The sequence below is a fragment of the Agrobacterium deltaense RV3 genome (genome assembly GCF_900013505.1).
In the GTDB taxonomy this organism is placed as follows: Bacteria; Pseudomonadota; Alphaproteobacteria; order Rhizobiales; family Rhizobiaceae; genus Agrobacterium; species Agrobacterium leguminum.
Window position 1 is genome coordinate 774,223 of record NZ_LT009745.1, and the last position, 108,538, is coordinate 882,760.

Genomic DNA, 108,538 nt, shown 5'->3' on the forward strand with positions numbered 1-108,538 from the left:
GTCTAGGCGGGCGTTTTTATCGTCTTTCGTCTGGCGCCGCTTCCAGCGAAATTTGTATCATCAGCGATATTAGCACGAAACGCATTCCATTCCCAATTCGCAGTATATCACGGTTTAGTTTTTCCCCCGTGAACCGGGCGGCAGCATGGGGCTCGCCGCGCTGGCCGATGCCTGCGAAACTATCACTGTCCGCCGGCGGAAAATATGATCCATCGCAAATCAGCGACATAAAATGGCGCGTTTTTTATTGATTGATCGATCAATCAAGAATATTTTGCCGCCATCAAGGAGACGCCTATGCCCAAGATCGGAATGGAGCCTCTGCGCCGGAAGGCGCTGGTGGATGCGGCGCTTCGCACCATAGGCCACCATGGTTCGCTGAATGTGACGATGTCGGATATCGCCCGGGAAGCGGGCGTGTCGGCGGCGCTCGCGCACCATTATTTCGGCAGCAAGCAGCAGCTTCTGCTGGAAACCATTCGCAGCCTGCTGCGCGATCTCAGGCGTGATGCGGTGGCGGCTTTGACCCGCGCTTCCGGCCCGCGTGAAAGGTTGAGCGCCATCGTGCATGTCTCCTTCCAGAGCGACCAGTTCACGCCCGAAACGGTGGCGGCGTGGCTTGCCTTTTATGTCGAGGCGCAGCGCTCGGAAGAAACCCGCCGCCTGCTCGTGCTCTATTCGCGCCGTCTGCGCTCCAACCTCATGGCGAGCCTCAACCGGCTTTGCCCGCCAGACGATGCCGCGCGCATCGCGGAAGGCGCGGCCGCCTTGATCGACGGGCTTTATATTCGCCACAGCCTGCGCTCGGCGCCGCTCGGCCTTGCCTCCGCACCGGCGCTTGTCGAGGATTATTTCGACATGCAGCTCAAATCTTTTCCCGATGGACAGCGCCCAAAGCCGTCCATCCGCGTTCTTTAAGGAGACTTCGACATGACTATCGCGACGCCGCTGAAGGCGCAGCCGAAAGCCTCGCATTTCATCGACGGGGACTATGTCGAAGACACGACCGGCACGCCGTTCGAGAGCATCTTCCCGGCCACCGGCGAGGTGATTGCAAGGCTGCATGCGGCAACGCCTGCCATCGTCGAGCGCGCCATCGCATCGGCCAAACGGGCGCAGAAGGAATGGGCGGCGATGAGCCCGATGGCGCGCGGCCGCATCCTCAAACGCGCCGCCGATATCATGCGCGAGCGCAACGATGCGTTGTCCACGCTGGAGACGCTGGATACCGGCAAGCCGATTCAGGAAACCATCGTCGCTGACCCGACCTCCGGCGCGGATGCCTTCGAATTTTTCGGCGGCATCGCCCCTTCCGCGCTGAACGGCGATTACATCCCCCTCGGCGGCGATTTTGCCTATACCAAGCGCGTGCCGCTCGGCGTCTGCGTCGGCATCGGAGCGTGGAACTATCCGCAGCAGATCGCCTGCTGGAAGGCCGCTCCCGCGCTGGTCGCCGGCAATGCCATGGTCTTCAAACCTTCGGAAAACACCCCGCTCGGCGCCTTGAAGATCGCCGAAATCCTCATCGAAGCCGGCCTGCCAAAGGGCCTGTTCAACGTCATTCAGGGCGATCGCGATACCGGCCCGCTGCTGGTTAACCACCCGGATGTGGCCAAGGTCTCGCTTACCGGCTCAGTCCCGACCGGCCGCAAGGTAGCCGCCGCCGCTGCCGGGCATCTGAAGCACGTGACCATGGAACTCGGCGGCAAATCGCCGCTGATCGTCTTCGACGACGCCGATATCGAAAGCGCTGTCGGCGGGGCCATGCTCGGCAACTTCTATTCCTCCGGCCAGGTCTGCTCCAACGGCACCCGCGTCTTCGTGCAGAAAAAGGCGAAGGAGCGTTTCCTCGACAATCTGAAGCGCCGCACGGAGGCGATGATCCTCGGCGATCCGCTCGACTACGCCACCCATCTCGGCCCGCTGGTCTCCAAGGCCCAGCAGGAGAAGGTCCTTTCCTATATCGAAAAGGGTAAGGCAGAGGGCGCGACGCTCATCACCGGCGGCGGCATTCCCAACAACGTCTCGGGCGAGGGCGCTTATGTGCAGCCGACCGTCTTCGCCGATGTGACCGACGACATGACCATCGCCCGCGAGGAAATCTTCGGGCCCGTCATGTGCGTGCTGGATTTCGACGATGAAGACGAGGTTCTTACCCGCGCCAACGCCACCGAATTCGGCCTCGCCGGCGGCGTCTTCACCGCCGATCTCGCCCGCGCCCATCGCGTGGTGGACCAGCTGGAAGCGGGCACGCTGTGGATCAATACCTATAATCTCTGCCCGGTCGAAATCCCCTTCGGCGGTTCCAAGCAATCCGGCTTCGGGCGGGAGAATTCGGCCGCCGCGCTGGAGCATTATAGTGAGTTGAAGACGGTTTATGTGAGCACTGGGAAGGTGGACGCGCCTTATTGATGGGGCGGTGCGTGGGGCTAACCCCCCTCTGTCCTGCCGGACATCTCCCCCTCAAGGGGGGAGATCGATATGCGGCGAGGTCGCGCCCATCTCAACGTCAGCGAATGAAGCGGCGGTAGCGCCGCTTGCCGATCTCCCCCCTTGAGGGGGAGATGCCCGGCAGGGCAGAGGGGGGTGAAACCCCAGCCGCATACGGTCATCGGAACCAACGCTCATCGGAGAGAGCAGATCATGCAAGCAGATTACGTCATCGTCGGTTCGGGTTCCGCAGGCTCCGCCATCGCCTATCGCCTGTCGGAAGACGGCCGCTATTCGGTGATCGTCATCGAGGCCGGCGGTTCGGATTTCGGCCCCTTCATCCAGATGCCGGCCGCACTCGCATGGCCGATGAGCATGAAGCGCTATAATTGGGGCTATCTCTCCGAGCCCGAGCCGAACCTCGACAATCGCCGCATCACGGCCCCGCGCGGCAAGGTTATCGGCGGTTCGTCCTCCATCAACGGCCTCGTTTACGTGCGCGGCCATGCCGAGGATTTCAACCGCTGGGAAGAGCTTGGCGCGCATGGCTGGGCCTATGCGGATGTGCTGCCTTACTTCAAGCGCATGGAACACAGCCATGGCGGCGAAGAAGGCTGGCGCGGCACGGACGGGCCGCTGCATGTGCAGCGCGGCCCGGTCAACAATCCGCTGTTCCACGCCTTCATTCAGGCGGGCGCTGAGGCCGGTTTCGAGCTGACCGACGACTATAACGGCTCCAAGCAGGAGGGGTTCGGCCTGATGGAGCAGACCATCCATAATGGCCGCCGCTGGTCCGCTGCCAATGCCTATCTGAAACCGGCGCTGAAGCGCGGCAATGTCACGCTGGTCAACGGCTTCGCCCGCAAGATCGTCATCGAGAATGGCCGCGCGGTTGGCGTCGAGATCGAGCGCAAGGGCGTGGTGGAAACCATTCCGGCCAATCGCGAGGTCATCGTCTCGGCATCCTCCTTCAATTCGCCGAAACTGCTGATGCTCTCAGGCATCGGCCCCGCCGCGCACCTGAAAGACATGGGCATTGAGGTGAAGGCGGATCGCCCGGGCGTGGGCGAGAACCTTCAGGACCATATGGAGTTTTATTTCCAGCAGGTCTCCACCAAGCCGGTCTCGCTTTATTCCTGGCTGCCATGGTTCTGGCAGGGCGTGGCGGGTGCGCAATGGCTGCTGTCGAAAGGCGGGCTTGGCGCTTCCAACCAGTTCGAGGCCTGTGCTTTCCTGCGCTCAGCAGCCGGTCTGAAGCAGCCTGACATCCAGTATCATTTCCTGCCCGTTGCCATTTCCTATGATGGCAAAGCGGCGGCGAAAAGCCATGGTTTTCAGGTGCATGTAGGTTACAACCTGTCGAAATCGCGCGGGAATGTTACCTTGCGTTCCGCAGACCCACATGACGACCCGGTCATCCGCTTCAACTATATGAGCCACCCGGAAGACTGGGAAAAATTCCGCCATTGCGTGCGCCTGACGCGCGATATCTTCAGCCAGAAAGCCTTTGACGATTTTCGCGGACCGGAAATCCAGCCCGGCGAAAATGTGGAGACGGATGAGGAGATCGACGCCTTTTTGCGCGAGCATCTGGAAAGCGCCTATCACCCCTGCGGCACCTGCCGCATGGGCGACAGGGACGACCCGATGGCCGTCGTCGATCCCGAATGCCGGGTGATTGGCGTTGAGGGCTTGAGAGTGGCGGACAGCTCGATCTTCCCGCATGTGACCTATGGCAACCTCAACGGCCCGTCGATCATGACCGGCGAAAAGGCGGCGGATCATATTCTCGGCAAGACCCCGCTGCCGCGCTCCAATCAGGAACCGTGGGTAAACCCGCGCGCGGCCGTGAGCGACCGGTAAGGATCAATGGTAATCGTCCTCGCGCTGGTGGCGGATCGCGAGGATGGACACGGTTTCCGCATCTTCGATTTGAATGAGGACGATGTAACCGGAAGATCCGAACGGAACGATCAGTTCTCGTAAGAGTGCGTTGTCCCCAGGCGCCTTGCGCGTTGCGAAAGGAAACTCGCTCAGTCCCTCAATCGTCGAAATGATGCGGTCCACGGCTTTTTCCGCCGTCGAAAAATCCTTTTCCAGTAAAAAATCATATAGCCGGGTTATGTCCGCTCGGGCTGCAATCGTGTACCGGAGATTGAAGGTCACTCGCCACGCTCAGCTTTCTTGGCGGCGAGCATCGCCCGCAATTCCGCATGCACCTCTTCGGCCGAATAAAAAATCCCCGTGCGTTTGGATTCCTCGAGTGACGCCAGCCCGCGCGCAATGAATTCCGCCTGGGATTTACGGATTTCCACCTGCCTGCGCACGGACTCTTCAACGAAGGAAGAAAGCGTCTCGCCTTCCTTCAGCACGCTTTCAGCAGCCTCGCGAAAATCCGCCGTCACCCGCAGCGAAGGGATCGTTGCCGTTTTCATGTCTACGTCTCCGTGCGTTGCAATTGCGATGCAAAGAATGCGCCGATAGGGGCGACCTGTCAAATGCAAAACCTTGCAATCGAGCCCAGGGAGGCAGATAAACGGGCATCCCGCCCGAGAAACAATACCAAAATCACCGATCTGGACCGTCATGCCCGTCGACTACAAAAAGCTGAAGATGCTCCGCCGTTCCCGTGTCGTTTGGGGTTCGTGGCGGGTGTGGAGGCCGAGGGCGGTTTTCTGGATTGGCGCGATTGCGGTCGGCCTTATCAGCGTCGGCTTTGCGTGGGCGGCGGATCGGGCCCAGCACCTTTTCTTCGCGGCAACCTCATCGGGCGAATGGGCGTTTCTGCTGCCGCTCATCATCACGCCGCTCGGCTTCACGCTCTGCGCCTGGCTCGCGATCACGGTTTTCCCCAATGCCGGCGGCAGCGGCATCCCGCAGGCCATCGCCGCGCGGCACCTGCGGGAAGATGCGGACCGTTCGCGACTTCTGTCGCTGAAGCTCGCTTTCGGCAAGGTGGTGTTGACCGTTGCTGGCCTGCTCTCCGGTGCCTCCATCGGCCGTGAGGGCCCGACCGTTCAGGTTGGCGCCTCGATCATGCTGCAGGCCGCCCGCTGGGGCGGCATGGCGCAGGCGAAGGGACTTATTCTCGCTGGCTCGGCGGCGGGCATTGCGGCGGCCTTCAACACGCCGCTCGCCGGCATCGTCTTCGCTATCGAGGAAATGAGCAAGACCTATGAATCCCGCGCCAATGGCCTCGTTCTCACTGCCGTCATCCTGTCGGGCCTCGCTTCGCTGGCGCTGGTCGGCAGCTATACCTATTTCGGCACCAGTTCGGTGATGGCGAAAACGACCATGGACTGGCTGCTGGTTCTGGTCTGCGGCATTGGCGGCGGCGCGTTCGGCGCGCTGTTCAGCGCCGGTGCCCTGAGGCTCTCGGCACGTATCCGCCGTTTTGCCCAGACCATGCCGCTGAAGCGGATGCTGGCGGTCGCCGCCGCCTGCGGCCTTGCCTCCGCCGTCCTCGGCATCGCGACTGGCGGCGCGACCTTCGGCACCGGTTACGAACAGGCACGCGCGGCAATCGAGGGCGAGGCCGCGCCGGCATTCTTCTTCATCGAAAAACTGGCGGCGACGTTCCTCGCCATGATGTCGGGCATTCCGGGCGGCATTTTCGCGCCGTCGCTGTCAGTAGGCGCGGGCTTTGGCAGCACCATGGCCACCCTGCTCGGCACCAGCATCGGCCTTGGCGCCATTGTCGGCATGGCGGGTTATTTTGCCGGCGTGGTGCAGGCGCCGATGACGGCTTTTGTCATTATCCTTGAAATGACCGGCAATCATGAAGGCGTCATGCCCATCATGGCCGCATCGATGCTCGGATATCTGACGTCGCGGCTTTTCTCCCGCGAGCCGCTTTATCATGGCCTGTCGCGGGTCTTCATCGCCCAGAGCATCCGCGCCAGACGCGCCGCTCAGGCCACTGAAACGTGATGGCTCAAGCCCTGATGCCCGCCACCCCGAAATAACCGAGTCCCGGTATCTTCACGCCCGGCCGTGCGAAATCGACACCCGCGACAAGACCGAGGAAATTGATCTCGAAGCCGCTGCGCGCACCGGCCGAAATGCCGAACAGGCCGCCGAGCGAAACGCTCGCATCCTTCCAGTCGTCGGCGATGTGGTAGAATGCGCCGTCCGGCAGATAGTCGCGGCCGACCGCGTTCGGCGGCAGCACGACGCCGAGCTCGGGCACGCTGCGCAGCACATGCGCGACGAACGTGTTGGAGTTGGGGCCGGGATAGATGCGATAGCCGCCCGGCTTGCCATAGGGGTAGTCGGCAATCGCCTTTTCTATCTTGGGGATCAGCTTTTCCGCCTCTGCACCGTGAATGGCCACCACCTGGCGCGGCATGTTGGAATACCAGTAGGCATCCGCCGCATAACCATTGTGGCGGATCGGCGTGCCCCAGCCCACCTTGTCATAACGGTCATAGCTCGCGGCACCCGGCTTTTTCAGCACGACCCAGGCGTGGCTGGCGACGGAGCCCTTGAAGCCGCCGGTCATGGCGGAAAAGACGTAGACGGCGGCTTCGCCGTTGCTGGACGCCGCCGGCAGCATGCCGGAGGACGACCATCTTGCGGCGTTCCAGCCGCGCGGATGGTCTTTCATGGCCCACAGCCCGGCCGATGCCAGCGCGGGAAGCAGATAGATAACGGCAATCGCCAGCAGCAGACGTTTTGCAAATTTCACGAACAGCCCCGTGCATCGAAAAATCAATTGCGGTATCAACCACATGAAATCAGAATTTTTTGAGGCTGCGAAAATGAACAATTCCGTTACCGTCGAAGTCACCCGCGGCAACCTCGTGGAAAGCCGCCATCATGGCCTTGCCGTGGTGGTGGATGGCGATGGCGGCGTGCTGTTTTCGGCGGGCGATATCGAGCGCGGCATCTTTCTGCGTTCCGCCTGCAAGGCCATGCAGGCGCTGCCGCTGCTGGAAAGCGGCGCTGCGGATGCCTACGGCTTCGGCAACCGCGAACTGGCGCTTGCCTGTTCCTCCCATTCCGGCGAGGACGCGCATGTGGAGCTCGCCGCTTCGATGCTGGCGAAGGCGGGCAGGGATGTGGATACGCTGGAATGCGGCGCGCACTGGTCCTCCGACCAGAAAACCATCATCCATCAGGCCCGCACGCTGGAAAAGCCGACCGCGCTTCACAATAATTGCTCTGGCAAACATTCAGGTTTCATCTGCGCCTGCTGCCACACCGGCACTGACCCCAAGGGCTATGTCGGTTACGATCACCCGCTGCAGCAGGAAATCCGCGCCACGATGGCAAGCCTGACGGGTGCTGCTCTCGGTCAGGACAATTGCGGCGTGGATGGCTGCTCCATCCCCACCTATGCCGTACCGCTCAAAGGGCTGGCGCATGGTTTCGCGAAAATGGCGACGGGCAGGGGGCTGGAACCGGGCCGTGCGAAAGCCTCGCGCCGTCTCGTGGAGGCCTGCATGGCGGAGCCCTTTTACGTGGCGGGTACCGGCCGCGCCTGCACGAAACTGATGCAGATCGCGCCGGGAAAAATCTTCGCAAAGACCGGCGCGGAGGGCGTTTTTGTCGCCGCCCTGCCGGAAAAGGGCATTGCCATGGCGGTGAAATGCGAAGACGGCACGACGCGGGCGGCGGAAGCCATGGTCTCGGCACTGCTGGCCCGCTATTTCGATGAAGGCAGCGCCGAGCAACAGGCTTTGAGCGGCATGGCGAACCGGCAGATGCGCAACTGGAACGGCATCCATGTCGGCGATATCCGCGTCGTCGGGCTTTAAATAACCTTTGACGCGGCCGGTTGCGGGCACGATGATGGCGTGCCCTGCGTGTGACGGTCATCCCATGGCCGCCGAGGGGCGGCGTCTGCATGAGGAAGAAGCGGGCGCTTAATTGCTTTGGAGGTCGCATATCCATGTTCACACTGTTTTTCTCCCCCGGTTCCTGCTCCCGCGCCAGCCATATCGTGCTTGAGGAATCCGGCCTGCCCTACAAGGCCCACCGCGTCAATTTCGCGGAGGGCGAGCAACGCTCCGAGGCATTTTTAAAGATCAATCCGAAGGGCCGCGTGCCCGCACTGGCCACGGCAAGCGGCGTGCTGACGGAGACGCCCGCCATCCTCGCCTTCATCGCGCAGATGGCGCCCGAAAAGAAGCTCGCGCCGCTCGACGATCCGTTCGAATTCGCGCTGATGCAGTCCTTCAACGCCTTCATTTCTTCCACCGTGCATGTTGCCCATGCGCATGGCCGGCGCGGCAGCCGCTGGGCGAATGAGGATAGTTCGCTGGCCGATATGAAGGCGAAAGTGCCGCAGACCATGGGCGAGTGCTTCGAACTGATCGAGCACGGCATGCTGCACGGCCCATGGGTTCTTGGTACGGCCTATTCTGTTGCCGATCCCTATCTTTTCGTCATGTCTGGCTGGCTGGAAAGCGATGGCGTGGATATTGCCCGCTTCCCGAAGGTACACGACCACTTCCGCCGCATGAACGACCGCCCTGCGGTGCAGCGGGCGCTGGCGGGCGAGAGGGGCTGAGGGGCTCAGTATTTCCGTCATTCCGGCCCTGAGCCGGAATCCAGCCGACGCGCGTCTGCGCGGCGAGAAGAGTCGTTTCAGCCCAAGGACTTGGGCTGGCTGGATGCCGGATCAGGTCCGGCATGACGGAGGGAAAAGCGGCTTAACCGCTCAGGCCGCCTCGGCCGCACGCGTATCCCACATGGTCTTGAACGCTGTGCGGGCCTGGCAGCGATCCAGCCAGGCTTTCAGCGCCGCATGGGCATCGAACAGCGGCTTGTGGCCCTGGGCGTAACGAACGATTTCCGCCGCGTTGAGATCGGCGACGGTGAAACGGTCGCCCACCAGATAGTCGTGGCTGGAAAGATGCTGCTCCAGCACCCGGAAGGGGCGCTTCAGCAGCCGGGCGGCGACGTCGATCACGGCCTTGCCGCTATCGCTTTCCGACAGGCCTTCGGCGATGGCGGAGGAAATCTTCAGCGAATTGGTCTCGATTTCGGTGGCGGCAAAGAAGGACCATTGCAGCATCGCCGCATCTTCCTTCAGGTCGATGGGGGCGAGCGGTCCGCCATATTTGCGGGCAAGGTAGAGATTGATGGCCATGGATTCGTAAAGCACCATGCCGTCATCCTCGATGCAGGGAATGGTGCCCATCGGGTTGACGGCGAGAAATGCGGGAGACAGCGTGTTGAGCGGCGCATCCGCAGCCAGCGGATCGGCAAGGCGGCGGGCCTGTATCACGGGCACATGCTTGAATTCTATGCCCAGTTCACCCGCAAGCCACAGCGTGCGCGTGGCACGGGAACGGTAGACACCGTAGATCGTCAACATCGAAATTACCCCTTGACCAGTTCGATGCGCGGCACGTTACGGTTTCGTCGTTTTAAAGTGAAGTTGCAGATCGCCGGGGCAGCTATGATTTTTTCTGATCCGTGAAGAAGTCCGTATCCGGCGACAGACGATTTTCGAAACGGTCGATAAAGCGTTCGAACAGGCGGGCGAATGTCTCCACATCCTCCGCCGGCCAGCCATCCATCACGTCCTCGATGACGCTCATCTTGGTCCGGCGCATCTCCTGCAAAAGACTGGTGCCGAGCGGCGTGATCTCGACAATGCTGCGGCGGCCGTCTTTCTGGGAAACGCCGCGTTTCAGCAGGCCGCGCCCCACCATATCCGCCACCACCCGGCTGCCGCGGGAAGGGTCGATGCGCATGCCCTCGGCAATCGCACCCACGGTCACATCGCCTTCCGCCCGGCGCAGAATATCGAGAACGTCGATATGGGAAAGTTCGAGACCCGGAGCGAGCTTGGCAAGCGCCATGCGGCCGATGATGCGGCGGCCGATCATGATGCGCATACGCGTCATCGTATTGCCGATCCGCTTGATGTCCTCGGGCAGATCCTCGTTCCAGTTTTCCTCAGTCGCCACGCTTCATCGTCCCTTTCGATGCTGTTTTCCGATCACATTTAGCGGCATTAGCACAGATGTCAAAAACTTGCCATTGACATATATATGCTGATAGCACACAAATTGTCGCAGCAAAACCGCCGGAAGCCAACGAGATTTTTCATGGATATGTCCACCGCCCCCGTGGCGCCGCTTGTGTCGGATCATCGGCGCAGGCTCATCGTCTTTCTGTTCCTGATGCTGGCCATGTTCATGGCGACCCTCGATAACCAGATCGTATCGACAGCATTGCCCACCATCGTCGGCGAATTCGGTGCGCTGGAGCGTTTCGGCTGGATCGGCTCGGCCTATCTTCTGGCGACCAGCGCGGTCATGCCGGTTTATGGCAAGCTCGGCGATCTGTTCGGCCGCAAATATGTGATGATCGCGGCGGTCGTCATCTTCACGCTCGGCTCGCTCGCCTGCGGTCTGGCATGGTCGATGGATTCGCTGATTGCCGCCCGCGTGTTGCAGGGGCTTGGCGGCGGCGGCATCATGGTCTCGATCTTTTCCGTCAATGCGGATCTGTTCGAACCGCGCGAACGCGCCCGCTACCAGAGCTATTCCAGCCTCACCATCATGGCGTCAGGCAGTGTCGGCCCGATCCTCGGCGGCACGATGAGTGATCTGTTCGGCTGGCGGTCGATCTTCCTCATCAACCTGCCACTCGGTATTATCGTGATTGCAGGGCTGGCGCTGATGCTGCCGTACCGTCGTCCGGCCCGCCAGCCGAAGATCGATTATCTCGGCGCGGTGCTCTTGGCGGCCACCATTGCCAGCGTGGTCTTCTGGGCGGACAGCAGCGAATTGTTCGGCTCGCTGATTGCAGGCCCCAGCCTCGGCATCATTGCTTTCGCCGTCATCGCCGCCTTTCTCTGGGTGCAGGTGGAACGCCGCGCGCCGGAACCCGTGGTGCCGCTCAGGCTCTTCAAGGACAGCACCTTTCCGCTGTTGATGATCGTGTCGCTGACCAGCGGCGGCATCGGTATCGGCATGGTCAATTATTATGCCCTGTTCCTGCAGACCACGACCGGGCTTTCGCCCTCCCATGCCGGCCTGTTCTTCATCGCCGTCACCGGCGGCATCGTCATGGGCTCGCTTTCGGCGGGACGGCTGATTTCGATTACCGGCGTCTACAAGCCCTTCTCGGTGGCGGGTCTTTCCATCAACGTCATCGCCATGCTGCTGTTCACGCAGATGCATGCCGGAACGCCGCTTTGGGTGATTGCGGTCCTCATGTTGGCACAAGGCTTTGCTGTCGGCCTCGGCCAGCAGGCGCCGATCATCGGCGTGCAGAATTCCGCGCCCAAGGCGGATATCGGTGCGGCGAGCGGCGCGGTGACCCTGACCCGCATGGGTGGCGCTGCCATTGCCATCTCGGTTTATGGCGCCATCGTGTCATCGAGCCTGAAGGGTGTGGCGGTCGATATTCCCGGCGTCGGCAAGATCGAGGAACTGACGCCGAAAATGCTCTCCCAACTCCCGGCCGCCTCGCAGGCCGCCGTCGCCTCGCTCTATTCGGATGCGTTTACGCCGCTCTTCTTCGCCGCAGCCGCAACCGCCGCCATCGGCCTTGCGGCGGCGCTGATGCTGAAACCGGTGCGACTGCCGGCGGCGGTGCAGGCAAAGCCGGCCGAAGGGGCGGGGGAGTAGGCAGGTAAGCAGTTGTGAACGCTGGTTTTGACTGAAACCTCTCCTCCGTCATACCGGCCTTGCGCCGGTATCCAGTCAGCCCAAGTCCTTGGGCTGAGAGAGCTCTTCCCGCCGCGCAGACGCGCGGCTGCTAGATTCCGGCTCAAGGCCGGAATGACGGGAGATGCTTACAAAACAAAAACACCGCCGCTGGAAATTTAACGCCCGTTCCGCGTTATGCTCGCAGCACTTTACATTCGCGCGGGCGGCCCTATCTCAATGAATATGAAGCCGGAACAGCTCCTGAATTCCACGCCCAAGGGCCTTTATTGCCCGGCGGGCGATTTTTATATCGATCCCGTGCGCCCGGTGGCGCGGGCGCTCATCACCCATGGCCATTCCGATCACGCCCGCGCCGGCCATGGCGCGGTACTGGCCACGCGCCAGACGCTGGATATCATGCGTATCCGTTACGGTGAGGATTTCTGCGGCAGCGAGCAGGCGGTGGCATTCGGCGAGACGGTGGAGGTGAACGGCGTCACCGCCGGTTTCCATCCCGCCGGTCATGTGCTGGGTTCGGCGCAAATCTCGGTGGAAATGAACGGCCTGCGCATCGTCGCGTCCGGCGATTACAAGCGCGGCGTCGACCCCACCTGCGCACCCTTCGAGATCGTTCCCTGCGATGTCTTCATCACCGAGGCCACCTTCGGCCTGCCGGTGTTTCACCATCCGTTGCCGCGCGTGGAAACGGCCAAGCTCCTCACCTCCATCAAACAGTTTCCCGAACGTACCCATCTCGTTGGGGCCTATTCTTTGGGCAAGGCGCAACGCGTCATCCGTCTGCTCCGCGACAACGGCTATTCCGACCCGATTTATATCCACGGCGCGCTGGCCCGGCTTTGCGACTATTACGTTTCGCAGGGCATTGACCTCGGGGAGCTCAGGCCCGCGACGCTGGAGAAAAGCAACCCCGCTGCCTTCAAGGGCGCGATCGTCGTCGGTCCGCCCTCGGCGTTTCAGGAGCGCTGGGCGCGGCGCTTCAACGAACCGCTGATTGCCTTCGCGTCCGGCTGGATGATGGTGCGGCAGAGGGCAAAGCAGGGCGGAGTTGAACTGCCGCTCGTCATATCAGACCATTGCGACTGGCCGGAACTGCTGGAGACGATCAAGGAAATCTCGCCGCAGGCCGTCTGGGTCACCCATGGCCGTGAGGAGGCGTTGGTGCGCTGGTGCGAGTTGCAGGGCATTGCCGCCAAGCCGCTGCATCTTGTCGGTTACGAGGATGAGGGGGATTGAGATGAAAGCCTTCGCCACGCTGCTCGACCGCCTCGTTCTCACCCCTTCGCGCAACGGCAAACTGAAGCTGCTGACCGATTATTTCCGCGATACGCCCGATCCAGACCGAGGCTACGGGCTGGCGGCGATTGCCGGCACGCTGGACCTCAAAAGCGTCAAACCGGCCCTGCTGCGCGAATTGGTCTTGGAGCGGATGGATGAGGTTCTGTTCCGCTATTCCTATGATTATGTCGGCGATCTGGCCGAAACCATTTCGCTGGTCTGGGGCAATATCGGCGGCGCGGATGATGCAGAGGCCCAGGACCCGCGCCTCGGCGACGTCGTGACACTGATGAATTCACTCGGCCGCACGGAGGTGCGCGGCGCGGTGCGCGATCTTCTCGACCGGCTCGATACATCCTCGCGTTTCGCTTTCCTCAAACTCGCCACCGGCAGCCTGCGCATCGGCGTTTCGGCGCGGCTGGCACGGCAGGCGCTGGCCGATTTCGCCGGGAAAGACATCACCGAAATCGAGACCCTCTGGCACGGGCTGACGCCGCCCTATACGCCGCTTTTCGCCTGGCTTGAGGGGAAGTCCGGGCGGCCGGTACTGGCCACACCCGCCATCTTCCATTCGGTGATGCTGGCGACGCCGGTGGCGGATGGCGACCTCGATGCGCTGGACCCGGCCGATTACGCCGCCGAATGGAAATGGGACGGCATTCGCGTGCAATTGTCCCGCTCCGGCGCCACGCGAAAACTCTATTCCCGCTCCGGCGACGATATTTCCGGCGCCTTTCCCGATGTTCTGGAGGCAATCGATTTCGAAGGCGTAATGGATGGTGAGTTGCTGATTGGCGGCACAGCGCGCTCCAACAATCTCACCCGCACCTTTTCCGACCTGCAGCAGCGGCTGAACCGCAAGTCGGTGACAGCGAAGATGCTGGATGACTATCCCGCCTTCATCCGCGCCTATGACCTGCTGTTCGATGGAGAGAGCGATATTCGCGCCGAAAGCTACATGGAGCGCCGCGGCCGCCTGTCGGATATTATCGAGCACGCGCCGCATGATCGTTTCGACCTCTCGCCGCTGATCGGCTTTTCCAGCTGGCAGGAACTCGACACGCTGCGCGCCGCCCCTCCCGATCCGGTGATCGAGGGTGTGATGATCAAGCGCCGCGATAGCGCCTATCAGGCCGGCCGCGCCAAGGGGCCATGGTTCAAGTGGAAACGCGATCCCTATAATATCGACGCCGTGATGATGTATGCGCAGCGCGGCCACGGCAAGCGCTCTAGCTATTATTCCGATTTCACCTTCGGCGTCTGGGCGGAAGGCGAGGATGGCGAACAGCTCGTGCCCGTCGGAAAGGCCTATTTCGGCTTCACCGATGCGGAGCTGGAGGTGCTGGACAAGTTCGTGCGCGACAACACGGTCGAGCGTTTCGGCCCGGTGCGGGCGGTGCGCGCCACACCGGATTTCGGTTTCGTGCTGGAGGTGGCCTTCGAGGGCATCAACCGTTCCACCCGCCACAAATCCGGCGTCGCCATGCGCTTCCCGCGCATTGCGCGGCTGCGTGCCGACAAGCTGCCGGCGGAGGCGGACAGGCTCTCGACGCTGGTGGCGATGATCGATGGCGGGGAAGTGTAGGGTGCCTTGGCCGCCCTTATCCTCCGTGACAGGCGCGGAAACGGGGAAGACGCTGTCCAGAAATTGCCATGATGGCTGCGAATACATTGTTGTCATTCGCGAATCCGTGATTGGACAGCCTCCCGCCGCAGTGTTGAACTGCTGTTACAACCATCCCTTCAGGTGACCATATGGCAGACAAACGCTTTCTTTCCTCAGCCTTCGGACAGGAAGAGAGCGGCGCCATCTTGCCGGGCCTGACCCGGCGAAGCCTGCTGGCCGGCGCCATGGGGCTGTCAGCGGCTGCATTTTTGCCGCTGCGTGCGAAAGCGGGCGTTGCCGCGCCCGAGGTGTTGCCGCTGGAGCGGCAGGATTATGCGGAGGCACGCAAACGGTTCCACACCCATCTCTTGCGAAAAATGGCTGCACCGGAAAAATCCTCTGCGCTCGGCACGCCGCCCGGGGCGGAACGTGTCACCTATCCCGGCGGGCCGGATGGCTCCATCGAGCTTGTCGCCTGGCTCTCCCACTACCAGCCGTCAAAAACGCTGAAGCCCGCCGTACTTTTCCTCCATGGCGGCAACGCCACCGGAGACGGCCATTGGGCGCTGATGAAGCCCTATTGGGAAGCGGGCTATGTCGTGCTTCTGCCGTCCTTCCGTGGTGAAAACGGCCAGAGCGGCAATTATTCCGGTTTCTATGACGAAACGGCGGATGCGCTGGCGGCGGCCACCTATCTGGAAAACCTTCCCGGTATCGACAGAAACCGCTTCTTCATCGCCGGCCATTCCAATGGCGGCACGCTGACGCTTCTGGCCGCCATGAGCCGCAGGTTCCGCGCCGCAGCACCCATCTCCGCCGGCGTCAATTCCTGGCGTTATTTCAACCGCTATAGCGACGAGATCTGTTTCGACGAGACCGACGAGCGCGAATTCATCATGCGCTCCTCCGTCTGTTTCGGCCCCAGCCTCAAATGTCCGGCGCTGCTTCTACGCGGCACGGAGGAGCGGCCTTTCGATGCCGATCACCAGCTTTTCGTGGATCGCGCCCTGACATCCGGCTTCAAGGTTGACAGGAAGCTGTTGCCCGGCACCCATAACGGCGTGGTGCCGCATGCGATCGAGGAAAGCATCCGCCTTTTCAACGCCTTCGTCTGAAATGCGAACTGTGCCGCTGTCTAGGAACGTCTGAGGTTCAGGAGCACGTCCGGTAAAACCGCTTCGCACGTTTACCGGAGACGCCCTAGTTCTTGACGATGGACGTCTTGGCCTGCTCCGCCCACCATGCGCCGTCTTTTTTGTCGGCATATTGGGCGCGCTTGTTGGTGAACTGACCCTGGGTGCACATCTCGCGGTAATTGCGGACCGGAAGCCCCAGTTCCTTGACGACGGCATGCACCACCGTCGGGCCGGTCATGTCATAGACGCTGGCGAGCGTTCCGTCCTCGATATTCTGGGAAATGCGGTCGGCCATCAGCCTGAGCGCCGGGTGGCCGGGCCTGGAGGCCATGAAGTAATTTGTGATCTCGCCGCTTTTCATGGCGATGAAAACGGCCTCTTCCTCCGGGCCGATCACATCCTCGGGGCGGGCCGCAAAATTGGAATCGATATCGAGATAGATGCCGCCTTCCTGCAGAAGCACCAGAATACGCCAGAAATCCGCCTTGGCGGCGCCCACCTGCAGGCGACGGAAGGCGTCGGCGTAACGTCCGGGAAAATGCCGGTCGATATAGGTCTGGCACGCCTCGTCATCATGGTAGCGATATTCGAATTCCGGCGTCAGCCAACGGTTGAACAGGAAATTCGCATAGATCGGCGTCGTTACCCGGTTGGAGTAATTCGTCTGCCAGATGATGCGGGGAATGGCCTTTTCCGATTTCGGGCTGCGTCTGGCTGGCTGATATTGCGGAAGCGTTTTTCTTCTGCCGGGCCGGATGAACAAATCGATGGAAAAGATGACCTTGGCGATGTTTCCACCGATCTTGATCGCGCGGTACGCGATGCGGTTATAGCCATGCTTTGCCAAGTTCAGCGCTCCTGCGCGTGGAATCGATTGTCACGCACGTGGAAACGGCGGTACGCGGTATTTATTGGACGCAATTAGTTTGTCAATATGCCGTAAATGAGACGGCCGGGCCTCGATTGACGAGACCCGGCCGTCTTGCATGCGAATGGAATGTCAGCCCTTGTTGCGGTTGAAATAGCCGAGCAGCCGCATGGCATTGGCGGTCACCAGAACCGTCGCGCCGGTATCGGCGAAAACGGCGAGCCACAGGCCCGAAACGCCGGTGACGGTGGTGACAAGGAAGACCGCCTTCAGGCCGAGCGCGATGGTCACGTTCTGGCGGATATTGCTCATGGTGGCGCGCGACAGGCCGATCAGGCGGGCGGCGTCGCCGACATTGTTGCGCATCAGCGCCGCATCCGCCGCTTCCATCGCCACGTCTGTTCCGGAACCGATGGCGACGCCGACGCTGGCCGCTGCAAGGGCCGGCGCATCGTTGATGCCATCGCCCACCATCACCACGGTCTTCTTTTCGGCAAGCTTGCGGATTTCCTCGACCTTGTTCTGCGGCAAGAGTTCACCGCGCGCTTCAAGGCCCAGCTTGTTGCCGATGGCACGCGCCGTGCGGGCATTGTCACCCGACAGCATCAGCGAGGAAATGCCCATCTCCTTCAGCGCTTTCACGCCTTCCGCCGCATCCTTGCGCGGCTCATCGCGCATGGCGAAGAGGCCGCTTGCCGCCCCGCCTACTATCACGACAGCCACCGTCTTGCCTTCGCTTTCCAGTGCGGAAATGCGATCGGCCAGTTCCTTCGAGAGGGTGCCGACTTCCGTTGCAAAGCGCGGTGCGCCGATGAACAGCTCCTTCCCACCGACATTGCCCTGCATGCCGCGACCGGAAATCGCCTTGATGTTGGAGCCGGGCAGGGGCTTCACGCCCAGCTTTTCGGCATGATTGACGATGGCGCGGGCGAGCGGATGGCTCGATTCGTGCTCGATGGTTGCGGCCTGCGCAATCAGCTCTGCGTCGTTGCCGTCAAGCGCCACCACGTCGGTCACGACAGGTTCGCCGAGCGTCAGCGTGCCGGTCTTGTCGAAGGCGACGGTTTCGGTGCGCGCCAGCATTTCGATGACCGCGCCGCCCTTCACCAGCATGCCGTGGCGTGCCGCGGCCGAAAGGCTGGAGGCGATGGCCGCGGGAACCGAAATGACCAGCGCGCAGGGGCAACCGATCAGCAGCAGGGCGAGACCGCGATAAATCCACGTATCCCAGTCGCCGAGGCCGACAAGCGGCGGCACGATGATGGTGAGCACCGATATCGCCACGATCAGCGGCATGTAATAACGCGAGAAGCTCTGGATGAAACGCTCGGTCGGCGCACGCGCATCCTGCGCTTCCTCGACGAGCGTGATGATGCGGGCAATGGTGTTGTCTTCCGGCGCGCGGTCGACGCGGATGCGCAGCGAGCCGTCATGGTTGATCGAGCCGGCGAAGACGCGCGCGCCCTTTTCCTTGGCGACGGGAATGCTCTCGCCGGTCATCGGCGATTCGTCGACGCTGGACTGGCCTTCCATGACAACGCCATCGGCGGCGATGCGGTCGCCGGGACGCGCCACGACCACCTGGCCGATGCGCACCTGATCGGCCGCAACCTGTCGCAGCGCGCCGTTTTCTTCCACAAGCGCCGTTTTCGGCAGCAGCGAACCGAGCGCCTTGATGCCCGAGCGGGCGCGGGCGGCAGCGAAACCTTCGAGCAATTCGCCGACGGAGAAGAGCAGCACGACAATGGCCGCTTCTTCCGCCTCGCCGATGATGATCGCACCGATGGCGGCAATCGTCATCAGCATTTCGATGGTGAAGACCGCGCCGAAACGGGCGGCGTTGAAGGCGTTCTTCGCGATGGGGAAGAGCGTGACCAGCGTGGCGATGATGAAGGCGTAACCGCCCCATGCCGGGAAGCTCAGTTCCGCTCCATAGGCGATGGCGACGAGAACGGTGCCGGTGAAGGTGTTGCGCGCCTTTGCGGTGCGCCACCACGCGCCTTTTTCATCCGCGCCATGGGCGTGCCCCACTTCCGCGCTCTGGGCTGCAGCCACGGGTGCGGAACCATGCGAATGTTTGGCGTGGTCGTGGTCACTATGATCATGCCCGCCGCAGGAGGCGTGATCGTGTGCGGAATGGTCATGCCCCGACTGGTCATGATCTGAATGATCGTGATCATGGTCGTGGTGATGGCCGCCGCATGACCCGTGATCATGGTCGTGATTGTGATCTGAGGCCTTTTCTCGCGCGGTCTTTTCCTGCGGCAGCAGGGCCGGCTTGAAACCGAGCTTGCGCAGCGTGTCCTCGATTTTTTCGACCGGGGTTTTGCTCTCGGCAAGCGAAAGGTTCAGCCTTTCGCGCGCAACGGAAACCTTCACGTCGGCAACGCCCGGCAGGCGGGAGAGCGCGGTCTCGATCTTGGCGGCGCAACTGCCGCAATCCATGCCGCCGACCGAAAAGGTCAGCGCATTGCTGCTGTCGGCGCTCGCTCCGGTATCGGCATGGTGGCCGCCGCAGGACGAATGATCGTGGTCATCATGGCCGTGGCCGTGATGATCCGCTTCGACTTTTGCGCGGGAGACTTTTTCCTGTGGCAGCAAAGCGGGTTTGAATCCGAGCTTGCGCAGCGTGTCTTCGATTTTTTCGACCGAGGTTTTGCTTTCGGCCAGCGAAAGGTTCAGCCTTTCGCGTGCAACGGAAACCTTGACGTCGGCAACGCCCGGCAGGCGGGAAAGCGCGGTTTCGATTTTCGCCGCGCAGCTGCCGCAATCCATGCCGCCAACGGAGAAGGTCAGTTGCTCGCCGTCTTTGCCCTTGATGTTTATGCCTGTCGAAATATTCATGGTTTCCGCTCCTGAATTCCAGTCGACAGCCAATCTGGCACCTCTAGCAACTAGAGCTTCAAGAGCAAAAATGCGGTTTTTCGATTTTTTTTGAAAAACCGACGCCAGCCTCGCGCCAGCCGCACGGTTCATCATGCCGGCAGATTGGATTCCATGAAGCGGTTCAGATGATAGCACTCCTTTTGAAAAACGGTCGCCGGGCGGCCTCTCTGGCGGGGCTTGCCCTGCTGCCTCTCATGAGCGGCTGCCTTTTCGTGACGGATACGACCCGGATGGACCCGGATGTTTTCGTCAGGGAAACGGCGCCGGTATTCAATTTCAACTCCGTCAGCTCCAATCGCCAGCCGGAACTGCCGCCGCAGCCGGGCCAGCTTTCGACGCGCCCGCCGGATCTGTTCAGAACCCGCTTCCATCAGGAATACGGTCCGCCGGTGCGCGGGCAGGGGCTGCAAGCCCCGCAGGTGCAGGGTTCTAACGCGCAGCAGCCGCAGGGCCAGACGATGGCCTATGGCCTGCCTGTCTCCAATCCGCTGCACCGGGTCATGTATGGCCCGATCCGCGATGAGGACCGCTCGCTGCCGGCCATTCCCTATGGCCGCATCGATCCGCGTTATCTGAGGCAGGAAGTGAGCTACCAGACGGCGGAAGCCCCCGGCACGATTATCGTCGATACCAGACAGCATTTTCTCTATCTCGTGCAGTCCGGCGGCAAGGCGATCCGTTACGGCGTTGGGCTGGGGCGCGACGGTTATGCCTGGTCGGGCCGTGGCAAGATCCAGTGGAAGGCGAAATGGCCGCGCTGGACGCCGCCCGATGAAATGGTCAAGCGCCAGCCGGAGCTCGCCTCCATCTCCGCCGCCAATGGCGGCATGACGCCCGGTCTCAACAACCCGCTCGGCGCGCGTGCGCTTTATATCTTCAAGGATGGCAAGGACACGCTTTACCGCGTGCATGGCACGCCGGACTGGCAATCCGTCGGCAAGGCGACGTCCTCCGGCTGCGTGCGCATGCTCAATCAGGATGTGATCGATCTCTACGAGCGTGTGCCGCAAGGGGCGCAGATTGTGGTTATCTGAACACGTTCTAAAAGAAAGAGATATTGGACCCATTCCGCCAGCGCCTTGTGACTGGCTTTTAGCGGTCGGTTAACTATTTTCGCAATACGCATGAAACGGAACAAATGACGTACAACGGCGATATAGCCGTTCGAAATGTGGGACAAACCGGCCTTATGACAAGCACCGACACAGATCTTTCCAGACGCACCTTCCTTTCCCTTCTCGGCATCTCCTCCGCCTCGCTTCTCGCAGGCTGCGCCTCGTCGGGCACGGGAGACGCCATTCGCCAGCAGGCAAGCGCCATCGGCAGCGATTTTCGGCAGATGTTCTCGCCGGGTGTCAGCGATGCGGAACTGGCCGTCATGTACGGCTCGGTTGAGGATGGCGGTTACGTCATTCCCGCCGTCCCCTATCAAAAAATCGACCGCCGTTATTATCGCCAGCGGGTTGTCGACCCGACCGGCGAACGTCCCGGCACCGTGGTTGTCGATACGCGCTCGCGCTTCCTTTATGTCGTGGAGCAGGGCGGCAGCGCCATGCGTTATGGCGTCGGCATCGGCCGCGAAGGTTTCGCCTGGTCGGGCGAGGGCGTCATCCAGTGGCGTCAGAAATGGCCGAAATGGACCCCGCCGGACGAAATGGTCGCCCGCCAGCCGGAACTGGTCAAATATTCCTCCAAGAACGGCGGCATGCCGCCGGGCCTGAAAAACCCGCTCGGCGCACGCGCCCTTTATATCTTCCAGAACGGCAAGGACACGCTCTACCGCCTGCACGGTTCGCCGGAATGGAACTCCATCGGCAAGGCCGTCTCTTCCGGCTGCGTGCGCCTGATGAACCAGGACGTCATCGATCTTTACGACCGCGTGCCGCAGAAGGCGCGTGTGGTGGTCTGGCAGTAAGCCGGACTTCCCTTGCATAAGAAGGCGGCCTCTGGGGCCGCCTGGTATTGCTCCCGGTGGCGAAACGATGGGCGAAAATGTCTCATCCGCACACCGTCACCCCGGACCTGATCCGGGGTCCAGCGCGATCAAGTCCTTGATCGCAAAAGACTCTTTCATGGCGCAGACGCGCCGTGGCTGGATGCCGGATCCAGTCCGGCATGACGTGGAAATGTTGCGCCCTGTTTTTTTCGAGATCACTGACGGCTGAGATTGTCCTTCAGCGCATTCACCCGGTCACGAATCTGCACCAGCTCTTCCAGCCCGCAGCCGGTGGCGCTGCCGATTGCGGCCATGATCTTCACGCCATCTTTTTTGAGGTTCGCGCCCTTCGGCGTCAGGGCCACCAGCACCTGCCGCTCATCGACCGTGCCGCGCTTGCGGGTGATCAGCCCCGCATGTTCGAGCCTTTTCAGCAGTGGCGACAGCGTGCCCGAATCGAGGCCCAGCATTTCGCCGAGCGCCTTGACGGTGGATGTCTCTTTTTCCCATAGCGCCATCATGACAAGATATTGCGGATAGGTGAGCCCAATGGGGTCGAGCAGCGGCTTATAGGCGCGCGTGAAGGCGTGTGCCGCGCCATAAAGGGCAAAACATATTTGTTGGTCCAGCCTCAACAGGCTTTCCATCTTCTTCTCGTCGCCCTCTGCGTCCATTTTCCTGCTCCAAAATCAACCGGGAAGGGAACAATCAGCCCCCGCTTTCGGTTCCTGCCGCATGGATGCGCGGCGAAATTTCGTGAAAATTATCGCAAAAAACGATTTCTTATTCAACGTGCAAAATTATATTGCGCACAATTCAATTGTTCGCTATAAGAGCTCAACACCAACCCGAAGGAGTAAATGCCATGCCCATTCTCTACACGACCAAAGCATCCGCCACCGGTGGCCGCGCTGGCAACGCCAAGTCTGAAGACGGCGTTCTCGACGTGACGCTGACCGTTCCGAAGGAACTGGGCGGCGATGGCGCCCGTGGCACCAATCCGGAACAGCTTTTCGCAGCCGGTTATTCCGCCTGCTTCCTGGGCGCGCTGAAATTCGTTGCCGGCAAGGAAAAGGTAAAGATTCCTGAAGACACCACTGTGACGGCAACCGTCGGGATCGGCCCGCGCGAAGATGGCGGCGGTTTCGGCATCGAAGTATCGCTGAAGGCCAATATTCCGGGCGTCGAGCGCGAAGTCGCCGAAAAGCTGGTCGCCGCCGCTCACATCGTCTGCCCGTACAGCCACGCCATGCGCACCTCTACGGAAGTGCCGGTCTCGGTGGCCTGATCCAGTTTGCGTGACTAAGCTATCTGAACAACGGGGCCGGGTTCATCCCGGCCTTCTTGTTTTCAGAAAGAAAAATGCTATATTCTTTCCAAGGAAAGGATATGCGCCATGAATATTCACGCCAGGAGCGCCATGGATCCCGCCTCGCAGGGCAGGGTCGTCACCAAGGCCGTTATCGCCGCCGCCGAGCGGTTGGGCCTGAATGCCGCGCGCACGGCCGATATTCTCGGCGTTTCCGCCCCCACCGTGTCGCGCATGAAACGGCTCGATTTCCTGCTGGAGCCGGGCGCCAAATCCTTCGAGCTTGCGGTGCTGTTGATCCGAGTTTTCCGCTCGCTGGATGCGATTGCCGGCGGCGATGAGGCCGTGGCGAAAAACTGGCTGCGCAATCACAATGTTGCGCTGAACGCCGTGCCTGCCGACAAACTGACCACCATTACCGGATTGATCGATGTCCTCTCCTATCTGGACGCCCGCCGCGCTCCTGTCTGAAAAACGCGCCGTATCGGGAAAATACTGGCGGCTGGTGGAGGCGCAGCATCAGGTCTCCACCATGAAACTGGTGGATACGGTGGAGGAGCAATCGCTGCTGGAAGATATTCTGGAGACGAGCAAGCGGCCGTTTCCGCCGGAATGCGCCGGTTTCGATTATCTTCTCGCCACGCCCTTCCGGTATGGAGCCGCCTATCCGCACGGTTCGCGCTTCCGCCGCGCGGGCTATACCGAAGGCGTTTATTACGCCGCCCAGAAGGTGGAGACGGCGCTCGCCGAAATGGCCTTTTACCGGCTGCTGTTCTATGCCGAATCGCCGGGCACGCCGCTGCCTGCCAATCCCGCCGACTATTCCGCCTTCGCCGCCCGTATCGCTACCGATGCGGCGCTCAACCTGACGAAACCGGAACTGAGCCGGGATGCTCGCCTGTGGACCGATCTGCAGAATTACGAGCCATGCCAGGCGCTGGCCGATCAGGCGCGTCTGGCGAAGATCGAGGCTATTCTCTATCGCTCGGTACGCGACCCCGCCGGCGGCCTCAACATCGCGGTTCTGTCGCCGAAGGCTTTTGCCGCGAAGACACCGGTGGAACGGATGAGCTGGCGTATCCACCTGTCGAAAACGGGGGTGCAGGCGCTCTGCGAATTTCCGATGCGCAGAACGGGTTTTGCGGTTTTGGATTTCGCCGGGGATCCACGCCTCGCCAGCCTTTTGGGCTGACGGGCGTTTGCTTCTCAAGTCCATCAGGCCGAGGCGAAAAACCCTTCCGGATCGTCAACTTCCACCAGCTTGCGCTTGTCGATCAGCCAGAAGCGGGTTCCGACCGTCCGCACGAAACTCCTGTCGTGCGAGACAAGCACGCAGCTGGCCTCACGGCTGATGATTTCCGCCTCCAGCGTTTCCTGCCCCTCAATATCCAGATGGTTGGTGGGCTCGTCCAGCAGGTAGAAATTCGGCTCCGCCAACCGCAGCGCCAGCATGGCAAGCCGCGCCTTCTGCCCGCCGGAAAGCGCGGCGATGCGGCGTTTCTGCATTTCCATGTTGATGCCCGCGCCCGCGAGCAGGCCATGGATGCGCTGGTCGCCAATATCGAAGCGGCGGGATAGCAGCGAAACGGGCGTGCTGTCGTCATCGATCTCGGCGAGCGACTGGTCGACATATCCGGCCACCAGCGAGGGCGTGGCCTTGATGCCGTCTATCTGGCCTGCGCCCGATACGGCCGCCTGCAGAAGCGACATCAGCCGTGTCTTGCCGACGCCGTTGCGGCCGAGAATGACGATGCGGTCCCCCTGACGGACAAATTGCCGGCCGGTGCGAAACAGCACCGTTCCGTCCGGTGTCGAGACCGGCACATCTTCCAGAGTGACCAGAACCCTGGCATGGGTGCCGCGATTGGCGAGCTGGATCTTGCCGGCGGATCGCTCGATATGGGCGGGCCGCGCCTTTTCCTCGATCTTTTCCGCCCGCTCACGCAATTGCTTGGTCTTGACGGTCAGAAGATCGCTGCCGGAGTTGATGCCGATATTGTTCAGCTTGGCGGCCTGACGGCGCAATTGCTGGGCGGTTTTCATGTCGCGCTGGAAACGCCGTTCATCGGCGGCATCCTCTTCTTCCAGCACCGCCCGGGCGTGGCCATAGGGCAACCGGAACAGCGCCGAATTTTCCGGCCGCAGGAACAGCGTGCTCCTGGTGACATTGTCGAGAAAGGCGCGGTCATGGCTGACGATGATGACAGCCCTATCGCGCGGCAATTCACCGAGCCAGTTTTCCAGCACGTTGATCTTTTCGAGGTCGAGATGGTTGGTCGGCTCGTCGAGCAGCAGCACATCCGGCTCGGTGATCCATGCCCGCGCCAGCATGGCAAGCCTCTGCCAGCCACCGCTCAATTCTTTCAGGCGGCGCTCGCGGAACGGCTCCGGCACCAGCATGGCGTCGAAAATAATGTCGGCGCGCCAGCTCTCGCTGTCGATCGTATCCGCCGGCAGGGCGGAAAGCACGGCGTCCCGCATCGTCCGTTCCATCAACGGGGCGGGCAGATGCTGGTGGACGATGGACTGCGTCAGTCCGCGCAGCCGGGTGATATCGCCGCTGGTTGGCTCCATGTCACCGGAAAGGCAATGGAGAAGGGTGGATTTGCCGCAGCCATTGGCGGCAACGATGCCGATGCGGTCTCCCGCATTCACCGTGAGGCTGAGACTGGAAAAAAGCGGCTTGCCCAGAATGATTCCGAGGTTTCGAAGCGTGATAATGGTCATGAAGTCGTCTCTGGCAAGACGGACCCGTTGACGAACCGTGGTCTGCCGCAGTCAGTACGGGGTTTCGGTTCGGGGTGATCCGTCGTGAAAACATGCGCAACGGCAGACAAGCTGCATTCTGCGCGGCCTTTTGGGCAAACCAGAGTGTTGGTGTTCCGGTCAGCCCTGCAAACGTGTCCGCAGGGCAAAAAGGTGGCAGAGCTGACGATTGCGCCAGAAGCAGGAAATATCCATGCGAAGCCTCCTTTCTTGAAACGGGTTGAACCGCTTCACCATTAACAGCGGCGGTTGTTCGAGGCAACGGCTTTTGCAATGGCAGGCGGTGGGGGAGAATGCGGCAAGCCCGCACTCTCCCGTTTTAATCCGACGCTCGGCTGAGCGGCCTTTATTGCTTCGCGACACGCGCGCGCAGTTCTTCCACATGCGCGGCGATTTCCGGCGTTACGGCGTCGCCGAAGTCTTCCATTTCGAACATCGGGCGAATTTCGATTTCGCTGCGCTCCAGCATCGGGTTCGGGCAGCGTTTCACCCAGGCCACGGCCTCGTCCATGTCCTTCACAGTCCAGATCCAGAAGCCGGCGACCAGCTCGTTGGTGTGCGGGAAGGGGCCGTCGATCACCGTGCGGCTGTCGCCGTCGAACACAACCCTCTTGCCCTTGGAGGAGGGATGCAGGCCGTCGCCGGATTGCATGATGCCGGCATTGACCAGTTCCTCGTTGAATTTTCCCATCGCCTCGATCAGCTCGGTCGTGGGCATGACGCCGTCTTCGCTGCTTTTGGTGGCTTTTACAAAAACGATTGCACGCATGATCATTCCTCCTTGATTGCGCTTTCTTCGTAGTTTCGCTCCCCGGCACGACGGCCGGATGACATTGTCGCCGACAAAAGTGGCGTCATGCCGTCAATCCTGTCAGCCGAGGTCGACAAGGTCACGGCGCAGCCGGTCGGGGTCGCCGCTGCCGATGCGGGCTTCGATTTCGGCATGGGTCTGTTCCCAGATGGGGAAGGCGGCGGCGAGCACGGCCATGCCGTCCGCCGTCAGCCGCAGCCGCTTGCCGCGCTTGTCCTTCGGGTCCTGCTCGATGCTGACCAGCCCGCGCCGCTCCAGCGGCTTCAGCGCCGCCGTCAGCGTCGTGCGGTCCATGGCCAGAAGATTGGCGACCGGTCCCATCGGCGGCGGCTCCGGCCGGTTGAGCGACATCAGCAGCGAAAATTGTCCATTGTTGATCCCGACCGGCTTCAGCGCATTGTCGAACAACCGCGCCAATGCCCGTGCGGCGCGCTGCGCATGCAGGCACAGACAGGCATCCCGCACGAAAAGAGTTGTCGAAAAAGGAATCACGCTGGCGTTTGACATGGGATTAATATGTTGATATCAACCTAATTAGTCAAGCGGAACTTGATGTCCCCGCAGACTGTTTATTGACTTTCAGCACAGAAATAGCCGGCGCCCACCGTCAAAGCGGGGCGGTGCCGTGGTGAAAGACGGATCCAAGGAGGAAAGATCATGTCTCATCCCGTCGTTTCGAAAGAGGAGTGGCTTGCGGCCCGCCGCGATCTGCTGGTGAAGGAAAAGGAACTGACCCGCGCCCGTGACAGGCTGAACGAGGCCCGGCGTGCGCTGCCCTGGGAAGAGGTGACGAAGGATTATATCTTCGATGCCCCTTCCGGCCCCAAATCGCTGAAGGAACTGTTCGGCACCTGCAGCCAGCTCATCGTCTATCACTTCATGCTGGCGCCGGACTGGGAGGAGGGCTGCGTCGGTTGCTCCTTCTTTGCCGATCATGTCGACGGCGCGCTGATCCACCTCAAGCATGGCGATGCGGGTTTCGTTGCGGTTTCGCGCGCGCCGCTTGAGAAGATCGAAAGCTACAGGAACCGCATGGGCTGGAAATTCCCCTGGGTTTCGGCCGAAGGCAGCGATTTCAACTACGATTATCAGGCCTCGTTCCGCGACGACGACATGGCCAAAGGTGAAATCACCTATAATTACCGTGACATGGCGCCCTATGGCGACCTGAAGGACCTGCACGGTATCAGCGTTTTCGCCAAGGGCGACGACGGCAAGATCTACCACACCTATTCCACTTACGCCCGCGGCGCGGAACAGACGCTCGGCACGCTGATGCTGCTCGATCTGGTGCCAAAAGGCCGTAACGAAGAGGAGGTAATGGATTGGGTGCGCCGCCACGACCAGTATGAGGACGCGCCGAAGGCGGCAGCCTGCTGCCACTAAAAACGGACGGACGAGGAGGAAACAACAATGGAAATGGAAATCGCCAAGCCGCAGAAGGAACATGAGTTCCTCAAGAGGATCGTCGGAGACTGGGTCATGACCTCCAGTTCCGGCCATGAGGGCTACGATGCCGACGACCCGTCGCAGCAATTCACCGAGACCGTCCGCTCCGTCGGTGGCTTGTGGATCATCGGCAACGGCACCGGCAAGATGCCTGACGGCACGGATATGACGGCCGTGATCACGGTCGGTTTCGACCCGGCCAAGGGCAATTTCGTCGGCACCTGGGTAGGGTCGATGATGACCAATCTCTGGGTCTACAAGGGCTGGCTGGAAGAGGACGGCAAGACCCTGACGCTGGAAGCGGAAGGCCCGGCCTTCGACGGTTCCGGCCGCACCGATACCTATCACGACGTGCTGGTGCTGCATGACGACAATCACCGCAGCTTTTCCGGCAGCGTCAGGCAGCCGGACGGCACATTCAAGACCTTCATGACATCGGAATTCCGCCGCAAGGCCTGAGGCCCTGCGAAAATTCATCCGACAACCACCGGCGCCGCCGCATCCTGCGGCGGTCGCTTGCCGAAACACACCCGCCAAACCCTCCATAGGAGACGACAATGTCCGATACACATGGAAAATTCATCTGGGTCGAGCTGATGACGCCCGACATGGAAGCGGCAGCCCGCTTTTATGGTCATGTCGTCGGCTGGCAGACCAAGGATTTCGGCTCGCCGGAAATGCCCTATCTGGTGCTGGAGGCCGATGGCAAGGGCATGGGCGGCGTCATGGAGCTGACCGACGAGCACAAGGGCCAGGGCATTCCCCCGAATTGGACCGCCTATGTCGATGTCGACGATGTGGACGCCACGGCGAAACAATTCGCTGAAAAGGGCGGCGCGGTCAGACGTCCGCCGCAGGATATTCCCGAAATCGGCCGCTTCGCCGTGGTCGCGGATCCCTTCGGTGCTGTGCTCTGCATCATGACGCCGCTGCCGATGGAAACCGGCGGTTTCCCCGAGGATATGCAGGAAAAGCAGGGCCATGTCGGCTGGCACGAGCTCTTCTCCGATAATGTCGACGAGGCCATGGCCTTTTACGGCGATGTGTTCGGCTGGACCAAGGACCATGATTTCGACATGGGCGACATGGGCCCGTACCGCATCTTCGCTTATAAGGGCAAGGCTGTCGGCGGCATGATGAAACGCATGCCGCAGGTCCCCGTCTGCCATTGGGGTTATTATTTCAATGTGGACGGTATCGATGACGCCATCACCCGCGTCAGCACCGGTGGCGGCCAGGTCGTCAACGGCCCGATGGAGGTTCCCGGCGAAAGCTGGATCGTCAATTGCGTCGATCCGCAGGGCGCTTATTTTTCGCTGGTTTCGCAGAGAAAATAGCCCTGTTTTCTAACAATCTGCCGGGGCTCGCTCCGGCAGATTACCGCGCTCTCGACAGGCGGACGTGATTGATGAAGGCGCGCAGCTTCGGCGCAAGATTGCGGCGGCTGGGATAATAGAGATAAAATCCCGCAAAGCTCGGGGAGTGGTCTTCCAGCATGGAAACGAGCTGCCCGCTTTCCAGATAGGGGCGGAACGTCTCTTCCATACCGAATGTGATGCCCGCACCGGCGCAGGCCAGCTTGATCATCAGCTGCATGTCGTTGGTGGTGAAGGCCGGCTCCACCGCCACTGCAAATTCGCGGCCGTTTTCCGCAAATTCCCACCTGTATGGCGCCACACCCGGACGGGGTCGCCAGCCGATACACCTGTGCCCTATCAATTCGCGGGGCTGCGCCGGCAGGCCGAAGCGGTCCCGATAGTGCGGCGAGCAGACGGCGAGCTGCCGCTGTGGAGCGGAAACCGGAACCGCAATCATGTCCTGCGCGATCAGTTCGCCAAGACGCACGCCGGCATCGTAGTGCTCGGCGACGATATCGAATTCCTCGTCCGTCACGACGATATCGAGCTGCACTTCGGGATGTATTTCTGCAAAGCGCGCAAGCAATGGCCCGGATAAAAAGCGCTCGGCTATCGAGGAAACCGCAAGCCGCAACTGCCCGCGCACGGCGCCGCTCAGGGATGACGCGGCATTGGCAGCCTCAACGAGATTGCCGATGGATGGCGAGACATCCGCATAAAGCTGCTGTCCCGCTTCCGTCAGGCTGACGCTGCGCGTCGTGCGCTGCACCAGCGCTATTCCCATCGTTTCTTCAAGCTTGCGGATGGTCTGGCTGACGGCGGAGCGGGTTACGCCGAGCCTGTCTGCAACGGCGCGAAAGTTGCGCTCCTCGGCAACCATGCAGAATGTCGAAAGCGCGTTGAGATCGATGTTCATTGGTTAGAAATTCTACCCATTGAGGTTATGATTGAGGCGGTTATCACGACAATGCACAAGCTTTATCTTCTCCGCAATGGCCGCTTCCAGAAAAAGCCGGCCATGACACCAAGGAGAAAGCCATGACATTCAATAAAGTCGTTCTCATCACAGGTGCATCGAGCGGGATCGGTGAGGGTATCGCAAGGGAACTGGCCGCGGCCGGGGCGAAGCTAGTGCTGGGCGCGCGCCGCATGGACCGCTTGCAGACGCTTGCCGAAGAATTGCGCGGCAAGGGCGCCGAGGTCGTCATCCAGCCGCTGAACGTGACCGACAGACAGAGCGTCGAGGCCTTTGCGGAGGCGGGGCGCAAGGCGTTCGGGCAGGTCGACGTCATCGTCAACAATGCCGGCATCATGCCGCTGTCATTGATGTCGTCCCTCAAGGTCGACGAATGGGACCGCATGATCGACGTCAACATCAAGGGCGTGCTTTATGGCGTCGCCGCCGTTCTGCCCGAGATGACCGCCCGCGCTTCCGGCCACATCATCAACATCGCCTCCATCGGTGCGCTCGCCGTTTCGCCCACGGCTGCGGTTTATTGCGCGACGAAATTTGCGGTGCGGGCGATTTCGGACGGGTTGCGGCAGGAAAACCGTGACCTGCAGGTGACCTGCATTCACCCCGGCGTGGTGGAAAGCGAACTTGCCCACACCATCACCGATCCCGCCGCTGCGGAACTGATGCAGACCTATCGGGCCATCGCCCTGAAGCCCGACGCCATCGGCCGCGCGGTGCGCTACGCCATCGAGCAACCCGACGATGTGGACGTCAATGAGATCGTCGTCCGACCCACCGCCGCTTAAGGAGGATTGGCAATGAACATTGTTTCGACATCTGTTGCGCTTCTGCTCGCAACGGCTTCCACCGATACGGGCTCCAGCAAAACGAGCAACGCCATGGACGTGAATATGACCGAAACGGCTCAAACCCCGAACCACCCCTATGTCGGCATGTGGGTCACCGGCGATGGCCACATTCGCCAGGAACTTCTGCCCAATGGCCGGTATGACGAGGCGCGGGGCAACCGCAAAAGCGCCTATCAGGGACGGTATGAGGTGAAGGGAAACCATATCGACTATTGGGACGATACCGGCTTCACCGCCGACGGCGAATTCGTCGACGATGTGCTTTATCACGGCGGCATGATCTTCTATCGCCAGAAGTAACGTCCCGCCAATCAAGCGCCGCCCGCCCCATCGAGGGCGGGCGGCGTATCTGTTTTATCGCTTCAAACTACCGAGAATCCCGCGCACGAGGGCGCGGCCGACAGAGGTGGCAACGGAGCGGGCCGCGCTTTTCATCGCCGCCTCGATCACCGTTTCACGCTGGTATCCGGTCTTGCGTGCGCCGCCATTGCGCGAGCCGGTGGAGGCCGGTGCGGGTTCTTCATCGCCGAAGCCGGGCAGGCGCCAGCGGCCGGAAGCACTCTCGGACTGGCTGGCGGCGTTTTCTTCCTCCGCACGTCTGGCAGCTTCTGCATCGGCAGCCTTCTGGGCGCGGGCGGCGAGGATTTCGAAGGCCGATTCCCGGTCGATATCCTTGTCATATTGCCCGGCGACGGGGCTCACATCGATCAGGGACTTGCGCTCCGCATCGGTGAGCGGCCCAACACGGCCGGATGGCGGACGTACCAGCGTGCGCTCGACGATGGAGGGAGCGCCCTTGTCGTGCAGGGTGGAAATCAGCGCCTCACCGGTGCCGAGCGTGGTGATGGTGTCGGCGGTGTTGAAGGCCGGGTTCTGCCGGAAGGTGTCGGCCGCGGTGCGCACCGCCTTCTGCTCTCGCGGCGTATAGGCGCGAAGCGCGTGCTGCACGCGGTTGCCGAGCTGGGCGAGAACGGTTTCCGGCACGTCCAGCGGGTTCTGCGTCACGAAATAGACGCCCACGCCCTTGGAGCGGATCAGCCGCACGACCTGTTCCACACGTTCCACCAGCACCCGCGGCGCATCGTTGAAGAGCAGATGCGCCTCGTCGAAGAAGAACACCAGACGCGGCTTTTCCGGGTCGCCCACTTCCGGCAGCTCTTCAAACAGTTCCGAAAGCATCCAGAGCAGGAAGGTGGCGTAAAGGCGCGGGTTCATCATCAGCCGGTCGGCGGCGAGAACCGAAATCGTGCCGCGCCCATCCGCGCCCACACGCATGATATCGGCGATCTTCAGCGCCGGCTCGCCGAAGAAATTGGCAGCGCCCTGCTGTTCGAGGACGAGAAGCCCGCGCTGCAGCGAACCGACCGAGGCCTTGGAAATCAGGCCGAACTGGTTGGAAAGCTCGGTTGCGTTTTCGCCCATATAGTTCAGGAGCGATTGCAGGTCCTTGAGATCGAGCAGTGGCAGCCCGCCCTGATCGGCGATCTTGAAGGCGATGTTGAGCACGCCTTCCTGCGCTTCCGAAGCATCCATCAACCGGGCAAGCAGCAGCGGCCCCATTTCGGCGATAGTGGCGCGCACGCGATGGCCTTTTTCACCGTAGAGATCCCAGAAGATCACCGGCGATTTGCCATAGGCAAAATCGGTGAAGCCAATCTGTTCGGCGCGTTTCTGCACCCAGTCCTTGGCTTCGCCCTGCGCGGCGATGCCGGAAAGGTCGCCCTTGATGTCGGCGCAGAAAACCGGCACACCGGCCTTGGAAAAACCTTCGGCCAGCACCTGCAACGTCACGGTCTTGCCGGTTCCCGTCGCGCCGGTGATGAGGCCGTGGCGGTTGCCGAATTTCAGCTCCAGATATTCGCCCTTGTTCAGGCTGTCGTCCGGATTGCGGCTGGTCCCGATATAGAGCTGTCCGTCCTGCAACATCGACCATTTTCTCCTGCGGCTGGTGCATGACCCTTAAAATCGCGGTGGATTTTGCAAAAGTCATCTCCGAATTTAAAGCGTCACTACCATGTTGCGGCCACTTCTGACGATAGCGGCCTTTTCATAGCTTGGTTGTGATGATCTTATAAGGACAGTTTCAAGGCGCAACAACTGCTTGATGGTGATGAAGAAAAACCGCTTGATGAAAGTTGCCGCACCTCACCCTGGCCGCTTGAATGCGGCATGATATTGTTTTACGTTGACGTTAACGTCAGTTATTCGATGTTGGCGTCGTTTTTCAACAGGAGGCAAGAATGAACGAAGTCGTAAGCCAGATCGCCGAGAAGGCGGGAATAAGCCCCGAACTGGCCGAAAAGGCCATTGGCATGATTCTCGGTTTTCTCCAGCGCGAGGCTGCAGACGGCCCGATCGCCCGCATGATCGAAGCCATACCCGGCGCCAGCGAACTGGTGGCGCAGTATAATGGCGAAGGTGCCGGCGGCGGCGGTCTGCTCGGCGGCCTGATGAGCGCGATCGGCGGCGGCGGCATCATGGGGCTGGGCCAGCAGCTGATGAGCCAGGGCCTCGGCATGAGCGAGATTTCCACGCTCGCCAAGGAAACCATCTCCGTTGCCCGCCAGCATGCGGGTGATGAGGTTGTCGATCAGGTGATCGCCTCGGTTCCGGGCCTCAGCCAGTTCGCCTGAGGCGAAACTACTCCATAGCGGGGCGCGGCGGCTGTTCGTTGAACAGGCGCCGCGCCTCTTCTATTTCGGCATGGTGCGTTTCCGCCCATATCCATACGCCGCAAAAGGCGCTCCCCAGCGTACGGCCGAGGTTCGTCAGGCCGTAATCCACATGCGGCGGAATGACGGGATGCACGGTGCGGCGCACCAGCCCGTCGCTTTCCATCTGCCGCAGCGTTTTCGTCAGCATCTTCTGGCTGATATTGCCGACCAGCCTGCCGATCTGCGTGAAGCGCAGCGTGCCATGCTCTTCCAGCACTTCCAGAATGAGCATCGTCCATTTGTCGGCCACCTTGGCAATGATGTCCTGAACCAGCGCCTCTATTGCCGGATCGGTATCCGCGGGCGGCGGAACCTTGCGCCGGCTTTCGATGGCCGGGTCGGCGGGGTGCCGTTTCATCTTACACTCTCCTTTTGGTAAGTATAAATCTTTTGGGTGCCTACTTTCGATTGGAGAGTATAATAGCTAACTTCCTTTCAGCCAACAAGCAAAGGATGTTCCAATGAAAATCGCTGATAACACCATTCTCATCACCGGCGGCGGTTCCGGCATCGGCCGGGCGCTGGCGGAGGCGTTTCACAAGGCCGGCAACCGGGTCATCATTTCCGGCCGCCGCAAGGCCGTGCTCGACGAGGTGACGGCCGCCAACCCCGGCATGGCCTCGATGGTGATGGACGCGACGGACGCCGCAGGCATCCGCGCGTTTGCCGAAGCTCTGGTAAAGGCCCATCCGACCCTCAACGCCGTCATCAACAATGCCGGCATCATGCGGCCGGAAGACATCGCCGCAGCACCGGATTATCTCGACACGGCCGAAGAAACCATCGCCACCAATCTTCTAGCACCCATTCGCCTGACGGCGGCGCTTTTGCCGCATTTCCTAAAACAGCCTGCCGCCACGGTTCTGACGGTTTCTTCCGGCCTCGCTTTTGTGCCCATGGTGCTGACGCCCACCTACAGCGCCACCAAATCGGCCATCCATGCCTATTCGGTCGCGCTGCGCGAGCAGCTGAAGGAAACGCCGGTGGAGGTCATCGAAATCGTGCCGCCCTATGTGCAGACGACGTTGATGGGCGAGGGGCAGGCGAGCGACGAAAGGGCCATGCCGCTCGACGCCTTCATTTCCGAGGTGATGGATATTCTTGAAAATCGCCCGGATGAGAAGGAAGTGGTGGTGGAACGCTGCAAGCCGCTGCGTTTCGCCGCGCAGAACGGCAATTTCGATCAGGTCTTCGCCATGATCAATCATATGCATCCGTAAACGCCGCATCTGTCTCGACTGGGCATCCTGTGATAGCGTCGCGCTCTAATCTGCGGAGCGCGCGCTGTCATGGCCCAAGGCCGGTTCCTGATGCCGAAAACCATTCTGCCCGGTGTCGTCGCCGTGGCGGCGGATAGCGACCGTTCCTTTCCGCGCCACATGCACGACCAGTTCGGCATCGGTCTCATCGAACGCGGGGCACAGAAATCGCTCTCCGGCCGCGGCATGGTGGAAGCCGGCGCCGGCCATCTCATCACCGTCAATCCGGGCGAGGTGCATGACGGTATTCCGCTCGGGGAGGGCGGCCGCGCCTGGCGGATGCTCTATCTCGACATCGATATCGTCCGCGACGCCATTGCCGATATCGGCGAGAATGATCGCCACGCGTTCGAATTCGCTTATCCCGTCGATATCAGGCCGCTGGCGAAGCGATTCAACGCGGTCTTTGCAGCCATGACGGCAAGGGAACGGCCGGGCGAAACCCTTCGTGGCGACGAAACCCTGCTGACGCTTCTGGCGGGCGCGATGGAGAAGGCGGCGAAGCCGGGCGATATCGCCGCACCCGAGAATATAAAGCGGGCGAAAAGCCGCATCGACGACGAGCCCTCCCGGCCGTTCCGCCTTGCCGATCTCGCCGCAGAGGCCGGCATGAGCCAGTTTCGCTTCCTGCGCGCTTTCGCCCGGGCGACCGGGCTTACGCCGCACAGCTATCTTCTCCAGCGGCGCGTCCATGCGGCACGCCATGCACTGGCCAGAGGCACGCCGCCCGCCGAGGCGGCCTTTGCCGCCGGTTTTGCCGACCAGAGCCATCTGAACCGGTTCTTCGTACGGCAATTCGGGGTTACGCCGGCGGTTTACCGGGCGGCGACAGGTGGCGGATCGTCCCCCTCTTCCGTCATGCCGGACTAGATCCGGCATCCAGCCACGGCGCGTCTGCGCCGTGAAAGGAGTCTTTCGTGGTCAAGGACTTGACCACGCGGGACCCCGGCTCGGGGGCCGGGGTGACGGTGTGCGGATGTGGCGCAATTTCATCCAAGACACCCACCTCACGCACCCTCATGCTCCTGTCCTCCACCCACAGGACACACCCGCACCATGACACCCGAATTCCTCATCACATCCTTCATCGTCGCAGCCTCTCCCGGAACCGGCGTGGTCTACACGCTGGCCGCCGGTCTTTCGCAGGGGGCGAGGGCGAGCGTCGTTGCGGCCTTCGGCTGCACGCTTGGCATCGTGCCGCATCTGCTCGCCGCCATCACCGGCCTTGCCGCCATCCTGCACACCAGCGCGCTCGCCTTCGGCATCGTCAAATATCTGGGGGTCGCCTACCTCCTTTACATGGCGTGGAACACGCTGCGGGAGGACGGTGCGCTGAAGATCGACGATACGAGGGAGCCCCGGAAGGCCGCCCGCATCATCGGCGAGGCGATCCTCATCAATCTGCTGAACCCGAAACTGTCGATCTTCTTTTTCGCCTTCCTGCCGCAGTTCATCGCGGCGGATGAGGCTTTGCCGACATGGCGCATGATCGATCTCGGGCTGATCTTCATGGCCATGACGTTTCTGGTGTTTGCGCTTTATGGCTGTTTCGCCGCCTCGGTCCGGCGGCAGGTGGTGTCGCGCCCGGCGGTCCTCGCCTGGCTGAGGCGCAGCTTCGCGACCGCTTTTGTGGCGCTGGGTGCGAAGCTGGCCCTGACCGAGCGATGAGACCAGAGCGGAGGGAAGGCCGCCTCAGTCGTCCCAATCGGGCGCGAGGTGGCCGGGATTGACGATGCGGCCATTCGGTTTGGCCAGCGCGTGGATCGCCTGCATTTCCTCTTCCGTCAGCGCAAAATCGAAAACATCGAAATTCTCCTTGAGGCGGCTTTCCGTCGCCGTCTTGGAAAGCGCCACGATATCCGGCTGCTGCACCGCCCAGCGCAGGGTTACCTGCGCGGCGGTCTTGCCGTGTTTTGCGCCGATATCCTTCAGCACGGGATCGTTCGGCACCTTGCCATCGGCCATCAGATAATAGGCCGTCACCGACATTCCGTGCTTGCGCGCCGCCGAAATCACCTTCGTCTGGTCTAGATAGGGGTGATATTCGATCTGGTTGGTGGCAAGCGGCGTGTCGGACAGTTTCACCGCCTCTTCGGTCAGCGCCACGTTGAAGTTGGAAATGCCGATATTGCGCGCCTTGCCGGCCTTGCGCACCGCGTTCAGCGCGCCCATGCGCTCGGCAAGCGGCACATCGCTCTTCGGCCAGTGCAGCAGCAGCAGATCGACATAGTCGGTCTTCAGCTTCGTAAGGCTTTCATCGACGGAAGCGAGAAAATCGTCGTGGCGGAAGCGATCCACCCAGACCTTGGTGGTGAGAAATATATCATGCCGGGAAATGCCCGATTGCGCGATGACCTCGCCGACCGCGCCTTCGTTCTTGTAAATCTGCGCAGTATCGACATGGCGGAAGCCGAGTTTCAGTGCTTCCGGCAGAATGCGCCTGACATCGTCTTCCGGAATGCGGAAGGTGCCGAAACCGAGGGCGGGAATATTCGCGCCATTCGCGCTGACGTCATACATGGGATGTCTCTCCTGTTTGCTGAAGACATGGCCGGCGCGGGATTCCGGGCGGGGAAGCCGTCTTTCATTAACTGGTGTCCGCGCGATCGGTTTCAACAGTTTCGACGCGATCACCATCCACGCCATTGCGGGCGGACAGGCGCGGCGATAACAGTCGGCTGCAGAAGATCATATCGCGGTATGGATTTAAATATACGGATGGAAGGAAATATCGCGTGTCACGCTCACAACGGCTTCTCGATCTGTTGCAGATCCTGCGCTCCCACCGCATGCCGGTCAGCGGCACGGCCCTTGCCGCGCAAACCGGCGTCAGCCTGCGCACGCTCTACCGCGATATAGCGACGCTTCAGGCGCAGGGCGCGGATATCGAAGGCGAGGCGGGCGTAGGTTATGTGCTGCGCCCCGGTTTCCTGTTGCCGCCGCTGATGTTTTCGCAGCAGGAAATCGAGGCGCTGGTACTCGGCTCGCGCTGGGTGGCGGGCCGTGCCGATGCCGGGCTGGCGGAGGCCGCCCGCGCCGCCCTCGTCAAGATCGGCGCCGTGCTTCCCGATACCCTGCGCGAGGAACTCGATCATTCCACCCTGCTGGTCGGTCCGGGCCAGGGCCTTGCCGCCATCCATGTCGATCTGGCCGCCATTCGCGATACGATCCGTAAGGAAAGCAGGGTCGTCATCACCTATCGCGATGAAAAGGGCGAGGTGACGGAACGGGTGATCTGGCCCTTCGCACTCGCCTTTTTCGATCTGGTGCGGGTGGTGCTGGGCTGGTGCGAGACACGGCAGGACTACCGCAGTTTCCGGGCCGACCGCATCGAAGATTTCCGCCCTCTCGACAGCCGTTATCCGCGCCGACGCCAGGCGCTGCTGAAAGAATGGCGCGAAAGGGAAAAACAGCGGCGGCATCATGCTGACAAAAACTGACAGCAGCAGGGTCTAGACATCGTTCATCCGCAACACAGGAGAACAGCCATGACCCACCCCGATTTCACCATCCTTTACGTCGACAACCCGCCGGCCAGCACCGAATTTTACAAGGCCCTGCTGGGTGCGGAGCCGGTCGAAGTCTCGCCGACATTCTCGCTATTCGTGCTTCAGAACGGCATGAAGCTCGGCCTCTGGTCGCGGCACACCGTGGAGCCGAAAGCATCCGTTACGGGCGGCGGCGGCGAGCTTGCCTTCCGCGTTGAAAACGATGCGCGGGTGGACGAAATTTTTGCGGATTGGCAGGCGAAGGGCATCGACATGCTGCAGCAGCCGGCAGGCATGGAATTCGGCTACACCTTTACCGCCGCCGACCCCGACAATCATCGTCTCCGGGTCTATGCTTTCGCGGGCTGAAGTTACTTCTTCACCGCCACCACAAAAAGGCGGGGAAAGCGCAGAAGCAGGCGGCCGTCCGCCATCGGCGGATAGGCTGCCTTGATGCGCCGCGTATAGTCAGTGAGGAAGGCTTCGCGGTTTTCCTCGCCGGCGGCGGTGAGATAGGGGCGCAGCCCCGTGCCCTTGACCCATTCGACGATGCTTTCCGCATCCTTCATCGGATGATTATAGATGGTGTGCCACACATCCACCCGCGCGGATTTTGGCGTCAGCGCGTCGAAATAGTCCGAAGGCGCGGGCAGGGGTTTGCGGCGCAGCCTGCCATCTGAGAACGCATCCTTCCAGGAACCGTTCGCTCCGGTCTCCTCCATGGCGCGATGCGTCGGCTCCTGCAGATTGTCGGGCATCTGCACGGCCAGAACGCCGCCGCTTTCCAGCTGGTCCATCAGTTGCGAAAGAACGGTGAGATGATCCGGCACCCATTGGAACACGGCATTGGCGTAAAGCAGGTCTGCCTTCTGCGCCGGCTTCCACTGGGAAAGATCGGCCTTGCCGAAGCGCGTGGTCGGCAGCCGGTCCGCCGCCTTTTCCAGCATGTCGTCATCGCTGTCTATACCGGTAATGACATTGACGCCGTAACGGTCGGTCAGAAGTTCGGTGGAATTGCCGGGGCCGCAGCCGAGGTCATAGCCATTCAGCACCCGCTCCAGCGGTACCTGCGCCAGAAGATCCCGCGCGGGACGCGTCCGCTCGTCTTCGAATTTCAGATATTGTTGGGCGGACCATGCCATGATTTTCCTCCTGCAAAATGCCGTCAGATCGCCAGCATCGCATGGGGCAAATCGCGCCGCCATCGTCCGATGCATGAATTATTGTGATGAACCTATTCATCAACCTTTTGTTTCGCCTCATAAAACGTGCTCACCGGGCCATCACTTTGTTATTTTCCATCAAAATCAGAAATCGCTGCAATTAAAACTTGACCTCGTCCAGGGAGAGGCATTCACTCCGGCCGATTTCCAGCACATGCCCCGTTGAGAGCGCGCAGCGCTCTTCATCCGGCAATGCATCAGAACAAAAAAGACGGAGCGTTTTTACCGAACGAAAACGCTCGAGACAGGAGACCATCATGAGCGTCGATACCGCCCCCCGATCAACCACCTGGACCTATGTTGACGGTCAATGGCTGCCCGGCAATCCGCCGCTCATCGGGCCGACCTCGCATGCCATGTGGCTGGCTTCCACGGTGTTCGACGGTGCGCGCTGGTTCGATGGTGTGGCGCCCGATCTCGATCTGCACTGCCAGCGTATCAATCGCTCCGCCGTCAATATGGGTATGAAGCCGACCATGACGGCCGAGGAGATCGAGTCCCTGGCGCTCGAAGGCGTCAAGAAATTCGACGGCAAGATGGCGATCTACATCAAGCCGATGTACTGGGCCGAACACGGCATGCCCGGCAGCGTCGTGGCGCCCGATGCCGGTTCCACCCGGTTTGCGCTTTGCCTTTTCGAAGCGCCGATGGACGCCGGCAAGCCGCTGACGCTCACCGTTTCGCCGCTGCGCCGCCCTTCGCCGGAAACCGCCATGACCGACGCCAAGGCCGGCAGCCTTTATCCCAATAGCGGCCGCGCCATTCTGGAAGCACGCTCGCGCGGTTTCGACAATGCCCTGATGCGCGACATGAACGGCAATGTCGCCGAATCCGCCTCCGCCAACATCTTCATGGTCAAGGACGGCGTCGTCCTTACCCCGGTTCCGAACCGCACCTTCCTTGCCGGCATCACCCGTTCGCGCGTGATCGGTCTTCTTCGCCAGGCCGGTTTCGACGTGCGGGAAGCGACGCTTTCGGTCGAGGATTTCCGCGAGGCCGATGAAATCTTCTGCTCCGGCAATTATTCCAAGGTTTCGCCCGTCGTGAAGCTCGATGATCGTGAATTGCAGGCAGGCCCCGTCGCCCGCAAGGCGCTCGATCTCTATATGGACTGGGCGCGTCTCGGCGCGGACGTTTAAGGTCGGGTAAAACCCATAGTTTCAAGAGGCCGCGGCAGGCTCATCCCTGCCGCGGCCTTTTGTTTTGAACCGCATTATTTCCCATAAAAATTCAGGGGGAATTTAATCCAATTTTAGAGGACCACAGGCTAGCTTGCGGCATTATCGATCCGGGCTAGTGGGGGCCGCCAAATGTCTTTCAGCATACGCAATATACTTGTGGGATTTTTTCTGCTCATCGGCATCGCGCTGGCGGGCTTCGTGGGCAACGGCATGTTGCAGTCCGTGCAGCATGCCCGCAGCTTTTCGCAGGTGGCGCAGCTCGTTTCGCTGGACAGGCTGCTTTTCAACGCCTTGCTGAACTTTCGCAGTGAACGCGGCAACAGCGCCTCGGCGCTGACGGTCGATCCGGCGAAGACGGCCAATACCATCGCCAGCGTGCAGGCGTCGCGCCAGAAGGTGGACGCCGCCATGGGCGCCTTTCTCGAACAGGCCGCCGCACTCGATCAGGCTGGCCTCAAGGCCCCGCTTGCCCGCGTGAAGGATATCTACACGCAATTCCTGGAGCTGCGCAAAAAGGTTGACGCAAACGTCACCCTGCCGCTCGACCGCCGTGAAAACGGGCTGGACAAGACCGTGCTGGCGCTCGGTCAGGATTTCCTGACGGCGCTCGAAGCTGGCTCTACGGCGGTGGAAGGTGAGGTTCGCTCGCTCGACCAGAGCCTCACCGGCCTCATCCAGTTGCGGTCCTATGGCTGGTCGGCGCGTGCGCTCGGCGGCAGCGCCACCGTTGTCATCAATGCAGTCGTGGCCCAGCAGCGGCCGCTGACCCCGCAGGAAACCCAGCAGCTTGGCAATTTCGATGCCGGCGCGGCCTTTGCCTGGAAAGCCACCGGCGACCTCGTCGCGCATGAATCGACGCCGCAGGCGCTGAAAGATATCTATGCGGTTGCCGACAGGACCTATTTCAAGGGTGATTTCGTCGCGCAGCGCGCAAAGCTGATCGACGATCTGAACAACGGCCGCACGCCTGCCTTCACCATCGATACATGGCGCAATACGGTCACCGCGAACCTCGATACGGTCGCGAAAATCGCCTCCGAAGCGATGGATGTTCTCAACGTCAATGCCGAAAAGGCCAGACAGGACGCCTTTATCGGCGCGATGATCTATCTCGCTGCGTTCATCCTCACACTTGGCGTCTGCATTCTCTGCCTTGCCGTCATCGTCGGCCGCGTCACCCGTCCCATCAGCCGCCTGACAAAGGCGATGATGGAATTGTCCACCGGCAACCTGACCATCGATGTGCCCGGCGCAAAACGCGGCGACGAGATCGGCGAGATGGCCCGCGCCGTGGAAATCTTCCGCGAAGCGGCCATCCGCAACCGGCAGCTTGAGGACGAAGCCATCGGTAACCGCGAGCAGGCCGAGCGTGACCGTATCGAGCTGCAACAGCGCGCCGAGGCCGAGGCCGAAGAGCGTCTCAATCAGGCCACGGGGTCGCTGGCTGGCGGTCTTCGCCGGCTTGCCTCCGGTGATATGGTCTGCGAGATCGCCACGCCGTTTGCGCCGCAATTCGAGACGCTGCGGCACGATTTCAACAGCTCCGTGCATCAGCTGCGCGAAGCGCTCACCAGCGTTGGCCAGTCCGTGCAGACCGTGAACGGCGGCGCCCACGAGGTGTCCTCCGCATCCGACGATCTTTCACGCCGCACCGAACAGCAGGCCGCTTCCCTGGAGGAAACCGCCGCGGCGCTGGAAGAGATCACCGCCAATGTTTCCGCCACCTCCAAACGGGCGAGCGATGCGCGCGACACGGTGCGTGAGGCAAGGACAAAGGCCGATCTTTCCGGCAAGGTGGTGCGCGATGCCGTCGCCGCCATGGAGCGCATCGAACATTCCTCGCGCCAGATCGGCCAGATCATCGGCGTCATCGACGAAATCGCCTTCCAGACCAACCTTCTGGCGCTGAATGCCGGCGTCGAGGCGGCGCGGGCGGGCGATGCGGGCAAGGGCTTCGCCGTCGTCGCACAGGAAGTGCGCGAACTGGCGCAGCGCTCCGCCAATGCCGCCAAGGAAATCAAGCAACTCATCACCGCGTCAGCCGTTGCGGTGGGTGAAGGCGTGAAACTGGTGGCCGATACCGGCGTCGGCCTTTCCGAGATCGAGCAGCTGGTGCTTTCCGTCAACACCCATATGGACGCCATCGCCACGGCGGCGCAGGAGCAGTCGGCAGGCCTTTCCGAGGTCAATACGGCCGTCAACCACATGGATCAGGCCACGCAGCAGAATGCCGCCATGGTGGAGGAAATGAATGCGGCCGGTGCGGGTCTTGCACAGGAATGCACGAACCTTCACGCCCTGCTTGCGCAATTCCAGCTCGGCCAGCAAAGCTCGGCATTGCGGGAGACGGCACGGCATATGCAGCGCGCCGCAAGCCCGGTCCACGCGCCCGCCGCACCGGTCGCACCGGCGCGGAAGGCTCGCCCCGTTGCTGCACGCGGCAATGCGGCGCTGGCCGTGAAGGGGGATGAGTGGACGGAGTTTTGAGAACGAACCTCGTGGACTGAACGTATGTGGTGGAGGCTTGATTATGCGCTCCGTCACCCCGGACTTGATCCGGGGTCCAGCGCGATCAAGTCCTTGATCGCGAAAGACTCTCTTCACGGCGCAGACGCGCCGTGGCTGGATGCCGGATCAAGTCCGGCATGACGGAGGAGAGAGTACGGGGCCTTTTCGTCAACAAGTCGAGGCCTGCCCTCGCAACCGGGGCGGGCCTCATCATTTCCGCACATCCGGCAGCGCAGCGGCAAGCGCCCGCAGCGGCGCGGTCATATGTTTGTCGCGTCGCATCGCCAGCGCGATCCGCCGTTCAAGCGGCGGTTCGAGCGAGCGCCATTCGAGCCCGGATGCGGCACCTTCATGCTCCATCGCCATGCGCGGCACGATGGCAAGGCCAAGGCCCGCACCTGCGAGCTTCTTGATCGCCTCGACGCTGCCCAGTTCCATGGCGGGCTGCACGGTGCGGCCGCTCGCCGAAAACCATTGATCCACCAGCCGGCGCGTATTGCCGCCCTCGTAAAGCAGCAGCGGCCGCGCTGAAAGCGTCTCGGCGTTGAGCGCCGTTGTGTCAGAAACGGAGCCTTGCGGGAAAACCGCGACCAGCTCGTCGAGATGGATATCGCTGATATCGAGGCTGCGGCCGCTGGCGGGCAGGGCCACCACCGCCGCATCGATGGTATTGGCCTCCAGAAGCCGGAGGATATCGTGGGTATTGCCGGTCTGCACGACGATCTCGATGCCGGGCATGGCCTGCCGGATTTTGCCCAGCACCGGCGGCAGCAGATAGATACAGGCGGTGGCGCCCGTGCCGATGCGCAGGCGTCCCGTTACCCCGCTGCGATGCGGCGCAACGGTATCGATGGCATGCGCCACTTCTTCCGCAATCCGCCTTGCATGGATGAGAAAATCGCGCCCCGCCGCCGTCGGCTGCGCGCGCCTGCCGACCCTTTCGATCAGCCGCACGCCGAGCTGTTTTTCAAGCAGCCTTATATGCAGGCTGATGGCCGGCTGCGTCAGCCCCGCCTTGTCGGCGGCGGCGGAAAAACTGCCAAAATCGGCCACATCCATAAAGCTGCGAAGCTGCCGCAGATCGAGGTCCATCATCAAAGAAAACCTTATCGTTTGTATAAGATAGATAATCTTTATTTTGGCTGCGCCGCAATGCACAATGAGGGCGTGAATGATCCGCAGGACAAGAGAATGACCCTTTCCACCGTTTCCAGCCTTACCATCCGCCCTTGCGAAGAGGCGGATATTCCAGCCATCGCCGAAATCTACCGGGACGCCGTGCTGCACGGCCGCGCGAGCTTCGAGATCGATCCGCCGAGCGCGGAGATGATGCTCGAGCGCCGCCGCCTTCTGGTGGAGGGCAATTACCCCTATCTCGTCGCCGAATGCGATGGAAAGATAGCCGGATATGCCTATGCCGGCGCCTATCGCCCGCGCCCGGCCTATGGCGCGGCGGTGGAGAATTCCGTTTATATCGATCCGGGTATGAAGGGCATGGGCATCGGCCGCAAGCTGCTCGATGCGTTGATCGAGGCGGCGACGGCACGCGGCTTCCGGCAGATGATCGCCGTCATCGGCGATTCGGCCAATGCCGCCTCGATCGGCGTGCACCGCGCCGCCGGTTTCGAACATGTCGGCACCTTCAAATCCATCGGCTGGAAACATGGCCAATGGCTGGATACGGTGCTGATGCAGCGTGCGCTGGGCGAGGGCGACACCACACCGCGCTTTTGAACGGTCAGGGCTTGGTGGAGCCGGGTATTTCCACCTTCAGCGTATCGCCGGAAAGCTCGCTGCCCAGCTCCACGGCCTTGGTCTTCTTGTCATAGACGCAGATATGGCTGACGGTCGCATCCGCGCCCCCACTCTTCCCGGCGAGTTTGGCCTTGCCGGTAAGAATTGCGAGGCCGTAATTCTCGCTGCCGACCGGATCGACCACGGCCTTCGCGTCCTCGATCATGTCCTTGGCGCCGGCAAGGCAGGCCGTCTGCACATCCGCCACGAACTCCTTCCAGGCGTCATCCGACGATGCGGCGGCGGGTAGAGTAAGCGACGAGAAGGCCGCAAGGAGGAGGATGGTGCGGGGGATCGGACGGGTCATGGAATTTCCTTCCTGCAATCTCGGCAAAAGCGAACCGATAGGGTGGAAAACGGTACGCCAGGGTTGTGAAACAAATGTGGTGGCGGCCGCGCGGGGAGGAATTTTCTCTTTTGTCGGAACATTTTGATATTTCGCAGGTTGCCCAAACAGAGGTTCGCTCCTATGGTCCGCTCACACGGTTTCTAGGAGCGGTAACCCGCTGCAAAAAGGAGTAAAAACCATGGCCTTCGAACTTCCCGAACTCCCCTACGACTACGACGCGCTTGCACCCTACATGTCGCGCGAGACGCTCGAGTTCCATCACGACAAGCACCACAAGGCATATGTCGACAACGGCAACAAGCTGGCGGCCGAAGCAGGTCTTTCCGACCTGTCGCTCGAAGAAGTCGTGAAGAAGTCCTTTGGCACCAATGCCGGTCTCTTCAACAATGCGGCCCAGCATTACAACCACGTCCATTTCTGGAAGTGGATGAAGAAGGGCGGCGGCGGCAATAAGCTGCCGGGCAAGCTCGAGCAGGCATTCGCCTCCGATCTCGGCGGTTACGACAAGTTCAAGGCCGATTTCATCGCTGCCGGCACCACGCAGTTCGGCTCCGGCTGGGCATGGCTCTCCGTCAAGAACGGCAAGCTTGAAATCTCCAAGACCCCGAACGGCGAAAACCCGCTGGTTCACGGTGCCGATCCCATCCTCGGTGTCGACGTCTGGGAACACTCCTACTACATCGACTACCGCAACCTGCGTCCGAAGTACCTCGAAGCCTTCGTCGATAACCTCATCAACTGGGACTACGTCCTGGAGCGTTACGAAGCCGCCGCCAAGTAAGGCTTGCGGAATGCGTGGTTGCTGATCGAAGCAGCCTCCTCCCGCGCGACGTCATCCTCGGCCTTGTGCCGAGGATCTGCTCCGTCTCTCAAAACGCGACGTGGCAGATGCTCGGGACAGGCCCGAGCATGACGACAGTGGAAATATCCACTTGAGACGCCCGGCTTCAAGCCGGGTGTTTTGCATTTGTGATATGGCGATACGGCCTGTCGGATTGTATTGTCACAAGCCTGTCATCCGCCGGGTTTATCGCGGCGCATCATGACTGAAAAAACCACGCCTCTCTTCTCCTTCGGCATTGTCGCCGATCCCCAATATGCCGATGCCGCTCCCCGTCCGGAAATGGGCCGTTATTACGCCGAGAGCCCGAAAAAGCTCGCAGACGCGGTCGACGCCTTCAACCGCGAGGACCTCGCCTTCGTCGTGACGCTCGGCGATATCATCGATCGCGGCTTCGAAAACTTCGATGCGATCCTTGCCGTTTACGACGGGCTTCGCCACCGCTCGGTGCTGCTGCCGGGCAATCACGATTTTGCTGTCGCCGCCGAGCATTTGCCGGCTATCCACGCCCGCCTCGGCATGTCCGCCCCCTGGCATGATTTTTCCATCGGCGACGTCCGTTTCGTCGTGCTTGACGGCAATGAGGTCAGCCTTTTCGCGCCGCCGCCCGGCGATCCGCGTCGGGCGCTTGCCGCAGATCGGTTGAAGCACCTTGCGGATGCCGGCGCAATCAATGCGCAGGACTGGAACGCCTCGCTCAGCGACGAGCAGTTCGAATGGCTGCGGGCCGTTCTGCAAAGGGCGGATGCGGCAGGCGAAAAAGTGATCGTTCTCTGCCACTATCCTGTCTATCCCGAAAACGCCCACAATATGTGGGACGCGCCTCGCATCCTTGAGCTTCTCGGCTCCCACCCCTCGGTCGTCGCGTGGTTCAATGGCCATAATCACGAGGGCAATTACGGCCTATTGGGCAATACCCACTTCGTGAACTTCAAGGGAATGGTCGATACGCCCGACCAGAACACCTTCGCGATTGCCGATGTCTTTGCCGACCGGATCGTCATTCGCGGTTTCGGGCGCGAGGAGAATCGCCTGCTGGAGTATTTCCTGTAGGAAATAATGCCTTGCTGCGATGCCGGACCTCTCTCGAGGCCCTCATTCCTGTGCTTGTCACAGGAATCCAGCCAGCCCAAGTCCTTGGGCTGAAAAGAGTCCTCTCGCCGCGCAGACGCGCGTCGACTGGATTCCTGTGACAAGCACAGGAATGAGGGCGGAGAGGAGTGCTCCGACACATAACAAGGGCTGCGAACTGCACTAAATTCTGTTTCCCAACTGGTTGCTCTGCCAGCCGCTCATCCACAATTGCCGCAGCTTCTCGCCTTCCAGCTTGAAGAAGCTGCCGGTCGTTTCGCAGCTCAGCACCCGGTCAGAACGGAAATTGCGAATCGCCTGCCGCAATTCGCACCAGACGACGATATTCACCGTCTCCGAATAATAGATCACCGCAATCGGCCGAACCTGCCGCTGCGTTTGCGCGCCGGCTTCATCGCGATAGGTGATCTCCAGCTTCTCCTCGTCGCGCACCGCCCGCCGGACCGTCGCAAGATCGACGCCGGCGGGGGAGGGCGCGATGCTGCCCCAGGCATGCAGGGCATTGGCGGAGAGGGTTTTCGACAGTGGTTCGGGCAGGGAGGCGGCAATCTTGTCGCTGACCTGCCTTGCCGCCTGCCGCAACTCGCTATCGCCGGTGCGGGCCACCATGGCGAGCGCCAGCACGATCGCCTCCGTCTCTTCGATGGAAAACATCAGCGGCGGCAGGTTGAAGCCGGGACGCAGGATATAACCGACGCCGCGTTCCCCTTCGATCGGCACGCGCATGGTCTGAAGCGCTGCGATGTCGCGATAAACCGAGCGCACCGTCACTTCCAGCGCCTCGGCAATCGTCTGTGCGGTGACAGGCCTGCGCGCCACCCGCAGGATCTGGATGATCTCGAACAGTCTCGACGCCTTGCGCATTGCCGTTTTCCCGGTGGATTTTCCCACGCAACTGACACAACGCTGTCAGTTGGCTTCTCCTATAAACAGAGAAACACATTGAGAAACATGGGATTTCCCGAATGTGTCGTGAACCGTTTTGGGAGATACTGACATGAGTTACGCAGAAAATCTCTGGCTTTTCTTTCTGGTCCTGTTCGGCATCATCATCCTGCCGGGCATGGATATGCTGTTCGTGCTGGCAAGCGCACTGACGGGGGGAAAGAGAACCGGCCTTTCCGCTGCAAGCGGCATGAGCGCCGGCGGCATCGTGCATTCGCTTTACGGCGCCCTGGGCGTCGGCATGTTGGCCGCCTGGATGCCGTCGCTGTTCCTGCCGCTTCTGGTTTTCGGGGCGGCCTATATGATCTCAATCGGCATCGGCCTGATGCGCAGCGCGATTGTCGTGAACGGCGATGAGGCGCAGGCGAGCGCTTCGGTCAGAAAAGCCTTCTGGCGGGCGGTGCTGACCTGCCTTTCCAACCCGAAAGCCTATCTGTTCATGATGGCGATCTATCCGCAATTCCTCAAACCGGCCTATGGCCCGATCTGGATGCAGGGGCTTGTGATGGGCGCGATGGTGGCGGTCACGCAGTTCACGGTTTACGGCGCGCTGGCGCTGACGGCGGATAAAAGCCGGGCATGGCTGGTTTCTTCGCCCGCCGCCACGATCTTCATCGGCCGCGCCGCCGGTTTCATGCTGATTGCCGCAGCGCTGCTGACATTGTGGGAGGCCCTGTCTTAGGCTTCTGTTTTCACGATGGAATTCACCGCAATGTGACTTCTTTTCGCCATCCGGAAAGGGCATCCTCGCGCCGTTCCATCTAGCGCCCGGTGTCCCGGCCGGAATCAAGGAGAGTTGCATGAAACTGAAAACCATTACCGCGGCCATGCTGTTCGGCTGTCTTTGCGCCGGAGCGGTCTACGCTGCCGGCGAAGTCGAAAAACGTGAAAGCATGATGAAGCAGATCGGTGGGGCGATGGGTTCGCTTGCCGCCATCTCCAAGGGCGAAAAGCCCTTCGACGCCGATACCGTCAAGACTGCAGTGACCACCATCGGCACCAACGCCAAGGCTTTCCCGGACCAGTTCCCCCCCGGCACCGAGACCGGCAGTGCGGCGGCCCCCGCCATCTGGGAAAATTTCGACGACTTCAAGGCCAAGGCCGCCAAGCTCGGCACGGATGCGGACATGGTTCTCGCCAATCTCCCCACCGATCAGGCGGGCGTCGCCACCGCCATGAAGACGCTGGGCGCCGATTGCGGCACCTGCCATCAGACCTATCGTCTGAAGAAATAATCGCAGCACTTTGGAAACGCCGCTTACCGGCGGCGTTTTCTCAGGCACGAAAGACATCTGACCGGGTCAGGTGAGAATGGGGAGAGGGGCATGTCCTCCATCTGGACGAAACTCGTGGGCGGGGCCGTCGTCGCGGCCATTGCGGGCTACGGCATATTCGCCTGGGTCACCGCGCCTCAGCGGCAGGCGCCCAGCCACTGGGTCAGCCTGGGCGAACCGGATCTGGCCAATGGCGAAACACTGTTCTGGGCGGGCGGCTGCGCAAGCTGCCATGCCGCGCCCGATGCGAAAGGCGAGGCGCTATTGACGCTTTCGGGCGGGCAGGCGCTGAAAAGCCCCTTCGGCACCTTCCACGTCCCCAATATTTCCTCCGATCCGCAGCATGGCATCGGCGGCTGGACGCTGGCGGAATTCGGCGATGCGATGACGCGCGGTGTGGGCAGGAACGGCGAACATCTCTACCCGTCCTTTCCCTATGCCTCCTATGCCCGCATGACGCAGAAGGACATCAACGATCTCTTCGGTTATCTGAAAGCCCTGCCGGCCAGCCAGAACGATGCGCCGGATCACGAGTTGCCGTTCCCCTTCAATCTGCGCATGGCGCTGGGCGGCTGGAAATTCCTTTATTTCGACCCCTCGGCGCGGCCCCGCGTGGAGCTTGCCAATGCCAATGCTGAATTGCTGCGCGGCCAATATCTGGTGGAAGGGCCGGGCCATTGCGGCGAATGCCACACGCCGCGCAACGCGCTTGGCGGTTTCGTGAAAGACAAGTGGCTGGCGGGCGGTCCCAACCCGGAAGGCGAGGGCCGCATTCCCGACATTACCCCCGGCTCGCAAAGCATCGGCAGCTGGGCCGAGGCCGATATTGCCAGCTATCTGGAAAACGGCTTCACCCCGGAATTCGACAGCGTCGGCGGCTCCATGGTCAAAGTGCAGCAGAACATGGCGCATCTGACGCCTGAAGACCGCGATGCAATTGCCGCCTATCTGAAGGCCATACCGTCGCGGTAACCCTCAGCCGTCATGCCGGATCAGATCCGGCATCCTGCCACGGCGCGTCTGCGCCGTGAAAAGAGTCTCTTGCGATAAAGGACTTGATCGCGCTGGACCCCGGATCTAGTCCGGGGTGACGGAGGTGGAGGCGACGGCGTGCAGTTCGAAATCAGGCCCACCATTGACTCCCGACCCCGCCCATCGGATAACAATCCTGTGATGGTTCCTTCCGGGCGTTCCGGAAGGTGAAAAGGGAACACGATAGGGAGAAATCCTCATTCGTGGCTGCCCCCGCAACTGTGAGCGGAGAGCCTGAAACGAAATGCCACTGGCAGGCCATCTCGCCGGGAACCGAAGGTTTCCAGAGAGGGTGACGCCGGGAAGGTGTTTCAGGTTTTGACCCGTAAGCCAGGAGACCTGCCATCGCGGAAATATCCATGCCGGCGGGGTGTTCGGAAGAGCGGAATTTCAGGGTGGTGGGATTAACGCCTCCCTGTGTCAGTCTCGTATCCCCGTGGTGAAGTGTATCGTAGCGGCTCGACGGCCTTTTGCCGTCCGGCCGCGTCCAAAGGCGCGGGGTCGCGCCGGAGAGGGGTCACCATGTCCATCAACCAGAATACGGCCGACGCCGCCGTTTCCGCAAAAACAACCAGCTTCGCGCAATCGCTGACGGCGATCGTGCTTGGCCTGTTCGTTGTCGGTTTTGTCGGCTTTTCCCATGTGGAAGCCGTTCACAATGCCGCGCATGACACGCGTCATGCCAATGCCTTCCCCTGCCACTGAGGGGAAACGGCATGTCGTCTTTTCGCAATATCGTCTTTACCGCCGTTCTCGTCGGCATCCTCGGCGGTTTCGCCGTTTCGGCCATGCAGGCTTTTGGCACGACGCCGCTCATCCTTCAGGCGGAAACCTATGAAAGCGCCGGCGAAGCACCCCACAGCCATGATGCGCCGGCGCCCGGTGCTGTCGTTCCCGCCCATGAGCACAATGACGAGGCCTGGGCCCCGGCCGATGGCTTCGAGCGCACCGCCTATACGGTTGCCGCCAATGTGCTGACTGCCATCGGTTATGCGCTGGTGCTGACCGGCCTGATTTCGCTGCGTGGCACGAATGGCGGCTGGCGCGAAGGCCTTCTCTGGGGCGTTGCCGGTTTTGCCGCCGTCATGCTGGCGCCGATGATCGGCCTGCCGCCGGAACTTCCGGGCAGCCCGGCTGCCGCACTTGAGGCGCGGCAGATCTGGTGGCTTGCGACGGTTGCCGCAACCGCGGGCGGGATTGCGCTGATCGCGTTCCGCCGCGAACCCTGGGCCATCGTATTGGCGCTGGTGCTGATCGTCGCACCGCATGTTGTCGGCGCACCCCTGCCGCCGGAAGGCGAACATGCGCTGGCGCCGCTGCCGCTGGAGCGTCAGTTCATCGTCGCCGCCTCCGTGACCAGCTTCGTTTTCTGGGCTTTGCTTGGAACATTGAGCGCGTTTTTCCTGAAGCGCTTCCAGCAGGCGTAAATCCATGCAGGACGCAGCGGAATGGAGTGAGGAACTCGAAGCGCTGCGTTTTGCTGTTCCCGGTCACGGCGCTTTCTGCGCCGTGCACCGCCTTGCTTTCAAGGCGGTTCTTGGGGCGACCCCGGATCGCGAGGCGGCTATCGCCTGTTTTCATGAGCACGAGGCCGCTTTTATCGCTGCGGCGCTCAGCAAGATAAAACGCTCGAATTCACCCGCCGGCCGCAGCCTGCATCTGAACAGCCGCGATATTCGCCGTGCGATTGCCGGGGAGAACGGCGATCATGCGGCGCGTGTTTGTCGCGTACTTGATCGGCGATAATCATTGCCGTTTTCACGTCCGTCATCCCGGCCTGGAGCCGGGATCCAGCCAGCCCAAGTCCTTGGGCTGAAAGGACTTTTTTCGCCGCGCAGACGCGCGTCGGCTGGATTCCGGCTCAAGGCCGGAATGACGGGAGTAGAGGGAGCGCAAACAACCGAGGCGGCTATGCCTCAGCGATGCTCCGCCGCAAAAACCTGAAGTTCCGCCTCGGCTTCCGGACCAAAGAGGCCGAGGTGTTTCAGGATTTCCACAGCGAAACTGACCGGCGCGCTGCCGGCGGCGGTGATGATGCCGCCATCGCTGACCGCTTTCGGCTGGTCGCGATAAAGCGCCTCGCCGCTATAGACGGCATAGGCCTTGTGGGACGCCAGCGAATTGCCGGTATGGGCGACGTCGTTCAGGACGCCCGTGCCGCCAAGCGCGCTCGCCGCCGCGCAGATGCCGGCAACCAGCCGGTTCCTGTCGCGAAACCGGTGCACCAGCCCGCCAAGATCGACAGCCGTTCCCTTTTCCCAGCTCAAGCCCCCGGGAATGACAAGCGCATCGATGCCAGCTGGATCAAGCGCGTCATAGGATGTGTCAGGCGTCACATTCAGCCCGCCCATGGATGTCACCGGCCTGCCATCGGGGGTAGCGTAGACGATCTCGACGCCCAGATAACTGCGGGCTGCGGCAGCAAGCAGCGCCGGTTCCCAGTCCGCAAAATCCTGCGCCAGCGCAATGGCGATCCGTGTCATGGCCGTCTCCGTGGTTTTAATCAGGCGATGGACTGCATGTAGCGCATGCCGGTGACCGGGCGGGGCGCGAAATCCATGTTTTCGTAGAAGCGATGCGCCGCCACATTGCCGGTCGTGGCGCTGACGGAAAGATAGTCGCAACCGAGACGCTTGGCGATATCGCGGGCGCGGGAAACCAGATGCTGGCCGGTGCCATGGCCGCGATGCCCGTCACGCACGAAGAGATGATGCAGCTCAAGCCCGCGCCGGCCTTCCTGCGCCCTGTAGAGCGGCAGAAGCAGGGCGTAACCGATCAGCGCGCCATCGGCTTCGGCCACGAGGCCATGCACCCACGGCAGCGGGCCGAACAGGTCGCGTTCCAGTTTCGCCGGCGTGATCGCCGCCGCATCGCCGTGGTAGGAGGCAAGCAGCGTAATCATCTCGTTGAGCTCGGGCAAATCCGTCTTGCGTGCGCCACGAATGATGACGACGGGCGGTCTTTCCAGTGTAAGGGAGCTATCTTCGGTCATTTTTTCGGTCCTTTGGTCTTATCGGTGCCGTCAGGACGCTTGAGAAACAACAAAGCCGCCTGACGGCGGCTTGTTGACAATATGATCTGTCGAGCCGCCCTTAAAGGTAGGCCCAAAAGTACGAGCAGGAGATGGGTGCGCGTTCGTTGATCATGGAACATGCAATGCGCCCGAATCCGCAATCTGTCAAGCCCGGTTTTCCGATCAATGCTCGCCCTCGCACATGCCGTGATTGGAAAGCGCGCGGATGACGTAGCAATCCTCTATGGAATGGCCGTGGCAATGGGAGACGATCCGCTCCAGCTCATGCTCCAGCTTCTTCAGGCTGGCGATCTTCTCGCGCACATGGGCGAGGTGTTCGGCGGCGATGCGGTCCGCGCCCTCGCAGGGCATCTGCCGGTGCTGGCTAAGCGCGATCAGTTCGCGGATGGCGTCGATGTTCAGCCCGAGATCGCGCGCATGGCGGATGAAGGCCAGCCTTTCGAGGTCGGTCTTTTCGTAGCGGCGCTGGTTGCCGTCCGAACGGTCGGCTTCGCGGATGAGGCCCATCTGCTCGTAATAACGAATAGTCGGCACCTTGACGCCAGTGCGTTTGGACAGCTCACCGATGGACAGCATCTTTTTCTCCATATCTCCAGTCTCTAGAGATATGGCTTTTCCGTCCCCGGTTCAATGGCCTTAAGCGGCGTCGTTGACGCCAAGCGCCTGGGCCAGTGCCTTCAGAATCTGCGATTCGAGGCTTGCCATATCTGGCTGGGCGGAAGCGGCCACCTCAGCATTGGCGCCAGTGGAGGCGGAAACGCCGCTGTCCATGTTCCAGAGAGCAGCAGCCAGGCTCGCGGAGGCGCCGGCCAGCGGGGCGACGGTGGTGGCGACATTGCCTGCCACCGAAATGGCGCGATGGGCCGCCCGCGTCAGCTCCTGCAAAGCCTCGGTGGTAGACTGGCTCTCCCGGTTATGCGCAGGCGCGATGCCGCGGACGGGAGAGGCGAAATTGATGCTGCTGGTTGCTGCGATAGTCGTCATGACTGTGAGTCCCCTAGTTCTGATGGGGCATTTTTAAGGTCCGAAACATTCCCGAAGATTGCGTCATGCACGCCTTGCGCAAAAAATAGCGGCAATATACTATACCCCCCTATAGTATATGAGGTGCCCATGTCCCATACGATCCGCAACAAGGAGAAGCTTCTGGCCCGCATCCGCCGGCTGAAAGGGCAGATGGAGGCGGTCGAGCGCGCACTGGATGATGCCAAGCCCTGCGGCGAGGTGCTGCAATTGCTCGCTTCGGTGCGCGGCGCGCTTTCCGGCCTGACCGGGGAGGTGATGCAGGAGCATCTGCATGAGCATGTGGTGCATGCCGAAAACGAAGACGAGCGGGCGCGGGCGGCGGAAGAGCTGGCCCAGGTGCTGAAGACCTACATACGGTAAAAGCGAACAGGATTAGCGACATGACGACGACATCCGAACACCGTGCAGCAGCCGGTCACGACCATGTTTTCCTTGGCCAGAACCATGAGCGCAATGAAAGGCGCGTCTGGATGGTCATTGCGCTGACCGCGGCGATGATGGTGGCGGAAATCGTTGCCGGCCACTGGTATGGCTCCATGGCGCTGACGGCGGATGGCTGGCACATGTCCACCCATGCCGGCGCGATGCTGATTTCGGCGCTCGCCTATCTTTATGCCCGCCGCGAGGCGCGCAATCCGCGCTTCACTTTCGGCACCGGCAAGTTCGGCGATCTGGCGGGTTTTGCCAGCGCCATCGTACTGGCCGTGGTGGCGCTGCTGATTGCCGTCGAAAGCGCGATGCGCCTCATCGATCCTGTCGAAATCGATTTCAACCAAGCGATCCTCGTCGCCATCATCGGCCTTGCCGTCAATCTTCTCAGCGCCGTGCTTTTGAAGGATGACCATCACCACGATCATGGACATGGGCATGGTCACGGCTCGCATGCCCATCATGGCCATGGCAGCCACGCCCATCACGATCACGGCTCCCATGCCGGTCACCATGCGGACCACGGCGCAAAGGGCGGCCGGGACAATAATCTGCGCGCGGCCTATCTGCATGTGCTGGCGGATGCGCTGACGTCGGTTCTCGCCATCGTCGCGCTGCTGCTCGGCAAGTGGAACGGCTGGTCGTTCCTCGATCCGTTGATGGGTATCGTTGGCGGTCTGGTCATCGCCCGCTGGTCATGGGGACTGATCCGCTCCACGGCGACGACACTGCTCGATGCGCTGCCGCCGGCGGAGGATCTGCCGCAGGAAATCCGTGAAAGCGTGGAGACGGAAGAGGATCGCATCACCGACCTGCATGTCTGGCAGGTAGGGCCGGGGCATCACGCCGCCATCGTGGCGATCCATTCACAGGCGCCGAAAGCGCCGGCTTTTTATAAGCAGAAACTTGCCGCCATACATGAACTCTCGCATGTGACGGTGGAAGTCAGCCCGGCAAGGGCCTGATTGGAATCGCCTATTCGGTATATTCCGAATAGGCGCTGCGCACCCATTCCACCTCGGCTTCCGCCTTGTCCTCGGGGGAAGCCGCAGCTGCATCCTGATAAGCGGGCGCGCTGCCATTGCCGACGGCCCACAGAACATTGGCCAGCGACTGGGAAAGAATGGTGCTGGAAACGGTGGGATTGCCGGGGCCGCGTTTTACCGCCTGCTCCTCCGGCGCGCTTTGAGCGCTGCCAGCTTTTTCGATGTCGCGGATGCGACCCTGATAGTTATATCCGCCAATATTGCTTTCGATCTGCATGTCGGTGATTCCGCGTTCAAAAGTTAACGAATGGTTAACGGCGGCGACTTGTCCGAAACTTGCGCTTGCTGCGCTGCAGCGACTGCCGAGGGTTGACAGCAGGCGAAGTAGTGCTTCGTTTTTGCATAAAGGGGGCGGGGCAGGATGCGATTGCCAGCTTTATCCCTCGCGGCATTGCAGTCCGGGTTAAATTTCTGGCGCCGTGAACACCTCACTCCCGTCATTCCGCCTTGATCTGGCATCCAGCCGCCGCACGTCTGCGCGGCGAGAGAGTCCTTTCAGCCCAAGGACTTGGGCTGGCTGGATACCGGCTCAAGGCCCGTATGACGGAAAGAGGAAATCTCGCGGACGCGGCCAATCCGTCCGGCGCCGGATTACGCCGTTTCCTTCTCCACAGGCATAGCCGCTTCCAGGAGCTTCTCCGGCTCCTCCGCCGTTTCCGCCTCCGCCTCAACATCCTGCGGCGCGGGCGTCACCATCGCAGCCACCAGCGTATCGAGGCCGATGCTGCCGACCGGTTTGCCGTCCTCGTCCACCACATGGGCGGTGGTCTCGTTGGCTTCCGACATGTCGCGGGCGATTGTTTCCAGCGTCGCGTTTTCCGGCACGGGCATGCCCTCGGGGCGGCTTTCCAGCGGCTCCATCACCGTGGTCGCCTGCAGCACGCGGCCGCGATTGACGTCGCGCACGAACTCGGTGACGTAACCATCGGCCGGCGAGAGAATGATGCTCTGGCCGTCGCCCTGCTGCACCACTTCGCCGTCTTTCAGGATCGCGATATGGTCACCCAGCCGCAAAGCCTCGTCCAGATCGTGGGTGATGAACACCACGGTCTTCTTCAGCTCCTGCTGCAGATCGAGCAGCATGGTCTGCATGTCGACGCGGATCAGCGGATCGAGCGCCGAATAGGCTTCGTCCATCAGGAGAATATCGGCATCGTTGGCCAGCGCCCGGGCAAGGCCGACACGCTGCTGCATGCCGCCGGAAAGCTGGTTCGGATAATAATCCTCGTAACCGGCAAGGCCGACGCGCTCCAGCCAGTAACGGCCCTTTTCCTCGCTCTTGCTGCGCGGCACGCCTTGGATGTCGAGACCGTAGACGCTGTTTTCCAGCACGGTGCGATGCGGCAGAAGGCCGAATTTCTGGAACACCATCGCTGTTTTGTGACGGCGGAATTGCCTGAGCGCCGAGGCGCTCATGCCGCAGATGTCCTCGCCATCGTAAAGCACCTCGCCGGCGGTCGGGTCGATCAGCCGGTTGATGTGGCGGATGAGCGTCGACTTGCCGGAGCCGGAAAGGCCCATGACGACGGTGATCTTGCCGCCCGGCATGGTGATGTTGATGTTGTTGAGACCGAGAACGTGGTTGTGCCTGTCGTTCAGCTCGGCTTTGTCCATGCCTGATCGCACCGCTTCGAGGTACTTCTCGGGATGCTTGCCGAAGATCTTGTAAAGATTCCTGATTTCGATGCTTTTAGCCATGGGAGACCTCGCGGTATTTCTGCAGGCGCTTGCCGAAAGCCTGGCTTGCCCGGTCGAACATGATGGCGATGGCGACCAGAGCGAAACCGTTCAGGAAGCCCACCGTGAAGAACTGGTTGTTGATGGCCTGCAGCACGTTCTTGCCGAGCCCGCCGACACCGACCATGGAGGCGACGACGACCATGGCGAGCGCCATCATGATGGTCTGGTTGATGCCGGTCATGATGGTGGGCAGCGCCAGCGGCAGCTGCACGTTGAACAGCTTCTGGCCGTTGGAGGAGCCGAAGGCATCGGCCGCTTCCAGCACCTCCCGGTCCACCAGACGAATGCCGAGGCTGGTGAGGCGGATGACGGGCGGAATGGCATAGATCACCACTGCGATCAGGCCCGGTACCTTGCCGATGCCGAAAATCACCACCACGGGGATGAGATAAACGAAGCTCGGCAGGGTCTGCATCACGTCGAGCACGGGATTGATGAGGCGTTGCAGGCGTTCGGAACGTCCCATCAGGATGCCGAGCGGCAGGCCGATGACGATGGCGATCAGTGTGGCGATGGCGACGATGGAGAGCGTCGTCATGGCGTCTCGCCAGAGGCCGACGGCGCCGATCATCAGCAGGGCGAGCGCCGTGCCGCCGGTGATCCTGAAGCTGCGACCGGCCAGATGCACGATGGCGAGAATGATGAGGAGCGTGATGATCCACGGTGTCTGGATGAACAGCCGCTCCGAGGAATTGAGGAAGAGCTGCAGCGGATGCACGACGACGTCAATCGCATCGCCGTAGTTGCGCACGATGTCGCGAAAACCATCATCGATGGTCTTGCGTGCCACACGCATCGTGGAATTGTCGATGGCCGGGAACTTGCAGAGCATGTCCGGCAGGTAAGTGCAGAGGGCCATTATTGTTGTTTTCCCTTTGGGTTTTGGGGGATGGGTGGTGGAGGTTGGAGTGCGCGGGCACCCCCCTCTGTCCTGCCGGACATCTCCCCCTCAAGGGGGGAGATCGATCTGCGGCAAGGTCTCGCCCATCTCGGTGGTTGAGGATGAAGCTGTGAAAGCGTGCCCAGCCGATCTCCCCCCTTGAGGGGGAGATGCCCGGCAGGGCAGAGGGGGTAAGCGGCTTGCGCCAACCCCGCCAGCAATCACATCGAAGCCTTGATCTTCTCCGCCACCTCGGCCGGAACCCACTTCGTCCAGATGTCCTCGTGGTTCTCGAGGAAATATTCCGCGCCATCCTCGTTGGTGCCCTGGTTCTCATCCATCCAGGCGAGGATTTCGGCGACCGTCTTGTTGTCCCAGTTGCGGGCCTTGATGTAGTCCAGCGTCACGCCGGCCTTGCTTTCGAAGTCCTTGGTGATGACGGTATAGACATCGGCAACCGGATAGGCATTGACCTTCGGCGCTGCGCAATCGACCTTCGCCGTGCAGTCGTCGAAATGGGCGCGGTCGAGCTCGACGCCGTCATCCAGCTTCACCATTTCATATTTGCCGAGAATGGCGGTGGGCGACCAGTAATAGCCGAGCCAGCCCTGCTTCTTTTCAAAGGCATTGGCGATGGAGCCGTCGAGGCCGGCGGCAGAGCCGGTGTCGACCAGCGTGAAGCCCTTCTTGTCGCCCTCGCGCGCCTTGTAGAGATTGGCGGTGGTCACCTGGCAGTTCCAGCCGGAGGGGCAATTATGCACGGCGCCCTTGCTGGCGTCCTCCGGCGCGGGGAAAAGTTCGGGATGTTTCAGCGCATCCTCGACGGTCTTGATGTCGGGGTGCGCGTCGGCGATGAATTTCGGGATCCACCAGCCTTCGATACCGCCTTCGGAAAGAATTTTCGATGCCTCGATCATGCGGCCGTCCTTGACGGCGGCGTCGAGCGGCTCGCGCACGGCGTTCACCCACAATTCGGGCGCCATGTCCGGCTGGCCTTTTTCGTTCATGGAGGCGAAGGTCGGCATAGTATCGCCGCTGACGACATTGACCGTGCAATCATAGCCGTTTTCCATGATGAACTTGTCGACGTAAGCCGCGACACCGGCGGATGCCCAGTTCATTTCGGCGATGGTGATGCTGCCGCACGCTTCGGCGGCATTGGCGGAATTTGCTGCACCGGCAGCGATGATAAAGCCCGTTACGAGAATGGTCGAGGCCAGGAGTTTCTTCATGTGTAAGACCCCCAAGTCTGATGCAGTGTTTTCAATTGGCAAAGCGGGAGCACTGCAAAGCCCGGATTGCCAAGGGCGAACTGACATGGCGCATGGAAAAGCCGAAAAAAGACGGCAAGAAGAATATCCGCAGAACACGCTGCGGCATTGCCGCAGGAAACGCGGCGAAAAGGCGCATGAATATGTCAACGACCGGCATAATACGGCCAAAAAGTGATATTGCAACGCAAAATGGTGCATCGCAGCCATGCGTTCGATTCCCGGAACATTTTTACGTCTGGCGTAATACTGAAAATATATTCTGAGTTTGCTGAGGTATATTTTGAATTTCAGTATTTTGAAATAAAAATCCGTTATGCCGTAACGTGGTATTTAAAGAAAAAAAACGGCGTGATTTTGTGGAAAAAATATTCGAAAACGGGTTTTTGATGGGTATTTTTATACTGTTTTCGGAACGGGCGGCGGCTCTCAGCCGCCCGTTCCGCCATCAGCGGGTCACGCCGCGTCCTTGCCGGCCACCTTCAGCGCAAAGGCATATTCGAAGGCGATTTCTTCCAGCCGCTGGAAACGGCCCGATTTGCCGCCATGGCCGGCCGCCATGTTGGTTTTCAGCAGGATGGGTGCTTCCCCCGTCGTCTTCTCACGCAGCTTCGCCACCCATTTGGTCGGCTCCCAATAGGTCACGCGCGGATCGGTGAGGCCGGAAAGCGCGAGAATCGGCGGGTAAGGCTTCGCACCCACATTGTCATAGGGGCTGTAGGCAGCAATCCAGCCATATTCCTCTGCCGATTCCAGCGGATTGCCCCATTCCGGCCATTCCGGCGGGGTGAGCGGCAAAGTGTCATCCAGCATGGTGGTGAGCACATCCACGAAGGGAACGGCGGCGATGATGCCGGCGAATTTCTCCGGCGCCATATTGGCAACGGCTCCCATCAGCATACCCCCGGCCGAGCCGCCTTCGGCGATGATGCCCTGATAGGAGGTGAAGCCTTCCTGAACCAGATGATCGGCAGCGGCGATGAAATCCTTGAAGGTGTTCTGCTTGGCTTCCATCTTGCCGGTTTCGTACCATTCGAAACCCTTGTCCTTGCCGCCGCGAATATGGGCGATGGCATAGATGAAACCACGGTCGGCGAGCGACAGTGTGGTGGTGGAGAAGGAGGCGGGAATGGTGATGCCGTAAGCGCCATAACCATAAAGCAGGCAAGGGGCGGAACCGTTAAGCGCCACATCCTTGCGATAGAGCAGGGAGACCGGCACCAGCTCGCCATCATGCGCCGGGGCCATGATGCGACGGGTGATGTAATCATCCGGATTGTGGCCGGAGGGTACTTCCTGCGTCTTCAGCAGTGTGCGCTCGCGCGTCACCATGTCGTAATCGAACAGCTGGCTCGGCGTCGTCATCGAGGAATAGGAGAAGCGGATCACATCCGTGTCATATTCCGCCGCGCCATGCAGGCCGAGCGAATAGGCCTCTTCGGCAAAGGCGATGGAATGTTCCTCGCCGGTGCGGCGGTCGCGGACGACGATGCGCGGCAGGCCGTCGCGGCGTTCCAGCCAGATCAGGTGGCGGGCATAGGCATCGACGGAGAGAATGAGGCGGCCCGGCTCATGCGGGACGACTTCTTTCCAGTTTTCCTTGCCGGGTGCGGTGACCGGCGCTTCCACGATGCGGAAATCCTTGGCGTCGCCGTCATTGGTGAGGATGAAGAAGACATCGCCGCCTTCGCACATCGAATATTCGATGCCTTCTTCGCGCTCCGCCACGATAGCGGGCTCGGCGGTCAGGTCTTTGGTGGAGAGAATGCGATATTCGCTGGTCTCATGGTCGTGAATGTCGATGAAGATGAAATCGTCGAGAACCGACGCGCCGACGCCCATGAAGAAACCGGGATCCTTTTCCTCATAGACCAGCCGGTCGGCCGATTGCGGCTCGCCGATGATATGGTGGAAGACCTTGGAGGGACGGTGGTTCTCGTCCTGCAGCGTATAGAAGAAGCTCTTGCCATCGGGCGCCCATGCGCCGCCGCCGCCGGTGTTTTCCACGACATCGGCAAGGTCTTCGCCGGTTTCGAGGTTGCGGATGCGCAGGGTGAAATATTCCGAGCCCTTGTCGTCGTAACCCCAGATGCCGTGGCTGTGATCGGAGGACTGGTCGAGGCCGGCAAGACGGAAATAATCCTTGCCCTTGGCCTCCTTGTCGCCGTTCAGCAGCACGTGTTTTTCGCCGCCGCCGCGCGGGGTGCGGAAATAATGCGGCTGCTCGCCGCCGGTCACGAACAATGTCCCGTAAGCATAAGGCCCGTCATTGACCGGCACGGAGGAATCATCCTGCTTGATGCGGCCCTTCATTTCCGTAAACAGCTTTTCCTGAAGCGCCTTGGTGTCACCCATCGCCGCTTCCATATAGGCGTTTTCCGCTTCCAGATGGGCGCGGATCGACGGGTCGAGCAGGGTAGGGTCCTTGAACATGGCCTGCCAGTTATCGGCCCGGAACCATGCGTAATCATCGGTGCGGGTGATGCCGTGATGTGTATCCTGAACGGGCCGTTTTTCGGCGGTCGGGGCGGCGGGCAGGTTCTTGAAAATCGGCAAGGGAAACTCGCTTTCGTATGAAGAATTCTTGGGCGGCACCAAGATGTAGAGCGGGCCTTGCGGCCGATCAAGTTTCAAATCTCCACAGGCGGAATGCGGCTTGGGCACAATTTCGTCAGCTTTCGATCACATTTTGGCAATATCCGGCAAATCAGCGATGATGGATGCAGGCCGCCCGGCCTGCCGCCCACCACAAGAACAAACGAAAAAACTGACAGGATCCCATGCGAAAGCTTCTTCCCGCTGCCCTTTCTGCCTTTTTCCTTGGCTTGCAGACCTTCACCCCCGCCTTCGCGATCGACGCCAGCGTGATGCGGCAGTTGAACGCGCTTGCCCCCGAAGAGCGGCTGGAACAGCGCTGCGATATCGAGGCGATGGAAAGGATAGCGACCGAGCAGAAGGGCATGCGGCCGGACAAGGTCATCGCCTATACTTTCGGCGATCCGGAAGTGGGAAAGAACTCCATCAAGGCGCCGGGCGCAGTCTTCAGGAGCGCGGGCGAATGGTACAAGCTCAAATACAAGTGCCAGCTCAAGAGCGACAGTCTCAGCATCCAGTCCTTCGATTACCGTGTGGGCGATAAAATTCCCGAGGAGCAGTGGAAGAAGTTGTATCTTTATGACTGAGCACGGAATTTTTCGATTTCAGACCGGCGTTTAGCCGCCGCTTTGTTGCCGCTCCGCCAGCGGCTCTGTAACCCTGCTTGCCGATCAAAGCGAGGGAGATGGGCATGGCGACACGATTCAAGGGACTTTCGGCTTTTCCGATCACGCCGGCCGACGAGGCCGGGCAGGTCGACACGCAGGCCTTTTCCGCCCTCATCGAGCGGCTTGATGCGGCCGAGGTGGATTCCATCGGCATTCTCGGCAGCACCGGCATCTATATGTATTTGTCGCGGGCGGAGCGGCGTCGGGCCATCGAGGCCGCCGCCGCCATCCTCAAGGGCAAGCGCACACTCATGGCCGGCGTCGGCGCATTACGCACCGATGATGCCGTGGCGCTGGCCAGGGATGCGGAAGCGGCCGGCGCCGATGCGCTGCTGCTCGCGCCCGTATCCTACACGCCGCTGACGCAGGAAGAGGCCTATCACCATTTCGCCGCCGTGGCGGGTGCGACGGCGCTGCCGCTCGCCATCTACAACAACCCGACGACGACGCGGTTTTCCTTCAGCGACGAGCTTCTGGTGCGGCTTGCCTATATCCCCAATATCCGCGCCATCAAGATGCCGCTGCCGGCCGATTCCGATTATGCGGGCGAGCTTGCGCGGCTGAGGCCGAAGCTCGGGCAAGATTTCGCCATCGGTTATAGCGGTGACTGGGGCTGCGCCGACGCCACGCTTGCCGGCGGCGACACATGGTATAGCATCGTCGCCGGTCTGCTGCCGGTTCCGGCCCTGCAGCTGATGCGGGCGGCTCAGGCCGGCAATGCGGAAGAGGCAAAGAGGCTCGATGCGGCCTTCCAGCCGCTCTGGGCGCTGTTTAAGGAATTCGGCAGTATCCGCGTGGTTTATGCCGCCGCCAACATCCTGTCGCTCACGGTGAGCGAACCGCCCCGGCCGATCCTGCCGCTCACCAGCGCCGAACGCCAGCGGGTGGAAGAGGCGCTGGAGGCCCTGTCGGCACTGGAAATCGCGCCTTAATTCGGGCGCTTTGCGGGCGGATTGCCACCTCTCACACTCCGGAACATAAAATGCTGCGTCGCCTCTTCACCGTCACCCTGTTTTTCTGCGCCTCTTCCGCCGCCTTTGCGGGGACCGGCCTTGTCGAGCCGACGCTGAAAATGTCGCCGCAGCATGACGGCAAGGTGCGGGTGGCGATGACACTGGACGCCTGCATGGGCAAGACCGACCACCGCATTCTCGATACGCTGGTGAAGGAGCGCATTCCGGCGACGATCTTCGTCACCGCCCGCTGGCTGAAACATAATAGCGAGGCGCTGGCCACGCTCATGGCGCACCCTGACCTCTTCGAAATCGAAAACCATGGCGAAAACCATGTGCCGGCAGTGGATAAGCCGGTTTCCATCTACGGCATCGCCGCCGCCGGCTCAGAGGCGGCGGTCATTCAGGAGGTGGAGGGCGGCCTTCAGGCCATCGTTGCCGCCACCGGCCTCCAGCCGCAATGGTTCCGGGGTGCGACGGCCAAATACACCAGGTCCTCCATGGCCACCATCAACCGGCTCGGCATGCGGGTGGCCGGTTATTCCGTCAATGGCGATGGCGGCTCGCTGCTGGGTGCTGCCATGACGGCGAAACACATCGCTTCCGCCAGGGATGGCGATGTCATCATCTCCCACATCAACCAGCCCACCCATGAAGCGGGCGAGGGCGTGGTGAAAGGCCTTCTGGCGCTGAAGGCGCGCGGCGTGATTTTCACAAGGCTGGACGATCCGTCCTTCGCACCGCCGGGGAATTGAAAGGGAAGCTCTTCCCTCATTGACGAGCACAGGATTGAGGGAGGAGCCACATCCATGCCCGTTTTTCGGCGGCGTGCCGCTTAAATTTGCGTTAGCATCCTCCCCATGATGCTGTTCAAACGCCCCGACACCGAAACGCTCTATTCCGCCCTTGTGAACAAGGACCCCGCCTATGAGGGCGTGGCCTATGTGTGTGTGACGTCGACGAAGATTTTCTGCCGCTTTACCTGCACGGCGCGCAAGCCGAAGATCGAAAACTGCCGGTTCCGCGAGACCATCGCCGAATGTCTGGAAGCCGGTTTCCGCCCCTGCAAGCGCTGCAAGCCGATGCTCGCCTATGGCTCCGCCGATGAGACCGTGACATCGCTGCTGACGGCGCTGGAAAACGAACCGGCGCGGCGCTGGCGCGAGGAGGATGTGGTGGCGATGGGCCATGATCCTTCCACCGTGCGCCGCACCTTCAAGCGCCGTTTCGGCATGAGCTTTCTGGAAATCGCCAGATTGCGGCGGGTAGGCGATGCGGCGGAAAGCATCGCTTCCGGCGAAGCGGTGATCGGCGCGCAGATCGATGCCGGTTACGAATCCGGCAGCGGCTTCCGCTCCGCCATCAACCAGTTTTTCGGCTCATCGCCCGCCGCCATGAAAGGCAAGGGGTTTTTGAAGGGCGACTGGATCGATACGCCGATCGGCCCGATGCTCGCCGTCGCCGACGATCATGCCCTGCATCTCCTCGAATTCGCCGACCGGCCGGCGCTTCCAGCCGAACTGAAGCGGCTGAAGACGCGCACCGGCGCGGATATGGTGCTTGGCCGGACGGCTGTGACCGGCCAGATCGAAGCGGAACTCAAGGCCTATTTCGCCGGGCATTCGGCCGCCTTCGAAACGCGGCTCGCCGGCCACGGCACACCCTTCGAGCGCGACGTCTGGCGCAACCTGCGGGAAATACGGGCGGGTGAGATCGTCAGCTATTCCTCCCTCGCAACCGCCATGGACAGGTCATCCGCCGTGCGCGCGGTCGCGCGCGCCAATGGCGCGAACCAGATTGCGATTGTCGTTCCGTGCCACCGTGTACTGGGCGCGGATGGCAGCCTGACCGGCTATGGCGGCGGTCTGTGGCGCAAAAAATGGCTGCTCGAGCATGAGCGCCGCATGGCGAGCGCGCAGGTTGAGGCGCAGGGAATGCCGCTCGCTTCCTGAGCGGTCTGACGGCCGGCGCGTGTGGCTTACCCCCCTCTGCCCTGCCGGGCATCTCCCCCTCAAGGGGGGAGATCGGCAGGGAGGGGCTAACGCCATTTCATTCTCAACGTTGAGATGGGCGAAACCTCGCCGCAGATCGATCTCCCCCCTTGAGGGGGAGATGCCCGGCAGGGCAGAGGGGGGTAAACCCCACGCGCCGGCCGCCGGAAAACCGCGGGTCAATCCGGCAGTTTGGGCACCACCCGGCGTGAGGGGAAGAGTTCCCGCGTCACCGTCATGACGATCAGCGACAGCGGCAGCGCCAGCATGGCCCCGGCCGCGCCCCACATCCACGTCCAGAAGATGATCATCACGAAGACGAGGAAGGGGTTTATCTCCATGTTGCGGCCCACCACCGCCGGAAAGGCGAGGTTTTCCATCAACAGGTGAATGGTAAAGAAGATCGCCGCCGGCAGCAGCGCCAGAATGATGTTGTCATGGGTGATGATGCCCGCCACCGTCAGCGAAATCGTCATGGCGGTGATGCCGAGAAACGGCACGAAGCTGGAGAGGAAGGCGAAGAGCCCCCACAGAAGCGGCATGGCCAGTCCGCCGAAATAGGCGATGACCACCATCGTCACGCCCAGCCCGGCATAGATCAGCGCCGCCGTGGCGAAATAGGTGCCGAGCACCTCTTCCACCGAACCGATGATACGGATGGTGCGAAGCCGCTGGTGGCGGGCCGGAAAGGCCATGATGATCGCCTTGCGCAGCCGCAGCCGGCTATAGAGGAACATCAGCAGCGCGGCGAGAAAGATCAGGCCCTGAATGACGGCGGGCGTGATGTTGGCGCCGAGCAGCGAGATGATTTCACCGCTGCGCGAAATCAGAGATTCCATCGACATCGAGCCCAGACTGAAGCTCGCCGCCGAAATATTCAGCCATCTGAGGCTTTGCAGATAGGGCAGGAAACGGTCGATGCTGCGCTCCACCAGCGCCGGCCCTTCCGAAGCGAGAAGCGAGAGCGGCTCGGTCAGCGAATTGACCACGAAGAACATCACCGCCGCCACGAGGCTCGATAGAATGAGCGCGACGCCGAAGCCGGGAATGCCGTAGGAACCGAGCTTTTCGGCGGCGATGCCGAGAATCATGCCCACCACGATGGCCATCACCACCGGAATGAGGATGAGCGACAATTCGTGGATGACCGCCATCAGCATGATGAGGAAGATGCCGATCACCGACCAGGCGACGACCACATCCAGCGCTTCGCGGCCAAGCGGCTGCTGGCTGCGCACATCGTCACGCCGTGAGCCGGAAGCTGGCACCTCCAGCGGGTCCGCTCTTGTTGCCGCAGCGGTTGCCGCGGTGTTGACCAAGCTGCCGGTCTTGTCCGGCCTGGCATTTTCATTCATCGAACGGTCCCCCAATAAGGTGACAAACGTTCGAAAAATGTGGCGGTTCCGGGGCGGCAAAAATTTCCGCCGCCCCTTTTTGCGTTTAGGCGGAAAGCTTTAGGCCGATGCCCCACGGATCTTTGAGGGCAATGCCGTCACTGTGTCGCTCTGTGGCGATTTCCAGCCGGTCGAGCGCGGCAATCGCCGCCTCAAGCGCGGCCGGCTCGTTGAATGTCAGCGAATAGCCGGAAAGGCCGGTCATGTTGTCCTTGCGGGCCATGGCTCCACGGCTGTTCCAGATATTGGCGGCCACATGGTGGTGATAGGCCCCGGAGCCGAAGAAGCTCGCGCCGGGATAACGCGCCATGATCTTCAGCCCCAGCACATCCTGATAAAATTCATCCGCCTGCGGAATATTGCCCACCTGCAGATGGATATGGCCGATGGCTGTTCCTTCCGCCGCCCCGGTAAAGGCCGTCTTCGGCGCGCCGTCGTAAAGCGCCTGAAGGTTGAGGCCGAGGGTGGCCATCTCCACCGTGCCGTCCTGCTGGTAGGTCCATTCATCCGGCGAACGGTCGCGATAGACCTCGATGCCGTTGCCTTCCGGGTCGGCAAGATAGATCGCCTCGCTGACCAGATGGTCGGACGCGCCCTGAAACTGGACATTGTTATGGGCGGCATGCGCCAGCCAATGGGCCAGATCGTTCCGGCTCGGCATCAGGAAGGCGGTGTGGAACAGGCCTGCGGCGTTGCGCGGCGCGCGTTCCGCCGTGCTGGAGGTTGAAAGCGTAAGCAGCGGTTGGCCGCCGACACCCAGCACTTCACCGCTCGGGTTCTTTTCAAGAACGGAAAGGCCGATGATCTTCTGGTAGAAATCCGAAACGCGCGGCAGATCGTGAACGACGAGATGCGCCTGGCCGACATAGGCCGGCCGCGTCAGGGCGAATTGTTTGATTTCACTCATCATGATCTCCATATTGAATCCGAAGCGCCCTGGGGCGGATCGGTCGCCGAAACCATCGGCCGACGCCGCTTTGCGGCGTTTGTCGAAGGCGAATATGGGCTGGTTTCGTCGTTCAGCAAAGATCGTCGTCTGGCGATTGACCGTCCACTATTCGTTGACAATGCCCCGTTCCGGCCCGGCTCCGGCTTTGACTTCGATCAAGGTGAAGGCCCTGCCGAAGGGGAAATATAAGCCTAGCCCGACACGCTAAACGGCGGATCAAGCCAAAGGAGACAGCCATGTACAAGAAGATCATCGTACCGGTAGACCTCAGCGCCACCGACAAGGGGGAAAAGATTCTCGAAAAGGCCAAGGCGCTTCTGGACCCGGACGGCGAGATCGTTCTCATCAATGTTGTCGAGGAACTGCCGGGCTATATGGCGATCGACCTGCCTGTCGACCTGATCGAAAACGCCATCAAGGACGCCAAGACCAAGCTTTCGGACATTAAGACCAGAGCCGGTTTCAAGGGCAGCCAGGAAATCAGAAGCGGCGCGCCCGCGCGTGAAATCATCGCCGCCGCCGAGGAGCACAAGGCCGACCTCATCATCATCGCGTCGCACACGCCGGATTTCAGCAATTATTTCATCGGCGCCACCGCCGACCGCGTGGTGCGCCACGCCAAATGCTCGGTGCTGGTGGACCGATAAAAGCCTGACGTTTTAGCGTTGTGGGCGGGTTTTCCGCCCCCAAGCATTCCAAGGAAAAGTGGAATCCGGTTTTCCGTCTGGAAATGCGACGATACAAGAAGATTGGCTGGAGGAAAAAACATGAATGTCGAAAGTTACGAGAAAATCCTGCGTGACCGCCAGCGCGAGCTTTATCGCCGCCTGCACAAAATCGAAGCCGATTTCGAAGAGCCTCGCAATCCCGATGACGAGGATCGCGCCACCGAACGCAGCAATGACGAGGTGCTGGACGAGCTGGGGCAGGTGGGGCAGGACGAGCTGCGCGCCATCGACGCAGCCCTCGACCGTATCGCCAGCGGCACCTTCGGCACCTGTGTCAAATGCGGCAAGCGGATTTCGGAGGATCGGCTGAAGGCGGTGCCCTATACGCCGTTTTGCCAGGAATGCGCTGCGGCGTTGTGAGGGGTGAACGACCTTTCCTCCGTCATGCCGGACCTGATCCGGCATCCAGCCGACGCGCGTCTGCGCGGCGAGAGAGTTCTTTCAGCCCAAGGACTTGGGCTGGCTGGATACCGGCTCAGGGCCGGTATGACGGTGTGTAGGTACGACAACCTGAAAAACTCATCCTTATCGCCAGGGAACGTCGCCTGCCCCCAACCTCTCCTTTCGCAACAGCCTCGAACGCAATTTGATTGCCGTTAACCGGGCGCTGTCTTGTTCCTGTCTAATATTGTCTCCATGCTTTGAGGAAAGCACGCAGACGGGATTGGACTATGAGCGATTTATGGCGGTTCGGGCGCCAGTATGATTTTCACGAGATTGTCGCCGATGGCATCGTCCATGGTGTCGGCATCGTGTTTGCGCTTATCGGCGCCACGGCGCTGATTTTCTACGCGACCGCCTGGGGGACGCTCAGCGCGATCGCCGCCGCATGGATTTACGGTCTCGGCCTCGTCGCCTGTCTCTCCGTATCCTTCACCTATAATATCTGGCCGCACTCCAGGGTGAAATGGTTCCTGCGCCGGCTGGATCATTCGGCGATCTTCATCCTCATCGCCGCCACCTATACGCCCTTTCTGATGCGCGGCATCCACGATCCGCTGATCGCCGTCATGCTGGGGCTGATCTGGCTTGCGGCGCTGTGCGGCATCCTGCTCAAATGCCTGTTTCCCGGCCGTTACGACCGGGTCGCCATCGGCCTTTATCTCGCCATGGGCTGGAGCGGCGTCATGGTGGTCGGGCCGCTGTCGTCGCATCTGGCACCCGTCACGCTCTGGCTGATCGTCGCCGGCGGCGTCATCTATTCGCTCGGCGTCATCTTCCATGTCTGGGAAAAGCTGCGCTTCCAGAATGCCATCTGGCACGCTTTCGTGGTCGCCGCCGCCGCCGTTCATTATTTCGCCGTGGTCACCTCCTTCAGCCTCGTGCCGCTGGCATCCTGAAGAATGCGCCCCGATGGCGGGATGGGTACTGGACAGCCATTCGCATCATCGCCTAATCCTCGTGCAGATGGCGGACGAAAATACCGCCGCTGCAAGCGGGAAAAAGGGTGAACGACAATGAGCGTGCAACTGCGCGACGCGACCGTGGACGATCTCTCCGGCATCATGGAGATTTACAATGATGCCGTGCTGAACACGACGGCGATCTGGAACGACGTGCTGGTCGATCTGGAAAACCGCAAGGAATGGTTCGCCGCCCGCAAGTCACGCGGCTTTCCGGTCATCGTCGCAACCCTCGACGGCAAGGTCGCAGGCTACGCTTCCTATGGCGACTGGCGCGCTTTCGACGGTTATCGCCACACCCGCGAACATTCGGTCTATGTGCATAAGGATGCGCGCGGCCACGGCATCGGCAAGAAGCTGATGCAGGCGTTGATCGATCATGCCTCCGGCAACGACGTGCATGTGTTGATCGCCGCCATCGAAGCGGAAAACACCGCCTCCATCCGCCTGCATGAAAGCCTCGGCTTCAGGGTCGTCGGCCGGTTTTCGGAAGTCGGCACCAAGTTCGGTCGCTGGCTGGATTTGACGTGCATGGAGCTGAAATTAGGCTAGCAGGCTGGCCGGATTTCCTTCAGGCCGGACGCCGGGCGAAGGCAAGCATGACGCCGAAGGCCATCATCATCGAGCCGCTGATCCGGTTGACGCGCTTCAAGGCGCGCGCATTGCGCATGAGACCGGACAGTCGTGAACCGACAAAGGCATAAACGGCAATCGCCACCACCTCGAGCAGCAGGAAAATCGCGCCGAGCGTGGCGAAACTCTGCCAATAGGCGTCCTGCTGGATGAATTGCGGGAAAAAGGCCGTGAAGATCAAAATAGCCTTGGGATTGCCGGAGGCGACGAAAAACTCCTGCCGCAGATAGGTTTTGAGGATATTGCCGTTGGCCGAGGATACATCGGGGGCGGCAACCTCAGCCTTCGAGCGGATGAGCTTGAAGCCGATCCACAGCAGATAAACAACACCGATCCATTTGATCAGTGAGAACATCATCTCGGACGCCATCAAAAGTGCGCCGAGCCCGAGGGCTGCAATCGCGATCATACCCGCGAAAGCGACCAGCCTGCCGCTTGCCGCCATAACCGCCGTTGCCATGCCGTAGCGAGCGCCCACCGTCATCGACAGAAGATTGTTCGGGCCGAAGGCCATGTTCAGGGCAAAGCAGGCGGGAATGAAAATGAGGATGGTTTCGAGCGTCATGGCGATGATCCGGAAGGAGTGAGACGGCGATGATCTCACTCTCCGGTCCGGCTGTCGAGACAGCCCTTTATGCGATGAAGGCCGGCAGGGGCAGCCGGCTTTTCACCTCATCTTTTATCAAACCGGCTCGAACACCATCGAATGGCCGTTGATGCAATAACGCAGGCCGGTGGGCTTCGGGCCGTCCGGGAAGACGTGGCCGAGATGGCCGCCGCAATTGGCGCAGCGGATTTCCGTGCGCACCATGCCGTAGCTGGCGTCGCGATGTTCCGTCACGGCGCCCGGCTTTACCGGTTCGAAATAGCTCGGCCATCCGCAGCCGGCATCGAATTTCGTATCGGAGAGGAACAGCGGCTCGTCGCAGGCCGCACAGCGATAGAGGCCTTTCTGGAATGTATCCCAATAGGGGCCGGTGAAGGCGCGCTCGGTGCCGTGTTCGCGCAGGATGCGATATTGCTCCGGCGTCAGCTGCTCACGCCATTCGGCATCGCTCTTTTGGATTTTGGGGGATGTCAGATCGCTCATGGAATGATCCTTTCTGTTCCCGCCTCAAATAGTCATCGCGCAGGCGGATTGAAAGGGGATGGGCGTCATAACACGTTCGTTATGGGCCGGGAGTGTCGATTTGGGTTGAGATGGCTTTGTCTATGCCTTAACTGGAAAAATCGATTTTAAAGAACGCCCTTCATTGGCGCGCAGGGGTGGGGGACATCCCGGGAGATGTGAATGACATCAGATGTCACGCCGTTGACATTCCTGTCGCTGTTTCTGCCGTTCCTGGCAGCGCTTGCCGCACCCGTCCTGGTTAAAAGGTTCGGTCACAATGCGGCGTGGGTCCTGGCGATTGCGCCTGCTCTCGCTTTTGCGCATTTCGCGCTGATGCTGCCCGAAATCGCGGCAGGCGGGGTGGTGACCGGCGGTTATGCCTGGGTGCCGAGCTTCAATCTCAGCTTCTCCTGGTTCATCGATGGCCTGTCGCTGACCTTTGCGCTGCTGATCACCGGCATCGGCCTGCTGATCGTGCTTTATGCGGGCGGTTATATGAAAGGCCATCCGCAGCAGGGACGGTTCCTGTCCTTCCTGCTGCTTTTCATGGGGGCGATGCTGGGCGTCGTGGTTTCCGACAGCCTGCTGATGCTGTTCGTCTTCTGGGAACTCACATCCATCACCTCCTTCCTGCTGATCGGCTTCGACCATGAGCGCGCCGCCTCGCGCCGCGCCGCGCTACAGGCGCTGGTGGTGACGGGCGGCGGCGGTCTGCTGCTGCTCGCCGGGCTGATTTTCATCTGGGATATCAGCGGCTTGACGCAGCTGTCGATGCTGGTGCGCGGCGGCGACGTCTTGCGCGACAGCCCGTTTTATCTGGCCGCGCTGCTTCTTGTTCTCGGCGGCGCCTTCACCAAGTCGGCGCAGTTTCCCTTCCATTTCTGGCTGCCCAACGCCATGGAAGCGCCAACGCCGGTCTCCGCCTATCTGCATTCGGCAACCATGGTGAAGGCCGGCGTCTATCTGCTGATGCGCCTCAACCCGGTTCTCGGCGATACTGCCGCCTGGCAGATCCTGCTGCCCTTCTTCGGCGGGCTGACCATGCTCACCGGCGTGCTGCTGGCCGTGCGCCAGACCGATCTCAAGCTGATGCTCGCCTATACGACGGTGTCGTCGCTCGGCCTGCTGGTCATGCTGACGGGTTTCGGCTCCGACCATGCCATCGAGGCGGCGGTGCTTTATCTGGTGGCCCATTCGCTGTTCAAGGGCGCGCTCTTCATGGTCGCCGGCATTATCGACCACGAGACCGGCACCCGCGACGTGACGAAGCTCGGCGGCCTGCGAAAAGCCATGCCGATCACTTTTGCGGCGGCGCTGGCGGCTGCGATTTCCATGGCGGGCCTGCCGCCTTTCTTCGGTTTTCTCGCCAAGGAAGAGATTTATTACGCGCTGGCGCATGGCAATCCGCGCGCCGTGCTGTTCACCGGCATCGCCATCCTCGGCAACGGGCTGATGTTCGCCGTCGCCTTTGCGGTAGCGCTGAAACCCTTCCTCGGCAAGCCGGTGAAGACCCCGAAACACGCGCATGAAGGCCCGCTGCTGCTCTGGCTCGGCCCGGCGCTTCTGGCGCTGAAGGGGCTGACGATTGCGCTCTTTTCCGGCATCGCGCATTTCTACATCTCCACCCCGATGGCGAGCGCCATTGCCGGTGAGGCGCGCCCGGTGGAAATCTCGCTCATTCCCCATATCGGCGTGCCGCTCGGCCTGTCGCTGCTCACCATCGCGCTCGGCATCGTCCTTTATACGCAGCTTTCCGCCGTCCGTGGACTGATCGACCGTACCTTCAAGGCGCTGGGGGCGGGGCCGGACAGGGGCTTTGACGTCTTCATCGACATGCTGGTGAAAGTCTCGTTCCACATCACCCGGCTCATTCAGCCGGGCAGGCTGGAATTTTACGTCACCGCCACCTTCGCCGTCATCGCCGCCGTGCTGCTGGTGCCGCTGTTCCTTTATGGCGAATTGCCGTCCACGCCGTCATGGCCGCGCGATATGCCGATCCATGAGTTGACCTTCATTGCCATTGCCGTGGCGGGGCTCATCGCAGTGCTGACGGCGTCGAGCCGGCTCACCGCCATCATCGCGCTCGGCATTCAGGGCTTTGCGGTGGCGGTCATCTTCCTGCTCTTCGGCGCGCCCGATCTGTCCTTCACGCAATTCATGGTCGAGACGCTGTCGGTGGTCATTCTGACGCTGGTGATGACGCGGCTTCGCCTGTCGCCGTCAGACCATCGCGGCCTTGGCCAGAAGCTGCTGGACAGCACCATCGCCATCGCCTGCGGAACGGGCTTTGCCCTGTTCCTGATGCGCGCGACCGAGGCGAGCTTCGACAACCGCCTGACGGATTTCTACAACACCTATTCCAAGGTCATCGCCCACGGCGCCAATGTGGTCAACGTCATCATCGTCGACTTCCGTGGCACGGATACGCTCGGTGAAATCGCGGTGGTGATGATAACGGGTCTTGCCATTCTCGCGCTGATCCGCATCCGCCCGGCTGCTGCCGTTAAGGGAGTCGCTGTCAAGGGACCGGCCAAGACCGCAAAGAAGAAGGGAGCGCGCGCATGAACACGCTCATTCTGCGCACCGTCGCCCCTGTCGTCACCAGCCTCATGGTGCTGTTTTCCATCTTCGTGCTGCTGCGCGGCCATAACGAGCCGGGCGGCGGTTTCATCGGCGGCCTGATCGCGGTCTCTGCGCTGGCGATCTATGGCATCGCTTATGGCGTTGCCGCAGTCAGGCGCGCCATCATGTTTCATCCGCTCGCCATTGCCGGGGCGGGGCTGTTGCTGTCCATGCTTTCCGGCCTCGTTTCCATGGCCGCCGGCGTGCCCTTCATGACCGGGCTGTGGGTCTATCCGAACCTGTTCGGTGTCGAAATACCGCTCTCCACCGTCATGTCCTTCGATATCGGTGTCTATCTCGTCGTGGTCGGCGCCATCACCTCCATTGCGCTGGCGCTGGAAGAAAGGGAAAGCGACTGATGGAAGCGGTCTTCTCCATTCTCGTCGGCATCTTCTTTTCGGTGGCGATTTATCTCATGCTGTCGCGCCACAGCATCCGCATGCTGCTCGGCATCGCCATTCTCGGCAATGCGGTGAACCTTCTGCTGTTCACGGCAGGCAGGCTGACGCGCGAAGTGCCGCCGATCATTCCGCCCGGTATGGATGCGCTGCCCGCGGGTGCGGCCAATCCGCTGCCGCAGGCGCTCATCCTCACGGCAATCGTCATTTCCTTTTCCTTCTTCTGTTTCCTTCTGGTGCTGACCTGGCGTGCGTTTCAGGAACTGCAGACTGACGACACGGACGAAATGCGCACCGCAGAACCCGCAGGCGAGCCCTTGCCGCCGCTCGGTTACTGAGCGGCGAGGCTGAGACACCATGGCATCCTCCACCACATCCGCAGTCACCGATCTTTCCGCAGCGCTCGTCACGACGCCCGTGCCGCTCACCGACTGGCTGATCATTCTCCCCATCGCGCTCTGCATTGGCGCAGGCGCGGTGCTGATGATGATGCGCCACGCTATCCGCCACCACGCGACCGTCGCCATCGCGGCGCTGTTCCTGCTGGTGCTGCTCGATGCCGCGCTTTTGTGGAAGGTCGCAACTCATGGCCCCTTCACCATGGTCATGGGCCGCTGGCTGCCGCCCTTCGGCATTGCCTTTACCGCCGATCTGACGGGCGCGCTGCTGTCGCTTGCCGCCGCCATCATCGCACTGGCGGGCGCCATCCATGCCGGCGCGGATATCGACGCCAGCGGCAGGCGCTACGGTTTTTATCCCTTCCTGATGCTCTTGATGGCCGGTGTCACCGGCGCGTTCCTGACCGGCGACATCTTCAACCTCTATGTCTGGTTCGAGGTGCTGCTGATCTCGTCCTTCGGCCTGATCGTGCTCGGCTCGACGCGCGAGCAGATCGATGGCGCGCTGAAATACGCCATTCTGAACCTCATCGGCACGACGCTGTTCCTGATAACGGTCGGGTATCTCTACGCCATCTTCGGCACGCTCAACATGGCCGATATCGCGCAGAAGGCGACCGGGCTGCGCGGCTCGGCGCCGCTGATGACACTTGCGAGCCTGTTCGCGCTCGCCTTCGCCATGAAGGCCGCCGCCTTCCCGGTAAATTTCTGGCTGCCCGCTTCCTATCACACGCCGCGCATCGTCGTTTCCGCCCTGTTCGGCGGCTTGCTCACCAAGGTCGGCATCTATTCGCTGCTGCGCGTCATGGTCATGCTGTTTCCGGTCGAGCGGGAAGAACTCAGCATCGTCATCGCCATCTCGGCGGCCTTGACCATGGTGCTCGGGGCCATGGGCGCGCTCGCCCAGAACGATATCCGCCGCATGCTCGGCTATATCGTCATATCGGGTATCGGCTACATGATGGCCGGCATCGCCATCGGCACGCCTTCCGGTGTCACCGGCGCCATTTTTTACGCGCTGCATTCGATGGTGCTGATGACGGCGCTTTATCTCGCCGCCGGCCATGCGGCCCGCCTCGGCGGCGGTTTCAGCCTCACCTCGCTTAGAGGCCTTTACCAGCAGGCTCCGTGGTTTTCGGCGCTGGCGCTGGCGCTGTTTTTCGCCGGTTCCGGCCTGCCGCCCTTTTCCGGCTTCTGGCCGAAGGCGGTGCTGGTCAAGTCGGCGATCGATATCGGCGCCTGGTGGCTGGCCGGCGCCATTCTCGCCTCCGGCTTCATCGCCACCATCGCTTTCGGGCGGATGTTCCTTTTGTGTTTCTGGCGTCCCGTTGCGGCATCCACCGGTCAGCCTTCCGTGCCGCAGGCATCGCCCTCGGCAGCGCCGTCTTTCGCGCCGCTGGTGGGGCTGACGTTGCTGGTGGTATTTTTCGGCCTGTTTCCGGAAAGCCTGCTCAATCTCAGCCAGCAGGCGGCCGCAGGCCTCGCTAATCCGCAGGCCTATATCCAGTCGGTCTTTACCGAAGGGGGCAAACCATGAGCCTCTATCTCGTACAATTGCTTTTCGTTGCCGTATGGCTCGCCGTGACGGGCAGCGTCACGCTCGCGAACATCATTTTCGCCCTTGTCGTTTCGACGCTGGCGCTCGGCATCATCCGCCACCAGCTTCCCGGCGGGCGCAACCACTGGCTCAGGCTTGTCCGCGTGCTCTCGCTGGTGCTGCTGTTCTTCAAGGAGCTGGCGCTCTCGGCATGGAAGGTCGCCGTGCTGGTGACCCGGCCGAAGCTCGACGTGCAGCCCGGCATTTTTGCCTATCCGCTGACGGTGACGACCGATTTCGAGATCACGCTGCTCGCCAATCTCATCACGCTCACGCCGGGCACGCTGTCGGTCGATGTTTCGGCGGACAGGAAAACGCTTTACGTGCACGCGATCGATTGCAGCGATATCGAAGCCACGAAAACCGACATCCGCAACGGCTTTGAAAGAAAGATCATGGAGGCGTTTCAGATATGACGCCGGAACAAATAGTTTCATTTGCAACTATACTTGCATCGGTTGTTCTGTCGGCCGCCTTTTTGCTGACAGTATATCGCGTCGTCGTCGGCCCCACCTTGCCGGACCGTATCGTTGCGCTCGACATGCTGGTGGGCATTGCCATCGGCTTCATCGCAGTTATCGCCATCCGCACCGGCTTCAATCTTTACGTCGATATTGCGATTGCGCTCGGGCTGGTCGGTTTTCTGGCAACGGTTGCCTTCGCCCGCTTCGTGCTGTCGCGCGGCCCGGACGGCCGGCGCAGGCCAGCGGCGGTTCTCGATGGCGAAAGGGCATCTGAAGCCATTGAAAAAAATATGGAAAAAGGTGTCGCTAACAGAAAAGGAAAGGGCAGGCGATGATGGCTTGGATCGTGGCTATTCTCGTTGCGGCGCTGTTGGTCTCAGGCGCCATCTTCTCGCTGATCGCGGCAATAGGGCTCAATCGGCTGCCGGATGTCTATACCCGCATGCATGCGGCTTCCAAGGCGGGAACGGTTGGGTCCGGCCTTCTGCTTCTGGCTGTCGGCATTCATTCCATGGAAATATCGACGCTGGCGCGGGCGCTCGCCGGTTTTTTCTTCTTTGTCCTTACCGCGCCGGTCTCGGCACATCTTCTTGCCATGGCCGCTCACAAGGCAGGTTATCCGCTTGCCGTTAAATCGGTAGTTGATGACATCAAGAAAATTTGAAGTTGAAAATCCCCCCAATAATTGGGGGTATTCATTTTCAATTGCTACTTGGCATAGTATTTTATTACCCGTAATTTTTTGTATTCCGATTAGACTGTTTTGAACTGAAAAATTCACAATAGGAATTTGACTTTTGCTGTTTTGCTGTTATCCAAATTAAGTGTAAAGTTGCTAATCGCGATTTGCATCTAGCCTCTTCATAGTCGGCATAGGCATTTTATTAATGTCTAATCTATGGCCCATCGGACCATTGCTGCCCATGTCGCGGGCCATAAGTTGAATCTCGGACCAATTCGTTTCCGGTTTTCGCTCGAAATCTAGGGGTAGGTTTCATGTTGGTTTCAACAAGGCGAAGGTGGGGCACCGGGTAACTTCACATCGCTCGATGCGGCGTTCGCCCGCGTCAGGGGATTAATAAACAGGAGATACTTAAATGACGGAAACTGCATACGGTAACGCCCAGGATCTGCTGGTCGAACTGACTGCGGATATTGTGGCTGCCTATGTTAGCAACCACGTCGTTCCGGTAACTGAGCTTCCCGGCCTTATTTCGGATGTTCACACGGCACTCAGCGGAACATCGGCACCGGCATCGGTGGCGGTCAACGTTGAAAAGCAGAAGCCTGCCGTCTCTGTCCGCAAGTCGGTTCAGGATGACCACATCGTCTGTTTGGAATGTGGCGGCTCTTTCAAGTCGCTCAAGCGGCATCTCACGACGCATCACAGCATGACGCCGGAAGAATATCGCGAAAAATGGGACCTGCCGGTCGACTATCCGATGGTTGCGCCCGCCTATGCCGAAGCCCGCTCGCGGCTCGCCAAGGAAATGGGTCTCGGTCAGCGCCGCAAGGCCAGCCGTTGATTTTAAAGACGGTCCGGCTGCTGTCCTGACAGATAGCCGGAAGTCGCAAAGCAATACGGCCGGTCTTTTGACCGGCCGATTTCGTTTCTGGGGTTCGAAGACCTCACCTCCGTCCTGCCGCCCCCGTATCCCGCATCCAGCTTTGGCGCGCCTGCGCCGTGAGAGGGGTCTTTCGCGATCGAGAACTGCATCGCACCAGACCCGGGAACCGGTTCTCGACCGACTTTTTATGTCGCTCAAAATTTCGATTGAGGAAAAAAATCCTTTATCGCGCATATCAACTCTGCAAAAATAAAGCCTTATCAATCGCATAATCGCCGATGCCAAATTTGCGCTTCCCCATGCTTGCTCTCGGGTGTATGAATTAATTCCTATTCATAGAGGAGTTGCATATGCCGTCGGATACAATGTTTCTGTCTGCCGCCGCGCGGCCTTGTGCGCGGGTCGGTGATCGTCCCTTTCGTCATTGGCCGTCTGCGGCCGGGCGGGATGAGATTTCCCGTCTTTGCCGTCTGGTACGGCAGCTCACCGGCGAGATGGTGCAATTGACGGGCGACCGAACGCTGGTGCGCCGCGACAGCCGGCGCACGGAATGCCACATCCGCCAGATTGCCATGTATGTTTGCCATGTGCAGCTCGGCATTCCCATGTCGGATATCGGGCCGTGTTTCGGCCGGGACAGGACGACGGTGGGCCATGCCTGCCAGGTGGTGGAGGACCGGCGTGACGAACCGGCATTCGATGAGTTCGTCGCCGCGCTGGAGCGGGTTACCGGCAGTATCTTTAACGCGATGAAAGGCGCCCGGGATGAGTGAGGAAAAAAGCACGCCCGTTGCCTCCCCTAACCCTCATCTCCTGCGCCTGCTGCGTTGCATCGCCGCGGGCGCGGCGGAGATGTCGCAGGAGGGCGGCGATATCGTCCTGCGCCGGGCGCGGGCAGGCCACACGGCGCTGCGGTTTCCGGCCGCGACGGTGCGGTTTGCCATTTCCTCCGGGCTGGTCGAGCAGCGGGAAAACACCCTTTCCGCCGCACCGCCGCTCGCCTCCTGCCTGAAACGCGCAATGGCAAAAGACCGGGACGAGGTCTTTCAGGAACAGCACCGGCATATGCAGACGGTTATTGTGGATGTTGGCGATGCGAAGCAGCAGGCCCGGCGCAATCTCAACACCTCTCCCCTGACCAGCCTTGCAAGGCTGAAGGAACGGGACGGTGCGGCGTTTTTCCCGGCGGATGCTCTGGAGGCGGGCGAGCGCCTCGCCGCCGATTTTCATCGCGGCCATCTCAACCCGAAGGTAACGGCGACATGGGAGCCGAGAATAGCGAACCGGACAAAAGGGGAGGCGGGAGGCGCGCTCGATCTCACCGAGGCGGCAATGGCCGCAAGAACGCGGTTTTCCCGCGCGGCCGATGCGATGGGGCCTGAACTGTCGGGCGTCGCCATCGATATCTGCTGCTTCGAAAAGGGGCTGGAGACGGTGGAGCGCGAAAGGCAATGGCCGGCGCGGTCAGCAAAACTGCTGTTGCGCGCCGCACTGCTGGCGCTTGCCCGCCATTATGCGCCGCCTGCGGCCCACGCCGGCAGGAAGGAACACCATTGGGGCGATGCAGATTATCGCCCGCCGATGACGAGGTGAAGGTCAGGCGGCCAGCAGCCGGGCTTCCTCGCGGATGCGCTTGATCATGGAGCGCAGGCCGTTGGCGCGCTGCGAAGACAGATGCTCCACCAGCCCGATCCTGTCGAACACCTCGATGGCGTCGAGACCGGCGATTTCGGAGGCTCTCTTGCCGGAATAAACGGCGAGCACGATGGCGACGAGGCCGCGCACGATATGCGCATCCGAATCGCCTTCGAAGGTCAGGAGAGGGTCTTCCGCACCATCGCTATGGCTGACGAGCCAGACCTGGCTTGCGCAGCCATGCACCTTGTTCTCGGCCGTGCGCTTGTCTTCCGGCAGATCGGGAAGCGCCTTGCCGAGTTCGATGACATAACGATAACGATCCTCCCAGTCGTCGAGGAAGGCAAAGTCGTCAAGGATCGTTTCGAGAGAGGCCATTTGCGCGCCGTATCATCCATTATTGCAGGTCTTTGTTAGGATATAGGCGAAGTGCGGCCGGTTTTGAACCACGGGCCATGAAAAAGCCCACGGAAAACAGGTTTCCGTGGGCAAGTTTGGCAGGCAGTCGGCGGGCGGAAATCTCCGCTCGCAAAAAAGTGCGGCGCGGTGGCCGGCATGGATCAGGGCAACAGTATCAGGGAGCAGGGCGCTTCTGCGGCAGGGGAATGACGGTGCCGGTCTTCAGCATGTCGGCATCCTTCGGAAATTCGACGCTGACGACCGGGGCTTCGGCCAGTTTTTCGGTCTCGGCCGCGAGTTCAGCGGCGGGGGCGGGCTTGTCACCGGAAGCAAGCTGCTTGTCCAGCAGCTCATAGGCAACCTTTGCGCCTTCCTTTGCCCGCTCGCCGAGCGCGTGGAAGGTTTCGGCGCCCTTGACGCAGACATCGGGCTTTTCGATGCAGATGGCGCTGACGTAACGATAGGCTTCACCGGCGGCCGAAACGGCGCTGGGAATATCGAAGGCCGAAGGTTCCTTGGCCGGATCGTTGCTGCTGCCAAAATAGGACAGCGCCACCAGCACCAGCGAAAACCAGAATGTTCCCTTGATCAGAAACCACATTGTCAGACTACCCTGCCAGACGATCTTTGTTTTCTAAAGCCCCGCCCGGTTTCGGGTCATCGGCCTTTGTCCCGTTTTTCGGGCTTGTGAAGAAGCTACACGCGACCGGCGAACAGCCGATTGCAAAAAGCGACGCAATTTAATTCAAATTGTATCTATTCTCCTCGCATCGGGACGCCTGCCATCAATTCATTCGCATTTTAACAGTCCATGTTAAGCATAATTGCGACAGAGGCCGCGCGTTCCGGGGCAAAGCGATGGAAAGCTTTGCCACAAAAGTTAACGCGATGGCAAAAATGAAGCGAAATCCGTCGCTTACCCGTCATTAACCATGATTGGCAAAGCTTCGAAGAAATGCCCCGTAATGGGACTGCGGGGCATTTGACGGGCCTTTGAGGCCATTCTTTTTATCCATTCCTTAAGCCGCCGCCTTCTATTGTCGGAGCCGTTAGAACCGCCTCAGGGATTCGGTGTTGGTATTGCGTAATATGAGAGAAAAAGCGGTCGCATGGGTCGACCGTGCCGCAGGCAGATGGCTTGCGCGCATGGAAGAGGACGCCGAAAGGCGCGCCGGGACCGTTGCGCGCCTGCGCCGGCTTATCGCCTTCAGCGCCGTCGGACTTCTGGTGGTACCAGCCCTCTTCAGCCTCGTTTTCAGCCCCGCCATCGCGCTGCCCATCGGCGCTGCCCTGGTGCTGGCGCTGTTTCTGGCCGCCGCAGCATTGCTGATTGCCTTTTCGCGTCCCGCGCGCGGTGCGTCCTCCTTTTCCGCCGCGTTTGGCGATAACGACCTGATCGCCGCTACGCAGGTGCCGGGCCTCGTGCTCATGATCGGTGACACCGGCTTCGTCGAACACGTCTCCGGCCGCGATCTTACGACCTTCCCGGCCGCTCTGCAGGCCAGCAAGGACCATTCCCTCGTTGAATATGTCTATGTCTCGGACCGTATCGAGCTGATGCAGGCCTTCGACCTGCTGCGGCAGGGCGAGGACAGGGCAACCGCCAAACTCCGCTTCGAGACCGGTGCAAAGTCTCGTCAGGCGCAGTTCATGCATGCGCGTATCGAGATGACAGCAATCCGCTGCGCCAGCGGCCGGCTACGCCGCATCGTCGCCCAGCTTTCCGATGTCACGGAGATGGAGCTTCTGCGCCGCGACGTCGCTCGCAAGGCGGCCGAGGCGGAATCGGCCAATGATGCGAAATCCCGCTTTCTCGCTGCCGTCAGCCACGAATTGCGCACGCCGCTCAATGCCGTCCTGGGTTTTTCCGATATTCTGGCGGGCGAATATTTCGGCCGGCTCGAGAACGACCGCCAGCGGGAATATGTCGGCCTGATCCGCCAGTCCGGCGCGCATCTTCTCTCTGTCGTCAACACCATGCTCGATATGAGCAAGCTGGAGGCAGGCCGTTACGAGCTGCTGATGGAAAGCTTCCCGATTGCCGAAACCATCTCGTCCTGCGAGGCCATGCTGGGCCTGCAGGCGAAGGAAAAAGGCCTGACTTTGACCAGCCGCATCCAGCGCGGTATCGGCGAAATCTCGGCCGATCAGCGCGCCATACGGCAGGTTCTGATCAATCTTGCCGGCAACGCCATAAAATTCACCGATGCCGGTGGTGTGGTGTCGATCGACGCCGCGCGTGAGGGTGCGATGCTGAAGCTGACGGTGAGCGATACCGGCATCGGCATCGCTTCCGACAAGATCGAGCTTCTGGGCCAGCCTTTCATGCAGGTTCAGAATGAATATACCCGTCGCTATGAGGGCACGGGTCTGGGATTGTCCCTGGTCAAGGGGCTTGTGGCACTGCATGGCGGCACTTTCGCCATCGCCAGCAAGCCCGGCGAGGGCACGGTCGTAACGATCACCCTGCCTGCCGACGGTTCGGGCATGGCGGGTGGCGGCGAAAGCGCCGAAGCCGAAAGCATGGTGGAATTTCCGCCGCGCATCCGGCAGCTCGGCGATATGGCCGCAATGATGAAAAAGGATGGTGACGATGGCCCCGCGAAAGCGAAAATCGCCTAAGAAAACAACGGCCCAGATTGGCGCCGGGATTGTTTCCTTGGTGGTTGCGGCCATCGGGCGCGAAATCCTGCGCCATCCGAAACTGGTCGGCAGCTGCGGCGCCTTCGCGGTCGTTTTCGGTTTTGTCGCCGCCAATGCGCTCTGGTATCAGCCGGGCGTGCACCCGTCGCCTTTCCTGCGCACACGCGATGCGGAAAACCCGAACGGCATTGCCGGTTATCGCCCGGCCGAACCGCTCGGCACGCAGGGCAATGTCACCACCTTCCGCATAGAGCGACCGGCGGAGACGCAAAATGCGCAGCAGCCGGCGGCCGAAACGCCGGCGCAGCCCGTTGCCGAAAACCAGAAGCCGCAGCAGATCGTTGCCGATATTCAGGCCGAACTGAAGAAACGCGGGCTTTACGAAGGCGAGGCGGATGGCCGCATGGGCCCACGCACTGCCGCCGCCATCATGTTCTTTGAAGAAACGCTCGGCATGGAACAGACCGGCGAACCGACGACCCGCGTGCTGGCGGCGCTCAGGATCGATGGTGCGACGGTCGCCGCAATCCCCAGGGACCGGCCTGCCGATACCAGCGGCGGCGTTGAGATCGACCCCGTGGCTGCCGCCATCCGCAAGGCGGAAGCGCCGCGCCCGAAGGCCGAACCGGCCTCCCTCAACAGCGCGGCCAAACCGGCAAGCCGCGATCTGATCGCCAAGATCCAGCAGGGGCTGATCAACATCGCCTATGCCGACGTGAAGGTGGACGGCGTGGCCGGCCAGCAGACCCGCAACGCCATCCGCGCCTTTGAGAAACACTATCGCCTGCCGGAAACCGGTGAGCCGAGCGAGGCTGTGTTGAAGAAGCTGAAGTCGATTGGGGCGCTTTAGATTTTGACAGCGGTTGAGGTGCGTGGGGCTTTACCCCCCTCTGCCCTGCCGGGCATCTCCCCCTCAAGGGGGGAGATCGACTCGCGGTTGGGTCTCGCCCATCGCAGCGTTTGCGAATGAAGTGGCGATAGCGCTTCCTGCCGATCTCCCCCCTTGAGGGGGAGATGCCCGGCAGGGCAGAGGGGGGTAAGCCCCGCGCACCTTCACCCGCCCAAAATCAACAACAGCACGCCCACCGTTTCCATTCGAAAGCACCCCCATGCGCCTCAAGTCCGAAATGTTCGTCTCAGCCCTCATCCGCCGCGTTTTCGCCGCCGGCGGATTTGCCGCTGTCGAAAAGAAGGGGGCGGAGGAGGCGGGGGCGATTTTCATCCGTCAGCGCCTGCGCGATGGCCGCGAAAATCTCTATGGACCCGCGCCGCAGAGCTTTGCCGATGACGAGGAAGTTCGCGCCGAGCGCCGTTTCGAAACGCGCCTTGCCGGTGCGGATGGCGAGGAAAGCGCCGCTCTTCTTGAGAGGGAACGACGCTTCGACAGCGACCTGTGGGTGGTGGAGATCGAAACAGATGAGATCGGGACGCTGCTGACACTGGTGGATCAGCCCAGGGCCTAGAATTGTCCGGCAATGGCCCGCTTCTTCAATCCGTGAAGATGCAAGGCCAGCCGCGCTTACCCTTGCGTCCCGGTTCTCTGTGCAGGCGATGCGATGCGGCCCGGCCGTTCGCGGCCATGCGTATAGCTGTCGGCCCGCCGCCAGCTTTCCAGCCGCTCTTCGCATTCCACGATGTCGAGACGGTCGAGCAGGGCTTCGGCACGGCTCATATCGCCTTCGGCGGCGGAAAGATGCGGATAGAAACATTGCAGCACGAAAGCCGCCTCGGAAAACTCCATACCAAGGCCGGTCAGCGTCGTTGCCAGCTGTGCGCCTGATATATCGAGCATGATGCGCTCCGACAGCCAGTAGCTGGAGGAGAGAGAATCCGCCAGCGCCACGGCGAATTGCCGGGCATTGCGCTCGCGGGCGAAACGCACCAGCAGCGCTTCCTGCACCTCGCTCAGGCGGCGAAGGCCGAGCACGTCGCTTTCCGGGCGGTTGAGGTGATGCGCCATCTGCTTGATCCGCTGGCGCATTTCCTCTTCGAGCGCGGAAGCGGCGGCGATGGTGTCTGTCTTTTCTTCCGCTTTCGGCTCTTCAGGGCTTTCCGTCGCCTGCGGTTCGGCAGTCGTCGTCTGTTCATCCGGCCGCTTCAGATCTTCGGCGTGACGCAGCCCGACAAGCGCGTCGATGACGGTGGGGGAGAGGTCCTCGCGGCGCACGATGGCGCGCGCATGCGCCGCCCCTTGCGTACGGGCAATGGTGATGAGCGTGTCGTCATCGAGGCATTTGGAGGAAATGAGGAAGGGCGCTGCAAGCGAAATCGGCTGGCAGGCGATGAAGAAAGCGACAGCCGAAGGCACGCTCGGATGCTGGGAGAGCGCGGCGATGGCCTCCCGCTTGGCTTCGTCGGTGGAGGCGTTAAAAAGCGGCATGAAAAGTTCGGCGAACTGCCGAAGGTCCGTTTTTGACGGATGGGAGACATTCTCGAAATTCGTCACGGTGGCCATCAGCACCACATCTTTCTTCCTCACGGCTCTTGGCCTCTCAAGTTCTCGAAACCGGTCGGTCAACGCACTACCCAACAAACGCAAACACAATATCGGCTCAAATTAGAGCAAATGCGTTGACGTCCTGTTAACTATGGGGGGTGGCAAGAGAGAATCCGCCTCTATCAACAAGGAAATTTTAAACCTTGATGACGGATGAAATGTCGTGGAACTTTATCGCATCGCCTTTGTTTTCAAGGGGTGCGGCTCCGGCTGGAATAAGTTGCGGTCCGGCAATTAAGGTTAACGGATCATTAACCTCTGTCTGTTTGTAATTTCATGGGCAGTATTAGGATTCCATGTTATTCTTATCGACGGAATAAATGCAAAAATGGCATGCGAAGCCTGAATCTGCGCACGATCCCCTTATAAGAATCGCTTTGGATTTTTGGATCGTGCGAAAACCAGTCTGTGGACTGGCCTATGCGCAATGTGATGGTGATGAAATTCCCGACGCAAGACGAGGCTTGCGCGGTTCCCATGGGCAACATTGACAATCATGTCCCGAAGAGGAGATGAGCATGGCAGAGATTATTCCAATCGGCGACGCCCGACGAAGCCTGCGCCCTGCCGGCGCGGTGGCAACGGTGATCGGCCCGGCGAAAGTCGTGCTGTTTACCGGCGTGCGCTATGAAAAACGCGATACCGAGCCGACCGGAAAAGTCGCGCGCAAGGGCAAATCCGCAGCGGAAACCGCCCTCAAATCCTGACTGCAAAGAATAACCGACGTTATTTCCACGCCGTCGGCTGGCATTTCGCCTCGTTCAGGAACCGTTCCGCCTCTTCGCCGAAACTCGGCTGCGGCACCATGGTCCGCAACACCACATATCCTTCCGTCTGATCCGATTCCGCCAGAATGGCCTGCGAAAGCGCGGGTGGCTGCGCCTTGCGGATGGCGGCGATCTGCACCGCATCCGCCACCAGAATATCCATCACCCCGCCGGCGGATGTGCGGTCATTCATGCTGAACACCTCATTCGAGGCCTTGTCGTAAACCGCGACCGACCAGAACGGCACGGCCCCGATGGCGGTGAGCCTGACCGGCTTGTCCTCGATATCGAAGGTGCAGACCGCGACCCGCATGAAGGGATCGCCGCTGCCAAGCGTCTTTTTCTCCGTCGTCTCTTCGAGCAGATGAAACTGATGCGGCTTTCCTTCCGCCACCGCGCGCGTATAGGCGTCGCGATTGCTGAAATGCGGTATCGCCAGAAGAATGATGACGTGCAGCACGGCTGCGCCGACGAGACCGGTGAGGATGGCGAGCAGGACCCTAAGCATTGCCACACCCCAACTTGCGGATTTGCGGCATGGAGATGTCGATCAGGCCGGAACTGCCCGCGACGGGCGTGTCGAGAAGGGTCATGACCAGCCTGAAAGTCTGGCTCTGCGGCACCGACAGCCAGTTATAGGTCTGGGCGTCAGCGGCGATGGTAATGTCGATGCCGCCATCGGCGCTGCGCAAAAGCGTGCGGGAATTCAGCGCGAAGGGCCGCCCCGCATCCTCCGCCAGCACATTGCCCTGCTGGTCGGCGGTGTAGATCGTCCAGAAACGTGCAGGCGGCACGGCGCCCGCCAGCCGGTATCGGCACTCGCCGCTCAGGCGTTGCCCATCGCTGTCGACGGAGGCGGTAAAAGCCAGCCCTTCCGCGGTTCCGTAAAGCAGCTTGCCGGCGTCGGCGCGATGCGATTTGGCGTAAGGATCGGCCTCGATCGTCTGCGCTTCGGGAAAGGCATCCCAGGAGCCGATGCGGATCGATCCAAAGCCCGATGTCGCCTCAAGGGCTGCCAGCGTCGCGGCAATACCGCCGCCAAAGGCGATCAGAAGGGCGATGCCGACAAGGAATGGAACTCGGAACACGCTGTTTTCCCGTTTATGAACAGGTCGAGGACTATCACTGATTCCCTGTTTGGAAAATGGCGCGGCTTGTTTAGTCTCCGTGAAAATGATCACAACCGGGGATATTCCATCATGTCGCGACAATCCGCAATCGACCGTGCCGCCGCCTGTTTCGACGATGGCAGCTTCGAGCGGGATTTGTCGCGACGCGTTTTGCGACGGACCGAGAGCCAGAATGAGGAGCAGGGCGAGGAGCTGACGCTTTATCTGGAACAGGAAATGCTCCCCGCTTTCGCCGCCATGGGTTTCTCCTGCACCATCCTGCGTGACCCGACGGCGGATTTGCCGTTTCTGATCGCCGAGCGTTTCGAAGGCGGCACGCTGCCGACCGTGCTGGGATACGGCCACGGGGATGTGGTGCGCGGGCAGGACGAGGGCCGGGCCGAGGGCCTTTCGCCCTTTGTGATGTCTGAACGCAATGGCAGGTGGTATGGGCGCGGCACCGCCGACAACAAGGGGCAGCATTCGGTCAATATGGCGGCGCTGAAAGCCGTGCTCGAGACACGCGGCAGGCTTGGTTTCAACGCCAAATATCTGATCGAGATGGGCGAGGAGAGGGGCTCCCCCGGCCTGAGGGAGATTTGCCGGAACCATGGCAAGCGGCTGAAAGCCGATCTTCTGATCGCTTCCGACGGCCCGCGCCTGAATGCGGAGCGGCCGACGGTTTTTCTCGGCGCGCGCGGCGGCATCACCTTCGATCTGGTGATCGAGGCGCGTGAGGGCGGCCATCATTCCGGCAATTGGGGCGGGGCGCTCTCCAATCCCGGCGTGCAGCTGGCCCATGCCGTCGCAAGTCTCGTGGGGCCGACCGGCCAGATCCGCGTGCCGGAACTGGTGCCGGAGGAATTGCCGAAAGCGGTGCGTGAGGCTCTTGCCGATTGTGAAATCGATGGCGGGCCGGACGGCCCGAAGGTCGATCCGGACTGGGGCGAGCCCGGCCTTTCCACCGCCGAGCGGGTTTTCGGCTGGTGTGCGCTGGAAGTGCTGGCTTTCGAGACCGGCAATCCGCGTGCGCCGGTCAACGCCATTCCGCCAAGGGCATGGGCGCGGCTGCAATTGCGCTTCGTCGTTGGTATCGATCCAGAAGCGGTTCTGCCCGCGGTGCGGCGTCACCTCGACCGGCAGGGTTTCGCCATGGTGGAAATCGCGCCTGCCGGCGACGAGATTTTCCGCGCCACCCGGCTCGATCCGCAGGATCCATGGGTGAATTTCACGCTGCGCTCCATTGCGCGCACAACGGGCAGAAAACCGGCGCTTCTGCCCAATCTCGGCGGTTCGCTGCCCAACGATATCTTTGCCGATATCCTCAAGCTGCGCACCATCTGGGTGCCGCATTCCTATCCCGGCTGCTCGCAGCATGCGCCGAACGAACATTTGCCGAAGGAGATCGTCCGCGAGGCGCTTACCCTTATGGCCGGGCTCTATTGGGATATCGGAGAGGGGGATACGCCGCCGCTTTAGGCGCCCATGACGAGCTTGAAGGCGATGGCCCACATGGTGACGGCGATGACGCCTTCGAGGATGCGCCAGGCGGAGGGTTTTTCGAAGATCGGCCGCAGCCAGCGCGCGCCGTAACCCAGTGAAAAGAAGAACACCAGCGAGCCGGTGGCCGCGCCCGCCGCGAAGGTTTTCTCGAAGCCGGGAAACTGCGTGGAAATGGTGCCGAGCAGCACGACGGTATCCAGATAGACATGCGGATTGAGAAAGGTCAGCGCAAGGCAGATGGCCAGCGTCTGCCACAGGCTCGCCTCCTGCCGCTCCGCCACCGAAAGCGCCTCGGAGGAGCGCAGCGCCGAATGCAGGCTTTTGGCGCCATACCAGATGAGGAAGGCGGCCCCCGCATAACGCATGATGGGATCGAGCGCCGGCATGATGGCGCTGATCCGCTGAAAACCGAAAACCCCAACGGTAATCAACAGCGCATCGGCAATGGCGCAGGTGGCGCAGACGGCAAACACATGCGAGCGCGCCAACCCCTGCTTCAGAACGAAGGCATTCTGCGCGCCGATGGCGACGATGAGGCTGAGGCCCATCGTCAGGCCGGTGAAGAAGATTTGGATGTCCATGCGCGTTGCGGCCCCTGCCTCTGTCCATTGTGGAATGGCCGAAGGCGTTGCTTCCGGACCGAGTGCTTGGATATTTCCGCCTGATAGTTTAATCCAGTTAAATAAACTCAATCCAGATAAGCTGAGCTAATGGCGCACTTCTCTCTTCAACCTCTCGGTTTTCCACAACGTTGCCATCTCTCCACCCTCATTCCTGTGCTTGTCACAGGAATCCAGCCAGCCCAAGTCCTTGGGCTGAAAAGGCTCTTCCGCCGCACAGACGTACGTCGACTGGATTCCTGTGACAAGCACAGGAATGAGGGAGGGAGAGACCGTCACCTATGGCTTCCAAGGCCCTCCCGCCACCTCCAAACCCTGCATGAGGTGCCGTAATGCTCGACTATCCCTCCATGCGGGCCGTGGCGCTCGTGGCCCAGACCGGCAGTTTCGAAAAGGCCGCGCAGGTGCTGTGCGTCACGCCGTCGGCCGTCTCCCAGCGCATCAAGCAACTGGAGGAGCGGCTGGGCGTGGTGCTGATCGTGCGCGGCAACCCCTGCGTGGCGACGGAAAAGGGCGAATGGCTCTGCCGTCACATGGATCATGTCGGCATGCTGGAAAGCGAATTGTTCCGACAGCTTCCGGCGCTGGCGGAAGCGGGCGCAGCGCAGGAGCGCGTGACGCTCAACATCGCCACAAACGCCGACAGTCTCGGCACATGGTTTCTGGATGCGGTTTCGAAATTCACCGGCGGCAGCGATTATCTCGTCAATATTGCGGTGGACGATCAGGACCACACGGTGGAATGGCTGCGCGGCGGCAGGGTGCTTGCCGCCGTCACCGCCCATGCCAAGCCCGTGCAGGGCTGCCGGGTCCTGGCCCTCGGCGTGCTGCGCTATCATGCGACCGCCAGCCCGGATTTCATGGCCCGCCATTTCGCCGGGGGTGTCACACCCGCCGCCCTTGCCCGCGCGCCGGGGCTGACGTTCAATCAGAAGGACAGGCTGCAGGCGAGCTGGGTCAGGAAGGTGCTGGGCGAGGATATCGCCTATCCCACCCATTGGCTGCCCTCGACCGACGGTTTCGTGAAGGCGAGCCTTTCTGGCATGGGCTGGGGGCTCAACCCGGTGCAGCTTGTGGGGGATCATCTCAAGACGGGCAGGCTGGTGGAGATCGTTCCCGGCACACCGCTCGATATTCCGCTTTACTGGCAGGTCAACCGGCTCGCGGCGGAGCGGCTGGGGGTGTTGACGTCGCATGTGGTGGAGACGGCGAGGGGGGTGTTGTTGCGCTAAGTTGCGGATTTGGAGAAACGGTGGCGACGGAGTGAGCGGCTTACCCCCCTCTGCCCTGCCGGGCATCTCCCCCTCAAGGGGGGAGATCGGCTGGTGGCCCTACCGCCACTTCATTCTCTAACCTTGAAATGGGCGAAACTTCGCCGCAGATCGATCTCCCCCCTTGAGGGGGAGATGCCCGGCAGGGCAGAGGGGGGTAAGCCACACTCTCCGACAGAATCTTCAGGCATGCGCCACACCTCACCGCCGCGCCGCATCCTCCGCGCCTTCCCGCAACGACGCATCCGCCACCTTCTGCGTCGTCACACTCAATGCCGAAGCGTCTTTCATCTTCTTGGCGATGGAGCGGATCACACGCGTTGCCTCGGCCGAAAGCGAGCGCGGGCGGGTGAGCGCCGGCAAGGCGGGGGTGCTGGTGGCTGCGGCCGCCACTTCCGCCGAGGGCTGAGGGCGTGCGCCTGTCGGCAGCGGGTTCTGGATGCCGGGAATGGGGCGCAGCTCCATGCCCTGATGGGCGTAGTCCATCAGCCGCTTGAAGGCCATGGCCGGAAGCGCGCCGCCTGTCATGTTGTTCATGGGCGTGAAATCGTCGTTCCCGAACCAGACGGCCGTGGTGTAATTGCCGGTGAAACCCACATACCAGGCATCGCGATAGGCCTGCGAGGTGCCGGTCTTGCCGCCGGAAACGATGCCGTTATCCAGCGCGCCGCGCCGGGCCGTGCCCATGACCGGGATGGTCACCAGCATCTGGTTCATCTTCGAATTGGCGTCTTCGGAAAGCACCCGTTTGGCGGGCGCTTCGTTGTGGCTGAAATCGTAGAGAACATTGCCCTCATAATCCAGCACCTGCTCGATGCCGTGGCGGCGCGACTGCATGCCGTCGGCCGGGAAAACGGCATAGGCGGTGGCCTGGTCGAGAACCGTCACTTCCGATGTGCCGAGCGGAATGGTCTTGTCGCTGCGCAGCGGCGTGGCGACACCCATGGCCTTGGCGGTATCGACGATGACCTGCGTGCCGAGCACGTCCTTGGCAAGACGCACGGGCACGGTGTTGTAGGATTTGGCGAGCGCCATCTGCAGCGTCACCTTGCCGGCATAGGAGCGGCCATAATTCTGCGGCGACCAGCCGCGCCAGGTCACCGGCGCATCCGAGATCAGCGTCTCCGGCTTCATGCCCTTTTCCATGGCGGCCGAGTAGGTATAGACCTTGAAGGAGGAGCCCGGCTGGCGCAGCGCCGCCGTGGCGCGGTTGAACTGGCTTTCGCCATAGTCGCGTCCGCCGACCATGGCGCGCACGCCGCCGCCGTTCTCGATCATCACCATCGCGCCCTGCTTGACGCGGTAACCTTCGCCGAATTCGCGCAGGCCCATTTCCATCGCCTGTTCGGCCGCCTGCTGCAGGCCGGTATCGATGGTGGTGCGCACGACCACGGTGTGGTCCTTGAACTTGCCCTCGGCGGCCAGCCGCTGCACTTCGTCGAAAGCCCAGTCGAGGAAATAATCCGGCGCCTTCACATCGGCGCGGTCGATGACGGTGGCCGGGTTGCGCCGCGCGCCGATGACCTGACCCTCGGTCATCAACCCGCTCTGCACCAGGTTGGAAAGCACGGTGTTGGCGCGCGCACGCGCGGCCGGCAGGTTGACATGCGGCGCATATTTGGCCGGCGCCTTGAACAGGCCGGCCAGAATGGCGGATTCGGCCAATGTCACATCGGTCAGGTTCTTGCCGAAATAAAATTGCGCCGCCGCCGCCGCCCCGAAGGTGCCGCCGCCCATATAGGCGCGGTCGAGATAAAGGCTGAGGATTTCCTTCTTCGACATGTTGGTCTCGAGCCACAGCGCGAGGAAGGCTTCCTTGATCTTGCGCTCCAGCGAGCGCTCATTGGTAAGGAACAGGTTCTTGGCGAGCTGCTGCGTCAGCGTCGAGCCGCCCTGCACCACGCCGCCGGCGCGGGCGTTTTCGCTCATGGCGCGGGCAAGGCCGATGAAATCGATGCCGAAATGATCGAAGAAGCGCCGGTCTTCGGTCGCCAGCACCGCCTTGATGAAATGATCCGGCATCTGGTCGATCGGAACGGAATCCTCATGAATGATGCCGCGATGGCCAATGGTATTGCCGTAGCGATCAAGGAAGGTGACGGCGAAATCGCCGCGATAACGCCAGTCCTTCTTGGTTTCCTCGAAGGCGGGCATGGCGAGTGCCAGAAGCACGACGGACCCCGCCGTTCCGAAGGTCAGCGCGTCGCAGGTGAGGTTGACGAGGAGCTTCTTCCAGCCGCGCACATGCAGCTTGCGCGACGCGATGGTGACGTCTTCCCAGAAATCCACCAGCCTTGCGGCAGCCGTCCACAGGCCGCTATCGATGAAGCTATCGATCCGGAGCAGGATGTGCCGTTTTTTACGGCCTTTTTTATCGTCTTTTTCTTCCTGCACCTGGCGATGTTTTCCTGTTCAACGCAACGCTGCCATCGATATGTCTGCGTGATATTCTACGCTTCAACCCATTCCCGACGCAAAACCGTGGCATGGTTATGTCGGAAGTGCTTGACGCGGCGGCCTTTCGCGGGCCAATGACCCCTCTGCCGCCTGCCAATATGCTAAAATATCGTACAAACCAGCCCTTGGCGATACGATATAAAGGATTAGGGACCGGTTAAACACTCCCGTCCAAGAGATCAAAATGAAACGGAAATGTTAACGATGAATGACGCGCCGTTCTGGAAAACCAAATCACTCACGGAGATGACGGGTGAGGAATGGGAAAGCCTGTGCGACGGCTGCGGCCTGTGCTGTCTGAACAAGCTGGAGGACTGGGACACCGGCGAAGTGGTGTTCACCTCGGTTCGCTGTGTGCTGCTCGACGGCGAGAGCTGTCGATGCTCCGATTACGAAAATCGCCGCGCCACCGTGCCGGACTGTATTCAGCTGGACCTGAAGAAGGTGCATGAGATCGGCTGGCTGCCGCCCACATGCGCCTATGCGCTGGTGCGCGACGGCAAGGATCTCTACTGGTGGCACTATCTCGTTTCCGGCGATACGGAAACGGTGCATCAGGCCGGCATTTCCGCCCGCGGCCGCACCGTCAGCGAGGCCGATGTGGATGTTGACGACTTCGAGGATTATGTGGTCGACTGGCCCCTGACAGTGGGTGAGAGGGCAGGCGAAAAGGAACGGATGTGACGGAAAACGTCAATTTTCGTTTTGGTCCTATTCCTGCCCCATCGTTCCCTTAAGGCAGTGTCGCCCGAAAGCGTGTCGCGGTTTCGGGGTACGACTTGTCTGAAATCAAAGACAGCTTCCGGCCATTCCGGCAAATGATCCGCAAAAGCGGACGAGGGACATCAAAACGCATGCGCTATCGGCTGCCCGCCATCGTTCTTTCATGCCTCGCCCTTCCGGGGCTCCTGCCGTTTTCCGCTGACGCCCAGCAACAGCCCCAGGCCTTCGAATGCACGCTGGTCACCTCCATCGAGACCGGCGCCATCATCAACCAGCAGGGCGCCTGCGATCAGCGCGTGGCGCCGGCCTCCACCTTCAAGGTGCCGCTTGCGCTGATCGGTTACGACGCCGGCATTCTTCAGGATGAAAAGACGCCCGCCTGGGACTGGAAACCCGGCACGGAGGCGCGCGCCTCCGACCGCAAGACGGTCGATCCCTCGATATGGGAGCAGGATTCCGTGCTGTGGTATTCGCGTGAAATCACCCGCCGCCTCGGCCCGGAAAAATTCGCCGCTTATGTGAAGCGACTCGGTTACGGCAATGCCGATGTTTCCGGCGAGCCGGGCAAGAATAACGGCCTGACCCATTCCTGGCTCGGATCGTCGCTGACGGTCTCGCCGGTGGAACAGGTCGGCTTCCTCCGCCGCCTTCTGGCCGGCAATCTGCCCGTCTCGCGCGATGCGCAGGCCAAGACCAGGGCAATCGTGCCGGTCTTCGATGCGCCGGAAAGTTGGGCGGTGCACGGTAAGACCGGCACGGGCTACATGCGCGACGAAAAGGGCAATCCCGACCGCAACCGCCCCTTCGGCTGGTTCGTCGGCTGGGCAGAGCGCGAAGGCCAGCACATCGTCTTCGCGAGACTGCGCGTTTCCGACAAACCGTCCGACGAGCCGCTCGGCCCCGCCGTGCGCGATGCCTTCCTGCGCGATATTCCCCGGCTGGCCGTGCATCGGTAGCTGCACGCATCTCATAAAAGCATAGTTTTTGTGACGTGCTCCTTCCCTCATCCCTGTGCTTGTCACAGGATCCAGCCAGCCCAAGTCCTTGGGCTGAAAGGACTCTTCCCGTCGCGCCGACGCGCGTCGACTGGATTCCTGTGACAAGCACAGGAATGAGGGTGATATCTTGGCGCATGGAAATGTGAACGTTATGGACCGAGATAGCGTGGTTATTAGGTGTCCGTCAGCGGGCGGCAACAAGAAGCCCGCTGCACTCACGATTGTGTGTTCAACAAAAAGTTTCCGCTTCCCTTGACCTTCCCATCATGGGAATCTCTACATAGGGTCTCGAAAGGGGATTTCCCATGAACGAGACAGTCAAACACGCCCATCGACATGAACCGGTTTCCATTCCCGTGGAAGGCATGACCTGCGCTTCCTGCGTGCGCCGGGTGGAAACGGCCGCGGCCAAGGTGCCGGGTGTCATGTCGAGTTCCGTGAACTTCGCCACGAAGAAGCTCACCGTCGAGCCGGCCGAAGGTTTTTCTGCCAGAACGCTTGGCGCCGCCATCAAGAAGGTCGGTTACGATATCGCGCCGGAACGTCACGAATTTGCGGTGGAAGGCTTGCGGGGCGAGGCTGGGGCCGAGCGGCTGAAGGCCGTTCTGGAAGCGGTCGCCACCACAGTCGCCGTCAAGGTCGATGCGGCCTCCGGCAAGGCCTCCGTGGAAACGATTGGCGGCCGGCGTGAACGGGATGCGCTTGTGGAAACGGCAAAGCTTGCCGGGTTCGTGCTGAAGACGCCGGCGCCGCACGACCATTCCGCCCACAACGGTCACGGCCAGCACCACGGACATCATCAGGGCCACGGCCAGATGGCGGCGGGCGAGGCCGGCGGCCACGACCATATGCAGCATGCCGGCGAAGAGGGCGCGCTGAAACGCGACCTGACGATTGCCGCGATCCTGACCGCACCGCTTTTCGTGCTGGAAATGGGCGGCCATCTTTATGAGCCGATGCATCACTGGCTGATGGGCATCATCGACACGCAGAACCTCTATTACATCTATTTCGCGCTGGCGACGGCGGTGATTTTCGGACCGGGCCTGCGTTTCCTGAAGACCGGTTTCCCGGCTCTGCTGCGCGGCGCGCCGGAAATGAACTCGCTGGTGGCGCTGGGTGTGACGGCGGCCTATCTCTATTCGGTCGTCGTCACCTTCGCGCCCGACCTGCTGCCGGAAGAGGCGCAGTTCGTCTATTATGAAGCGGCAACCGTCATCGCCACGCTGATCCTGACCGGACGGCTTCTAGAAGCCCGTGCCAGCGGCCGCACGGGAGACGCCATCCGCAAGCTGATGAGCCTGCAGGCGAAGACCGCCCGGGTGGAGCGCGACGGCGCTACCATCGATATTTCCCCCGAAGACCTCGTGGCCGGCGATATCGTCGTCATCCGCCCCGGCGAAAGGCTGGCGGTGGATGGCGAAGTCGTCGAAGGCTCCTCCTATGTCGATGAATCCATGATCTCCGGCGAACCGGTGCCGGTGGAAAAGACGGTCGGCGCAACGGTCGTCGGCGGCACCATCAACAAGACCGGCGCCTTCAAGTTCAAGGCAACCAAGGTGGGCGCGGATACCATGCTGTCGCAGATCATCCGCATGGTGGAGGAGGCGCAAGGGTCAAAGCTGCCGATCCAGCTAATGGCCGACCGCGTTACCGCGCTGTTCGTGCCCGTTGTCATTGCGATTGCGGTGCTGACGTTCATCGTCTGGGCGATCTTCGGTCCCGAACCTGCCTATACTTCCGCGCTGGTCAATGCGGTCGCGGTGCTCATCATTGCCTGCCCCTGCGCCATGGGTCTCGCCACGCCGACATCCATCATGGTTGGCACCGGCCGGGCGGCGGAGCTGGGTGTGCTGTTCCGCAAGGGACAGGCGCTGCAGGAGCTGCGCTCGGCTGAGATCGTCGTGGTCGACAAGACCGGCACTGTCACCAAGGGTCGCCCGGAACTGACCGATCTGGTGGTTGCGGAAGGGTTTGCCGATGACGAGGTGCTGGCGCTCGTCGCCGCCGTCGAGGGCCGCTCGGAACATCCGATTGCCGAAGCCATCGTCCGGGCTGCGGAAGAAAAGAATGTGGCGACCCCGGAGGGACTCGAACCCATGACCGTCGAAAACTTCGAAAGCGTCACGGGTTATGGCATCGCCGCCACCGTCAATGGCCGCAGGGTCGAAGTCGGCGCGGATCGGTTCATGGCGAAACTCGGCCATTCCGTGGATGTCTTCGCTGAGGCCGCCGCAAGGCTGGGTGACGAGGGCAAGACGCCGCTTTATGCCGCCATCGACGGCAGGCTGGCCGCCGCGATTGCGGTTGCCGATCCGCTGAAACCCTCGAGTGTGACTGCCATCAGGGCGTTGCAGGAGATGGGCATCGAAGTGGCCATGGTGACGGGCGACAATGAACGTACGGCGAATGCAATAGCCCGGCAGGTCGGCATTTCCCGCGTGGTGGCCGAAGTGCTGCCCGAGGGCAAGGTGAAGGCGATCCACGAGATGCGCGCAGGCGGCAAGGTGCTGGCCTTCGTGGGTGACGGCATCAACGATGCGCCGGCGCTGGCCGAGGCCGATATCGGCATCGCCGTCGGCACCGGCACGGATGTCGCCATTGAAAGCGCCGATGTGGTGCTGGTCGGCGGCGATATTCTCGGCGCAGTCAACGCCATCGAGATGAGCCGTGCGACCATCCGCAACATCAAGGAAAACCTGTTCTGGGCTTTCGGTTATAATGTGGCGCTGATACCGGTTGCGGCGGGCGTGCTTTATCCGGCCTTCGGCATCACGCTATCGCCGATGATCGGCGCGGGCGCCATGGCGCTCTCCAGCGTCTTCGTTCTCGCCAATGCGCTGCGGTTGAAACGGGCGAAGGTGGCCCATCGGGAGGTGACGTCATGAATATCGGCCAGGCATCGGAAGCATCGGGCGTTTCCGCCAAGATGATCCGTTATTACGAGCAGATCGGCCTCATCACGCCGGCCGCCCGCACCGGCAATAATTACCGGGTTTATGGCGAGCAGGACGTGCACAATCTGCGCTTCATCAAGCGGGCGCGCACGCTCGGTTTTTCGCTGGAAGAAACCGAGACGCTGCTGAAACTCTGGCAGGACAAGACCCGCGAAAGTTCGGCGGTCAAGGAAATCGCGCTCGTCCATATCGCCGATCTCGAACAGAAGATCGCCGAGATGAAAAGCATGGTGAAGACGCTTTCCCATCTCGCCCATTGCTGTGGCGGCGACCACCGGCCCGATTGTCCCATTCTCGACGATCTCGCGGGCGCGGATAAGACTGACGCCAGGCACGCGCGAACCCACTGACCTTTAATGACGGCCGGTGCGACAACATCGCGCCCGGCGATAAGGAGAAAACCATGAGTGCAACCACTTTCCTCATTCCGGACATGACCTGCGGCCATTGCGAAAAGACGCTGCGCGGCGCTCTCACGGAAGCGCTTCCCGGCGCCTCCGTCAGCATCGACCTCGATGCCCACAGACTGACGGTTATGGGCGATGCCGCAACCGCGGAAGCGGCGATCCGCGAAGCCGGTTATTCGCCGGAACGGGCGGGCTGAAGCGTCTCGTTGCTGGAATGAGCAGGAAACATGTGCTACTGAGTAGCATCATCTTTCCTGTCGAGGGAGTGCCACAGTGTCCGTCAAGGCGTCAGTTTCCATCTCCGATCAACAGGATAGCTTCGCCCGCAGGCTGGTGGAGGAAGGGCGTTATGCCAGCCTCAGTGCCGTCGTCCAGCGAGGGCTGGAACTGCTTCGGCAGGAAACGGAACTGAAGGACGCCGAACTTGCCGCGCTTCGTGATTTGCTGGTCGAGCGACGGCAGGGCGACTTCGTCTCCGTGGAAGAGGGCAAGCAAAGAACGGCAGCGATGATCGCAGCCAAGAAGGCCGGTTATGGCCTTTAAGGTCCTGCGCTCGACACAGACGGATCAGGACCTCGGCCTCATTCTCGATCATCTCATCCAGTCCTATCTCGACCTTGGCGACGCCTTGCCGGGGGCTTTTGCGGGCGCTGCGCGACGCGTGGGGTCAATTGAAGCGGATATGGAAGCGCTTCACAAAGCGCCTTTTCAAGGGACATTATTGCCTGAAATATTGCCCGGCCTTCGCCGGGTAACGAAAAATCAGGCTGTCTTTTATTTCGATGTCGATGAGGGTGAAAAGACCGTGCATATTCTCGCGGTTTTTTTCGGCGGCCAGGATCATCTGCGCCATATGCTCACGCGCCTTTCGTCCCGTCGCGCCCTGAATCTTCCCTAAACCTCGTCGAAGGCCCCGCCCTCCCGCGAGGGGTTGCGGTCGATCACCCGTTCCTCGGCATCGTCGGGCAGGGCCTCGTCGCTTTCCTGATAGGGATCGTCCTCGCTCTCTGCTTCTTCTTCCTCGATTTCCTGTTCTATGGATTGCGGAATTTCTCCCTTGGCGGGAAGGGCGTCGATATCGAGATCGAGCAGGTCCTCATTCATGGCGTCTTCGTTGCGGGGCAGGATTTTCTCGCGGTCCATGACGGTATCCTTTCTGTCCGTTCATTCCACAAACGGCCCGGAGGCGCGAAGGGTTCCTGCCGCCGTTGAATTCCGTCACTGAATTCCGTCAGGCCGGATCGCGTGAAAAAGCCGTCTTGACCTCAATGGCGCTTGAGGTTCTAGTTTGCCCGCCGTACCGAAAAAATGGAAAGGATACGGCTTTGTCGAGTATGGAAATGACGGAAAAAAACGGTTGGAGCGAATTGCTGAGCGGGGCGAATCTCTCGCTTCTGACCGTCATTTCCTCCGGTATCGGCCTGCACGCTTTCAATCAGTTCGCGGTGGTGACGGCCTTGCCCGTGGCCGTCAACGAAATCGGCGGCGCTGCCTTTTATAGCTGGGCCTATAGTCTCTATTTCGTCGGCTCCGTCGCGGGCGGCGTCACCGCCGTCCTGTTTCGCGAGCGTTTTGGCGCACGCGTCGTTTTGCTTCTCTGCTGCCTGATTTTTTCTTTCGGTTCTGTCCTCTCGGCAATCGCCGGTGACTTTTTGTGGGTGGTCGTCGGACGTGCCCTGCAGGGACTGGCGGACGGGCTGATCGTCGCCGTGTGCTACAGCCTCATTCCCGCCGGTTTCCGTTCCGGCCTGCTACCGAAGGTCTTCGCCATCGAGGCGGCGATCTGGGCGGTCGCCTCCTTCATCGGCCCGCTGACCGGCGGTTTCGCCACTGAACACATCTCCTGGCGCGCCACTTTCCTGCTGTCGGCACCGCTGATCCTGCTGCTTCTGGCCTATACCGCCATTGCCGTGTCCGCCGAGCGGCCGGTGGCGGCGACGCGCAAACCGCTGGTGCCGCTGTTTCTGTGCCTTGTAGGCGCCCTGGCGTTTTCCGCGCCTTCCGCCTTCGAGGATGCGAGCCTGCGCGCCCTTTCCCTGCTGGTGGGGGCGGCGCTGCTGTGGGCCTCGCTGCGTGCGGGCATCCGGCCTTCAATCGGTCTTTTCCCGAAGGATTCCTTTCGGCTGAAGACGGTGCTCGGCAGCGGTTTCTGGGTGCTGTTCCTGATGTCCTACGCCCATGCGCTGGGCAGCGTCTATCTCGCTTATGTCGCCATCAATCTCTGGCAGCATGAACCGACCTTTGCCGGTTTCATCGTTGTGACGATGCCGCTTGCCTGGAGCTTCGTGGCGATGCTGATCGGCAGTCTGCGTTCTGCCTGCCTTCGGGAGATTTGCCTGCATTACGGCCCTTACCAGATGGTGCCGGGCTGCGCGCTGCTGGGGCTCGGGCTCGCGACCGGCAACTGGGGAGAAATGCTCGTCGGGCAAATTCTGATAGGCTCTGCCTTCGGCATGTCGTGGGCCGGCATCAGCCAGGCCGCCATGGAGGCCGCGCCGGAAGAGGAACGCAAGATGACGGGCGCGCTGCTGCCGACTGTCGCGACGCTGGGCGCCGCCGCCGGTGCGGGCGCCAGCGGCACCGTCGCCGCTGCGACCGATCTGGTGGGGCAGATCGAGCGGGCGGATGTGACGATGCCGATGGTTTATCTCTATGGGCTGGGTGTAGTCGTATCGCTGCTGGCGATCATGACCGCCAGCGGGTTGCGGGGCGAACGGCGGCTCCTCCGCCGCCGTCAGGACTGAGTGGTGGCGATGGTGATCGCCGCCAGATAGACGACGAAGGCCATGATCGCGATCGCGCCGATGATGACGACGATGCCCTTGCCGGCACGTTTTTTCTCGGCCTTGTTTTCATTGGCTTCGGTCGGAAACAGGATCGGATCGCTGGTGTCGCGGATTTTGGTCATGCCGTTTCTCCTTATCCGTGGAATGGGCGGTTTCGGTCTATCAACCGCCCAATCCGTCAAAAGGTTCCTCACGGTTTCAGCGCCCAGCTGGTGGCATGCACCACCGCACCGGGGGCAGCCTTCAGCAGCGCCGAGCGTACCGGTTCGAAACCCTCGAGGCGCTTGGTGCCCACATATCGGCCGCGATTGGCGAAGACTTCGATGGAGCCGTAATCGAGAAAGATGCGGATGCGGGATGCCCTCGCTCCTTTGGCGATATAATGCGGCGAGGGGCCGTCGCGCCCGTCCTCGTGGCGGATCCACAGGCCCGTTTCATCGGAAACGACGCCCAGCCTCACCGCCGGATGATCGAGCTCCAGTTCGAAGGGCGCGCCGGGTGAGGCAAGCTCGAACAATATTTCCACCGCCCCGTTGATGAAGGTAATGCGTTCGCCGGCGGCCAGCCGCGTGCGGTCGAGAATATGGCTGCGAAGGCTTTCCGCCGCACCGATGGGCGGGGTCAGAAGCTCGCCGTTTGCATAGTGAATCCGGCGCGGCAGCGTCATGGAGGTGGGAAAATCGATCTCCGGATTGGCATCCGCCCAATTGGCCAGCCAGCCCATGCCGATGATGCTGTCGCCATCCAGAAAGGCCTGGAAGGCGTAATTGTCGGTGCCGAAATCCAGTTCCTGCCCGGATTCCTTGGTGAAGACCTTGCCGTCGAACCAGCCGACATCGGCCATGGTGAGGTTCTTGCGGCCGGTTTCCGGGTCTTCCGAATGCATCAGCCCATAGATCAGCACCCAGCGGGTGGAACGGGCATTGGCAGGACCATCGAGCGGCAGCAGGCAGGGGCATTCGATGGCTGTGGTTTTATAACGCGTTTCCACCCACAGCTTGCCCACATAGGTCCAGCCCGATGCGGCGGTGGGGTCCAGCGTCTCGTAAAGCAGGATGACGCCGCCGCCATCGCTCTGGCTGCCGAGCACCATTTTCCAAAGACCATCAGGGCCGCGAAAGACGTAAGGGTCACGGAAATCCGGCGTCAGCCCCTGTCCGTCCGGGCGAGTACCGAGAATGACTTCGGCCTGCCCGGCCATGATGAGATCGGAGGAGGTGGCTGTGAGCTGTATCTGCTGTTCGGGAATGCGATCCTGCACCTGCTCGGTGAAGAAGACGCGGATGCCCGTGCCTTCCACCAGCGGAATGGTGGAGCCGGAATAGGCGCCGCCGCGCTTGTCTGGCCGTGTCGTCAGATCCTCGGAAGGGAAAAGGAAGATCGGCAAGTGCCGCCAGCGCAGATAATCCGAGGAGACGGCATGGCCCCAATGCATGGTGTTCCAGCGCAGCCCGTGCGAATAATGCTGATAAAACAGATGCGGCCGCCCCTCGAAGCGACCGAAACCGTTCGGGTCGTTCATCCAGCCGAAAGGCGGGCGGAAGTGATAGCTGCCGGGAAGCTCCGGTGCGGCATTGTCCGGCTTGGTATGGACGACGGTGATGCCGGTTTCCAGCACATCCGACGCCGTGAACCAGTAGATGACGGAAACGGCGGTCGTGACCGTGTCGTAACTCAGCTCCACATGGCCGCCGCCGAAAACCTGATAGATTCGAAAACTGAACTCTTCCGTGTTGACGCTTGAAACCTCAGCAAATTTTCCATTCTGATTGGAAAAGGAGACTGCACCCGGCTCGGCATCTTTCTTCGCTTTCAGCCAGACATGGAAGGTGGCGTTGACGGGCAGATCGGTGTGAATGGTGCGGATGGCGCTTTCCGGCTCGGCTACGGCTTCAACGACGCTCATTGCTTTTCCTTTCCTTGGGCATTCTGCGGGTCAAGCATAGGAACGATGATGGCGCGGGAAAGTTCATTGCGCAAAATTGAATGAGGCGATCGCGCAGGTTGGGCATTTATCGCTCGCATCCGTCGCCTTCCGGTCCCATATAGTGGCAAAGCAGGGAGTTTACCCGTGATGAAATTCGACAATTCCTATGCCCGCCTGCCAGAACGGTTCAGCGCCGCCGTGCTGCCGACGCCGGTGAAGGCGCCGCGGCTCATCGCCTTCAATCGTGGGCTGGCCGATGAACTCCTTCTCGATGTGGCCGGCCTTGACGATGAAAGGCTGGCGGCGATCTTTTCCGGCAATGTCGTGCCGCAGGGGGCCGAGCCGCTGGCCATGGCCTATGCCGGCCACCAGTTCGGCGGTTTCGTGCCGCAGCTCGGCGATGGCCGCGCCATTCTGCTCGGCGAGGTGATCGACAGGAGCGGCAAGCGCCGCGATATCCAGCTCAAGGGCTCCGGCCCGACGCCGTTTTCGCGCCGGGGCGACGGGCGCGCGGCTCTTGGCCCGGTGCTGCGCGAATATATCGTGTCGGAGGCGATGTTTGCACTCGGCATTCCCGCCACGCGGGCGCTGGCGGCTGTCCTCTCCGGCGAGAGGGTGCAGCGCGAAGTCGGCCTGCCGGGCGGTGTTTTCACCCGCGTTGCGGCAAGCCATATCCGTGTCGGCACGTTCCAGTTCTTCGCGGCGCGCGAGGATGACGAGGGGATCAAAAACCTCGCGGACTATGTGATCGACCGTCATTATCCCGAGGCGAAAGGCGTTGATAATCCTTACCTCGCCTTGCTGCGCGGCATCGCGGAGAGGCAATGCGACCTCATCGCGCGCTGGATGATGGTGGGCTTCATCCATGGCGTGATGAATACCGACAATATGGCGGTCTCCGGCGAAACCATCGATTTCGGCCCCTGCGCCTTCCTTGATGAATATCACCCCAACAAGGTCTTCTCCTCCATCGATGCGCAGGGCCGTTATGCCTTCAACAACCAGCCGGGCATCGCGCAATGGAACATTGCAAGGCTGGCGGAATGCCTGTTGCCGCTGCTCGATCCGCAGGTGGAAAAAGCCGCCGAACTCGCCAATGCCGTTCTCGCCGATTTCGCCGCCGCCTTTCCGAAACGCTGGCTTGCCGGCATGCGCGAAAAGCTTGGCCTGACGACGGAGGAAGAGGGCGACATCGATCTGGTGCAGGCGCTGCTGGCGCTGATGCAGGCATCGGAGGCGGATTATACGCTGACCTTCCGGCGCCTTTCCCATGCGGCCAATGGCGATGCCGAACCGTTTCGTGGCATGTTCATCGATATTGCCGGGGCGGACGAATTTCTGGCGCGCTGGCGGGAAAGAGCCGGCCGCGAGGGGATTTTGGATTCCGAACGATCAGCGGCGATGCTCTCCGTCAATCCCGCCATCATCCCGCGCAACCATCGCATCGAGGAACTGATAGAGGCAGCGGTGGAAGAGGGGGATTTCGAGCCATTCCACGCCATGCTGAGGGCAATCGCCACGCCTTTCGAGGAGCGGCCGGACAACTTCGTCTATATGCAGCCGCCGATGAGCCATGAGCGGGTGTTCAGGACCTTTTGCGGGACGTAACGGGTTCGTCAATCCTCGCCGTCGTGCCGGACTTGATCCGGCATCCAGCCGCCGCGCGTCTGCGCGGCGAGAGAAGCCTTTTCAGCCCAAGGACTTGGGCTGGCTGGATACCGGCTCGAGGCCGGTATGACGGAGGAATGGGAGGAGATGTTCTCTCGACCGTTTTCTCTTTCTCACCCAACCCGCGCCAGCGGCTCATGCGCGCCATAATAGTGGCCGAACCGGTTTTCGAGGAATTTCGATAGCGCCACTTCCTCCTGTCGCACGAAGCCCTTCTGCGGCAGGGCGCCTTCGGCGAGCAGATCGAGAACCGTGCAGATGCCGGCGGCGGTCGTGATCTGGATGGCGCTCATCATCCGGCCGGAAACCGGGCCGGCATAGACCTTGTTGGCGTAGGTTTCCTGCAGGAAACGGCCGTTCCGGGTGCCGCAGACGGTGACGAAGACGATGACCACATCCTGCATGGTGCCGGGCAGGGCGTTTTCGAACAGGTCCTTCAGCACATCGCGGCGATTGCGCAGGTTGAGGTCGTTCAAGAGCGCCTTCATGATCGCCACATGGCCGGGATAACGGATGGTGCGGTAATTCATCGTCCGCACCTTGCCTTCCAGCGTGGCGCAGAGCGTGCCAAGCCCGCCCGAGGTGTTGAAGGCCTCGTAGGTGACGCCGTCAAGCGAAAATTCCTCACGTTCCTCCAGCGCCGGAACGGCGGTAAGGCGGCCTTCGACGATCGCTTCGCAGGGCTCGATATATTCGTTGATCAGCCCGTCCGTGCTCCAGGTGAGGTTGTAATTGAGCGCATTGGACGGATATTGCGGCAGAGCGCCGACGCGCATCCTCACGCTGTCCAGCTTGTCGAACCTGGCGGCGAGATCGGCAGCGACGATGGAGATGAAGCCGGGGGCGAGGCCGCATTGCGGAATGAGCGCCGTCCCGGCCGTTTCTGCCAAGGCCTTGACCTTGCGGGTGGATTCGACGTCTTCGGTGAGATCGAGATAATGCGTGCCGACGGCAACGGCCGCTTCGGCAATGCCTGCCGTCAGGTGAAAGGGGGCGGCGGAAAGCACGGCGAATTTGCCTTTCAGCAGTGCTTCCAGAGCGGGACGGTCGGTGATGTCGACGATTTCGGTATCGACACGTTCATGCGCCGGCACATTGGCCAGCTGATCGGCCGAACGGTCTGCGACGGTGATGCGATAATCGCCGGTGGCCGCCAGCATCCAGGTGATGGCCGAACCGATATTGCCCGCGCCGATGACGACAATGTTTTTCATGTTTTGTTCCCCGCAGTGAATGCAAATCTGTTAGCGCGAATGCGCTTCAAAAACAGAATGCCAGTTTTTATTGACGATTCGCAGCTTCACTATGTGCGGATAGCGGGTTAATATTTGGCAATAAGACGACAGGATTGGCCACTATGACGATTGCAGACAAGGACCGGGCGCTGCTCGCCCTGCTTTCCGAAAATGCCCGCATGCCGGTGGCGGAGCTGGCGCGCAAACTCGGCCTCTCGCGCACCACGGTGCAGGCCCGCATCGAGCGGCTGGAGGCGGACGGGGTGATCGCGGGTTATGGCCTCAGGCTTTCGGAAAGCTATCTTTCCGGGCTGGTGCGCGCCCATGTGCTGATCACCATCGGGCCGAAGGCGCTGCCCGGTGTCACGGCGGCCCTTGCCGCCATCAAGGAGGTGACGACGCTGCATTCGGTGAGCGGCACCTTCGACCTCATCGCCATTCTGGCCGCACCTTCGATCCTCGATCTCGACCGGTTGATCGACAGGATCGGCGCGCTTGACGGCGTGGAGCGCACACTGTCGTCGATCATTCTATCGACGCGGATTTCGCGGTAGGGGATGCCGCGCGCAGCATGCGCAGCGCGGACTGTTATTCCGGACGCTCTCTCCCTCATCCCTGTGCTTGCCACAGGGATCCAGCCGACGCGCGTCTGCGCGGCGAGGAAAGTCCTTTCAGCCCAAGAACTTGGGCTGGCTGGATTCCTGTGACGAGCACAGGAATGAGGGGCGCATGGCTATGCCGCGCCTCGATCTAAACCACCGCCCTCTCATCATAAGCTCTCTGCGCCGCCATCACCGCGTCGATATTTCCCTCCGCCCAATGGGCAAGCGCCGCCACCGTGTCCGTCAGCGTGCGTCCCAGCGGCGTCAGCGAATATTCGACCGTCACCGGCACGGTCGGGAACACCTGCCTCGAAATCAGCCCGTCACGCTCGAGCTTCTTCAGCGTCTGCGACAGGACCTTCTGCGAAATGCCCTTGATCTCCCGCCGCAGCAGATTGAAGCGCACCGCTTCCACCCGCAGCCGGTCGAGGATCAGCAGCGCCCATT

At 61.3% G+C, this 108,538-nt stretch carries 119 protein-coding genes and 1 riboswitch (1 of these 120 cut by a window edge); of the genes, 75 read left to right on the forward strand and 44 right to left on the reverse strand.

Annotation, left to right across the window (positions count from 1 at the left end):
• The first annotated feature begins 297 nt into the window (after positions 1-297).
• The 3 genes from betI (at position 298) to betA (ending at position 4,293) form a co-directional block, all read left to right on the forward strand.
• Positions 298-918 carry a transcriptional regulator BetI gene (gene betI, locus AGR7B_RS03880; RefSeq protein WP_065654279.1) on the forward strand — a complete coding sequence of 207 codons (621 nt, stop codon included), beginning with the start codon at positions 298-300 and terminating at the stop codon, positions 916-918.
• Positions 919-948: 30 nt separating this feature from the next.
• The gene (betB, locus tag AGR7B_RS03885) at positions 949-2,412 is read left to right on the forward strand and encodes a betaine-aldehyde dehydrogenase (protein WP_065654830.1); all 1,464 of its coding nucleotides are present in this window, start codon (positions 949-951) and stop codon (positions 2,410-2,412) included.
• A 231-nt stretch (positions 2,413-2,643) separates the two neighbouring features.
• Positions 2,644-4,293 carry a choline dehydrogenase gene (betA, locus tag AGR7B_RS03895; protein WP_078051125.1) on the forward strand — a complete coding sequence of 550 codons (1,650 nt, stop codon included), beginning with the start codon at positions 2,644-2,646 and terminating at the stop codon, positions 4,291-4,293.
• 3 nt (positions 4,294-4,296) lie between these two features.
• On the opposite strand, the gene AGR7B_RS03900 is transcribed toward betA, so the two are convergent.
• Positions 4,297-4,596 (reverse strand): type II toxin-antitoxin system RelE/ParE family toxin, encoded by a 300-nt coding sequence (locus AGR7B_RS03900; RefSeq protein WP_078051124.1) that lies wholly within the window; start codon positions 4,594-4,596, stop codon positions 4,297-4,299.
• A complete protein-coding gene (locus AGR7B_RS03905; RefSeq protein WP_078051123.1) occupies positions 4,593-4,865 on the reverse strand; it encodes a YlcI/YnfO family protein in 273 nt (90 codons plus the stop codon). The genes AGR7B_RS03900 and AGR7B_RS03905 overlap by 4 nt, the downstream gene beginning before the upstream one ends.
• Before the next feature lie 151 nt (positions 4,866-5,016).
• Between AGR7B_RS03905 and AGR7B_RS03910 the strand changes: the two genes are divergently transcribed.
• Positions 5,017-6,360, forward strand: coding sequence for a chloride channel protein (locus tag AGR7B_RS03910; RefSeq protein WP_162934038.1), 1,344 nt, complete (start codon positions 5,017-5,019; stop codon positions 6,358-6,360).
• 4 nt (positions 6,361-6,364) lie between these two features.
• Here AGR7B_RS03910 and AGR7B_RS03915 read toward each other — a convergent pair whose 3' ends face one another.
• Complete coding sequence (locus AGR7B_RS03915; RefSeq protein ID WP_162934039.1) at positions 6,365-7,117, reverse strand: DUF3750 domain-containing protein; 753 nt, start codon at positions 7,115-7,117, stop codon at positions 6,365-6,367.
• 73 nt (positions 7,118-7,190) lie between these two features.
• On the opposite strand from AGR7B_RS03915, the gene AGR7B_RS03920 reads away from it, so the two are divergent.
• The gene (locus AGR7B_RS03920; protein ID WP_080856978.1) at positions 7,191-8,189 is read left to right on the forward strand and encodes an asparaginase; all 999 of its coding nucleotides are present in this window, start codon (positions 7,191-7,193) and stop codon (positions 8,187-8,189) included.
• 134 nt (positions 8,190-8,323) lie between these two features.
• A complete protein-coding gene (locus AGR7B_RS03925; protein WP_078051121.1) occupies positions 8,324-8,944 on the forward strand; it encodes a glutathione S-transferase family protein in 621 nt (206 codons plus the stop codon).
• Positions 8,945-9,094: 150 nt separating this feature from the next.
• On the opposite strand, the gene AGR7B_RS03930 is transcribed toward AGR7B_RS03925, so the two are convergent.
• Both AGR7B_RS03930 and AGR7B_RS03935 read right to left on the reverse strand, forming a co-directional pair.
• Positions 9,095-9,754 (reverse strand): glutathione S-transferase family protein, encoded by a 660-nt coding sequence (locus tag AGR7B_RS03930; protein WP_080856061.1) that lies wholly within the window; start codon positions 9,752-9,754, stop codon positions 9,095-9,097.
• Positions 9,755-9,836: 82 nt separating this feature from the next.
• Positions 9,837-10,352 carry a MarR family winged helix-turn-helix transcriptional regulator gene (locus AGR7B_RS03935; protein WP_078051119.1) on the reverse strand — a complete coding sequence of 172 codons (516 nt, stop codon included), beginning with the start codon at positions 10,350-10,352 and terminating at the stop codon, positions 9,837-9,839.
• Positions 10,353-10,493: 141 nt separating this feature from the next.
• Here AGR7B_RS03935 and AGR7B_RS03940 point away from each other — a divergent pair, with 141 nt between their 5' ends.
• The 4 genes from AGR7B_RS03940 (at position 10,494) to AGR7B_RS03955 (ending at position 16,061) form a co-directional block, all read left to right on the forward strand.
• Positions 10,494-12,023 (forward strand): MDR family MFS transporter, encoded by a 1,530-nt coding sequence (locus AGR7B_RS03940; protein WP_162934040.1) that lies wholly within the window; start codon positions 10,494-10,496, stop codon positions 12,021-12,023.
• Positions 12,024-12,287: 264 nt separating this feature from the next.
• Positions 12,288-13,298 (forward strand): ligase-associated DNA damage response exonuclease, encoded by a 1,011-nt coding sequence (locus tag AGR7B_RS03945; protein ID WP_080856980.1) that lies wholly within the window; start codon positions 12,288-12,290, stop codon positions 13,296-13,298.
• A gap of 1 nt (position 13,299) precedes the next feature.
• Complete coding sequence (locus tag AGR7B_RS03950) at positions 13,300-14,925, forward strand: cisplatin damage response ATP-dependent DNA ligase (RefSeq protein ID WP_080856062.1); 1,626 nt, start codon at positions 13,300-13,302, stop codon at positions 14,923-14,925.
• Between the two features lie 170 nt (positions 14,926-15,095).
• The gene (locus AGR7B_RS03955; RefSeq protein WP_080856063.1) at positions 15,096-16,061 is read left to right on the forward strand and encodes an alpha/beta hydrolase family protein; all 966 of its coding nucleotides are present in this window, start codon (positions 15,096-15,098) and stop codon (positions 16,059-16,061) included.
• 85 nt (positions 16,062-16,146) lie between these two features.
• On the opposite strand, the gene AGR7B_RS03960 is transcribed toward AGR7B_RS03955, so the two are convergent.
• Both AGR7B_RS03960 and AGR7B_RS03965 read right to left on the reverse strand, forming a co-directional pair.
• Complete coding sequence (locus tag AGR7B_RS03960) at positions 16,147-16,929, reverse strand: glycosyltransferase family 32 protein (protein ID WP_162934041.1); 783 nt, start codon at positions 16,927-16,929, stop codon at positions 16,147-16,149.
• Positions 16,930-17,082: 153 nt separating this feature from the next.
• A complete protein-coding gene (locus AGR7B_RS03965) occupies positions 17,083-19,794 on the reverse strand; it encodes a heavy metal translocating P-type ATPase (protein ID WP_080856065.1) in 2,712 nt (903 codons plus the stop codon).
• Positions 19,795-19,961: 167 nt separating this feature from the next.
• Between AGR7B_RS03965 and AGR7B_RS03970 the strand changes: the two genes are divergently transcribed.
• On the forward strand, positions 19,962-20,870 hold the full coding sequence (locus AGR7B_RS03970; protein ID WP_078051114.1) for a L,D-transpeptidase: 909 nt from the start codon (positions 19,962-19,964) through the stop codon (positions 20,868-20,870).
• A 155-nt stretch (positions 20,871-21,025) separates the two neighbouring features.
• The gene (locus AGR7B_RS03975; RefSeq protein ID WP_065654265.1) at positions 21,026-21,751 is read left to right on the forward strand and encodes a L,D-transpeptidase; all 726 of its coding nucleotides are present in this window, start codon (positions 21,026-21,028) and stop codon (positions 21,749-21,751) included.
• Positions 21,752-21,987: 236 nt separating this feature from the next.
• Here the strand turns inward: AGR7B_RS03975 and AGR7B_RS03985 are convergent, their stop codons facing one another.
• The gene (locus AGR7B_RS03985; RefSeq protein ID WP_080856067.1) at positions 21,988-22,446 is read right to left on the reverse strand and encodes a MarR family winged helix-turn-helix transcriptional regulator; all 459 of its coding nucleotides are present in this window, start codon (positions 22,444-22,446) and stop codon (positions 21,988-21,990) included.
• 191 nt (positions 22,447-22,637) lie between these two features.
• Between AGR7B_RS03985 and AGR7B_RS03990 the strand changes: the two genes are divergently transcribed.
• The 3 genes from AGR7B_RS03990 (at position 22,638) to AGR7B_RS04000 (ending at position 24,273) form a co-directional block, all read left to right on the forward strand.
• A complete protein-coding gene (locus AGR7B_RS03990; RefSeq protein ID WP_003509379.1) occupies positions 22,638-23,060 on the forward strand; it encodes an organic hydroperoxide resistance protein in 423 nt (140 codons plus the stop codon).
• Positions 23,061-23,168: 108 nt separating this feature from the next.
• Positions 23,169-23,552 carry an MbcA/ParS/Xre antitoxin family protein gene (locus AGR7B_RS03995; protein WP_003522231.1) on the forward strand — a complete coding sequence of 128 codons (384 nt, stop codon included), beginning with the start codon at positions 23,169-23,171 and terminating at the stop codon, positions 23,550-23,552.
• A complete protein-coding gene (locus tag AGR7B_RS04000) occupies positions 23,512-24,273 on the forward strand; it encodes an RES family NAD+ phosphorylase (RefSeq protein ID WP_162934042.1) in 762 nt (253 codons plus the stop codon). Before AGR7B_RS03995 ends, AGR7B_RS04000 begins: the two co-directional genes overlap by 41 nt.
• 23 nt (positions 24,274-24,296) lie before the next feature.
• Here AGR7B_RS04000 and AGR7B_RS04005 read toward each other — a convergent pair whose 3' ends face one another.
• From AGR7B_RS04005 to AGR7B_RS04015, 3 genes are all read right to left on the reverse strand, one after another.
• Complete coding sequence (locus AGR7B_RS04005; protein ID WP_080856068.1) at positions 24,297-25,808, reverse strand: ABC-F family ATP-binding cassette domain-containing protein; 1,512 nt, start codon at positions 25,806-25,808, stop codon at positions 24,297-24,299.
• A 385-nt stretch (positions 25,809-26,193) separates the two neighbouring features.
• Positions 26,194-26,616: a YciI family protein gene (locus AGR7B_RS04010; protein WP_003522234.1), complete on the reverse strand. Its 423-nt coding sequence runs from the start codon at positions 26,614-26,616 to the stop codon at positions 26,194-26,196.
• 102 nt (positions 26,617-26,718) lie between these two features.
• Positions 26,719-27,165: a MarR family winged helix-turn-helix transcriptional regulator gene (locus AGR7B_RS04015; RefSeq protein WP_080856069.1), complete on the reverse strand. Its 447-nt coding sequence runs from the start codon at positions 27,163-27,165 to the stop codon at positions 26,719-26,721.
• A gap of 150 nt (positions 27,166-27,315) precedes the next feature.
• Here AGR7B_RS04015 and AGR7B_RS04020 point away from each other — a divergent pair, with 150 nt between their 5' ends.
• From AGR7B_RS04020 to AGR7B_RS04030, 3 genes are all read left to right on the forward strand, one after another.
• A complete protein-coding gene (locus AGR7B_RS04020; protein WP_080856070.1) occupies positions 27,316-28,044 on the forward strand; it encodes a DUF899 domain-containing protein in 729 nt (242 codons plus the stop codon).
• A gap of 27 nt (positions 28,045-28,071) precedes the next feature.
• Positions 28,072-28,566 carry a DUF1579 domain-containing protein gene (locus AGR7B_RS04025; protein ID WP_020813114.1) on the forward strand — a complete coding sequence of 165 codons (495 nt, stop codon included), beginning with the start codon at positions 28,072-28,074 and terminating at the stop codon, positions 28,564-28,566.
• 98 nt (positions 28,567-28,664) lie between these two features.
• Positions 28,665-29,444, forward strand: coding sequence for a VOC family protein (locus AGR7B_RS04030; RefSeq protein WP_080856071.1), 780 nt, complete (start codon positions 28,665-28,667; stop codon positions 29,442-29,444).
• Between the two features lie 40 nt (positions 29,445-29,484).
• Here the strand turns inward: AGR7B_RS04030 and AGR7B_RS04035 are convergent, their stop codons facing one another.
• Positions 29,485-30,381: a LysR family transcriptional regulator gene (locus AGR7B_RS04035; RefSeq protein WP_080856072.1), complete on the reverse strand. Its 897-nt coding sequence runs from the start codon at positions 30,379-30,381 to the stop codon at positions 29,485-29,487.
• 122 nt (positions 30,382-30,503) lie between these two features.
• Here AGR7B_RS04035 and AGR7B_RS04040 point away from each other — a divergent pair, with 122 nt between their 5' ends.
• Positions 30,504-31,226, forward strand: a complete 723-nt coding sequence (locus tag AGR7B_RS04040) for an SDR family oxidoreductase (RefSeq protein ID WP_080856073.1) — start codon at positions 30,504-30,506, stop codon at positions 31,224-31,226.
• Positions 31,227-31,238: 12 nt separating this feature from the next.
• Positions 31,239-31,589, forward strand: a complete 351-nt coding sequence (locus AGR7B_RS04045; RefSeq protein ID WP_065654258.1) for an Atu4866 domain-containing protein — start codon at positions 31,239-31,241, stop codon at positions 31,587-31,589.
• Between the two features lie 54 nt (positions 31,590-31,643).
• Here the strand turns inward: AGR7B_RS04045 and AGR7B_RS04050 are convergent, their stop codons facing one another.
• A complete protein-coding gene (locus AGR7B_RS04050) occupies positions 31,644-33,215 on the reverse strand; it encodes a helicase HerA-like C-terminal domain-containing protein (protein ID WP_080856074.1) in 1,572 nt (523 codons plus the stop codon).
• A 314-nt stretch (positions 33,216-33,529) separates the two neighbouring features.
• Between AGR7B_RS04050 and AGR7B_RS04055 the strand changes: the two genes are divergently transcribed.
• Positions 33,530-33,922 (forward strand): hypothetical protein, encoded by a 393-nt coding sequence (locus tag AGR7B_RS04055; RefSeq protein WP_065654256.1) that lies wholly within the window; start codon positions 33,530-33,532, stop codon positions 33,920-33,922.
• A gap of 7 nt (positions 33,923-33,929) precedes the next feature.
• Here the strand turns inward: AGR7B_RS04055 and AGR7B_RS04060 are convergent, their stop codons facing one another.
• Positions 33,930-34,361 (reverse strand): winged helix-turn-helix transcriptional regulator, encoded by a 432-nt coding sequence (locus tag AGR7B_RS04060; protein ID WP_065654255.1) that lies wholly within the window; start codon positions 34,359-34,361, stop codon positions 33,930-33,932.
• Between the two features lie 103 nt (positions 34,362-34,464).
• On the opposite strand from AGR7B_RS04060, the gene AGR7B_RS04065 reads away from it, so the two are divergent.
• The 3 genes from AGR7B_RS04065 to AGR7B_RS04075 all read left to right on the forward strand — a co-directional run bounded on the left by AGR7B_RS04065 (position 34,465) and on the right by AGR7B_RS04075 (position 36,930).
• Complete coding sequence (locus AGR7B_RS04065; RefSeq protein ID WP_059753982.1) at positions 34,465-35,223, forward strand: SDR family oxidoreductase; 759 nt, start codon at positions 34,465-34,467, stop codon at positions 35,221-35,223.
• 69 nt (positions 35,224-35,292) lie between these two features.
• Positions 35,293-36,132, forward strand: a complete 840-nt coding sequence (locus AGR7B_RS04070; protein WP_080856075.1) for an AraC family transcriptional regulator — start codon at positions 35,293-35,295, stop codon at positions 36,130-36,132.
• 186 nt (positions 36,133-36,318) lie between these two features.
• On the forward strand, positions 36,319-36,930 hold the full coding sequence (locus AGR7B_RS04075) for a LysE family translocator (RefSeq protein ID WP_080856076.1): 612 nt from the start codon (positions 36,319-36,321) through the stop codon (positions 36,928-36,930).
• 24 nt (positions 36,931-36,954) lie between these two features.
• On the opposite strand, the gene AGR7B_RS04080 is transcribed toward AGR7B_RS04075, so the two are convergent.
• Complete coding sequence (locus AGR7B_RS04080) at positions 36,955-37,782, reverse strand: aldo/keto reductase (RefSeq protein ID WP_080856077.1); 828 nt, start codon at positions 37,780-37,782, stop codon at positions 36,955-36,957.
• A gap of 215 nt (positions 37,783-37,997) precedes the next feature.
• Here AGR7B_RS04080 and AGR7B_RS04085 point away from each other — a divergent pair, with 215 nt between their 5' ends.
• Both AGR7B_RS04085 and AGR7B_RS04090 read left to right on the forward strand, forming a co-directional pair.
• Entirely contained in the window at positions 37,998-38,702 is a 705-nt protein-coding gene (locus AGR7B_RS04085; RefSeq protein ID WP_080856078.1) for a helix-turn-helix transcriptional regulator, read from the forward strand.
• Positions 38,703-38,750: 48 nt separating this feature from the next.
• The gene (locus AGR7B_RS04090) at positions 38,751-39,119 is read left to right on the forward strand and encodes a VOC family protein (RefSeq protein ID WP_080856079.1); all 369 of its coding nucleotides are present in this window, start codon (positions 38,751-38,753) and stop codon (positions 39,117-39,119) included.
• Between the two features lie 2 nt (positions 39,120-39,121).
• On the opposite strand, the gene tam is transcribed toward AGR7B_RS04090, so the two are convergent.
• Entirely contained in the window at positions 39,122-39,892 is a 771-nt protein-coding gene (tam, locus tag AGR7B_RS04095; protein WP_080856080.1) for a trans-aconitate 2-methyltransferase, read from the reverse strand.
• Between the two features lie 338 nt (positions 39,893-40,230).
• On the opposite strand from tam, the gene AGR7B_RS04100 reads away from it, so the two are divergent.
• Both AGR7B_RS04100 and AGR7B_RS04105 read left to right on the forward strand, forming a co-directional pair.
• Positions 40,231-41,112, forward strand: a complete 882-nt coding sequence (locus tag AGR7B_RS04100; RefSeq protein WP_080856081.1) for a branched-chain amino acid aminotransferase — start codon at positions 40,231-40,233, stop codon at positions 41,110-41,112.
• Positions 41,113-41,283: 171 nt separating this feature from the next.
• The gene (locus AGR7B_RS04105) at positions 41,284-43,641 is read left to right on the forward strand and encodes a methyl-accepting chemotaxis protein (RefSeq protein ID WP_080856082.1); all 2,358 of its coding nucleotides are present in this window, start codon (positions 41,284-41,286) and stop codon (positions 43,639-43,641) included.
• Positions 43,642-43,872: 231 nt separating this feature from the next.
• Here the strand turns inward: AGR7B_RS04105 and AGR7B_RS04110 are convergent, their stop codons facing one another.
• Complete coding sequence (locus AGR7B_RS04110) at positions 43,873-44,757, reverse strand: LysR family transcriptional regulator (protein WP_080856083.1); 885 nt, start codon at positions 44,755-44,757, stop codon at positions 43,873-43,875.
• A gap of 96 nt (positions 44,758-44,853) precedes the next feature.
• Between AGR7B_RS04110 and AGR7B_RS04115 the strand changes: the two genes are divergently transcribed.
• Complete coding sequence (locus tag AGR7B_RS04115; protein ID WP_059754120.1) at positions 44,854-45,396, forward strand: GNAT family N-acetyltransferase; 543 nt, start codon at positions 44,854-44,856, stop codon at positions 45,394-45,396.
• A 4-nt stretch (positions 45,397-45,400) separates the two neighbouring features.
• Here AGR7B_RS04115 and AGR7B_RS04120 read toward each other — a convergent pair whose 3' ends face one another.
• Complete coding sequence (locus AGR7B_RS04120; RefSeq protein ID WP_078051094.1) at positions 45,401-45,763, reverse strand: hypothetical protein; 363 nt, start codon at positions 45,761-45,763, stop codon at positions 45,401-45,403.
• Between the two features lie 220 nt (positions 45,764-45,983).
• Here AGR7B_RS04120 and AGR7B_RS04125 point away from each other — a divergent pair, with 220 nt between their 5' ends.
• On the forward strand, positions 45,984-46,586 hold the full coding sequence (locus AGR7B_RS04125; RefSeq protein ID WP_003522258.1) for a superoxide dismutase: 603 nt from the start codon (positions 45,984-45,986) through the stop codon (positions 46,584-46,586).
• A 261-nt stretch (positions 46,587-46,847) separates the two neighbouring features.
• On the forward strand, positions 46,848-47,699 hold the full coding sequence (locus tag AGR7B_RS04130; protein WP_080856085.1) for a metallophosphoesterase: 852 nt from the start codon (positions 46,848-46,850) through the stop codon (positions 47,697-47,699).
• Positions 47,700-47,900: 201 nt separating this feature from the next.
• On the opposite strand, the gene AGR7B_RS04140 is transcribed toward AGR7B_RS04130, so the two are convergent.
• The gene (locus AGR7B_RS04140; RefSeq protein WP_080856086.1) at positions 47,901-48,602 is read right to left on the reverse strand and encodes a helix-turn-helix transcriptional regulator; all 702 of its coding nucleotides are present in this window, start codon (positions 48,600-48,602) and stop codon (positions 47,901-47,903) included.
• A gap of 133 nt (positions 48,603-48,735) precedes the next feature.
• On the opposite strand from AGR7B_RS04140, the gene AGR7B_RS04145 reads away from it, so the two are divergent.
• The 6 genes from AGR7B_RS04145 to AGR7B_RS04170 all read left to right on the forward strand — a co-directional run bounded on the left by AGR7B_RS04145 (position 48,736) and on the right by AGR7B_RS04170 (position 52,735).
• The gene (locus AGR7B_RS04145) at positions 48,736-49,365 is read left to right on the forward strand and encodes a LysE family translocator (RefSeq protein WP_080856087.1); all 630 of its coding nucleotides are present in this window, start codon (positions 48,736-48,738) and stop codon (positions 49,363-49,365) included.
• 118 nt (positions 49,366-49,483) lie between these two features.
• Entirely contained in the window at positions 49,484-49,918 is a 435-nt protein-coding gene (locus tag AGR7B_RS04150) for a c-type cytochrome (protein WP_162934043.1), read from the forward strand.
• Positions 49,919-50,008: 90 nt separating this feature from the next.
• Positions 50,009-50,929, forward strand: coding sequence for a c-type cytochrome (locus AGR7B_RS04155; protein ID WP_059753944.1), 921 nt, complete (start codon positions 50,009-50,011; stop codon positions 50,927-50,929).
• Positions 50,930-51,114: 185 nt separating this feature from the next.
• Positions 51,115-51,350: riboswitch (cobalamin riboswitch) on the forward strand.
• 161 nt (positions 51,351-51,511) lie between these two features.
• Entirely contained in the window at positions 51,512-51,694 is a 183-nt protein-coding gene (locus tag AGR7B_RS04160) for a CbtB domain-containing protein (RefSeq protein ID WP_080856088.1), read from the forward strand.
• 11 nt (positions 51,695-51,705) lie between these two features.
• Positions 51,706-52,416 (forward strand): CbtA family protein, encoded by a 711-nt coding sequence (locus AGR7B_RS04165; RefSeq protein WP_080856089.1) that lies wholly within the window; start codon positions 51,706-51,708, stop codon positions 52,414-52,416.
• Between the two features lie 4 nt (positions 52,417-52,420).
• Entirely contained in the window at positions 52,421-52,735 is a 315-nt protein-coding gene (locus AGR7B_RS04170; protein ID WP_080856090.1) for a hypothetical protein, read from the forward strand.
• Between the two features lie 170 nt (positions 52,736-52,905).
• Here the strand turns inward: AGR7B_RS04170 and AGR7B_RS04175 are convergent, their stop codons facing one another.
• The 4 genes from AGR7B_RS04175 to AGR7B_RS25800 form a co-directional block, all read right to left on the reverse strand.
• On the reverse strand, positions 52,906-53,472 hold the full coding sequence (locus AGR7B_RS04175; protein WP_065654239.1) for a type 1 glutamine amidotransferase family protein: 567 nt from the start codon (positions 53,470-53,472) through the stop codon (positions 52,906-52,908).
• A 20-nt stretch (positions 53,473-53,492) separates the two neighbouring features.
• Positions 53,493-53,981 (reverse strand): GNAT family N-acetyltransferase, encoded by a 489-nt coding sequence (locus tag AGR7B_RS04180; RefSeq protein ID WP_003509304.1) that lies wholly within the window; start codon positions 53,979-53,981, stop codon positions 53,493-53,495.
• 204 nt (positions 53,982-54,185) lie between these two features.
• Positions 54,186-54,599 (reverse strand): MerR family transcriptional regulator, encoded by a 414-nt coding sequence (locus tag AGR7B_RS04185; RefSeq protein ID WP_003522268.1) that lies wholly within the window; start codon positions 54,597-54,599, stop codon positions 54,186-54,188.
• Positions 54,600-54,659: 60 nt separating this feature from the next.
• Positions 54,660-55,007, reverse strand: a complete 348-nt coding sequence (locus AGR7B_RS25800; RefSeq protein WP_162934044.1) for a hypothetical protein — start codon at positions 55,005-55,007, stop codon at positions 54,660-54,662.
• A gap of 129 nt (positions 55,008-55,136) precedes the next feature.
• Between AGR7B_RS25800 and dmeR the strand changes: the two genes are divergently transcribed.
• Complete coding sequence (dmeR, locus tag AGR7B_RS04195; RefSeq protein ID WP_003509296.1) at positions 55,137-55,409, forward strand: Ni(II)/Co(II)-sensing transcriptional repressor DmeR; 273 nt, start codon at positions 55,137-55,139, stop codon at positions 55,407-55,409.
• Between the two features lie 20 nt (positions 55,410-55,429).
• Positions 55,430-56,443 (forward strand): CDF family Co(II)/Ni(II) efflux transporter DmeF, encoded by a 1,014-nt coding sequence (gene dmeF / locus AGR7B_RS04200; protein WP_080856091.1) that lies wholly within the window; start codon positions 55,430-55,432, stop codon positions 56,441-56,443.
• 10 nt (positions 56,444-56,453) lie between these two features.
• On the opposite strand, the gene AGR7B_RS04205 is transcribed toward dmeF, so the two are convergent.
• From AGR7B_RS04205 to AGR7B_RS04220, 4 genes are all read right to left on the reverse strand, one after another.
• Positions 56,454-56,741 (reverse strand): hypothetical protein, encoded by a 288-nt coding sequence (locus AGR7B_RS04205; RefSeq protein WP_080817417.1) that lies wholly within the window; start codon positions 56,739-56,741, stop codon positions 56,454-56,456.
• Between the two features lie 374 nt (positions 56,742-57,115).
• Positions 57,116-58,222, reverse strand: a complete 1,107-nt coding sequence (locus tag AGR7B_RS04210; RefSeq protein ID WP_080856092.1) for a quaternary amine ABC transporter ATP-binding protein — start codon at positions 58,220-58,222, stop codon at positions 57,116-57,118.
• Positions 58,215-59,123 carry an ABC transporter permease gene (locus AGR7B_RS04215; RefSeq protein ID WP_065654234.1) on the reverse strand — a complete coding sequence of 303 codons (909 nt, stop codon included), beginning with the start codon at positions 59,121-59,123 and terminating at the stop codon, positions 58,215-58,217. The genes AGR7B_RS04210 and AGR7B_RS04215 overlap by 8 nt, the downstream gene beginning before the upstream one ends.
• A 242-nt stretch (positions 59,124-59,365) precedes the next feature.
• The gene (locus AGR7B_RS04220; RefSeq protein ID WP_080856093.1) at positions 59,366-60,376 is read right to left on the reverse strand and encodes an ABC transporter substrate-binding protein; all 1,011 of its coding nucleotides are present in this window, start codon (positions 60,374-60,376) and stop codon (positions 59,366-59,368) included.
• Here AGR7B_RS04220 and AGR7B_RS25805 point away from each other — a divergent pair.
• Positions 60,375-60,593, forward strand: a complete 219-nt coding sequence (locus AGR7B_RS25805; protein ID WP_162540018.1) for a hypothetical protein — start codon at positions 60,375-60,377, stop codon at positions 60,591-60,593. The genes AGR7B_RS04220 and AGR7B_RS25805 overlap by 2 nt on opposite strands.
• Positions 60,594-60,871: 278 nt before the next feature.
• Here AGR7B_RS25805 and AGR7B_RS04225 read toward each other — a convergent pair whose 3' ends face one another.
• Complete coding sequence (locus AGR7B_RS04225) at positions 60,872-62,971, reverse strand: S9 family peptidase (RefSeq protein ID WP_080856982.1); 2,100 nt, start codon at positions 62,969-62,971, stop codon at positions 60,872-60,874.
• Positions 62,972-63,195: 224 nt separating this feature from the next.
• Here AGR7B_RS04225 and AGR7B_RS04230 point away from each other — a divergent pair, with 224 nt between their 5' ends.
• The 4 genes from AGR7B_RS04230 to AGR7B_RS04245 all read left to right on the forward strand — a co-directional run bounded on the left by AGR7B_RS04230 (position 63,196) and on the right by AGR7B_RS04245 (position 66,583).
• Positions 63,196-63,597 carry a DUF930 domain-containing protein gene (locus AGR7B_RS04230; protein WP_059753914.1) on the forward strand — a complete coding sequence of 134 codons (402 nt, stop codon included), beginning with the start codon at positions 63,196-63,198 and terminating at the stop codon, positions 63,595-63,597.
• A gap of 104 nt (positions 63,598-63,701) precedes the next feature.
• Positions 63,702-64,610 (forward strand): dihydrodipicolinate synthase family protein, encoded by a 909-nt coding sequence (locus tag AGR7B_RS04235; RefSeq protein WP_080856983.1) that lies wholly within the window; start codon positions 63,702-63,704, stop codon positions 64,608-64,610.
• 50 nt (positions 64,611-64,660) lie between these two features.
• Positions 64,661-65,386 (forward strand): polysaccharide deacetylase family protein, encoded by a 726-nt coding sequence (locus AGR7B_RS04240; protein WP_080856094.1) that lies wholly within the window; start codon positions 64,661-64,663, stop codon positions 65,384-65,386.
• Positions 65,387-65,491: 105 nt separating this feature from the next.
• Positions 65,492-66,583 carry a bifunctional transcriptional activator/DNA repair enzyme AdaA gene (locus AGR7B_RS04245; protein WP_080856095.1) on the forward strand — a complete coding sequence of 364 codons (1,092 nt, stop codon included), beginning with the start codon at positions 65,492-65,494 and terminating at the stop codon, positions 66,581-66,583.
• A 218-nt stretch (positions 66,584-66,801) separates the two neighbouring features.
• Here the strand turns inward: AGR7B_RS04245 and AGR7B_RS04250 are convergent, their stop codons facing one another.
• A complete protein-coding gene (locus AGR7B_RS04250; protein WP_065654226.1) occupies positions 66,802-67,977 on the reverse strand; it encodes an AI-2E family transporter in 1,176 nt (391 codons plus the stop codon).
• Between the two features lie 85 nt (positions 67,978-68,062).
• On the reverse strand, positions 68,063-68,923 hold the full coding sequence (locus AGR7B_RS04255; RefSeq protein ID WP_080856096.1) for a VOC family protein: 861 nt from the start codon (positions 68,921-68,923) through the stop codon (positions 68,063-68,065).
• Here AGR7B_RS04255 and AGR7B_RS04260 point away from each other — a divergent pair.
• From AGR7B_RS04260 to AGR7B_RS04280, 5 genes are all read left to right on the forward strand, one after another.
• Positions 68,906-69,154, forward strand: coding sequence for a hypothetical protein (locus tag AGR7B_RS04260; protein WP_003522283.1), 249 nt, complete (start codon positions 68,906-68,908; stop codon positions 69,152-69,154). The genes AGR7B_RS04255 and AGR7B_RS04260 overlap by 18 nt on opposite strands.
• Before the next feature lie 47 nt (positions 69,155-69,201).
• A complete protein-coding gene (locus tag AGR7B_RS04265) occupies positions 69,202-69,612 on the forward strand; it encodes a universal stress protein (RefSeq protein WP_003522284.1) in 411 nt (136 codons plus the stop codon).
• A gap of 120 nt (positions 69,613-69,732) precedes the next feature.
• Positions 69,733-70,053 (forward strand): TraR/DksA family transcriptional regulator, encoded by a 321-nt coding sequence (locus tag AGR7B_RS04270; RefSeq protein ID WP_035260908.1) that lies wholly within the window; start codon positions 69,733-69,735, stop codon positions 70,051-70,053.
• A gap of 311 nt (positions 70,054-70,364) precedes the next feature.
• Positions 70,365-71,033, forward strand: a complete 669-nt coding sequence (trhA, locus tag AGR7B_RS04275) for a PAQR family membrane homeostasis protein TrhA (protein ID WP_003522286.1) — start codon at positions 70,365-70,367, stop codon at positions 71,031-71,033.
• Positions 71,034-71,150: 117 nt separating this feature from the next.
• Complete coding sequence (locus tag AGR7B_RS04280) at positions 71,151-71,648, forward strand: GNAT family N-acetyltransferase (RefSeq protein ID WP_080856097.1); 498 nt, start codon at positions 71,151-71,153, stop codon at positions 71,646-71,648.
• Between the two features lie 19 nt (positions 71,649-71,667).
• Here AGR7B_RS04280 and AGR7B_RS04285 read toward each other — a convergent pair whose 3' ends face one another.
• Entirely contained in the window at positions 71,668-72,294 is a 627-nt protein-coding gene (locus AGR7B_RS04285; RefSeq protein ID WP_080852483.1) for a LysE family translocator, read from the reverse strand.
• 117 nt (positions 72,295-72,411) lie between these two features.
• On the reverse strand, positions 72,412-72,819 hold the full coding sequence (msrB, locus tag AGR7B_RS04290) for a peptide-methionine (R)-S-oxide reductase MsrB (protein ID WP_080856098.1): 408 nt from the start codon (positions 72,817-72,819) through the stop codon (positions 72,412-72,414).
• Between the two features lie 201 nt (positions 72,820-73,020).
• Between msrB and AGR7B_RS04295 the strand changes: the two genes are divergently transcribed.
• The 10 genes from AGR7B_RS04295 (at position 73,021) to AGR7B_RS04340 (ending at position 81,480) form a co-directional block, all read left to right on the forward strand.
• Entirely contained in the window at positions 73,021-75,405 is a 2,385-nt protein-coding gene (locus tag AGR7B_RS04295; RefSeq protein WP_080856099.1) for a putative monovalent cation/H+ antiporter subunit A, read from the forward strand.
• Positions 75,402-75,821: a Na(+)/H(+) antiporter subunit B gene (locus tag AGR7B_RS04300; protein WP_065654222.1), complete on the forward strand. Its 420-nt coding sequence runs from the start codon at positions 75,402-75,404 to the stop codon at positions 75,819-75,821. The genes AGR7B_RS04295 and AGR7B_RS04300 overlap by 4 nt, the downstream gene beginning before the upstream one ends.
• Positions 75,821-76,198: a Na+/H+ antiporter subunit C gene (locus AGR7B_RS04305; protein ID WP_003512021.1), complete on the forward strand. Its 378-nt coding sequence runs from the start codon at positions 75,821-75,823 to the stop codon at positions 76,196-76,198. The genes AGR7B_RS04300 and AGR7B_RS04305 overlap by 1 nt, the downstream gene beginning before the upstream one ends.
• A 19-nt stretch (positions 76,199-76,217) precedes the next feature.
• The gene (locus AGR7B_RS04310) at positions 76,218-77,795 is read left to right on the forward strand and encodes a Na+/H+ antiporter subunit D (RefSeq protein ID WP_080856100.1); all 1,578 of its coding nucleotides are present in this window, start codon (positions 76,218-76,220) and stop codon (positions 77,793-77,795) included.
• The gene (locus AGR7B_RS04315; RefSeq protein ID WP_080856101.1) at positions 77,792-78,271 is read left to right on the forward strand and encodes a Na+/H+ antiporter subunit E; all 480 of its coding nucleotides are present in this window, start codon (positions 77,792-77,794) and stop codon (positions 78,269-78,271) included. The genes AGR7B_RS04310 and AGR7B_RS04315 overlap by 4 nt, the downstream gene beginning before the upstream one ends.
• Entirely contained in the window at positions 78,268-78,654 is a 387-nt protein-coding gene (locus tag AGR7B_RS04320) for a cation:proton antiporter (protein ID WP_003522294.1), read from the forward strand. The genes AGR7B_RS04315 and AGR7B_RS04320 overlap by 4 nt, the downstream gene beginning before the upstream one ends.
• Positions 78,651-78,983, forward strand: a complete 333-nt coding sequence (gene mnhG / locus AGR7B_RS04325; RefSeq protein WP_003522295.1) for a monovalent cation/H(+) antiporter subunit G — start codon at positions 78,651-78,653, stop codon at positions 78,981-78,983. Before AGR7B_RS04320 ends, mnhG begins: the two co-directional genes overlap by 4 nt.
• Positions 78,984-79,416: 433 nt before the next feature.
• A complete protein-coding gene (ros, locus tag AGR7B_RS04330) occupies positions 79,417-79,845 on the forward strand; it encodes a MucR family transcriptional regulator Ros (RefSeq protein WP_003509257.1) in 429 nt (142 codons plus the stop codon).
• A 392-nt stretch (positions 79,846-80,237) separates the two neighbouring features.
• Entirely contained in the window at positions 80,238-80,660 is a 423-nt protein-coding gene (locus AGR7B_RS04335; RefSeq protein ID WP_080856102.1) for a helix-turn-helix domain-containing protein, read from the forward strand.
• A complete protein-coding gene (locus AGR7B_RS04340) occupies positions 80,653-81,480 on the forward strand; it encodes a DUF6456 domain-containing protein (protein ID WP_080856103.1) in 828 nt (275 codons plus the stop codon). The genes AGR7B_RS04335 and AGR7B_RS04340 overlap by 8 nt, the downstream gene beginning before the upstream one ends.
• A 3-nt stretch (positions 81,481-81,483) precedes the next feature.
• Here the strand turns inward: AGR7B_RS04340 and AGR7B_RS04345 are convergent, their stop codons facing one another.
• Both AGR7B_RS04345 and AGR7B_RS04350 read right to left on the reverse strand, forming a co-directional pair.
• A complete protein-coding gene (locus AGR7B_RS04345; protein WP_080817400.1) occupies positions 81,484-81,900 on the reverse strand; it encodes a SufE family protein in 417 nt (138 codons plus the stop codon).
• A gap of 196 nt (positions 81,901-82,096) precedes the next feature.
• Positions 82,097-82,522: a DUF5330 domain-containing protein gene (locus AGR7B_RS04350; protein WP_003522299.1), complete on the reverse strand. Its 426-nt coding sequence runs from the start codon at positions 82,520-82,522 to the stop codon at positions 82,097-82,099.
• Positions 82,523-83,010: 488 nt separating this feature from the next.
• Here AGR7B_RS04350 and AGR7B_RS04355 point away from each other — a divergent pair, with 488 nt between their 5' ends.
• From AGR7B_RS04355 to AGR7B_RS04370, 3 genes are all read left to right on the forward strand, one after another.
• Positions 83,011-84,543 carry a sensor histidine kinase gene (locus AGR7B_RS04355; RefSeq protein ID WP_080856104.1) on the forward strand — a complete coding sequence of 511 codons (1,533 nt, stop codon included), beginning with the start codon at positions 83,011-83,013 and terminating at the stop codon, positions 84,541-84,543.
• Positions 84,515-85,414, forward strand: a complete 900-nt coding sequence (locus AGR7B_RS04360) for a peptidoglycan-binding domain-containing protein (protein WP_162934045.1) — start codon at positions 84,515-84,517, stop codon at positions 85,412-85,414. Before AGR7B_RS04355 ends, AGR7B_RS04360 begins: the two co-directional genes overlap by 29 nt.
• A 259-nt stretch (positions 85,415-85,673) precedes the next feature.
• Entirely contained in the window at positions 85,674-86,027 is a 354-nt protein-coding gene (locus AGR7B_RS04370) for a DUF1491 family protein (protein WP_065654215.1), read from the forward strand.
• Positions 86,028-86,083: 56 nt separating this feature from the next.
• Here AGR7B_RS04370 and AGR7B_RS04375 read toward each other — a convergent pair whose 3' ends face one another.
• Positions 86,084-87,019, reverse strand: a complete 936-nt coding sequence (locus AGR7B_RS04375; RefSeq protein ID WP_245317710.1) for a DUF2336 domain-containing protein — start codon at positions 87,017-87,019, stop codon at positions 86,084-86,086.
• Between the two features lie 560 nt (positions 87,020-87,579).
• On the opposite strand from AGR7B_RS04375, the gene AGR7B_RS04380 reads away from it, so the two are divergent.
• Positions 87,580-87,768 (forward strand): hypothetical protein, encoded by a 189-nt coding sequence (locus AGR7B_RS04380; RefSeq protein WP_035261156.1) that lies wholly within the window; start codon positions 87,580-87,582, stop codon positions 87,766-87,768.
• A gap of 19 nt (positions 87,769-87,787) precedes the next feature.
• On the opposite strand, the gene AGR7B_RS04385 is transcribed toward AGR7B_RS04380, so the two are convergent.
• Both AGR7B_RS04385 and AGR7B_RS04390 read right to left on the reverse strand, forming a co-directional pair.
• Entirely contained in the window at positions 87,788-88,336 is a 549-nt protein-coding gene (locus AGR7B_RS04385) for a DUF1254 domain-containing protein (protein WP_035261158.1), read from the reverse strand.
• The gene (locus AGR7B_RS04390) at positions 88,329-88,916 is read right to left on the reverse strand and encodes a DUF1214 domain-containing protein (protein ID WP_080856107.1); all 588 of its coding nucleotides are present in this window, start codon (positions 88,914-88,916) and stop codon (positions 88,329-88,331) included. Before AGR7B_RS04390 ends, AGR7B_RS04385 begins: the two co-directional genes overlap by 8 nt.
• 111 nt (positions 88,917-89,027) lie before the next feature.
• On the opposite strand from AGR7B_RS04390, the gene AGR7B_RS04395 reads away from it, so the two are divergent.
• Complete coding sequence (locus tag AGR7B_RS04395; protein WP_080856108.1) at positions 89,028-90,416, forward strand: M20 family metallopeptidase; 1,389 nt, start codon at positions 89,028-89,030, stop codon at positions 90,414-90,416.
• Here AGR7B_RS04395 and AGR7B_RS04400 read toward each other — a convergent pair.
• Positions 90,413-91,021 carry a LysE/ArgO family amino acid transporter gene (locus AGR7B_RS04400; protein ID WP_059753851.1) on the reverse strand — a complete coding sequence of 203 codons (609 nt, stop codon included), beginning with the start codon at positions 91,019-91,021 and terminating at the stop codon, positions 90,413-90,415. The genes AGR7B_RS04395 and AGR7B_RS04400 overlap by 4 nt on opposite strands.
• Before the next feature lie 371 nt (positions 91,022-91,392).
• Between AGR7B_RS04400 and AGR7B_RS04410 the strand changes: the two genes are divergently transcribed.
• Positions 91,393-92,292 (forward strand): LysR family transcriptional regulator ArgP, encoded by a 900-nt coding sequence (locus AGR7B_RS04410; protein WP_080856109.1) that lies wholly within the window; start codon positions 91,393-91,395, stop codon positions 92,290-92,292.
• Between the two features lie 240 nt (positions 92,293-92,532).
• Here AGR7B_RS04410 and AGR7B_RS04415 read toward each other — a convergent pair whose 3' ends face one another.
• Positions 92,533-94,725 carry a transglycosylase domain-containing protein gene (locus tag AGR7B_RS04415; RefSeq protein ID WP_065654209.1) on the reverse strand — a complete coding sequence of 731 codons (2,193 nt, stop codon included), beginning with the start codon at positions 94,723-94,725 and terminating at the stop codon, positions 92,533-92,535.
• A 267-nt stretch (positions 94,726-94,992) separates the two neighbouring features.
• On the opposite strand from AGR7B_RS04415, the gene AGR7B_RS04420 reads away from it, so the two are divergent.
• The 7 genes from AGR7B_RS04420 to AGR7B_RS04455 all read left to right on the forward strand — a co-directional run bounded on the left by AGR7B_RS04420 (position 94,993) and on the right by AGR7B_RS04455 (position 100,771).
• Positions 94,993-95,472: a YcgN family cysteine cluster protein gene (locus tag AGR7B_RS04420; protein ID WP_065654208.1), complete on the forward strand. Its 480-nt coding sequence runs from the start codon at positions 94,993-94,995 to the stop codon at positions 95,470-95,472.
• 170 nt (positions 95,473-95,642) lie between these two features.
• Positions 95,643-96,467, forward strand: a complete 825-nt coding sequence (blaOXA, locus tag AGR7B_RS04425; RefSeq protein WP_065654207.1) for a class D beta-lactamase — start codon at positions 95,643-95,645, stop codon at positions 96,465-96,467.
• A gap of 347 nt (positions 96,468-96,814) precedes the next feature.
• Positions 96,815-99,397, forward strand: coding sequence for a heavy metal translocating P-type ATPase (locus tag AGR7B_RS04435; RefSeq protein ID WP_162934046.1), 2,583 nt, complete (start codon positions 96,815-96,817; stop codon positions 99,395-99,397).
• Positions 99,394-99,816 carry a Cu(I)-responsive transcriptional regulator gene (cueR, locus tag AGR7B_RS04440; protein ID WP_080856110.1) on the forward strand — a complete coding sequence of 141 codons (423 nt, stop codon included), beginning with the start codon at positions 99,394-99,396 and terminating at the stop codon, positions 99,814-99,816. The genes AGR7B_RS04435 and cueR overlap by 4 nt, the downstream gene beginning before the upstream one ends.
• A 53-nt stretch (positions 99,817-99,869) precedes the next feature.
• On the forward strand, positions 99,870-100,070 hold the full coding sequence (locus AGR7B_RS04445; RefSeq protein ID WP_065654204.1) for a heavy-metal-associated domain-containing protein: 201 nt from the start codon (positions 99,870-99,872) through the stop codon (positions 100,068-100,070).
• 76 nt (positions 100,071-100,146) lie between these two features.
• Positions 100,147-100,416, forward strand: coding sequence for a ribbon-helix-helix domain-containing protein (locus AGR7B_RS04450; protein ID WP_065654203.1), 270 nt, complete (start codon positions 100,147-100,149; stop codon positions 100,414-100,416).
• Complete coding sequence (locus AGR7B_RS04455; protein WP_065654202.1) at positions 100,406-100,771, forward strand: KluB; 366 nt, start codon at positions 100,406-100,408, stop codon at positions 100,769-100,771. The genes AGR7B_RS04450 and AGR7B_RS04455 overlap by 11 nt, the downstream gene beginning before the upstream one ends.
• On the opposite strand, the gene AGR7B_RS04460 is transcribed toward AGR7B_RS04455, so the two are convergent.
• Entirely contained in the window at positions 100,768-101,016 is a 249-nt protein-coding gene (locus AGR7B_RS04460) for a hypothetical protein (protein WP_065654201.1), read from the reverse strand. The genes AGR7B_RS04455 and AGR7B_RS04460 overlap by 4 nt on opposite strands.
• 191 nt (positions 101,017-101,207) lie before the next feature.
• Between AGR7B_RS04460 and AGR7B_RS04465 the strand changes: the two genes are divergently transcribed.
• On the forward strand, positions 101,208-102,617 hold the full coding sequence (locus AGR7B_RS04465) for an MFS transporter (protein ID WP_208616042.1): 1,410 nt from the start codon (positions 101,208-101,210) through the stop codon (positions 102,615-102,617).
• Here AGR7B_RS04465 and AGR7B_RS04470 read toward each other — a convergent pair.
• Both AGR7B_RS04470 and AGR7B_RS04475 read right to left on the reverse strand, forming a co-directional pair.
• A complete protein-coding gene (locus AGR7B_RS04470; protein WP_078051557.1) occupies positions 102,608-102,781 on the reverse strand; it encodes a hypothetical protein in 174 nt (57 codons plus the stop codon). The genes AGR7B_RS04465 and AGR7B_RS04470 overlap by 10 nt on opposite strands.
• A 68-nt stretch (positions 102,782-102,849) precedes the next feature.
• Positions 102,850-104,565 carry a glycoside hydrolase family 32 protein gene (locus tag AGR7B_RS04475; protein ID WP_121490404.1) on the reverse strand — a complete coding sequence of 572 codons (1,716 nt, stop codon included), beginning with the start codon at positions 104,563-104,565 and terminating at the stop codon, positions 102,850-102,852.
• A gap of 168 nt (positions 104,566-104,733) precedes the next feature.
• On the opposite strand from AGR7B_RS04475, the gene AGR7B_RS04480 reads away from it, so the two are divergent.
• Positions 104,734-106,194 (forward strand): protein adenylyltransferase SelO, encoded by a 1,461-nt coding sequence (locus AGR7B_RS04480; RefSeq protein ID WP_080856111.1) that lies wholly within the window; start codon positions 104,734-104,736, stop codon positions 106,192-106,194.
• 173 nt (positions 106,195-106,367) lie between these two features.
• Here AGR7B_RS04480 and AGR7B_RS04485 read toward each other — a convergent pair whose 3' ends face one another.
• Positions 106,368-107,468: a saccharopine dehydrogenase family protein gene (locus AGR7B_RS04485; protein WP_078051555.1), complete on the reverse strand. Its 1,101-nt coding sequence runs from the start codon at positions 107,466-107,468 to the stop codon at positions 106,368-106,370.
• A 143-nt stretch (positions 107,469-107,611) separates the two neighbouring features.
• On the opposite strand from AGR7B_RS04485, the gene AGR7B_RS04490 reads away from it, so the two are divergent.
• Complete coding sequence (locus AGR7B_RS04490; RefSeq protein ID WP_003522324.1) at positions 107,612-108,043, forward strand: Lrp/AsnC family transcriptional regulator; 432 nt, start codon at positions 107,612-107,614, stop codon at positions 108,041-108,043.
• Positions 108,044-108,239: 196 nt separating this feature from the next.
• Here the strand turns inward: AGR7B_RS04490 and AGR7B_RS04495 are convergent, their stop codons facing one another.
• On the reverse strand, positions 108,240-108,538 hold the 3' portion of the coding sequence (locus tag AGR7B_RS04495; RefSeq protein WP_003509204.1) for a winged helix-turn-helix transcriptional regulator. The gene runs 70 nt beyond the window's last position; 299 of the gene's 369 nt are visible here — the last part of the coding sequence; its start codon lies off the right edge, out of view; its stop codon occupies positions 108,240-108,242.

What these genes read in the sequence shown, in the direction of transcription:
- betI (WP_065654279.1), top strand. Translation starts at nt 298, where the DNA reads ATGCCCAAGATCGGAATGGAGCCTCTGCGCCGGAAGGCGCTGGTGGAT.
- betA (WP_078051125.1), top strand. Translation starts at nt 2,644, where the DNA reads ATGCAAGCAGATTACGTCATCGTCGGTTCGGGTTCCGCAGGCTCCGCC.
- AGR7B_RS03905 (WP_078051123.1), bottom strand. Translation starts at nt 4,865, where the DNA reads ATGAAAACGGCAACGATCCCTTCGCTGCGGGTGACGGCGGATTTTCGC.
- AGR7B_RS03910 (WP_162934038.1), top strand. Translation starts at nt 5,017, where the DNA reads ATGCCCGTCGACTACAAAAAGCTGAAGATGCTCCGCCGTTCCCGTGTC.
- AGR7B_RS03920 (WP_080856978.1), top strand. Translation starts at nt 7,191, where the DNA reads ATGAACAATTCCGTTACCGTCGAAGTCACCCGCGGCAACCTCGTGGAA.
- AGR7B_RS03925 (WP_078051121.1), top strand. Translation starts at nt 8,324, where the DNA reads ATGTTCACACTGTTTTTCTCCCCCGGTTCCTGCTCCCGCGCCAGCCAT.
- AGR7B_RS03930 (WP_080856061.1), bottom strand. Translation starts at nt 9,754, where the DNA reads ATGTTGACGATCTACGGTGTCTACCGTTCCCGTGCCACGCGCACGCTG.
- AGR7B_RS03940 (WP_162934040.1), top strand. Translation starts at nt 10,494, where the DNA reads ATGGATATGTCCACCGCCCCCGTGGCGCCGCTTGTGTCGGATCATCGG.
- AGR7B_RS03945 (WP_080856980.1), top strand. Translation starts at nt 12,288, where the DNA reads ATGAAGCCGGAACAGCTCCTGAATTCCACGCCCAAGGGCCTTTATTGC.
- AGR7B_RS03950 (WP_080856062.1), top strand. Translation starts at nt 13,300, where the DNA reads ATGAAAGCCTTCGCCACGCTGCTCGACCGCCTCGTTCTCACCCCTTCG.
- AGR7B_RS03955 (WP_080856063.1), top strand. Translation starts at nt 15,096, where the DNA reads ATGGCAGACAAACGCTTTCTTTCCTCAGCCTTCGGACAGGAAGAGAGC.
- AGR7B_RS03965 (WP_080856065.1), bottom strand. Translation starts at nt 19,794, where the DNA reads ATGAATATTTCGACAGGCATAAACATCAAGGGCAAAGACGGCGAGCAA.
- AGR7B_RS03970 (WP_078051114.1), top strand. Translation starts at nt 19,962, where the DNA reads ATGATAGCACTCCTTTTGAAAAACGGTCGCCGGGCGGCCTCTCTGGCG.
- AGR7B_RS03975 (WP_065654265.1), top strand. Translation starts at nt 21,026, where the DNA reads ATGACAAGCACCGACACAGATCTTTCCAGACGCACCTTCCTTTCCCTT.
- AGR7B_RS03985 (WP_080856067.1), bottom strand. Translation starts at nt 22,446, where the DNA reads ATGGACGCAGAGGGCGACGAGAAGAAGATGGAAAGCCTGTTGAGGCTG.
- AGR7B_RS03990 (WP_003509379.1), top strand. Translation starts at nt 22,638, where the DNA reads ATGCCCATTCTCTACACGACCAAAGCATCCGCCACCGGTGGCCGCGCT.
- AGR7B_RS03995 (WP_003522231.1), top strand. Translation starts at nt 23,169, where the DNA reads ATGAATATTCACGCCAGGAGCGCCATGGATCCCGCCTCGCAGGGCAGG.
- AGR7B_RS04000 (WP_162934042.1), top strand. Translation starts at nt 23,512, where the DNA reads ATGTCCTCTCCTATCTGGACGCCCGCCGCGCTCCTGTCTGAAAAACGC.
- AGR7B_RS04005 (WP_080856068.1), bottom strand. Translation starts at nt 25,808, where the DNA reads ATGACCATTATCACGCTTCGAAACCTCGGAATCATTCTGGGCAAGCCG.
- AGR7B_RS04010 (WP_003522234.1), bottom strand. Translation starts at nt 26,616, where the DNA reads ATGCGTGCAATCGTTTTTGTAAAAGCCACCAAAAGCAGCGAAGACGGC.
- AGR7B_RS04015 (WP_080856069.1), bottom strand. Translation starts at nt 27,165, where the DNA reads ATGTCAAACGCCAGCGTGATTCCTTTTTCGACAACTCTTTTCGTGCGG.
- AGR7B_RS04020 (WP_080856070.1), top strand. Translation starts at nt 27,316, where the DNA reads ATGTCTCATCCCGTCGTTTCGAAAGAGGAGTGGCTTGCGGCCCGCCGC.
- AGR7B_RS04025 (WP_020813114.1), top strand. Translation starts at nt 28,072, where the DNA reads ATGGAAATGGAAATCGCCAAGCCGCAGAAGGAACATGAGTTCCTCAAG.
- AGR7B_RS04030 (WP_080856071.1), top strand. Translation starts at nt 28,665, where the DNA reads ATGTCCGATACACATGGAAAATTCATCTGGGTCGAGCTGATGACGCCC.
- AGR7B_RS04035 (WP_080856072.1), bottom strand. Translation starts at nt 30,381, where the DNA reads ATGAACATCGATCTCAACGCGCTTTCGACATTCTGCATGGTTGCCGAG.
- AGR7B_RS04040 (WP_080856073.1), top strand. Translation starts at nt 30,504, where the DNA reads ATGACATTCAATAAAGTCGTTCTCATCACAGGTGCATCGAGCGGGATC.
- AGR7B_RS04045 (WP_065654258.1), top strand. Translation starts at nt 31,239, where the DNA reads ATGAACATTGTTTCGACATCTGTTGCGCTTCTGCTCGCAACGGCTTCC.
- AGR7B_RS04050 (WP_080856074.1), bottom strand. Translation starts at nt 33,215, where the DNA reads ATGTTGCAGGACGGACAGCTCTATATCGGGACCAGCCGCAATCCGGAC.
- AGR7B_RS04055 (WP_065654256.1), top strand. Translation starts at nt 33,530, where the DNA reads ATGAACGAAGTCGTAAGCCAGATCGCCGAGAAGGCGGGAATAAGCCCC.
- AGR7B_RS04060 (WP_065654255.1), bottom strand. Translation starts at nt 34,361, where the DNA reads ATGAAACGGCACCCCGCCGACCCGGCCATCGAAAGCCGGCGCAAGGTT.
- AGR7B_RS04065 (WP_059753982.1), top strand. Translation starts at nt 34,465, where the DNA reads ATGAAAATCGCTGATAACACCATTCTCATCACCGGCGGCGGTTCCGGC.
- AGR7B_RS04070 (WP_080856075.1), top strand. Translation starts at nt 35,293, where the DNA reads ATGGCCCAAGGCCGGTTCCTGATGCCGAAAACCATTCTGCCCGGTGTC.
- AGR7B_RS04075 (WP_080856076.1), top strand. Translation starts at nt 36,319, where the DNA reads ATGACACCCGAATTCCTCATCACATCCTTCATCGTCGCAGCCTCTCCC.
- AGR7B_RS04080 (WP_080856077.1), bottom strand. Translation starts at nt 37,782, where the DNA reads ATGTATGACGTCAGCGCGAATGGCGCGAATATTCCCGCCCTCGGTTTC.
- AGR7B_RS04090 (WP_080856079.1), top strand. Translation starts at nt 38,751, where the DNA reads ATGACCCACCCCGATTTCACCATCCTTTACGTCGACAACCCGCCGGCC.
- tam (WP_080856080.1), bottom strand. Translation starts at nt 39,892, where the DNA reads ATGGCATGGTCCGCCCAACAATATCTGAAATTCGAAGACGAGCGGACG.
- AGR7B_RS04100 (WP_080856081.1), top strand. Translation starts at nt 40,231, where the DNA reads ATGAGCGTCGATACCGCCCCCCGATCAACCACCTGGACCTATGTTGAC.
- AGR7B_RS04105 (WP_080856082.1), top strand. Translation starts at nt 41,284, where the DNA reads ATGTCTTTCAGCATACGCAATATACTTGTGGGATTTTTTCTGCTCATC.
- AGR7B_RS04110 (WP_080856083.1), bottom strand. Translation starts at nt 44,757, where the DNA reads ATGATGGACCTCGATCTGCGGCAGCTTCGCAGCTTTATGGATGTGGCC.
- AGR7B_RS04115 (WP_059754120.1), top strand. Translation starts at nt 44,854, where the DNA reads ATGACCCTTTCCACCGTTTCCAGCCTTACCATCCGCCCTTGCGAAGAG.
- AGR7B_RS04120 (WP_078051094.1), bottom strand. Translation starts at nt 45,763, where the DNA reads ATGACCCGTCCGATCCCCCGCACCATCCTCCTCCTTGCGGCCTTCTCG.
- AGR7B_RS04125 (WP_003522258.1), top strand. Translation starts at nt 45,984, where the DNA reads ATGGCCTTCGAACTTCCCGAACTCCCCTACGACTACGACGCGCTTGCA.
- AGR7B_RS04130 (WP_080856085.1), top strand. Translation starts at nt 46,848, where the DNA reads ATGACTGAAAAAACCACGCCTCTCTTCTCCTTCGGCATTGTCGCCGAT.
- AGR7B_RS04140 (WP_080856086.1), bottom strand. Translation starts at nt 48,602, where the DNA reads ATGCGCAAGGCGTCGAGACTGTTCGAGATCATCCAGATCCTGCGGGTG.
- AGR7B_RS04145 (WP_080856087.1), top strand. Translation starts at nt 48,736, where the DNA reads ATGAGTTACGCAGAAAATCTCTGGCTTTTCTTTCTGGTCCTGTTCGGC.
- AGR7B_RS04150 (WP_162934043.1), top strand. Translation starts at nt 49,484, where the DNA reads ATGAAACTGAAAACCATTACCGCGGCCATGCTGTTCGGCTGTCTTTGC.
- AGR7B_RS04155 (WP_059753944.1), top strand. Translation starts at nt 50,009, where the DNA reads ATGTCCTCCATCTGGACGAAACTCGTGGGCGGGGCCGTCGTCGCGGCC.
- AGR7B_RS04160 (WP_080856088.1), top strand. Translation starts at nt 51,512, where the DNA reads ATGTCCATCAACCAGAATACGGCCGACGCCGCCGTTTCCGCAAAAACA.
- AGR7B_RS04165 (WP_080856089.1), top strand. Translation starts at nt 51,706, where the DNA reads ATGTCGTCTTTTCGCAATATCGTCTTTACCGCCGTTCTCGTCGGCATC.
- AGR7B_RS04170 (WP_080856090.1), top strand. Translation starts at nt 52,421, where the DNA reads ATGCAGGACGCAGCGGAATGGAGTGAGGAACTCGAAGCGCTGCGTTTT.
- AGR7B_RS04175 (WP_065654239.1), bottom strand. Translation starts at nt 53,472, where the DNA reads ATGACACGGATCGCCATTGCGCTGGCGCAGGATTTTGCGGACTGGGAA.
- AGR7B_RS04180 (WP_003509304.1), bottom strand. Translation starts at nt 53,981, where the DNA reads ATGACCGAAGATAGCTCCCTTACACTGGAAAGACCGCCCGTCGTCATC.
- AGR7B_RS04185 (WP_003522268.1), bottom strand. Translation starts at nt 54,599, where the DNA reads ATGCTGTCCATCGGTGAGCTGTCCAAACGCACTGGCGTCAAGGTGCCG.
- AGR7B_RS25800 (WP_162934044.1), bottom strand. Translation starts at nt 55,007, where the DNA reads ATGACGACTATCGCAGCAACCAGCAGCATCAATTTCGCCTCTCCCGTC.
- dmeR (WP_003509296.1), top strand. Translation starts at nt 55,137, where the DNA reads ATGTCCCATACGATCCGCAACAAGGAGAAGCTTCTGGCCCGCATCCGC.
- dmeF (WP_080856091.1), top strand. Translation starts at nt 55,430, where the DNA reads ATGACGACGACATCCGAACACCGTGCAGCAGCCGGTCACGACCATGTT.
- AGR7B_RS04205 (WP_080817417.1), bottom strand. Translation starts at nt 56,741, where the DNA reads ATGCAGATCGAAAGCAATATTGGCGGATATAACTATCAGGGTCGCATC.
- AGR7B_RS04210 (WP_080856092.1), bottom strand. Translation starts at nt 58,222, where the DNA reads ATGGCTAAAAGCATCGAAATCAGGAATCTTTACAAGATCTTCGGCAAG.
- AGR7B_RS04215 (WP_065654234.1), bottom strand. Translation starts at nt 59,123, where the DNA reads ATGGCCCTCTGCACTTACCTGCCGGACATGCTCTGCAAGTTCCCGGCC.
- AGR7B_RS25805 (WP_162540018.1), top strand. Translation starts at nt 60,375, where the DNA reads ATGTGTAAGACCCCCAAGTCTGATGCAGTGTTTTCAATTGGCAAAGCG.
- AGR7B_RS04220 (WP_080856093.1), bottom strand. Translation starts at nt 60,376, where the DNA reads ATGAAGAAACTCCTGGCCTCGACCATTCTCGTAACGGGCTTTATCATC.
- AGR7B_RS04230 (WP_059753914.1), top strand. Translation starts at nt 63,196, where the DNA reads ATGCGAAAGCTTCTTCCCGCTGCCCTTTCTGCCTTTTTCCTTGGCTTG.
- AGR7B_RS04235 (WP_080856983.1), top strand. Translation starts at nt 63,702, where the DNA reads ATGGCGACACGATTCAAGGGACTTTCGGCTTTTCCGATCACGCCGGCC.
- AGR7B_RS04240 (WP_080856094.1), top strand. Translation starts at nt 64,661, where the DNA reads ATGCTGCGTCGCCTCTTCACCGTCACCCTGTTTTTCTGCGCCTCTTCC.
- AGR7B_RS04245 (WP_080856095.1), top strand. Translation starts at nt 65,492, where the DNA reads ATGATGCTGTTCAAACGCCCCGACACCGAAACGCTCTATTCCGCCCTT.
- AGR7B_RS04250 (WP_065654226.1), bottom strand. Translation starts at nt 67,977, where the DNA reads ATGAATGAAAATGCCAGGCCGGACAAGACCGGCAGCTTGGTCAACACC.
- AGR7B_RS04255 (WP_080856096.1), bottom strand. Translation starts at nt 68,923, where the DNA reads ATGAGTGAAATCAAACAATTCGCCCTGACGCGGCCGGCCTATGTCGGC.
- AGR7B_RS04265 (WP_003522284.1), top strand. Translation starts at nt 69,202, where the DNA reads ATGTACAAGAAGATCATCGTACCGGTAGACCTCAGCGCCACCGACAAG.
- AGR7B_RS04270 (WP_035260908.1), top strand. Translation starts at nt 69,733, where the DNA reads ATGAATGTCGAAAGTTACGAGAAAATCCTGCGTGACCGCCAGCGCGAG.
- trhA (WP_003522286.1), top strand. Translation starts at nt 70,365, where the DNA reads ATGAGCGATTTATGGCGGTTCGGGCGCCAGTATGATTTTCACGAGATT.
- AGR7B_RS04280 (WP_080856097.1), top strand. Translation starts at nt 71,151, where the DNA reads ATGAGCGTGCAACTGCGCGACGCGACCGTGGACGATCTCTCCGGCATC.
- AGR7B_RS04285 (WP_080852483.1), bottom strand. Translation starts at nt 72,294, where the DNA reads ATGACGCTCGAAACCATCCTCATTTTCATTCCCGCCTGCTTTGCCCTG.
- msrB (WP_080856098.1), bottom strand. Translation starts at nt 72,819, where the DNA reads ATGAGCGATCTGACATCCCCCAAAATCCAAAAGAGCGATGCCGAATGG.
- AGR7B_RS04295 (WP_080856099.1), top strand. Translation starts at nt 73,021, where the DNA reads ATGACATCAGATGTCACGCCGTTGACATTCCTGTCGCTGTTTCTGCCG.
- AGR7B_RS04300 (WP_065654222.1), top strand. Translation starts at nt 75,402, where the DNA reads ATGAACACGCTCATTCTGCGCACCGTCGCCCCTGTCGTCACCAGCCTC.
- AGR7B_RS04305 (WP_003512021.1), top strand. Translation starts at nt 75,821, where the DNA reads ATGGAAGCGGTCTTCTCCATTCTCGTCGGCATCTTCTTTTCGGTGGCG.
- AGR7B_RS04310 (WP_080856100.1), top strand. Translation starts at nt 76,218, where the DNA reads ATGGCATCCTCCACCACATCCGCAGTCACCGATCTTTCCGCAGCGCTC.
- AGR7B_RS04315 (WP_080856101.1), top strand. Translation starts at nt 77,792, where the DNA reads ATGAGCCTCTATCTCGTACAATTGCTTTTCGTTGCCGTATGGCTCGCC.
- AGR7B_RS04320 (WP_003522294.1), top strand. Translation starts at nt 78,268, where the DNA reads ATGACGCCGGAACAAATAGTTTCATTTGCAACTATACTTGCATCGGTT.
- mnhG (WP_003522295.1), top strand. Translation starts at nt 78,651, where the DNA reads ATGATGGCTTGGATCGTGGCTATTCTCGTTGCGGCGCTGTTGGTCTCA.
- ros (WP_003509257.1), top strand. Translation starts at nt 79,417, where the DNA reads ATGACGGAAACTGCATACGGTAACGCCCAGGATCTGCTGGTCGAACTG.
- AGR7B_RS04335 (WP_080856102.1), top strand. Translation starts at nt 80,238, where the DNA reads ATGCCGTCGGATACAATGTTTCTGTCTGCCGCCGCGCGGCCTTGTGCG.
- AGR7B_RS04340 (WP_080856103.1), top strand. Translation starts at nt 80,653, where the DNA reads ATGAGTGAGGAAAAAAGCACGCCCGTTGCCTCCCCTAACCCTCATCTC.
- AGR7B_RS04345 (WP_080817400.1), bottom strand. Translation starts at nt 81,900, where the DNA reads ATGGCCTCTCTCGAAACGATCCTTGACGACTTTGCCTTCCTCGACGAC.
- AGR7B_RS04350 (WP_003522299.1), bottom strand. Translation starts at nt 82,522, where the DNA reads ATGTGGTTTCTGATCAAGGGAACATTCTGGTTTTCGCTGGTGCTGGTG.
- AGR7B_RS04355 (WP_080856104.1), top strand. Translation starts at nt 83,011, where the DNA reads ATGAGAGAAAAAGCGGTCGCATGGGTCGACCGTGCCGCAGGCAGATGG.
- AGR7B_RS04360 (WP_162934045.1), top strand. Translation starts at nt 84,515, where the DNA reads ATGGCCCCGCGAAAGCGAAAATCGCCTAAGAAAACAACGGCCCAGATT.
- AGR7B_RS04370 (WP_065654215.1), top strand. Translation starts at nt 85,674, where the DNA reads ATGCGCCTCAAGTCCGAAATGTTCGTCTCAGCCCTCATCCGCCGCGTT.
- AGR7B_RS04375 (WP_245317710.1), bottom strand. Translation starts at nt 87,019, where the DNA reads ATGGCCACCGTGACGAATTTCGAGAATGTCTCCCATCCGTCAAAAACG.
- AGR7B_RS04380 (WP_035261156.1), top strand. Translation starts at nt 87,580, where the DNA reads ATGGCAGAGATTATTCCAATCGGCGACGCCCGACGAAGCCTGCGCCCT.
- AGR7B_RS04385 (WP_035261158.1), bottom strand. Translation starts at nt 88,336, where the DNA reads ATGCTTAGGGTCCTGCTCGCCATCCTCACCGGTCTCGTCGGCGCAGCC.
- AGR7B_RS04395 (WP_080856108.1), top strand. Translation starts at nt 89,028, where the DNA reads ATGTCGCGACAATCCGCAATCGACCGTGCCGCCGCCTGTTTCGACGAT.
- AGR7B_RS04400 (WP_059753851.1), bottom strand. Translation starts at nt 91,021, where the DNA reads ATGGACATCCAAATCTTCTTCACCGGCCTGACGATGGGCCTCAGCCTC.
- AGR7B_RS04410 (WP_080856109.1), top strand. Translation starts at nt 91,393, where the DNA reads ATGCTCGACTATCCCTCCATGCGGGCCGTGGCGCTCGTGGCCCAGACC.
- AGR7B_RS04420 (WP_065654208.1), top strand. Translation starts at nt 94,993, where the DNA reads ATGAATGACGCGCCGTTCTGGAAAACCAAATCACTCACGGAGATGACG.
- blaOXA (WP_065654207.1), top strand. Translation starts at nt 95,643, where the DNA reads ATGCGCTATCGGCTGCCCGCCATCGTTCTTTCATGCCTCGCCCTTCCG.
- AGR7B_RS04435 (WP_162934046.1), top strand. Translation starts at nt 96,815, where the DNA reads ATGAACGAGACAGTCAAACACGCCCATCGACATGAACCGGTTTCCATT.
- cueR (WP_080856110.1), top strand. Translation starts at nt 99,394, where the DNA reads ATGAATATCGGCCAGGCATCGGAAGCATCGGGCGTTTCCGCCAAGATG.
- AGR7B_RS04445 (WP_065654204.1), top strand. Translation starts at nt 99,870, where the DNA reads ATGAGTGCAACCACTTTCCTCATTCCGGACATGACCTGCGGCCATTGC.
- AGR7B_RS04455 (WP_065654202.1), top strand. Translation starts at nt 100,406, where the DNA reads ATGGCCTTTAAGGTCCTGCGCTCGACACAGACGGATCAGGACCTCGGC.
- AGR7B_RS04460 (WP_065654201.1), bottom strand. Translation starts at nt 101,016, where the DNA reads ATGGACCGCGAGAAAATCCTGCCCCGCAACGAAGACGCCATGAATGAG.
- AGR7B_RS04465 (WP_208616042.1), top strand. Translation starts at nt 101,208, where the DNA reads ATGGAAATGACGGAAAAAAACGGTTGGAGCGAATTGCTGAGCGGGGCG.
- AGR7B_RS04470 (WP_078051557.1), bottom strand. Translation starts at nt 102,781, where the DNA reads ATGACCAAAATCCGCGACACCAGCGATCCGATCCTGTTTCCGACCGAA.
- AGR7B_RS04475 (WP_121490404.1), bottom strand. Translation starts at nt 104,565, where the DNA reads ATGAGCGTCGTTGAAGCCGTAGCCGAGCCGGAAAGCGCCATCCGCACC.
- AGR7B_RS04480 (WP_080856111.1), top strand. Translation starts at nt 104,734, where the DNA reads ATGAAATTCGACAATTCCTATGCCCGCCTGCCAGAACGGTTCAGCGCC.
- AGR7B_RS04485 (WP_078051555.1), bottom strand. Translation starts at nt 107,468, where the DNA reads ATGAAAAACATTGTCGTCATCGGCGCGGGCAATATCGGTTCGGCCATC.
- AGR7B_RS04490 (WP_003522324.1), top strand. Translation starts at nt 107,612, where the DNA reads ATGACGATTGCAGACAAGGACCGGGCGCTGCTCGCCCTGCTTTCCGAA.